The sequence below is a fragment of the Gymnodinialimonas sp. genome (assembly GCF_059726805.1).
The window spans coordinates 108,914-221,692 of the sequence record NZ_AP041059.1; the positions used below are offsets into that span (position 1 = coordinate 108,914).

108 protein-coding genes and 1 tRNA gene (1 of these 109 running past the window's edge) are annotated in these 112,779 nt (G+C 62.5%); 53 read left to right on the forward strand and 56 right to left on the reverse strand.

What is annotated here, in order from left to right:
* A protein-coding gene (locus AC6I9R_RS00590; protein WP_461427046.1) for a Fe(3+) ABC transporter substrate-binding protein crosses the window boundary here: on the forward strand, window positions 1-267 show its 3' end. It extends 750 nt beyond the left edge of the window; the window shows 267 of its 1,017 coding nt (coding positions 751-1,017); its start codon lies off the left edge, out of view; it ends in the stop codon at window positions 265-267.
* A 38-nt stretch (window positions 268-305) separates the two neighbouring features.
* On the opposite strand, the gene AC6I9R_RS00595 is transcribed toward AC6I9R_RS00590, so the two are convergent.
* Entirely contained in the window at window positions 306-1,538 is a 1,233-nt protein-coding gene (locus AC6I9R_RS00595) for an MFS transporter (protein WP_461427045.1), read from the reverse strand.
* A 49-nt stretch (window positions 1,539-1,587) separates the two neighbouring features.
* On the reverse strand, window positions 1,588-2,157 hold the full coding sequence (locus tag AC6I9R_RS00600; RefSeq protein WP_461427044.1) for a hypothetical protein: 570 nt from the start codon (window positions 2,155-2,157) through the stop codon (window positions 1,588-1,590).
* Window positions 2,158-2,213: 56 nt separating this feature from the next.
* Here AC6I9R_RS00600 and AC6I9R_RS00605 point away from each other — a divergent pair, with 56 nt between their 5' ends.
* The 4 genes from AC6I9R_RS00605 (at window position 2,214) to AC6I9R_RS00620 (ending at window position 5,729) form a co-directional block, all read left to right on the forward strand.
* Complete coding sequence (locus AC6I9R_RS00605; RefSeq protein WP_461427043.1) at window positions 2,214-3,017, forward strand: DUF4198 domain-containing protein; 804 nt, start codon at window positions 2,214-2,216, stop codon at window positions 3,015-3,017.
* 55 nt (window positions 3,018-3,072) lie between these two features.
* Complete coding sequence (gene leuD / locus AC6I9R_RS00610) at window positions 3,073-3,678, forward strand: 3-isopropylmalate dehydratase small subunit (RefSeq protein WP_461427042.1); 606 nt, start codon at window positions 3,073-3,075, stop codon at window positions 3,676-3,678.
* A gap of 255 nt (window positions 3,679-3,933) precedes the next feature.
* Window positions 3,934-4,791 (forward strand): hypothetical protein, encoded by an 858-nt coding sequence (locus tag AC6I9R_RS00615; protein ID WP_461427041.1) that lies wholly within the window; start codon window positions 3,934-3,936, stop codon window positions 4,789-4,791.
* 92 nt (window positions 4,792-4,883) lie between these two features.
* Window positions 4,884-5,729 carry an endonuclease/exonuclease/phosphatase family protein gene (locus tag AC6I9R_RS00620; RefSeq protein WP_497863120.1) on the forward strand — a complete coding sequence of 282 codons (846 nt, stop codon included), beginning with the start codon at window positions 4,884-4,886 and terminating at the stop codon, window positions 5,727-5,729.
* Here the strand turns inward: AC6I9R_RS00620 and AC6I9R_RS00625 are convergent.
* Window positions 5,726-6,589, reverse strand: coding sequence for a Rossmann-fold NAD(P)-binding domain-containing protein (locus AC6I9R_RS00625; protein ID WP_461427040.1), 864 nt, complete (start codon window positions 6,587-6,589; stop codon window positions 5,726-5,728). The two genes, AC6I9R_RS00620 and AC6I9R_RS00625, sit on opposite strands and share 4 nt — an antisense overlap.
* 93 nt (window positions 6,590-6,682) lie before the next feature.
* Between AC6I9R_RS00625 and AC6I9R_RS00630 the strand changes: the two genes are divergently transcribed.
* The 6 genes from AC6I9R_RS00630 (at window position 6,683) to AC6I9R_RS00655 (ending at window position 10,723) form a co-directional block, all read left to right on the forward strand.
* Entirely contained in the window at window positions 6,683-7,570 is an 888-nt protein-coding gene (locus AC6I9R_RS00630) for a LysR family transcriptional regulator (RefSeq protein ID WP_461427039.1), read from the forward strand.
* 57 nt (window positions 7,571-7,627) lie between these two features.
* Window positions 7,628-8,728: a 3-isopropylmalate dehydrogenase gene (gene leuB / locus AC6I9R_RS00635; RefSeq protein WP_461427038.1), complete on the forward strand. Its 1,101-nt coding sequence runs from the start codon at window positions 7,628-7,630 to the stop codon at window positions 8,726-8,728.
* Window positions 8,725-9,186, forward strand: a complete 462-nt coding sequence (locus AC6I9R_RS00640; RefSeq protein WP_461427037.1) for a GNAT family N-acetyltransferase — start codon at window positions 8,725-8,727, stop codon at window positions 9,184-9,186. Before leuB ends, AC6I9R_RS00640 begins: the two co-directional genes overlap by 4 nt.
* 72 nt (window positions 9,187-9,258) lie before the next feature.
* The gene (locus tag AC6I9R_RS00645; protein WP_461427036.1) at window positions 9,259-9,615 is read left to right on the forward strand and encodes a hypothetical protein; all 357 of its coding nucleotides are present in this window, start codon (window positions 9,259-9,261) and stop codon (window positions 9,613-9,615) included.
* A 12-nt stretch (window positions 9,616-9,627) separates the two neighbouring features.
* On the forward strand, window positions 9,628-10,599 hold the full coding sequence (locus AC6I9R_RS00650; protein WP_461427035.1) for a DMT family transporter: 972 nt from the start codon (window positions 9,628-9,630) through the stop codon (window positions 10,597-10,599).
* Window positions 10,600-10,646: 47 nt separating this feature from the next.
* Window positions 10,647-10,723: transfer RNA gene (locus AC6I9R_RS00655), tRNA-Pro, on the forward strand.
* A 22-nt stretch (window positions 10,724-10,745) separates the two neighbouring features.
* On the opposite strand, the gene AC6I9R_RS00660 is transcribed toward AC6I9R_RS00655, so the two are convergent.
* On the reverse strand, window positions 10,746-11,633 hold the full coding sequence (locus AC6I9R_RS00660) for a hypothetical protein (protein ID WP_461427034.1): 888 nt from the start codon (window positions 11,631-11,633) through the stop codon (window positions 10,746-10,748).
* A 129-nt stretch (window positions 11,634-11,762) separates the two neighbouring features.
* On the opposite strand from AC6I9R_RS00660, the gene AC6I9R_RS00665 reads away from it, so the two are divergent.
* The 3 genes from AC6I9R_RS00665 to AC6I9R_RS00675 all read left to right on the forward strand — a co-directional run bounded on the left by AC6I9R_RS00665 (window position 11,763) and on the right by AC6I9R_RS00675 (window position 15,480).
* Window positions 11,763-12,899, forward strand: coding sequence for an aminotransferase class I/II-fold pyridoxal phosphate-dependent enzyme (locus tag AC6I9R_RS00665; RefSeq protein WP_461427033.1), 1,137 nt, complete (start codon window positions 11,763-11,765; stop codon window positions 12,897-12,899).
* Window positions 12,900-12,902: 3 nt separating this feature from the next.
* Window positions 12,903-13,697, forward strand: coding sequence for a phytanoyl-CoA dioxygenase family protein (locus AC6I9R_RS00670; protein ID WP_461427032.1), 795 nt, complete (start codon window positions 12,903-12,905; stop codon window positions 13,695-13,697).
* Window positions 13,698-13,803: 106 nt separating this feature from the next.
* The gene (locus AC6I9R_RS00675) at window positions 13,804-15,480 is read left to right on the forward strand and encodes an ABC transporter permease (RefSeq protein WP_461427031.1); all 1,677 of its coding nucleotides are present in this window, start codon (window positions 13,804-13,806) and stop codon (window positions 15,478-15,480) included.
* A 51-nt stretch (window positions 15,481-15,531) separates the two neighbouring features.
* Here AC6I9R_RS00675 and leuC read toward each other — a convergent pair whose 3' ends face one another.
* On the reverse strand, window positions 15,532-16,935 hold the full coding sequence (gene leuC / locus AC6I9R_RS00680; RefSeq protein WP_461427030.1) for a 3-isopropylmalate dehydratase large subunit: 1,404 nt from the start codon (window positions 16,933-16,935) through the stop codon (window positions 15,532-15,534).
* Between the two features lie 244 nt (window positions 16,936-17,179).
* Between leuC and AC6I9R_RS00685 the strand changes: the two genes are divergently transcribed.
* Window positions 17,180-18,535 carry a mechanosensitive ion channel family protein gene (locus AC6I9R_RS00685; RefSeq protein WP_461427029.1) on the forward strand — a complete coding sequence of 452 codons (1,356 nt, stop codon included), beginning with the start codon at window positions 17,180-17,182 and terminating at the stop codon, window positions 18,533-18,535.
* On the opposite strand, the gene AC6I9R_RS00690 is transcribed toward AC6I9R_RS00685, so the two are convergent.
* Both AC6I9R_RS00690 and AC6I9R_RS00695 read right to left on the reverse strand, forming a co-directional pair.
* The gene (locus tag AC6I9R_RS00690) at window positions 18,532-20,148 is read right to left on the reverse strand and encodes a thiamine pyrophosphate-binding protein (protein WP_461427028.1); all 1,617 of its coding nucleotides are present in this window, start codon (window positions 20,146-20,148) and stop codon (window positions 18,532-18,534) included. The genes AC6I9R_RS00685 and AC6I9R_RS00690 overlap by 4 nt on opposite strands.
* Window positions 20,149-20,205: 57 nt before the next feature.
* Window positions 20,206-21,225, reverse strand: coding sequence for an NAD(P)/FAD-dependent oxidoreductase (locus AC6I9R_RS00695; protein WP_461427027.1), 1,020 nt, complete (start codon window positions 21,223-21,225; stop codon window positions 20,206-20,208).
* A gap of 54 nt (window positions 21,226-21,279) precedes the next feature.
* Between AC6I9R_RS00695 and mnmC2 the strand changes: the two genes are divergently transcribed.
* Both mnmC2 and AC6I9R_RS00705 read left to right on the forward strand, forming a co-directional pair.
* Complete coding sequence (gene mnmC2 / locus AC6I9R_RS00700) at window positions 21,280-21,936, forward strand: tRNA (5-methylaminomethyl-2-thiouridine)(34)-methyltransferase MnmC2 (protein ID WP_461427026.1); 657 nt, start codon at window positions 21,280-21,282, stop codon at window positions 21,934-21,936.
* Window positions 21,933-22,802 (forward strand): DMT family transporter, encoded by an 870-nt coding sequence (locus AC6I9R_RS00705; RefSeq protein WP_461427025.1) that lies wholly within the window; start codon window positions 21,933-21,935, stop codon window positions 22,800-22,802. Before mnmC2 ends, AC6I9R_RS00705 begins: the two co-directional genes overlap by 4 nt.
* On the opposite strand, the gene crtB is transcribed toward AC6I9R_RS00705, so the two are convergent.
* Together crtB and AC6I9R_RS00715 are read right to left on the reverse strand one after the other, a co-directional pair.
* Entirely contained in the window at window positions 22,803-23,816 is a 1,014-nt protein-coding gene (gene crtB, locus AC6I9R_RS00710; RefSeq protein WP_461427024.1) for a 15-cis-phytoene synthase, read from the reverse strand.
* Window positions 23,817-23,818: 2 nt separating this feature from the next.
* The gene (locus AC6I9R_RS00715; RefSeq protein ID WP_461427023.1) at window positions 23,819-25,351 is read right to left on the reverse strand and encodes a phytoene desaturase; all 1,533 of its coding nucleotides are present in this window, start codon (window positions 25,349-25,351) and stop codon (window positions 23,819-23,821) included.
* Window positions 25,352-25,481: 130 nt separating this feature from the next.
* Here AC6I9R_RS00715 and crtA point away from each other — a divergent pair, with 130 nt between their 5' ends.
* From crtA to bchO, 4 genes are read left to right on the forward strand one after another with little or no spacing between them, the layout of a single operon-like run.
* Window positions 25,482-26,225, forward strand: a complete 744-nt coding sequence (gene crtA / locus AC6I9R_RS00720; RefSeq protein ID WP_461427022.1) for a spheroidene monooxygenase — start codon at window positions 25,482-25,484, stop codon at window positions 26,223-26,225.
* An 8-nt stretch (window positions 26,226-26,233) separates the two neighbouring features.
* Window positions 26,234-27,241, forward strand: coding sequence for a magnesium chelatase ATPase subunit I (gene bchI, locus AC6I9R_RS00725; RefSeq protein ID WP_461427021.1), 1,008 nt, complete (start codon window positions 26,234-26,236; stop codon window positions 27,239-27,241).
* The gene (locus AC6I9R_RS00730) at window positions 27,238-28,929 is read left to right on the forward strand and encodes a magnesium chelatase subunit D (RefSeq protein ID WP_461427020.1); all 1,692 of its coding nucleotides are present in this window, start codon (window positions 27,238-27,240) and stop codon (window positions 28,927-28,929) included. The genes bchI and AC6I9R_RS00730 overlap by 4 nt, the downstream gene beginning before the upstream one ends.
* A complete protein-coding gene (gene bchO, locus AC6I9R_RS00735) occupies window positions 28,926-29,774 on the forward strand; it encodes an alpha/beta fold hydrolase BchO (RefSeq protein ID WP_461427019.1) in 849 nt (282 codons plus the stop codon). The genes AC6I9R_RS00730 and bchO overlap by 4 nt, the downstream gene beginning before the upstream one ends.
* A 53-nt stretch (window positions 29,775-29,827) precedes the next feature.
* Here bchO and AC6I9R_RS00740 read toward each other — a convergent pair whose 3' ends face one another.
* The 15 genes from AC6I9R_RS00740 to bchF all read right to left on the reverse strand — a co-directional run bounded on the left by AC6I9R_RS00740 (window position 29,828) and on the right by bchF (window position 46,097).
* Window positions 29,828-30,274: a c-type cytochrome gene (locus AC6I9R_RS00740; protein ID WP_461427018.1), complete on the reverse strand. Its 447-nt coding sequence runs from the start codon at window positions 30,272-30,274 to the stop codon at window positions 29,828-29,830.
* 86 nt (window positions 30,275-30,360) lie between these two features.
* Window positions 30,361-31,575, reverse strand: a complete 1,215-nt coding sequence (hemA, locus tag AC6I9R_RS00745) for a 5-aminolevulinate synthase (protein WP_461427017.1) — start codon at window positions 31,573-31,575, stop codon at window positions 30,361-30,363.
* A complete protein-coding gene (puhE, locus tag AC6I9R_RS00750; RefSeq protein WP_461427016.1) occupies window positions 31,572-32,384 on the reverse strand; it encodes a putative photosynthetic complex assembly protein PuhE in 813 nt (270 codons plus the stop codon). The genes hemA and puhE overlap by 4 nt, the downstream gene beginning before the upstream one ends.
* On the reverse strand, window positions 32,384-33,505 hold the full coding sequence (gene acsF / locus AC6I9R_RS00755; protein ID WP_461427015.1) for a magnesium-protoporphyrin IX monomethyl ester (oxidative) cyclase: 1,122 nt from the start codon (window positions 33,503-33,505) through the stop codon (window positions 32,384-32,386). Before acsF ends, puhE begins: the two co-directional genes overlap by 1 nt.
* Window positions 33,505-33,828, reverse strand: a complete 324-nt coding sequence (locus AC6I9R_RS00760; RefSeq protein ID WP_461427014.1) for an O2-dependent cyclase accessory protein — start codon at window positions 33,826-33,828, stop codon at window positions 33,505-33,507. The genes acsF and AC6I9R_RS00760 overlap by 1 nt, the downstream gene beginning before the upstream one ends.
* A gap of 3 nt (window positions 33,829-33,831) precedes the next feature.
* Window positions 33,832-34,338, reverse strand: coding sequence for a photosynthetic complex assembly protein PuhC (gene puhC, locus AC6I9R_RS00765; RefSeq protein WP_461427013.1), 507 nt, complete (start codon window positions 34,336-34,338; stop codon window positions 33,832-33,834).
* Between the two features lie 16 nt (window positions 34,339-34,354).
* A complete protein-coding gene (gene puhB, locus AC6I9R_RS00770) occupies window positions 34,355-35,005 on the reverse strand; it encodes a photosynthetic complex putative assembly protein PuhB (protein ID WP_461427012.1) in 651 nt (216 codons plus the stop codon).
* Between the two features lie 58 nt (window positions 35,006-35,063).
* On the reverse strand, window positions 35,064-35,846 hold the full coding sequence (puhA, locus tag AC6I9R_RS00775) for a photosynthetic reaction center subunit H (protein WP_461427011.1): 783 nt from the start codon (window positions 35,844-35,846) through the stop codon (window positions 35,064-35,066).
* Window positions 35,847-35,858: 12 nt separating this feature from the next.
* Window positions 35,859-37,289 carry an MFS transporter gene (locus tag AC6I9R_RS00780; RefSeq protein WP_461427080.1) on the reverse strand — a complete coding sequence of 477 codons (1,431 nt, stop codon included), beginning with the start codon at window positions 37,287-37,289 and terminating at the stop codon, window positions 35,859-35,861.
* Window positions 37,290-37,291: 2 nt separating this feature from the next.
* On the reverse strand, window positions 37,292-37,981 hold the full coding sequence (gene bchM, locus AC6I9R_RS00785; protein WP_461427010.1) for a magnesium protoporphyrin IX methyltransferase: 690 nt from the start codon (window positions 37,979-37,981) through the stop codon (window positions 37,292-37,294).
* On the reverse strand, window positions 37,982-38,902 hold the full coding sequence (gene bchL, locus AC6I9R_RS00790; RefSeq protein ID WP_461427079.1) for a ferredoxin:protochlorophyllide reductase (ATP-dependent) iron-sulfur ATP-binding protein: 921 nt from the start codon (window positions 38,900-38,902) through the stop codon (window positions 37,982-37,984).
* Between the two features lie 51 nt (window positions 38,903-38,953).
* On the reverse strand, window positions 38,954-42,517 hold the full coding sequence (locus AC6I9R_RS00795) for a magnesium chelatase subunit H (RefSeq protein ID WP_461427009.1): 3,564 nt from the start codon (window positions 42,515-42,517) through the stop codon (window positions 38,954-38,956).
* Window positions 42,507-44,186, reverse strand: coding sequence for a ferredoxin:protochlorophyllide reductase (ATP-dependent) subunit B (gene bchB / locus AC6I9R_RS00800; protein WP_461427008.1), 1,680 nt, complete (start codon window positions 44,184-44,186; stop codon window positions 42,507-42,509). Before bchB ends, AC6I9R_RS00795 begins: the two co-directional genes overlap by 11 nt.
* Before the next feature lie 151 nt (window positions 44,187-44,337).
* Window positions 44,338-45,621: a ferredoxin:protochlorophyllide reductase (ATP-dependent) subunit N gene (locus tag AC6I9R_RS00805; RefSeq protein WP_461427007.1), complete on the reverse strand. Its 1,284-nt coding sequence runs from the start codon at window positions 45,619-45,621 to the stop codon at window positions 44,338-44,340.
* Entirely contained in the window at window positions 45,618-46,097 is a 480-nt protein-coding gene (gene bchF / locus AC6I9R_RS00810) for a 2-vinyl bacteriochlorophyllide hydratase (protein ID WP_461427006.1), read from the reverse strand. The genes AC6I9R_RS00805 and bchF overlap by 4 nt, the downstream gene beginning before the upstream one ends.
* Window positions 46,098-46,180: 83 nt before the next feature.
* Here bchF and AC6I9R_RS00815 point away from each other — a divergent pair, with 83 nt between their 5' ends.
* The 6 genes from AC6I9R_RS00815 (at window position 46,181) to idi (ending at window position 52,725) form a co-directional block, all read left to right on the forward strand.
* Window positions 46,181-47,263, forward strand: a complete 1,083-nt coding sequence (locus tag AC6I9R_RS00815; RefSeq protein WP_461427005.1) for a cobalamin B12-binding domain-containing protein — start codon at window positions 46,181-46,183, stop codon at window positions 47,261-47,263.
* Window positions 47,264-47,375: 112 nt separating this feature from the next.
* Window positions 47,376-48,743, forward strand: coding sequence for a transcriptional regulator PpsR (gene ppsR / locus AC6I9R_RS00820; RefSeq protein ID WP_497863050.1), 1,368 nt, complete (start codon window positions 47,376-47,378; stop codon window positions 48,741-48,743).
* 57 nt (window positions 48,744-48,800) lie between these two features.
* Window positions 48,801-49,730 (forward strand): chlorophyll synthase ChlG, encoded by a 930-nt coding sequence (gene chlG, locus AC6I9R_RS00825; protein ID WP_461427003.1) that lies wholly within the window; start codon window positions 48,801-48,803, stop codon window positions 49,728-49,730.
* On the forward strand, window positions 49,727-51,019 hold the full coding sequence (locus AC6I9R_RS00830) for a BCD family MFS transporter (protein ID WP_461427002.1): 1,293 nt from the start codon (window positions 49,727-49,729) through the stop codon (window positions 51,017-51,019). The genes chlG and AC6I9R_RS00830 overlap by 4 nt, the downstream gene beginning before the upstream one ends.
* A 2-nt stretch (window positions 51,020-51,021) precedes the next feature.
* Complete coding sequence (locus AC6I9R_RS00835) at window positions 51,022-52,203, forward strand: geranylgeranyl diphosphate reductase (protein WP_461427001.1); 1,182 nt, start codon at window positions 51,022-51,024, stop codon at window positions 52,201-52,203.
* 6 nt (window positions 52,204-52,209) lie between these two features.
* Entirely contained in the window at window positions 52,210-52,725 is a 516-nt protein-coding gene (gene idi / locus AC6I9R_RS00840) for an isopentenyl-diphosphate Delta-isomerase (protein WP_461427000.1), read from the forward strand.
* A gap of 15 nt (window positions 52,726-52,740) precedes the next feature.
* On the opposite strand, the gene dxs is transcribed toward idi, so the two are convergent.
* The 13 genes from dxs to AC6I9R_RS00905 all read right to left on the reverse strand — a co-directional run bounded on the left by dxs (window position 52,741) and on the right by AC6I9R_RS00905 (window position 65,985).
* The gene (gene dxs / locus AC6I9R_RS00845; protein WP_461426999.1) at window positions 52,741-54,663 is read right to left on the reverse strand and encodes a 1-deoxy-D-xylulose-5-phosphate synthase; all 1,923 of its coding nucleotides are present in this window, start codon (window positions 54,661-54,663) and stop codon (window positions 52,741-52,743) included.
* A 131-nt stretch (window positions 54,664-54,794) separates the two neighbouring features.
* Window positions 54,795-55,943: a photosynthetic reaction center cytochrome PufC gene (gene pufC, locus AC6I9R_RS00850; RefSeq protein WP_461426998.1), complete on the reverse strand. Its 1,149-nt coding sequence runs from the start codon at window positions 55,941-55,943 to the stop codon at window positions 54,795-54,797.
* A 3-nt stretch (window positions 55,944-55,946) separates the two neighbouring features.
* Window positions 55,947-56,945, reverse strand: a complete 999-nt coding sequence (gene pufM / locus AC6I9R_RS00855) for a photosynthetic reaction center subunit M (protein WP_461426997.1) — start codon at window positions 56,943-56,945, stop codon at window positions 55,947-55,949.
* Window positions 56,945-57,853, reverse strand: coding sequence for a photosynthetic reaction center subunit L (gene pufL / locus AC6I9R_RS00860; RefSeq protein WP_461426996.1), 909 nt, complete (start codon window positions 57,851-57,853; stop codon window positions 56,945-56,947). The genes pufM and pufL overlap by 1 nt, the downstream gene beginning before the upstream one ends.
* 141 nt (window positions 57,854-57,994) lie before the next feature.
* Window positions 57,995-58,162 (reverse strand): light-harvesting antenna LH1, alpha subunit, encoded by a 168-nt coding sequence (gene pufA / locus AC6I9R_RS00865; RefSeq protein ID WP_257893838.1) that lies wholly within the window; start codon window positions 58,160-58,162, stop codon window positions 57,995-57,997.
* 14 nt (window positions 58,163-58,176) lie between these two features.
* Window positions 58,177-58,326 carry a light-harvesting antenna LH1, beta subunit gene (gene pufB, locus AC6I9R_RS00870; RefSeq protein ID WP_044006188.1) on the reverse strand — a complete coding sequence of 50 codons (150 nt, stop codon included), beginning with the start codon at window positions 58,324-58,326 and terminating at the stop codon, window positions 58,177-58,179.
* Between the two features lie 212 nt (window positions 58,327-58,538).
* A complete protein-coding gene (gene pufQ, locus AC6I9R_RS00875) occupies window positions 58,539-58,760 on the reverse strand; it encodes a cytochrome PufQ (RefSeq protein ID WP_461426995.1) in 222 nt (73 codons plus the stop codon).
* Window positions 58,753-60,237 (reverse strand): chlorophyllide a reductase subunit Z, encoded by a 1,485-nt coding sequence (bchZ, locus tag AC6I9R_RS00880; RefSeq protein WP_461426994.1) that lies wholly within the window; start codon window positions 60,235-60,237, stop codon window positions 58,753-58,755. The genes pufQ and bchZ overlap by 8 nt, the downstream gene beginning before the upstream one ends.
* Window positions 60,238-60,325: 88 nt before the next feature.
* Window positions 60,326-61,891: a chlorophyllide a reductase subunit Y gene (gene bchY, locus AC6I9R_RS00885; protein ID WP_461426993.1), complete on the reverse strand. Its 1,566-nt coding sequence runs from the start codon at window positions 61,889-61,891 to the stop codon at window positions 60,326-60,328.
* Window positions 61,891-62,889 (reverse strand): chlorophyllide a reductase iron protein subunit X, encoded by a 999-nt coding sequence (locus tag AC6I9R_RS00890; RefSeq protein ID WP_461426992.1) that lies wholly within the window; start codon window positions 62,887-62,889, stop codon window positions 61,891-61,893. Before AC6I9R_RS00890 ends, bchY begins: the two co-directional genes overlap by 1 nt.
* The gene (bchC, locus tag AC6I9R_RS00895) at window positions 62,886-63,827 is read right to left on the reverse strand and encodes a chlorophyll synthesis pathway protein BchC (protein WP_461426991.1); all 942 of its coding nucleotides are present in this window, start codon (window positions 63,825-63,827) and stop codon (window positions 62,886-62,888) included. The genes AC6I9R_RS00890 and bchC overlap by 4 nt, the downstream gene beginning before the upstream one ends.
* A gap of 148 nt (window positions 63,828-63,975) precedes the next feature.
* Entirely contained in the window at window positions 63,976-65,112 is a 1,137-nt protein-coding gene (locus AC6I9R_RS00900; RefSeq protein WP_461426989.1) for a methyltransferase, read from the reverse strand.
* Window positions 65,113-65,985: a polyprenyl synthetase family protein gene (locus AC6I9R_RS00905; RefSeq protein WP_461426988.1), complete on the reverse strand. Its 873-nt coding sequence runs from the start codon at window positions 65,983-65,985 to the stop codon at window positions 65,113-65,115.
* 138 nt (window positions 65,986-66,123) lie between these two features.
* Between AC6I9R_RS00905 and crtD the strand changes: the two genes are divergently transcribed.
* From crtD to AC6I9R_RS00935, 6 genes are read left to right on the forward strand one after another with little or no spacing between them, the layout of a single operon-like run.
* Complete coding sequence (gene crtD, locus AC6I9R_RS00910) at window positions 66,124-67,662, forward strand: 1-hydroxycarotenoid 3,4-desaturase CrtD (RefSeq protein WP_461426987.1); 1,539 nt, start codon at window positions 66,124-66,126, stop codon at window positions 67,660-67,662.
* Window positions 67,617-68,486: a carotenoid 1,2-hydratase gene (crtC, locus tag AC6I9R_RS00915; RefSeq protein WP_461427078.1), complete on the forward strand. Its 870-nt coding sequence runs from the start codon at window positions 67,617-67,619 to the stop codon at window positions 68,484-68,486. The genes crtD and crtC overlap by 46 nt, the downstream gene beginning before the upstream one ends.
* 53 nt (window positions 68,487-68,539) lie before the next feature.
* A complete protein-coding gene (gene hslV, locus AC6I9R_RS00920) occupies window positions 68,540-69,103 on the forward strand; it encodes an ATP-dependent protease subunit HslV (protein ID WP_461426986.1) in 564 nt (187 codons plus the stop codon).
* Window positions 69,100-70,188, forward strand: a complete 1,089-nt coding sequence (locus AC6I9R_RS00925) for a hypothetical protein (protein WP_461426985.1) — start codon at window positions 69,100-69,102, stop codon at window positions 70,186-70,188. The genes hslV and AC6I9R_RS00925 overlap by 4 nt, the downstream gene beginning before the upstream one ends.
* Window positions 70,185-71,501 carry an ATP-dependent protease ATPase subunit HslU gene (gene hslU, locus AC6I9R_RS00930; RefSeq protein ID WP_461426984.1) on the forward strand — a complete coding sequence of 439 codons (1,317 nt, stop codon included), beginning with the start codon at window positions 70,185-70,187 and terminating at the stop codon, window positions 71,499-71,501. Before AC6I9R_RS00925 ends, hslU begins: the two co-directional genes overlap by 4 nt.
* Before the next feature lie 22 nt (window positions 71,502-71,523).
* Window positions 71,524-72,645 (forward strand): alpha/beta hydrolase, encoded by a 1,122-nt coding sequence (locus tag AC6I9R_RS00935; RefSeq protein WP_461426983.1) that lies wholly within the window; start codon window positions 71,524-71,526, stop codon window positions 72,643-72,645.
* Here AC6I9R_RS00935 and AC6I9R_RS00940 read toward each other — a convergent pair.
* From AC6I9R_RS00940 to AC6I9R_RS00950, 3 genes are read right to left on the reverse strand one after another with little or no spacing between them, the layout of a single operon-like run.
* Window positions 72,642-73,250 (reverse strand): Smr/MutS family protein, encoded by a 609-nt coding sequence (locus AC6I9R_RS00940; RefSeq protein ID WP_461426982.1) that lies wholly within the window; start codon window positions 73,248-73,250, stop codon window positions 72,642-72,644. The genes AC6I9R_RS00935 and AC6I9R_RS00940 overlap by 4 nt on opposite strands.
* 3 nt (window positions 73,251-73,253) lie before the next feature.
* The gene (gene mltA / locus AC6I9R_RS00945) at window positions 73,254-74,270 is read right to left on the reverse strand and encodes a murein transglycosylase A (protein ID WP_461426981.1); all 1,017 of its coding nucleotides are present in this window, start codon (window positions 74,268-74,270) and stop codon (window positions 73,254-73,256) included.
* A gap of 3 nt (window positions 74,271-74,273) precedes the next feature.
* On the reverse strand, window positions 74,274-74,933 hold the full coding sequence (locus tag AC6I9R_RS00950; RefSeq protein WP_461426980.1) for a Tim44/TimA family putative adaptor protein: 660 nt from the start codon (window positions 74,931-74,933) through the stop codon (window positions 74,274-74,276).
* A 153-nt stretch (window positions 74,934-75,086) separates the two neighbouring features.
* Between AC6I9R_RS00950 and AC6I9R_RS00955 the strand changes: the two genes are divergently transcribed.
* Both AC6I9R_RS00955 and secB read left to right on the forward strand, forming a co-directional pair.
* Complete coding sequence (locus AC6I9R_RS00955; RefSeq protein ID WP_461426979.1) at window positions 75,087-75,551, forward strand: FxsA family protein; 465 nt, start codon at window positions 75,087-75,089, stop codon at window positions 75,549-75,551.
* 56 nt (window positions 75,552-75,607) lie between these two features.
* Window positions 75,608-76,126 carry a protein-export chaperone SecB gene (gene secB / locus AC6I9R_RS00960; protein ID WP_461426978.1) on the forward strand — a complete coding sequence of 173 codons (519 nt, stop codon included), beginning with the start codon at window positions 75,608-75,610 and terminating at the stop codon, window positions 76,124-76,126.
* A gap of 1 nt (window position 76,127) precedes the next feature.
* Here the strand turns inward: secB and dnaQ are convergent, their stop codons facing one another.
* The 4 genes from dnaQ to AC6I9R_RS00980 are packed head-to-tail and all read right to left on the reverse strand — an operon-like array spanning window position 76,128 to window position 79,008.
* A complete protein-coding gene (gene dnaQ / locus AC6I9R_RS00965) occupies window positions 76,128-76,823 on the reverse strand; it encodes a DNA polymerase III subunit epsilon (protein ID WP_461426977.1) in 696 nt (231 codons plus the stop codon).
* Window positions 76,824-76,826: 3 nt separating this feature from the next.
* Window positions 76,827-77,411, reverse strand: a complete 585-nt coding sequence (gene coaE, locus AC6I9R_RS00970) for a dephospho-CoA kinase (RefSeq protein WP_461426976.1) — start codon at window positions 77,409-77,411, stop codon at window positions 76,827-76,829.
* Window positions 77,408-78,244, reverse strand: coding sequence for a shikimate dehydrogenase (locus AC6I9R_RS00975; protein ID WP_461426975.1), 837 nt, complete (start codon window positions 78,242-78,244; stop codon window positions 77,408-77,410). The genes coaE and AC6I9R_RS00975 overlap by 4 nt, the downstream gene beginning before the upstream one ends.
* The gene (locus AC6I9R_RS00980) at window positions 78,241-79,008 is read right to left on the reverse strand and encodes a Maf family protein (RefSeq protein WP_461426974.1); all 768 of its coding nucleotides are present in this window, start codon (window positions 79,006-79,008) and stop codon (window positions 78,241-78,243) included. Before AC6I9R_RS00980 ends, AC6I9R_RS00975 begins: the two co-directional genes overlap by 4 nt.
* 370 nt (window positions 79,009-79,378) lie before the next feature.
* On the opposite strand from AC6I9R_RS00980, the gene rho reads away from it, so the two are divergent.
* From rho to AC6I9R_RS01010, 6 genes are read left to right on the forward strand one after another with little or no spacing between them, the layout of a single operon-like run.
* Window positions 79,379-80,650, forward strand: coding sequence for a transcription termination factor Rho (gene rho / locus AC6I9R_RS00985; RefSeq protein WP_461426973.1), 1,272 nt, complete (start codon window positions 79,379-79,381; stop codon window positions 80,648-80,650).
* A gap of 10 nt (window positions 80,651-80,660) precedes the next feature.
* Window positions 80,661-81,935, forward strand: a complete 1,275-nt coding sequence (gene mnmE / locus AC6I9R_RS00990) for a tRNA uridine-5-carboxymethylaminomethyl(34) synthesis GTPase MnmE (RefSeq protein ID WP_461426972.1) — start codon at window positions 80,661-80,663, stop codon at window positions 81,933-81,935.
* Between the two features lie 2 nt (window positions 81,936-81,937).
* Window positions 81,938-83,812, forward strand: a complete 1,875-nt coding sequence (gene mnmG, locus AC6I9R_RS00995) for a tRNA uridine-5-carboxymethylaminomethyl(34) synthesis enzyme MnmG (RefSeq protein WP_461426971.1) — start codon at window positions 81,938-81,940, stop codon at window positions 83,810-83,812.
* Complete coding sequence (rsmG, locus tag AC6I9R_RS01000; RefSeq protein WP_461426970.1) at window positions 83,809-84,444, forward strand: 16S rRNA (guanine(527)-N(7))-methyltransferase RsmG; 636 nt, start codon at window positions 83,809-83,811, stop codon at window positions 84,442-84,444. The genes mnmG and rsmG overlap by 4 nt, the downstream gene beginning before the upstream one ends.
* A complete protein-coding gene (locus AC6I9R_RS01005; protein WP_461426969.1) occupies window positions 84,445-85,224 on the forward strand; it encodes a ParA family protein in 780 nt (259 codons plus the stop codon).
* Window positions 85,224-86,126 carry a ParB/RepB/Spo0J family partition protein gene (locus AC6I9R_RS01010; protein ID WP_461426968.1) on the forward strand — a complete coding sequence of 301 codons (903 nt, stop codon included), beginning with the start codon at window positions 85,224-85,226 and terminating at the stop codon, window positions 86,124-86,126. Before AC6I9R_RS01005 ends, AC6I9R_RS01010 begins: the two co-directional genes overlap by 1 nt.
* Window positions 86,127-86,128: 2 nt before the next feature.
* On the opposite strand, the gene hemW is transcribed toward AC6I9R_RS01010, so the two are convergent.
* The 3 genes from hemW to rph are packed head-to-tail and all read right to left on the reverse strand — an operon-like array spanning window position 86,129 to window position 88,603.
* A complete protein-coding gene (gene hemW / locus AC6I9R_RS01015) occupies window positions 86,129-87,295 on the reverse strand; it encodes a radical SAM family heme chaperone HemW (RefSeq protein ID WP_461426967.1) in 1,167 nt (388 codons plus the stop codon).
* The gene (gene rdgB, locus AC6I9R_RS01020; RefSeq protein WP_461426966.1) at window positions 87,282-87,893 is read right to left on the reverse strand and encodes an RdgB/HAM1 family non-canonical purine NTP pyrophosphatase; all 612 of its coding nucleotides are present in this window, start codon (window positions 87,891-87,893) and stop codon (window positions 87,282-87,284) included. The genes hemW and rdgB overlap by 14 nt, the downstream gene beginning before the upstream one ends.
* A complete protein-coding gene (gene rph, locus AC6I9R_RS01025) occupies window positions 87,890-88,603 on the reverse strand; it encodes a ribonuclease PH (RefSeq protein ID WP_461426965.1) in 714 nt (237 codons plus the stop codon). The genes rdgB and rph overlap by 4 nt, the downstream gene beginning before the upstream one ends.
* Window positions 88,604-88,705: 102 nt before the next feature.
* On the opposite strand from rph, the gene hrcA reads away from it, so the two are divergent.
* Window positions 88,706-89,770, forward strand: coding sequence for a heat-inducible transcriptional repressor HrcA (hrcA, locus tag AC6I9R_RS01030; RefSeq protein ID WP_461426964.1), 1,065 nt, complete (start codon window positions 88,706-88,708; stop codon window positions 89,768-89,770).
* A gap of 23 nt (window positions 89,771-89,793) precedes the next feature.
* The gene (locus AC6I9R_RS01035; RefSeq protein WP_461426963.1) at window positions 89,794-90,372 is read left to right on the forward strand and encodes a nucleotide exchange factor GrpE; all 579 of its coding nucleotides are present in this window, start codon (window positions 89,794-89,796) and stop codon (window positions 90,370-90,372) included.
* Here the strand turns inward: AC6I9R_RS01035 and mutS are convergent.
* Window positions 90,362-92,998, reverse strand: coding sequence for a DNA mismatch repair protein MutS (mutS, locus tag AC6I9R_RS01040; RefSeq protein WP_461427077.1), 2,637 nt, complete (start codon window positions 92,996-92,998; stop codon window positions 90,362-90,364). The two genes, AC6I9R_RS01035 and mutS, sit on opposite strands and share 11 nt — an antisense overlap.
* 124 nt (window positions 92,999-93,122) lie before the next feature.
* Between mutS and AC6I9R_RS01045 the strand changes: the two genes are divergently transcribed.
* Complete coding sequence (locus AC6I9R_RS01045; protein WP_461426962.1) at window positions 93,123-95,387, forward strand: NADP-dependent malic enzyme; 2,265 nt, start codon at window positions 93,123-93,125, stop codon at window positions 95,385-95,387.
* A 115-nt stretch (window positions 95,388-95,502) separates the two neighbouring features.
* Here AC6I9R_RS01045 and dnaJ read toward each other — a convergent pair whose 3' ends face one another.
* Together dnaJ and dnaK are read right to left on the reverse strand one after the other, a co-directional pair.
* A complete protein-coding gene (gene dnaJ / locus AC6I9R_RS01050) occupies window positions 95,503-96,657 on the reverse strand; it encodes a molecular chaperone DnaJ (RefSeq protein ID WP_461426960.1) in 1,155 nt (384 codons plus the stop codon).
* A gap of 71 nt (window positions 96,658-96,728) precedes the next feature.
* A complete protein-coding gene (dnaK, locus tag AC6I9R_RS01055) occupies window positions 96,729-98,651 on the reverse strand; it encodes a molecular chaperone DnaK (protein WP_461426959.1) in 1,923 nt (640 codons plus the stop codon).
* Between the two features lie 175 nt (window positions 98,652-98,826).
* Between dnaK and AC6I9R_RS01060 the strand changes: the two genes are divergently transcribed.
* Window positions 98,827-99,426, forward strand: coding sequence for an alpha-ketoglutarate-dependent dioxygenase AlkB family protein (locus tag AC6I9R_RS01060; RefSeq protein ID WP_461426958.1), 600 nt, complete (start codon window positions 98,827-98,829; stop codon window positions 99,424-99,426).
* 39 nt (window positions 99,427-99,465) lie between these two features.
* Here the strand turns inward: AC6I9R_RS01060 and AC6I9R_RS01065 are convergent, their stop codons facing one another.
* Window positions 99,466-100,287 carry an ABC transporter permease gene (locus tag AC6I9R_RS01065; RefSeq protein WP_461426957.1) on the reverse strand — a complete coding sequence of 274 codons (822 nt, stop codon included), beginning with the start codon at window positions 100,285-100,287 and terminating at the stop codon, window positions 99,466-99,468.
* A 137-nt stretch (window positions 100,288-100,424) separates the two neighbouring features.
* Between AC6I9R_RS01065 and cysQ the strand changes: the two genes are divergently transcribed.
* The 8 genes from cysQ to AC6I9R_RS01105 all read left to right on the forward strand — a co-directional run bounded on the left by cysQ (window position 100,425) and on the right by AC6I9R_RS01105 (window position 109,616).
* Window positions 100,425-101,222, forward strand: a complete 798-nt coding sequence (cysQ, locus tag AC6I9R_RS01070) for a 3'(2'),5'-bisphosphate nucleotidase CysQ (protein ID WP_461426956.1) — start codon at window positions 100,425-100,427, stop codon at window positions 101,220-101,222.
* Window positions 101,219-102,016, forward strand: a complete 798-nt coding sequence (locus AC6I9R_RS01075; protein ID WP_461426955.1) for a 3-deoxy-manno-octulosonate cytidylyltransferase — start codon at window positions 101,219-101,221, stop codon at window positions 102,014-102,016. Before cysQ ends, AC6I9R_RS01075 begins: the two co-directional genes overlap by 4 nt.
* Window positions 102,013-103,242: a glycosyltransferase family 2 protein gene (locus AC6I9R_RS01080; RefSeq protein ID WP_461426954.1), complete on the forward strand. Its 1,230-nt coding sequence runs from the start codon at window positions 102,013-102,015 to the stop codon at window positions 103,240-103,242. Before AC6I9R_RS01075 ends, AC6I9R_RS01080 begins: the two co-directional genes overlap by 4 nt.
* Before the next feature lie 94 nt (window positions 103,243-103,336).
* Window positions 103,337-104,230, forward strand: a complete 894-nt coding sequence (gene galU / locus AC6I9R_RS01085; protein WP_461426953.1) for a UTP--glucose-1-phosphate uridylyltransferase GalU — start codon at window positions 103,337-103,339, stop codon at window positions 104,228-104,230.
* A 4-nt stretch (window positions 104,231-104,234) separates the two neighbouring features.
* Entirely contained in the window at window positions 104,235-105,464 is a 1,230-nt protein-coding gene (locus AC6I9R_RS01090) for a glycosyltransferase (RefSeq protein WP_461426951.1), read from the forward strand.
* Window positions 105,461-106,471: a glycosyltransferase family 2 protein gene (locus tag AC6I9R_RS01095; RefSeq protein ID WP_461426950.1), complete on the forward strand. Its 1,011-nt coding sequence runs from the start codon at window positions 105,461-105,463 to the stop codon at window positions 106,469-106,471. The genes AC6I9R_RS01090 and AC6I9R_RS01095 overlap by 4 nt, the downstream gene beginning before the upstream one ends.
* A gap of 7 nt (window positions 106,472-106,478) precedes the next feature.
* Window positions 106,479-108,179 (forward strand): DUF5927 domain-containing protein, encoded by a 1,701-nt coding sequence (locus tag AC6I9R_RS01100; protein ID WP_461426949.1) that lies wholly within the window; start codon window positions 106,479-106,481, stop codon window positions 108,177-108,179.
* A gap of 3 nt (window positions 108,180-108,182) precedes the next feature.
* Window positions 108,183-109,616, forward strand: a complete 1,434-nt coding sequence (locus AC6I9R_RS01105; protein ID WP_461426948.1) for a nodulation protein NodH — start codon at window positions 108,183-108,185, stop codon at window positions 109,614-109,616.
* A gap of 3 nt (window positions 109,617-109,619) precedes the next feature.
* Here AC6I9R_RS01105 and AC6I9R_RS01110 read toward each other — a convergent pair whose 3' ends face one another.
* The 5 genes from AC6I9R_RS01110 to AC6I9R_RS01130 form a co-directional block, all read right to left on the reverse strand.
* A complete protein-coding gene (locus AC6I9R_RS01110) occupies window positions 109,620-110,084 on the reverse strand; it encodes a PTS sugar transporter subunit IIA (protein ID WP_461426947.1) in 465 nt (154 codons plus the stop codon).
* A gap of 76 nt (window positions 110,085-110,160) precedes the next feature.
* Window positions 110,161-110,736 (reverse strand): ribosome hibernation-promoting factor, HPF/YfiA family, encoded by a 576-nt coding sequence (gene hpf / locus AC6I9R_RS01115; RefSeq protein ID WP_461427076.1) that lies wholly within the window; start codon window positions 110,734-110,736, stop codon window positions 110,161-110,163.
* A gap of 199 nt (window positions 110,737-110,935) precedes the next feature.
* Window positions 110,936-111,685, reverse strand: coding sequence for an LPS export ABC transporter ATP-binding protein (gene lptB / locus AC6I9R_RS01120; protein ID WP_461426946.1), 750 nt, complete (start codon window positions 111,683-111,685; stop codon window positions 110,936-110,938).
* Window positions 111,685-112,167 carry an LptA/OstA family protein gene (locus tag AC6I9R_RS01125; protein WP_461426945.1) on the reverse strand — a complete coding sequence of 161 codons (483 nt, stop codon included), beginning with the start codon at window positions 112,165-112,167 and terminating at the stop codon, window positions 111,685-111,687. The genes lptB and AC6I9R_RS01125 overlap by 1 nt, the downstream gene beginning before the upstream one ends.
* A 10-nt stretch (window positions 112,168-112,177) precedes the next feature.
* Window positions 112,178-112,774 carry a hypothetical protein gene (locus AC6I9R_RS01130; RefSeq protein WP_461426944.1) on the reverse strand — a complete coding sequence of 199 codons (597 nt, stop codon included), beginning with the start codon at window positions 112,772-112,774 and terminating at the stop codon, window positions 112,178-112,180.
* Window positions 112,775-112,779: the final 5 nt, after the last annotated feature.

The window sequence follows — 112,779 nt, forward strand, 5'->3', positions numbered from 1 at the left end:
GCGCATATGAACATCTCGGGTGGCGGCGTCGCGGCCAATGCCCCGAACCTGGAGAACGCGATCGCGTTCCTGGAGTACCTCGCGTCCGACAGCGCGCAGGAATACTTCTCGGCAGGCAACGATGAATACCCCGCCGTGCCCGGCGTGGGCCTGTCGCCCTCCGTCGCATCGCTGGGGATCTTCCGCCCCGACACGATTGATCTGAGCGAGATCGGTGACAACGTCGCCGCTGCCCTCGACATCCTGAACGAGGCCGGGTGGGAGTAACGACCCGCTCCCCACGAAAGAAACAAGGAAAGGCGCCGTTACACCGGCGCCTTTTGCGTTTGCAGGCGGACGGTCCAAAGCATCACGGGAACCAAGGCGGCGGACAGCGCCAGGCACCAGATCCCCTGCGCCACACCTTGATCTGGGTAGGTGACGCCCTGGTCGATGAACCACCCGGTGATGCCCGGCCCTATGGCAGTGGCGAAGACCATGATCGCCGTGGCAATGGACCGGACGGCACCCAGGTGGTTGGTCCCGAAGAGTGTCGGCAGCAACGTCCCCGCAAGCGCCGCCGCCATGCCCTGCGTGACGCCCACAAGGGTCAGGGCGACAGACCATCCCAAGGGCGTTTCCGCCGGGCCGATCAGGAACATGCCAAGGCCCATTGGGATCAGAACGAAGGGCACCAGCCGCGCCGGGCCGAAGCGGTCCGCCGCCCATCCTGCGACGAAGCCCATGGTGACGCTGGCCGTGGCGTAGGTCATGTAGCTGGGGGCCATGGCGGGCAGGGTCCAGCCCTTCACCTCGGCCACATGGACGGCGTGAAAGAAGACGACCGTGCCGATGAAACCGGGGGTCAGCAGCAGCGGGACGAAGGCGTAGAACAGGGGGTGACCGAGGACCTCGGACCGGGTCCAGTGCTTGCCGAAGAGGCCCGGCGCGCCTTGGCCGCCGTTCGATCCCTTGGGCGCACGGTCCTGGGCTAGAAGCCACATCAGCGCCGGGATCAAGGCGAAGGCGATGACCGCCGCCGCCACGCCCCAGGTCGCGCGCCAGCCAACGGCGGCGATGACCAGGATGGTGATCAGGGGCAGCAGCGCCTCACCCACCGGGTAGCCGAGGTTGGTGATCGCCATCGCCCGGCCACGTGTCGCCACGAACCACCGCGCCATAGCGGTGGCCTTCATGTGGGTCATCATGCCCTGGCCGCAGAAGCGCAGCAGGAACACTGCCACCAAAAGTACCCAGACGGAGGAGCTGACGGCCATCAACAGGCAAGCACCCGCGAAGACGCTTGTAACGATTAGGGCGAGGCGCGACAGCGGCACGGTATCCGCGCGGCCGCCAAACAGGATCAGAAGGCAGGCCGAGGAGAGCGTGGCGACCGTGTAAATCCCGCCCCATTGGCCGTCCGTCAGCCCGTAGGCGTCGCGGATCTCTCCGGCGAAGAGCGAGATGAAATAGGTCTGCCCAAAGGACGACCCAAGGCCGAGGAGAAGCCCGGTTGCCAGCCACCGGGCGTTGTCGCGCAGGAAGGATAACCCGCTCATACCCGCCGCCCAAACGCGTCAGAGCCGCTTGGTAGAGCAATCGCGGTTCTCACTCGCCGCCCAAGCCGATGGCCCCCAGAAAGCGCTGGAACAAGCCGTCGGCCTGGGCCCGGGGCAGCTCGGGCGTCAGGGCGCCGCCGTCGAGAAAGCCCTGATAGGCATCGTCGCCGCCCCCAACCTGGCGCGGCACGAAGGTACCGAATTGCGGCGACAGGCCCACCTGAACGCCGGCATCGCCGTCCGGCAAATCCGCGCCGACGGTTAGAAGGGAATCCCGTGGCAACTCGGGATCACCCACGCCCGGGATCTGGACGGAGAGGATCTCGGGCGTCAGACGCTCGCCTGCCACCTCAATGATGAAACCAAGCGCAATGCGGTCCCAGGCGGCGCGCAGCTCGGCTTCCAATTCAGCGGGCTCCATCGCGCGCAGGCGGTCATAAATGACCGCTTCCGGCGCTTCATCCGTGTTGGCCACAGCCCCCAGATCGATGCCCGAGATCAGCGCCTCTAACGTGGCGCGCAGGGACAGGGTCACCTGGTCCTGCCCCACCTCGACATCGGCGATGGTGGGCCGGATCTCGTGCGCACCCGCTGGCGAGAGCGTGAAGACCAGTGCCATTGACAGTCCGACCCGGCGAAGCATGGTTAGGGCAACCATTGAAAAGGACCCCTCTGATGAAATCCGTGTATCTGGCGCTAGTAGTCGCGGCTCTGGCAACGGCTGACAAGGCCACAGCCCATGAATTCTGGATCGACCCGCAGGATTTCACCGTTGAGGTGGGCGAAACGCTTCTGGCCGATCTGCGGGTCGGGCAAGAGTTCTCGGGCGCTTCCATGAGCTATCTGCCCCGCAACTTCGACCAGTTCACCGTGATCAACGGCGGCGCGGAGAGTTTGGTGGAAGGCCGGTTTGGCGACATCCCTGCGCTGGATATGGAGGGCCTGGAAGATGGCCTTACCGTCATCGTCCACCAGACGACCGCCAATCAACTGACCTGGTCGGAGTGGGAGCGGTTCCTGAACTTCGCCAACCACAAGGACATTGGCGACGTCACTGCGATGCATGAAGCGCGCGGCCTCAGCCAGGAGGACGTGACCGAGGATTACATCCGCTACGCCAAGTCCCTCGTCGCCGTGGGCGATGGTGCGGGGGCGGACACGCGCGTGGGTTTGCGCACGGAGTTGGTGGCGCTGACCAACCCCTATACCGACGCCGCGACCGAGGTATCGATGCAGCTTTGGTATGATGACGCACTCCAGCCTGACTACCAGGTGGAACTTTTTGCCGAAGATGCCGAGGGCGACGTCACCATCACCCTGCACCGCACCGACGCAGAAGGCGTCGTGCGCCTGCCGGTGCAGCCGGGCATGATCTACATGGCCGACGCGGTGTTTCTGGAGGCGGTTGAGCCCGCCGAGGAGGGGGACGCGATCTGGGTGACCCATTGGGCGAACATGACCTTCAGCGTCCCCGAGTGATCTTGTAGGCCGGGGCACAAGGCGCTAATCCACAGAGGACCGAAGGAGACACCCCATGGACGCGTTCACCAAACTGACCGGCATCGCCGCCCCGCTGCCCCTGATCAACGTCGACACCGACATGATCATCCCCAAGCAGTTCCTGAAGACGATCAAACGCTCGGGCCTTGGGGTGAACCTGTTTGATGAGATGCGGTTTGATGATGACAAAAACGAAATCCCTGATTTCGTGCTCAACAAGCCTGCCTATCGCAACGCCGAGATCCTTGTGGCGGGCGATAACTTCGGCTGCGGCTCCTCCCGCGAGCACGCGCCCTGGGCACTGCTGGATTTCGGCATCCGCTGCGTGATCGCGCCGTCGTTTGCGGATATTTTTTACAACAACTGCTTCAAGAACGGCATCCTGCCCATCGTTCTGCCGCAAGAGCAGGTCGATATGCTGATGGACGACGCCGAGCGGGGCGCCAACGCGGTTGTCACCGTCGATCTGGAAAGCCAAACCATCACCGGCCCCGATGGCGGCTCGATCAGCTTTGAAGTGGACGCCTTCCGCAAGCATTGCTTGATGAATGGCCTCGATGACATCGGCCTGACGATGGAAAAAGCCCCGTCGATCAAGGCGTTTGAGGCCGAAGCAGCCCAGGCACGCCCCTGGGTCTGACGGCGGGCCAAACGGCCCCTGCTGTGATGCAAAACTGTGACATGTCAGCCGCTTAAACGGCGTCCTTCATCCAGAAGGGCGCCGTTTTTCGTTGCCCCTTCGGACCAAATTGGGCACAAATGTGTCAAAATAGTGCTCGCAATGGGGGCTTTGGTTTCGTTTCACATGAAATTGGACCATTCGCGCCACGAAGTGGGTCGGCAGACAAAATAAAGGTGTTGGCACGAACTGACACCATGTTTGAGGTAGATTGTAGTGTTCACCAGATTGGTCGGCGCGATTGTGCGCGCGATAATGATCGTCGTGGTCCTTTTGACGCCATCCCTGCTGATTCCGGGGACCGGCGCGGAAGGCGCGAAGATGCTGACGCTGGTGGCCCTGGCCTTCGCGATTATTGTTCTGTTCGAATATGGCGCAAAATTCCCCGGCCTGATCGAGTTTCGCGACGCCCCGCCCTTCAACCGCATCCGCATCGTTGCCCTGTTCCTGACGCTCTTCGGGCTCAGCGTGATCAGTGTCAGTGATCATGACGGCTCGACCCTGACGATGGTGATTTCGGCGTTGGGCTACCTTGTGGGCCGCGCTCTGGATTTCCCCTACAGCCCCCTGCGGTTGGTGCTCGACCAACTCCCTGCGGGCGTCGACGTAACCTTTGCGGCGCAGATCCAGGCGATGGCGGGCCTTGCCGTGCTGATCACGCTGCTGTCGCTGTTCCTATTTGCCGCGCTGGTCCGGCTAGAGCACTGGCCCAATCGCGGCTCGGCATTCAATGTCTGGATCAATCTGCCCACATTCGACCCAACGGCGGGCGGAGATGTTGTGAAAAGGTTAAACCGGGACGGTCGCGTTAACATTATCTTTGGGATTTTCGCGCCATTTGTGATCCCGGCGGTCCTCGTGATGGGGGCCAATCAGTTGCAGGTGCCCGTGCTCGGGTCGCCGCAAACTATGGTATGGGCGGTGACAATATGGATGTTCCTTCCCCTTTCCCTGATCATGCGCGGTCAGGCGATGCTGCGGATCGCGCGGATGATCCGCGCCCGGCGCGCGCGCCTTGTCGCGGGCATCGGTATCGATGGGCCGCGTACGGCGCTGTCCTCCTCGGCTGCCTGACGGCTGGTGGCGCGCAGGCCGAGGTCCTGCGCCTCGCAACGTATCACACCGGCCTGTCAGCCCGCGGCCCCGGCCTGATCCTGCGCGATATCCTGCGGCGCGAAGACGAAGTCGCCGCTACGATTGCGGTGATTGAGGCCGCAAACCCAGATATCCTCGCGCTCCAAGACATGGATTACGACGGCAACCAACTGGCCCTCGCCGCTTTGGCAGAGGCGTTGGATTACCCCCATTTCCTGGCCCTGCGGCCCAACACAGGTCGGCTGACCGGGCTTGATCTGGACGGCGACGGGCGCACCGACGGCCCGCGCGACGCCCATGGCTATGGGCGCTTCAACGGGCAAGGGGGCATGGCGCTTCTGTCGCGCTACCCCTTGGGGGAGATCGCGGATTTCTCCGAAATGCTCTGGCAAGACCTGCCCGACAGCGCCGCCGCCGAGGTGACGCACGAGGCCGAGCTGCCGGTCCTGCGGCTGCACACCGTCGGCGCCTTGGATGTCGAGGTTCTGACCCCGAACGGGCCGCTGCATATCCTCATGTCCCACGCCACGCCCCCGGTTTTCGACGGCCCCGAGGATCGCAACGGGCTGCGCAACGCAGATGAGGTACGGTTCTGGGCGCTTTACCTCACCGACACCCCACCCGAGCATTTCGCCTATATGGGCACGCTCAATGTGGACCCCGGGCGCGGCGAGGGAATACGCGAGCCGTTGAGCGAACTCCTCTCTCACCCCGCCCTGCAAGACCCGGTGCCGGACGGCCCCACTGCAGATTGGGACGAGCCCACGCCAGGCGATCTGCGAGTGGACTACCTGCTGCCGTCGCACGCGCTGACCGTGTCGGACGCCGGGGTTCTTTGGCCCACGGAAGGAGAGCTGGCAGAGGCCGTCGCACTGGCCTCTGACCACCGCCTCGTCTGGGTCGACGTGGATTTCTAGAGCAACGGCTTGACCGCCTGCCGCAACGCCGCGTCCAGAGGTGTCGGCGTGAACCCCGGCAGGTGCGTCGCCAAAACGCGCCCGTCAACCCGATGCGGTTGCTGCCACAGATAGCGCATCTCCAGCAGGTATTTCGCCTCTTTCCAGAACGGACGCGCAGCGCGGATCGGCAGCCAGCTCATCCGCTTGGCCTGCACAGGCCGCCCGGTGGCGCGGGCAAGCGCCTCGGCCAACTCCTGGCCCGTCACGTTGAACCCCTCGAAGGTCACATCGCTGAACACAGGCAATGCGTCCAACTGGTCCGCCAGGCCGGCGCCGGCCTCGACCAGATCGGGCAGGAACGCCCAGGCGTGGGGCACGTCAAGCGGCCCGGGGTAGCTGATCCTGCCCTTGGCAATCTTTGCCGCGATGATCTTGTCGAACCAGTTTCCAGAGGCCTCGGTATCGATGAAATCGCCTGCCCGCAGGATCACGGTTTTCACGCCCGCGTCGCGGTACGCCGCTTCCAACGTCCGGCGGATCTGGCCCAAGGGATTGGTCGCGCGGTGCGGCGTGTCAGGCGACAGCACGGGCGGCAAGTCTTCTCCGTAAACGTAGATGTTGCCGGGGATCATCACCGCCGCGCCGGACGCTTTTGCCGCCGCGATCACCCGGCGCGTGAGGTCCGGTACGTGTGTCGCCCACCGCGCGTAGGCCAGGTTCCAGGCGTTGACGATCATATCCGCGCCCATGGCCGCGTCCGGCAACGTATCGCGTGCGCGGTCGTAGGTTCGGACGGTCCATCCGTGGCGCGTCAACGCGTCTGACATATGGCGGCCAAACCGGCCCGAGGATCCAAGGATAAGGGCAGTGCGGGTCATTTTCTGGGTCTCCTGTTTCTGTTCCTTCTCATATGATCTATTCACTTGCGCATTTTTATTGCCGCTTTTTGCAATATGGATATACGTAAACGCATGGATATGAATCTCGACTGGACGCTCCTGCGCGCCGTACTGGCCGTGGGTGAAACCGGCTCTCTCTCTGGCGCGGCCGCTCAGCTTGGCCTGACCCAGCCGACCCTCGGGCGGCAGATCAAAAGCGCGGAGAAGGCCCTTGGCCAGCCGCTGTTCACGCGTCACCCGCGCGGCCTGAGGCCCACGCCGTTCTGCGAAACTCTCTTGCCCGCCGCGCGGCAAATGAATGACGCGGCCAAAGCCGTCTCGGTCCTTGCCGCCGGGCAATCGCCCGACACGTCGGGCCGCGTGCGTCTGACCGCGTCCGTCTTCGTCACCGCCCATATTCTGCCCGAGATTCTGTCTGACATCCGCGACCAGCACCCCAATATCGCCCTTGATGTCGTCGCCTCCGACACCACAGAAAACCTGTTGTTCCATGAGGCTGACATCGCGCTGCGCATGTATCGCCCCACGCAGCTCGACATGATTACCCGGCACCTCGGCGACCTGCCGTTGGGTCTTTATGCGTCCGACCGCTACATCGCGCGCCATGGCTTGCCTGAGGACGAGGATGACCTGAAAACCCATCACATGGTTGGCTATGACCGGTCCGACCTGATCCTGCGCGGGATGCGCGAGATGGGAATGGAGGTGACGCGTGAGTTCTTCACCACCTGCACGGACGACCAGGTCGCCTATTGGAACTTCGTCGCTTCGGGCTGTGGCATTGGTATCGGGCAGACGATCGTTGCGGATCGCACGCCGGGGGTGAGGCGCATTCTGCCCCATTTGCAGCTTCCGGTGCTGCCCGTCTGGCTGACGGCTCATCCCGGCCTGCGCCATCAGCCCCGCGTTTCCGCCGTCTGGACCGCGCTCGACCGCGCGATCACGCCCCTGCTTTCTTGACGCCCCGGTTGGGCCGCGATACCGCAAGCGCAACCGAATTTCACGAGGAACAGACCCATGAACGACCGCTCCCTTCTTATCCTGCCCGGCGACGGAATCGGCCCCGAGGTGATGGCCGAGGTGCGCAAGGTCATTGATTGGTTCGGCTCGGCCCGGGGCATCACCTTTGACGTGTCCGAGGATCTGGTCGGCGGCGCGGCTTATGACGCCCACGGCGTGCCGTTGGCCGATGCGACGATGGAGAAGGCGCAGAGCGTCGATGCGGTTCTTCTGGGGGCCGTCGGCGGCCCGGCCTATGACGATCTGGATTTCTCGGTGAAGCCCGAGCGTGGCCTGCTGCGCCTCCGCAAGGAAATGGACCTCTACGCCAACCTGCGCCCGGCCCAGTGCTTTGACGCTTTGGCCGATTTCTCGTCCCTCAAGCGCGAAGTCGTCTCCGGCCTCGACATCATGATCCTGCGGGAGCTGACCTCGGGCGTCTATTTCGGCGAGCCGCGCGGGATCCATACCGAGGGCAACGAGCGTGTGGGCATCAACACCCAGCGCTACACCGAGACCGAGATCGCCCGCGCAGCGCGGTCAGCGTTTGAACTCGCCCGTCGCCGCAACAACAAGGTCTGCTCGATGGAGAAAGCCAATGTGATGGAGTCGGGCATCCTCTGGCGCGATGTCGTCAATGAGGTCCACGCGGCGGATTACGGCGATGTGGAGCTGTCGCACATGTATGCCGACAACGGCGCGATGCAGCTGGTCCGCGCGCCCAAGCAGTTCGACGTGATCCTGACCGATAACCTCTTTGGCGATATCCTCTCCGATTGCGCCGCGATGCTGACCGGGTCTTTGGGGATGCTGCCCTCTGCCTCACTTGGTGCGCCGATGGAGAACGGTCGCCCCAAGGCGATGTATGAGCCCGTCCACGGCTCCGCCCCCGACATTACGGGGCAAGGCAAGGCGAACCCCATCGCCTGTATCCTCAGCTTCGCCATGGCGCTGCGGTACAGCTTCGATCTGGGCGACGAGGCGACGCGCCTTGAGGCCGCGGTGGAAAGCGTTCTGGCCGACGGCGCACGAACGGCCGACCTGATGGGCCCCGACGGCGGCACGCCGATTTCGACGTCCGAGATGGGTGATGCGATCATCGCCAAACTGGCGGCGTGACAGTCACGGTCCGAGTCTTGGCAGAGGGGGAGGAGGACGCCTTCCTCACCCTCTATCGCGATTGCCTGGATCACTACGACGTCGGCCCCTCACGGCCCGAGGTGGAGGCCGAAATCCTTGCCGATCTTCTTGCCCCGCGCGGCATGTCGGCGTTGATCGCCTGGAACGGCGCGCGACCCCTTGGCTTTGCCACTTGGGCGCGGGTCTATCCGGCGGGCAATGGCGTGGCCGTCTACCTGAAAGAGCTCTACGTAGCAGCCGAGGCGCGCGGGTTTGGGGCCGGAAAGGCGCTGATGCGCGCCCTTGCGAACATCGCCATCGACACGGGCGCCGTTCGTCTGGAATGGGGCAGCTTCCAGCCTGAGGCGCTGAAGTTCTATGACGCTCTTGGTGCACCCCGGATGGAAAAGGCGCATTTTTCCGTCCCAGCCGCTGATCTGCCGACCTTCTCGCGATAGCGCCATCCACCCCCTCGCAATCCCGCCCAACCCATGGCACCCTCGCGCCCATTCAACCCAAGGAGCTTTGCCATGCTGGCCCGTTTGACCCTTTGCCTGATCCCCCTTTGCGCCCCCGTCGCCGCCCAGACCTTTCAGCCGGGCGACCTCGTCCCGAGCCCCCACGCCCTCGTGGCGCCTGCCTTGGAGAATTTTGAGTACTTCGGCGAAGGGCGCCCGAGCGCGAATATCACCGTGGCCCCGAACGACAATTTCCAATTGGAGGTCCTGATCGAAGAGGGCGGCTTTCTGGACGACTCTGTCGCCGGTTCGCGGACCATTTACACCATCGAGTATACCGCCGACGGCTGGCAGGTCCTGAGTGCCACCTACGAGCAAAGCTGTTACCGCGCCGAGACCCGCGACTGGACGACGGAACCTTGCCCGTAAAAGCCCCCCGCCATGGATAAAACCAGCCAAATCCGGGGCGCGCTTCTGGGGCTACTGGCCTTCGGGATCTTCTCGACCCACGACGTGATCGTGAAGTACCTGGGGGGCTCGTATTCCCCGTTTCAGATCGTGTTTTTCTCGGTCCTCTTTGGCTTTCCAATCGTCACGTTCCTGCTGCTGCGCGACGCGACCGAGGCGAATTTGCGACCCAAGCATCCCTGGTGGATCGCCCTGCGCACGGGTGCGGCGGTGGTTGTGGGGATTTGCGCGTTCTACGCCTTCACCGTCCTGCCACTGGCTCAGGTCTACGCGATCATCTTCGCCTCGCCGCTGCTGATCACCCTTCTGGCTATCCCGATGCTGGGGGAGACCGTGGGTTGGCGGCGGGGCCTTGCGGTATTTGTCGGGCTGGCCGGGGTGGTCGTGGTGCTGCAACCGGGAGCTACTGAGTTAACCCTCGGCCACGGCGCGGCGCTGTTGGCCGCCGTGGGAGGTGCCATCGCATCGCTTATCGTGCGCAAGATCGGACGCGAGGAACGCTCGGTCGTCATGCTATTGTACCCGTTGGTCGCCAACTTCGTGCTGATGGGCGCGGCGATGCCGTTCTACTACCAACCAATGCCCGGCACGGACCTTGCGGCCCTCGCCGTGATCTCGGCCCTCGCGCTGACCGCCAGCGCCTGCTTGATCGTCGCCTATCGCAACGCCCCTGCCGTCATGGTCGCGCCGATGCAATACAGCCAGATCCTTTGGGCCGCGATCTTCGGCTACCTGCTGTTTGACGAAGGCCTTGATGCAGCAACGCTGATCGGCTCCGCCATCATCATCGCGTCGGGCCTTTACATCGTGCTGCGAGAGGATCGCGCCGGAACGTCGGCCACCACCCCCGTCCTGCGCACCCGCACCCGCGTTGGCACGCCAAGCGGGCTGCGCATCGCGCCTTTCCTGTCGAACGAACGCCGCGGTCCCCCGCCCTCAAGCTGATCTCCCTTGCCAAGCCCCCCCGCCGTCGCTATCCCACGCGGCACGGTCGGGCTGTGGCGCAGCCTGGTAGCGCACCTGCTTCGGGAGCAGGGGGTCGGAGGTTCGAATCCTCTCAGCCCGACCAGTTTTCATCCCTCAAAGACAGATCAGGCCTTGCCGCTAAGGGCAGCGGCGCCTGCGATCACCTCGCTCAGCCGCTGTTGCACCGCGCCCTGCCCCGGCACATCCGCCTCCACCTCGATGTGACGCGCAAGGCCTACCTGCGACCGCACCTCGGCGCTGACCGTCTCGGGATCACTGTTTAGGTTCGTCAGGATGTTGTTGGCAGAGCTCATCAGATTGGCCGCCGCACCGTCCAGGGCGTCCGCATCCACCGCCGTATAGGTCTGCGCCCCGCGTAATGCTTCCGCCGAGGCCTGCAACGCTTCTGCAAGCGCGCTGACCCGGAAGGCCTGCGTGGCATTCTCATCCGCCGGGACCACGTCGCCCGGCTGCGCCACTAGCGCCTCTGCCGCGACGGGGGCCGCCTGCGCGGTCTTGGGCCAAGGCGTCTCTCCGACGGGGGTGGGGGTGAAGCCATTGATCAGCCAATGGGCAACGAAGAACTGTGGTCCCCCGCCCACAAGCCAGTATTCGGGCAGAATTTTCATGGCCATGCTTTGGGCAGGCTGCGCCTCTACACTGCCCGCCCACAAATGAATGTCGGCCTCTGCCGTGTAAGACGCCACGTATTGTCCGGTGTTCCAACTGTATTCAATCGCGCATTCGCTGCGCCATTCGGCCTCTGTCATCTGCGGTGGGGGCGGGGCGGGCGACCAATAGGCGCCCACGATCTTCGCCTTGCCCCCATAAACGCGGTAGATCGTCTGGCCTTTCTCAAGCACGACCGGTGCGGCACTGAGGACGAAATTGGGCGCATTGTCCTTGTCCAACGTCGGCCACCCGGCCTTCGTCACATCGCGGTGCGTCATGCCAAGGTTCATGAACGGGTTCTTCTGCGCGCCGGGCTGCGGGGTTTGGTTAGGGCTGGTCATGGCAAATCTCTTTTTTATTGAACGATCTGAGCGTTACCGTGACGACGATCCCCGATCCGATCAAGCATCCCGTGTATTCTCATTGAAGGCAGGCTGAGCTATGCACGGACGTCACAAAGGACAAAGCCCATGCCCACGCTCCCTGATTTCCGGCTAGAGACCCATTTCGCCAAGTGGGAGTTCAGGGCCCGCTACCACATGACCGCGTCGGACGCGCAAAGTATGTCCCTGCGCGATCTTCTGGCCATGGCAACGCCGGAGGAACGGGCCGAGTTTGACGACATGTGGTTGGGGTATACGGAGACCTACGGCGCCCCTGACCTGCGCGAGGCAATTGCAAACACCTTCGCGCAGCAACCGCCAGAGAACATCCTCTGTTTCGCCGGCGCGTCCGAGGGGATCTTCGCCGCCAACAACGTGATCCTCGACGCCGACAGCCACGCCATCGTCGTCACGCCCAACTACCAAAGCCACGAGGCGCTGCCGCAGGCCATTTGCTCCGCCTCCGCCGTGCCTTTGGACCCCGATGACAACTGGTCGCTCGACATCGACCGCGTCGCCGCCGCGATCCGCCCCAACACGCGGCTGATAACGATCAACTTCCCGCACAATCCCACAGGCGCGATTCTGCCATTGGACCGCTACATGGCGCTGATCGAGCTGTGCCGCAAACACGGCATCTACATCCTCCATGATGAGATCTTCAACGGGCTAGGCCCCACCGGCACCCAGCACCTGCCCTATATCGCCGACGTCTACGAACGCGGCCTGTCCCTTGGTGTCATGTCCAAATCCTACGGCTTGCCGGGCCTGCGCATCGGCTGGATCGCCTGTCAGGACCACGACATCCTCAGCAAGATGGAGCGGATGAAGCACTACCTTTCGATCTGCAATTCCGGCCCGTCTGAGCGCCTCGCCAAAATCGCCCTCGCCCATCGCGACAAGATCCTCGCCCGCAACAACGCCCTGATCGACGCGAACCTGCCCAAGTGGGAGGCCTTCTTTGCCCGCCACGGGGACCTGTTCACCTGGGCCCGCCCCGACGGCTCCTGCATGGCCTTCCCGCGCTACAACGGCGCTGAGGGTGTGGGGGCTTTCACCCGGTCCCTGGTGGAAGACAGCGGCGTCTTGTTGCTGCCTGGGTCCATTTACGCGTCAGACCTCAGCGACACGCCCGCCGATCACTTCCGCCTGGGCTTCGGGCGGGACGGCCTTGACGAGGGGCTTGCCGCGCTCGACGCTCACATCCTTCGCAACCGGAGCTGACCGATGCACGCGCTTCTGACTACCGACACGATCACCGAGTTCCAGACCAAGGGCGTCACCGTCATCCGGGGCCTCTTCGCAGGTCACGTCGAGGCGATCCGCGCGGGCATTGCCCGCAACATGGCGGACCCCGGCCCCTATGCGGCTGAGAACCTCAAGCCCGGCGACACCGGGCGCTTCTTCGATGACTACTGCAACTGGCAGCGCATCCCGGAATTCGAGGACGTCATCCGCAATTCCCCCGCCGCAGAGGTCGCCGCCGATCTGATGCGCTCCAACACCACGCAGCTCTTCCACGACCACGTGCTGGTCAAGGAGCCCGGCACCTCCAAACCCACGCCCTGGCACCAGGATGGCCCCTATTACTTCGTCGGCGGCCAGCAGAACGTCAGCTTCTGGGCGCCCGTTGATCCGGTCACAAATGCGTCTCTACGCTGCGTTGCAGGGTCACATCTGTGGCCCAAACCCGTCGTCCCCACACGCTGGCTAAACGAGGATAACTTCTACCCGGACAGTGACGCCTACATTCCCGTCCCCGATCCGGACGCCGAGGGCATGGAGGTCGTTGAATGGGCGCTGGAGCCCGGCGATGCGGTCGCCTTCAACTACTGGATCCTCCACGGCGCGCGTGGGAATGAGGCTGCTAACCGCAGGCGCGCCTTCTCACTGCGCTTCCTTGGCGACGATGCCCACTATGTGGACCGCCCCGGCCCTACCTCTCCGCCGTTTCCGGGCCACAACATGCAAGCAGGAGACAAGCTGCGCCAGGATTGGTTCCCTACAATTCTCACCCGCTAAGACCGCTGCGAGGAGGTTTGCGGCGCAAGCCGCACGGCCGAGGAGGGGCGGACCTGTGCAAGCGCAGCTTGCATTCCCCGCCAATCCCGACAAAAACACCCAGATTATGGCGCAGCGCTTTCGCATCCCCTCCCCGCTTCGGCTTGGCACCCTCGCCTGGCTCGCCGCTGGCGTATGCCTTCTGCCCATGGCCGCCGTCGCCATCGCTGCCCTGACCGGCGGAACCGAGACGTTCCAACGTCTCTCCACCACCGTCCTGCCGCGCTACGCGGGAACCACCGCGCTCCTGATTCTGCTGGTCGGCATCGGCACCGCAATCATCGGCACGGGTGCCGCCTGGCTTGTTACCGCCACCCGCTTCCCCGGTCGTCGGATGCTGGAAATCGCCCTGGCCCTTCCCCTGGCCTTTCCAGCCTACGTCCTGGCCTACGCCTATACCGATTTTCTAGATCACCCCGGCTGGGTGCAAACGAGCCTGCGCGACATCATGGGCTGGGGCCCCCGTGACTACTGGTTCCCGGAAATCCGCTCGCTTGGTGGCGCGGCAGCGATGCTGATCCTCGTCCTTTATCCTTATGTCTACCTGCTGACGCGCGCCGCCTTCCTGCAGCAAAGCGCCACCGCCTATATCGCCGCGCGCACCCTCGGCCATGGCCCGTGGAGCGCGTTTTTCCGCGTCTCGCTGCCCATCGCGCGCCCCGCCATCGCAGGCGGCACGTTGCTGGCACTGATGGAAACGCTGGCCGATTTCGGCACCGTCTCCTACTTCGGCGTTCAGACCTTCGCCACGGGCATCTATCAGGCGTGGTATTCCTTCTTCGACCGCGGCGGCGCGGCGCAGCTCGCGCTGTGCCTGCTCATCGTCGCCCTCGTCATCGCAGCACTGGAGCGTCGCCAACGCCGCGACCAACGCCAGCACGGCGCGGGTCGCCGGTTTGAGGCGATGCAGGCCGTCACCCTGACCGGCTGGCGCGCCACCGGCGCCGTCGCCTTTTGTGCCCTGCCCGTCATCCTCGGCTTCGCGCTTCCGGTGTTCCTGCTCTTGTCGCTTGGGTGGGACAGCTTCGACAACCTTCTGACCGAGCGTTACCTGCGGTTCCTGCGCAACTCCCTTGTCCTGGCCTCCATCGCCGCCGTTATCACCGTTGCCGCCGCCGTCACCCTCGGCTTCAACGCGCGCCTGCACCCGACACCAGCGGCCAAAGCCGCGATCCGCGTTGCGGGCCTCGGCTATGCGGTGCCCGGCGGCGTGATCGCCGTCGGCCTGATCGTGCCCTTCGCGGCCTTTGATAACGCGCTGGATGCGTTCATGGAGGCCCGCTACGGCATCGACACGGGCCTGTTGATCACCGGCTCAATCTGGCTGCTGGTCGCGGCCTATGGCGTCCGCTTCATGGCCGCCGCACTCAGTGCCTATGATGCGGGTTTGAGTACCATCAACCCCAACGTCGACGCCGTCGCGCGCACGCTCGGTCGCACCCCAAGCCGCATGCTCTCGGGCGTCCATCTGCCGATCCTACGCCCGTCGATCCTCACCGGCCTGCTGATCGTGTTCGTCGATGTGATGAAGGAATTGCCCGCAACGCTGATCATGCGCCCGTTCAACTTCGACACGCTGGCGGTGCAAGCCCATCGCCTTGCCGCCGATGAGCGGTTGGGAGAGGCCGCTGGCCCCTCCCTCGTCATTGCCGGTGTCGGGCTTCTGCCCGTCGTGATCCTGTGTCTCAGCCTTGGCCGAGACCGCACCGCGCGCCGTTTCGTGCCCGAGCCGATTGAGGCGTGACCAGAGCCTTCGAAGGCTCCGGTCGCGCTACCGCTTCGCTACTTGAGCGCCTTACATCAACTCGCGCACATCCGTCAGACGTCCGGTAATCGCCGCCGCCGCCGCCATCGCCGGTGACATCAGGTGCGTGCGCCCGCCCCGACCCTGGCGGCCCTCGAAGTTGCGGTTCGACGTCGCCGCGCAGCGCTCTTTCGGGGCCAGTTGGTCTGGGTTCATCGCCAGGCACATGGAGCAGCCCGCAAGGCGCCACTCAAAACCGGCGTCCTTGAAGATGTCGGCAAGGCCCTCTTCTTCCGCCTGCGCCCGCACAAGGCCCGAGCCCGGCACGATCATCGCGCGCTTCACGGCCACCTTCTTGCCCTTCAGGATCTCGGCCGCCGCGCGGAGGTCTTCGATCCGCCCGTTGGTGCAGGAGCCGATGAAGACCGTATCAATCTCGATCTCATTGAGCGGCGTGCCCGCCTCAAGGCCCATGTAGTCCAGCGAGCGTTGCGCCGCGCCGACCTTGCCGCCTTCAAAACTGTCCGCCGCCGGGACCGCCGCCGTGATCGGCAGCACATCCTCCGGCGAGGTGCCCCAGGTCACGACCGGTGCGATGTCTTCGCCGCGGATCGTCACGACCTCATCCCAGTGGGCGTCATCGTCGGAATAGAGCGTCTTCCACCAGGCCAGTGCGGCTTCCCATTGGGCGCCCTTCGGCGCGTGGGGGCGGCCCATGCAGTATTCAAACGTCGTCTCATCCGGCGCGATGATGCCCGCACGGGCGCCGCCCTCGATCGCCATGTTGCAGACGGTCATCCGCCCTTCCATGGACAGCGAGCGGATCGCCTCGCCGCAGTACTCGATCACATAGCCGGTGCCGCCTGCGGTCCCGGTCACGCCAATCACGGTCAGCGTGATGTCCTTGGCGGTCACGCCGGGCGCCAGTTTGCCGGTGATTTCCACCTTCATGTTCTTGGACTTCTTCTGGATCAGCGTTTGGGTGGCCAGCACATGCTCCACCTCACTCGTCCCGATGCCGTGGGCCAACGCACCGAATGCGCCGTGGGTCGCGGTGTGGCTGTCGCCACACACAACGGTCATGCCGGGCAGGGTCCAGCCTTGCTCGGGCCCCACGATGTGCACGATACCCTGGCGCACATCGGACACCGGGTAATAGTGGATGCCGAAGTCCTTGGCGTTCTTGTCGAGGGCGGCGACCTGAATGGCGCTATCCTCGGTCATGTTCTTGGGGTCGTTGCGGCCGGGCGTCGTGGGCACGTTGTGGTCCGGCACGGCGATGGTTTTGTCGGGCGCATGGACCTTGCGGCCCGCCATGCGCAGGCCTTCAAAGGCCTGGGGCGACGTCACTTCGTGGACCAGATGGCGGTCGATGTAGAGAAGGCAGGTGCCGTCCTCGGTCTCATGGGCCAAATGCGCGTCCCAGATTTTGTCGTAGAGTGTCTTGCCGGTCATGGCTGGATCCTGTCGGAGAAAGAGTTTGGGTCTGGTCAGATATCGGTCAGGCGCGGCTCATAGGCCGCCCATACAAAGGGTCTGCGCGCCGAAAAAGCGCCAGGGCAGGCGGGCGCGGTCGCCGATATCGAAGAAACGGGTCATGGGGCAGGAATTACACGGGCGCGCGCGCCTTGCCAAGGGTGGCGCTTGCCCGTTGCCTCAGCGGGAGGCTAGGCTTGTCCATACGCCATGAAGGACCGAAATGGACCCCGAAGATATCCCAGAAGAGATCGTCGACGCCGATACCCAGGCGTTGGAAAACGCCGTGGCCGAGATTTCGGGTCTATTAGGCCAGGCAGAGACGTTTGTCGCGTCGCTTCTGCGGGCGTGGAACGCCTATCAGATCGGCATCACCATCGCGCTTTTGCTGCTGGCCTGGCTCCTCAAGCGCGTTCTTGGCCCGCGTATCCGGGCCTGGATGGCCTCGCGAGAGGGCTGGCCGACGTGGCGCATGCGCATCCTAGCCATCGTCCACCGACGCCTTTTCATCATCTTCTTCGTGATCCTCATCTGGATCACCGTCCTTGTGATGCGAGAAGTCACCTGGCCGTCGCGTTCCTTCATCCTCACCATCATTGCCGAGCTTTCGACGGCCTGGCTCTTCGTGGTCTTCGCCACCCGCCTGATCCGCTCGGCGTTCTTGCGCGGGATCGTGCGCTACGGCGCCTGGGTCTTCGTGACGCTTGTGATCCTGAACCTGACGGATGAGGCCGCCGCGATCCTTGATTCCGTGGGCTTCGACCTGGGCGAGGCGCGCCTGTCCCTACTGGTCCTGGTGCAAGCAATACTCGTCGTCACGGCCCTCGTGGTCATCGCCCGCTTCCTGACCGGGACCGCATCCTCGCGGATCGAAAAGAATGACGAGATGTCGCCCTCGATGCAGGTCCTTGCGGTCAAGTTCCTGCAAGTCACCTTCTACGGCATCGCGATCTACATGGGCCTGCGGCTGACCGGGATTGACCTTACCGGTCTTGCGGTTCTGTCCGGTGCCATCGGTGTTGGCCTTGGCTTTGGTCTGCAGAAAGTCGTCTCTAACCTGGTGTCCGGGGTCATTATCCTGCTGGATAAGTCGATCAAACCGGGGGACGTCATTTCCCTGGGCGAGACCTTTGGTTGGATCAATTCCCTTGGCGCGCGCTATGTCAGCGTCGTCACACGGGACGGCAAGGAATACCTGATCCCGAACGAGGATCTGATCACCAATCAGGTGGTCAACTGGTCCCATTCCAACGATTTTGTCCGGCTCGACATCTATTTCGGCACCTCCTACGGCGACGATCCGCATATCGTGCGAAAGCTTGCAATCGATGCCGCCCAAGAGGTCAATCGCGTTCTGAAGGATCGCCCGCCCGTCTGTCACATCGTGGGGTTCGGAGATAACTCCGTCGATTACATCCTGCGCTTCTGGATCAAGGACCCGACGGGCGGGCTGACCAACATCCGCGGCAACGTCTACCTGGCGCTATGGGATGCGTTCAGCGCCAACGACATTTCCATTCCGTTCCCACAGCGCGAAGTTCGCGTGTTGGGGGGACGCTCGGAAGGTGACGCGGCCTAAAGACTTTTGGTGGTCGCCAACATCTTCGGGTCAAGCGCCAGCTCGATGATGTGCAATCCGCCAGTCAAAGCCTGGGTGTAGGCCTGCGCGAATTGCGCGTTCTCGGTCACAAGATGCCCGGTCCCGCCGTAGGCCTCGGCCAGGGCGGCATAATCGGGGTTGAACAGATCGGTCCCCGAGACGCGGCCCGGGTAGTGGTTTTCTTGATGCATCCGGATGGTGCCATAGCGCCCGTTATTGGCGACGATCACGATGATATCCGCCCCGTGCTGCCGCGCGGTGGACAGCTCTTGAATGGTCATCTGCAAGCAGCCGTCACCTGCGAGGCAAATCACCGGCTGATTGGGGTACTGCAGCTTCGCGGACACCGCCGCGGGCAAACCATACCCCATGGAGCCCGACGTCGGCGCGATCTGCGTGCCATACTGCCGGAAGCGGTAGTAGCGATGCAGGAACGCGGCGTAGTTCCCGGCGCCATTGGTGATGATCGTGTCAGGGTTGGCATTGTCACGCAGCCAGCTGATCACCTGCTCCATCTGCACTGCACCGGGGGTGGGCTGCGGGATCTGCCATTTCTCGTAATCCAGGCGCGCGGCGTCTGCCCCTCGGTCGTGGCTTTGGGGTGTGGCTTGCAGAAATTGATGTAGCATTGATTTAGGTGTGCCGGTGAGAGCGAAGGTCGCGGGGTAGGTCTTTGAGGCGGCCTCGGCACTCGGCGCCACCTGAAGGATCGTGGGCGGCTCGGCGGGATCGATCAGGGTGAAATCCGCCGTGGTGATGTCGTTCAACTCCGCCCCCAGAAGCAGAATGCAATCGGCATCCGTCAGCCGTTTTTGCAGCTTTGGATTGGCACCGACACCAAGATCTCCGGCGTAGTTGGGGTGGTCGTTATCGATGTAGTCCTGCTTGCGGAACGTCACGGCAATCGGCGCGCCGGTCCGTTCGGCCAGCTCTTGCGCGGTTTGTTTGTCGGTGTCGCTCCAATGCGGCCCGCCGCACAGAATCAAGGGCCGTTCGGCCAGCTTGAACGCTTCGACCATCGGCGCGATTTCATCACCGTGGACCGAGGCCATCGCCCGCGCGCCAGGGCGTTGTTTCGGCGGCTCGGCCATAGCCGACAGGATGTCTTCCGGCAGCGCAAGAACCACCGGGCCGGGACGCCCGGCTTGGGCGACGGCAAAGGCCCGGTCGATGTATTCGGCCAAACGGTCTGTGCGCTCTACCTCAGCGGCCCACTTCACCAGCGGCCCGAAAAACGCCCTGTAATCAACCTCTTGAAACACGCCGCGGTCGCGGTGCTTTAACGGGATTTGCCCCACAAAGCACACCATCGGCGTGGCGTCATGCATCGCGATATGCAAGCCCGCGCTGGCGTTCGTGGCCCCCGGCCCCCGCGTCACGAACAGCACGCCAGGGGTGCCGGTCATCTTGCCGTGCGCCTCTGCCATCATCGCGGCGCCGCCTTCCTGACGGCAGACGATATTGGGGATGTCGTGGTCATAAAGCCCATCCAACGCGGCCAGAAAGCTTTCCCCCGGAACCGAGAATACACGGCCCACGCCGTGCATCGCCAAGCGATCCGCCAGGATCTTTCCGCCGTGTTGCTGTGCCATTATCGCCCCCTCATTTGCCCAAGTTTTGAGCGGAGCATCCGGCGATGTCCAGCGCCTTCAAAAGCTGGCCTCGGGGCGGAAATCATCCGGGATTGTGTCTTCCCCATCAAGGATCAGCCGCGTCAGCATTTCCGCCATGACCGGCGCCATCGCGAGACCGATCTTGAAGCCCCCGTTGGCAATGTAGGCCCCTTCGTGAAGCGGGTGCAGCCCCACCATCGGCGCACGGCTTTTCGCCCGAGGCCGCAACCCAGCCCAGCGCTGGATCACCGGCGCATCGCGCAAGGCAGGCACCGCAGCCCGCGCGGCCTCGATCAACGGATCAAGCTGTGCGTCGGTGCTTGTCGCATCGTCAAACTCTCGCTCTGTAGTAGAGCCGACCGCGACTGTCCCGTCGCTGTGTGGCACGATGTGCAAGCCATCCACGAAAACCTGCGGCGCGCCCCGCATGTCAGCCCGCAAAAGCGCCGCTTGCCCCTTGATTGGCGCGCCGACTAACCTCCCTCGCGCCTCCGACATCTGGATCAAATCGTCTACGCCCGTCGCCCAGATCTCAATGCCGCTTTTCCTGCCATTTGGAACGAGTTTGACACCTGATGACACCAATGCCGCCGCCAGCGCAACACAGGCTTGGCGCGGGTGAATGCGGGCCGTGAGCGTGTCGTGTATGACGAGCCCCGTGGGCGAGGGGAGGTCTTCTGCGGGCACGACCTTCCACTGATACCGCCCCTGCCAAAGGTCCTGCGCCGTCTGGCTGCGTTGCTCTGCCAAGGCCACGGCAGCCGCATCGGCCAAAGGCTGAACGCGCCCGGTGCGTGCATAGCCCGGGTCCTTGCCGCCAACGCTTGCGATTTCAGCCCAAAGCGCCTCTGCCTCATCCAAGGCTTTGAACTGCATGGCCTTCTTTGCGTTCCAATTCTCCGGCACATGGGGCGCTAGGGCGCCCACGATCCCGCCCGACGCACCCGCCCCGACGCCATGGGGATCAACCACCTGCACCCGCGCCCCGCGCCGCACCAGCATCCAGGCGCACATCAGCCCGGTGATCCCGGCGCCTCGGATGGTGATTTCGGTCATTGCAACTCCGTCAGGCTTGGCAGAACGTCCGCTTGGCATGGGATAGGGCGTAGGATGTGCAAGGACCAGCATAAGATCGAATGGCGTGGCGACGTCCCGATTTCGGTTCAGTTTGGCGATCCGTTCTATTCGCTGAAGGATGGTTTGGCCGAAACGCGCTACGTTTTTCTGGACGGAAACGACCTGCCCGCGCGGTTCCGCGATGGGTTCCATGTGGCCGAACTGGGCTTTGGCACGGGCCTGAATTTCCTCGCGACCTTGCAGGCATTTCGAGACGCAGGCACGCCTGGGACCCTGCACTTCACGTCGTTCGAGGCCCATCCGATGGCGCGGGACGACCGGGCGCGCGCACTCGCATCTTTCCCTGATCTTCCGGTGCAGATCCTGCTGGAGAATGACCTGCGAAGCCCCGTGTCAGGCCCTGATTTCAGGCTAGAGGTTATCCACGGCGATGCCCGCAAAACACTCTCTAACACACTGGTTAGAGCCGATGCGTGGTTCCTTGATGGCTTTGCCCCCGTTCAAAATCCTGAGCTGTGGGAAGACCCGCTCCTGCACGCTGTCGCCGCCCATACCGCACCCGGTGGGACCTTCGCGACCTATACGGCCGTAGGGCGCATTCGGCGGACGTTGGCCGCCGCTGGATTCATCGTCGAGCGCATCAAGGGCTTCAACGCCAAGCCGCATATGACCCGGGGACGCATGCCATGACGAGCAATCCGCGCCTTGGCATTTACCTGATGATCGCCACCACTTTCGTCTTCGCCATGCAGGACGGGATCAGCCGCCACCTTGCGGGTGAATACAACGTCTTCATGGTCGTGATGATCCGCTATTGGTTCTTCGCTGTTTTCGTCATCACCATCGCGTCCCGCCAAGCGGGCGGCGTGCGGGCGGCGGCGAAGACAGAGCAGCCGGTGCTGCAAGCGTTCCGAGGCGTCCTTCTGGCGGCTGAGATCTGCGTCATGGTCGGCGCCTTCGTGCTTCTTGGCCTGGTGGAGGCGCACGCGATCTTCACCTGCTACCCGCTGCTAGTCGCAGCGCTTTCGGGCCCGATCCTGGGCGAAAAGGTCGGCTGGCGGCGGTGGACGGCGATCGGGATCGGCTTTGTCGGCGTGTTGGTGATCCTGCAACCGGGGTTTGGCGTCTTTTCCATCTACGCGCTGGTGCCGCTGGCCTCCGCCTTCATGTTCGCGCTCTACAACCTGCTGACCCGCTATGTCGCCGCAAAGGACCGCGCGGCCACCAGCTTCTTCTGGACGGGCACGGCAGGCGCAGTGGTGACAACCTGCATCGGTGTCTGGTTCTGGGAACCGATGAGCGCGCGGGATTGGGCCTGGATGGCGACGCTTTGCGTCACGGGTGCAACCGGGCACTTCCTGCTGATCAAGACCTACGAGGTGGCCGAAGCCTCCGCCGTGCAACCCTTCGCCTACCTTCAGCTGGTCTTCGCCTCGGCCCTTGGATTGTTGGTGTTCGGAGAGGTCTTGGCCACCAACGTGCTGATCGGGGCAGGCATCGTCGTTTGCGCCGGGCTGTTCACCCTATGGCGGACCCGCGCGGTGGCGGAGGGGTGATCATTCCGCTGCGTGAGGGAAATCCTGGGCCTTCAACTGGCTAAGGACCGATAGCAGCGGATCGCTCCAGGCGTCCTTGTTGGGCGCGGGATGGGCGGCGGCTTCGACAAGGAAAGCCGTCTCGGGCAATGGTTTGGCGAAGATCACAGGGCTTTCGGGCAGCACGCTGGCAAGGCCAGCGCGAACAATCGAAAGACCCAAAAGGCGCATCTTGTGACCGCCCGTCGTGGTGGCGCGGCGGTTGACATTGTCATGGCCATGGCGCGCGAGGTTCCGCCCGATGGCATCATAACAATGGCGGGCCGCAAAAATGCCAGGGCGCGCCGAAAGCGGGAGGCGCCCGATGCCGGGCTCGGACTTCAGGTAGAGCTTGTGGGCTTCCGACAGCAGCCGCTTCGTCAGCTTCTTGAGACGCGGAGAGGATTGCGGGTTGGCAAAGAGGCGTTCGATATCGATCCCCTCCTCCTCCAACCAGTCCGTCGGCAGGTAGAGACGCCGTTCGCGAGCGTCCTCACCCACATCGCGGGCGATATTGGTCAGTTGCATCGCGACGCCAAGATCACAGGCGCGGGCCAGGGCCTGTTCATCGCGCACGCGCATCAACACGCACATCATCGCGCCGACGGCAGAGGCCACACGGGCCGAGTAACTGCGCAGCTCGGACAGGGTCGCATAGCGCCGCTCCATCCCGTCCCAGGCCAAGCCCTCCAAGAGAGCTTCGGGCAAGGCGCGCGGCATGTCGAATTCCTCGATCATGGCGGTGAAGGCGCGATCCGTCGGGTGGTTTCTTGGACGGCCCTGATAAGCGTGTTCGAGACGTTCTGAAAGCGCCAGAACAGCAGCTGGTTTGTCGGCGCCAAAGTCCACTTCGTCATCGGCCAGGCGGCAGAAGGCGTAGAGTGCCAGAGCTGGATCACGGACCTTCGACGGCAGCAGCTTGGACGCGGCGTGGAATGAATAGGAGCCTTCGCGAATCGCGTCGCGGCAATGGGCCATGTCTTGTTCGTTGATCATGCTCACTCCGCGGCCAGCCGTTGGATCGGAGGGATCACGGGGTTCTTGGCGGCAGGCACCAGCTTGTTAAGCACCTCCGACGAGGTCACGACGGAGGGGATGCCCGCGCCGGGATGGGTGCCCGCGCCGACCAGATAGAGACCGTCGATTTCTTCCGAGATATTGTGCGGACGGAACCAGGCGGATTGGAAAATCCGCGGCTCCAGTGAGAAGCCGGCCCCGTGGGGCGACCGGTAGCGGTCCACGAAGGTCTGCGGTGTGAAGATGTGGGACGCGCTCAGGTGATCCTCGAACCCGGGGATCATCTGGTCGTTCAGGACCTTGGCCATATTGGCGCGGTAGGTTTCCGTCATCTTGGCCCAATCGACGCTTTTGCCGTGCAGGTTTGGCACGGGGGACAGGGCGTAGAAGGTGTCATCGCCCTCGGGCGCAGCACTCGGGTCCGTGACGGAAGGACGGTGCAGGTAGATCGACATATCGTCGGCCAGCTTGCGGCGGATGAAGATTTCATCCAGCAGCCCGTTATAGCGGGGGCCGTTCAGGATGGTGTGGTGGCCGACGTCAGCCCACTTGTCGCGCGTGCCCTTGGTGCCGAAATACCAAACGAACAGCCCCATGGACCACCGCGATCTGTTTAGCCGCTTCGGCGTCCACCGCTTCTTTGTCTGTTTGGAGAGAAGGTGTTCATAGGTCGTGCCCGGATCGGCGTTGGACACCACGATGTCCGAGGTCAGCGCCTCACCCGATTCCATGACAACACCGCTGGTTCGACCCTGTTCCACGGTGATTTCGGCCACGTCTTCACCCAGCCGAACCTCTCCGCCCTGGTCCTCGATCACGCGCACCATGGCGTCGGCCATCGCTTGCACGCCGCCCATCGCGTAGTGGACGCCGAACTCCTTCTCCAGGTGGCTCACCAGGATATACATCGACGTCACGCGCGTCGGGTCACCGCCGATGAACAGCGGGTGGAACGACAGCGCCATGCGCAGCCGTTCGTCGCGCACCCGCTTGGAGGCATGGGCGTACACGGAGCGATCCGCGCGCAGCTTCACGAAACCCGGAAGCTCTCGCACCAGGTCCATCAGCTTGTTCATCGGACGACGGCCCAGGCCCTCGAACCCGAACTCATACCGCGTTTCGCTATCGCGCAGGAACTTGCGGTAGCCGGGAACGTCGCCGGGCGACAGCTTGGCGACCTCGGCCTCCATCGCCGCATTGTCGCCGTTCACGCGGAAATTGGAGCCATCGCGCCAGCGAATCTCATAGTAGGGATCGACAGGACGTAGATCGACTTCGGCGCGGAAATCGCGGCCACAATCGGCCCAAAGCTGCTCGAACACCTGCGGCACGGTAACAATCGTGGGGCCAAGATCGAATCGGTGGCCATTCTGGCTGATCGAGGATCCACGGCCTCCCGCGCGATCCAAACGGTCCAGAACCGTCACGCGGTAGCCCTTTGCCCCAAGGCGCATGGCCGCCGACAGGCCACCCAGGCCTGCTCCAATTACAATTGCCCGAGAGGCGTTCGTCACAGGTTATTCCAGTTCAATACTGTCCACATAAGTTGACAGTAAGGCCAGTATTCTCATTTTGCAAAGGTGATTTGACTTCCCTAAGTGCGACCATTGTGTCAGACTTAGTTGACACATGGAGCGACCAACCATGCAATCGACGACCCTGAGCCTTTACCGTTTCGGCTCCACACCTGCGCGCCTTTGGGCGTTTGCACAGATGGGCCTGGCCCGTCCGGCGATGCGCGATGTCCGTGACATCGGCACGTGGAAGCTGTGCGGGTCCGGCACGGGCGAGGGGTTTACACCCCTGCCCAACACCTCCGTTTACGCGATCCTCGCGACCTGGCCCGATCACGATTTCGCCCGCCGCGCCTTCTTTGGCGCGCGGGTGTTTCGGCGCTATGGCGAAATGGCGTCCGAGCGCATGACGTTGTTTCTGACACCCACCTCCGCGCGCGGCACTTGGGCCGGGGAACAGCCATTTGACGTCGGCACGGAAGGGCGCGGCCCGATTGCGGCGCTGACCCGCGCCACCGTGAAGCCTAAGGTGGCGGCGCGTTTCTGGGGCCGCGTGCCCGGGATTTCCTCCGTCATCGGCGACGACCCGAACGTGATGTTCAAGATCGGCATCGGCGAGGTGCCCTTGCTGCACCAAGTCACCTTCTCCATCTGGCCAGACGCCACCTCGATGGCGAATTTCGCCCGCAAGGACGGCCCCCACGCCCAGGCGATCCGCGCCGTGCGGGACGAAGGGTGGTTCCGGGAAGAGCTTTATGCCCGCTTCAACGTCGACGCGGTTGAGGGCACATGGGAAGGCGCGACGCCGGACTTTGGCGCATTGCCCATTGACGGCCATAGGCCCAAAGAAGAATTAGGAATTGCAGCAGAATGAAAGATGTCATGGAACCAGGCCCTTTCCCATTCTCGGCGATTGTCGGCCAGGAAGAAATGAAGCGCGCCATGATCCTGACCGCCATTGATGGCGGCATCGGCGGCGTTCTGGTGTTTGGCGACCGGGGCACGGGCAAGTCCACCGCCGTGCGCGGCCTGGCGGCTTTGCTGCCCCCGATTGAGGCTGTTTCCGGCTGTCCTGTGAACTCTGCGCGCGTCTCTGACGTGCCGGATTGGGTCGTTCTGAGGGATGACGAATTGGTGTCAAAGCCAACGCCCGTGATCGACCTGCCCCTCGGCGCCACCGAAGATCGCGTCGTCGGCGCATTGGATATCGAGAAGGCTCTGACCAAGGGCGAGAAGGCGTTTGAGCCGGGTCTACTGGCCCGCGCGAATCGCGGTTATCTCTACATCGACGAGGTGAACCTGCTGGATGACCACTTGGTCGATCTGCTGCTGGACGTCGCCCAGTCCGGCAACAACGTGGTCGAGCGGGAAGGGCTTTCGATCCGCCACTCGGCCAAGTTCGTTCTTGTCGGCTCCGGCAACCCCGAGGAAGGGGAGCTGCGGCCGCAACTGTTGGACCGGTTTGGTCTGTCGGTGGAGGTTTCCAGCCCCACCGATATCGACGTGCGCATTGACGTGATCCGCCGTCGCGATGCCTATGACCGCGACCCGGTTGCGTTTGGCGCCTCTTGGGCCAGCGCGGACGCGGATCTGCGGGCGCAGATCGTTGCAGCGCGGGGCCGTTTGGCGACGGTTGAGGCCAGCGACGACATGCTTCGCGATTGCGCCGCGCTGTGCGTAGCGCTTGGGTCCGACGGCTTGCGCGGAGAGCTGACGCTTCTGCGCGCCGCCCGTGCCTTGGCCGCGTTTGAGGGCGCCAGTGCCGTCACGCGCGCCCATCTGAAAACGGTCGCGCCCAGTGCGTTGCGCCACCGCCTGCGCCGCGACCCACTGGACGATGCGGGCTCGACCACACGCGTCGCGCGGGTGGTGGAAGAGGTTCTGGGGTGAGTGATGCGGAGACACGCTGGCAAGGGATCAACCTTGCGGTCGCGTGTTTGGCGCTGGACCCTGCCGCGATGGGTGGCTTTTGGGTCCGGGCACGGGTTGGTCCGGTGCGGGATCGGCTCGAAAACGGTCTCAAATCTGCACTACAGGGTCTATCTGTACGACGGATGGCGCCGAGCATGCCGGATGAAGCGCTTTTTGGGGGCATTGATCTGGCGGCAACGCTCGACACCGGTGTTTTGACCCAAACCAAGGGTCTATTGGCGGAGCCCGGGGTGTTGTTCCTGCCCATGGCGGAGCGGGTTGAACCGGGGCTTGCGGGCCGTTTGGCCAACGCTTTGGATGCCGGGCGGGGCCTGTCGATCATCGCGCTGGATGAAGGGGCGGAGCCCGGCGAACGCGCGCCGGACGCGCTGCTTGACCGCCTTGCGATCCATGTCGACCTTACCGATCACGCGCTTGCGGATGCGCCGGATCTCGCCATCGACCTCGACGCCTTGGCCGAGGCGCGGGCTCGGCTGCCGTTGATCGAAACGCCGGACAGCGCCGTCTCAGAACTGGCCGAAGTTGCTGCGCGTCTGGGCATCCTGTCCCTGCGCGCCCCATTGCAGGCGCTGGCCGTCGCCCGCGCTTCTGCCGCCCTGTCCGGCGCTGATGCGATTGAAGAGCCGGATCTTCTGACCGCCGTCGAACTCGTCCTCGCCCCCCGCGCCACGCGGATGCCGGAGGCACCCGAGGAGATGCCGGACGATCCGCCCCCACCACCCGACGACAGCGCCCCGGATGAGCCGGAGAGTGATGCGGAAGAGACATTGGATTTGCCCCCCGCAGAAATGCTGCTGGAGGCCGCGCGCGCGATGCTACCGCCGGATCTTCTGGCGCGCCTGGCCGCTGGAAAGGCCACACGGTCAGCGGCAGCCAGCGGCTCTGGCGCGTCGAAAACCGGCAACCGACGCGGGCGGCCTTTGCCGCCGCGGGCGGGGCGCATGGGCGGGGACGCTCGGGTTGATCTGGTCACCACGCTGCGCGCGGCCGCCCCTTGGCAGAAGATCCGCGCGGATATCACCGGGGTTACAGACCGCGTGCATGTGCGGATGTCCGATATCCGCCTGCGCCGTTTCAAGGAAACCTCCGACCGGGCGATCATCTTCGTGGTCGATGCCTCCGGCTCCAGCGCCATGGCACGGCTGGCGGAAGCGAAGGGCGCGGTCGAGCTGCTACTGGCCGAAGCCTACGCCCGGCGCGACCACGTCGCCCTTGTGGCCTTTCGCGGAGACGGCGCGGACGTGCTGTTGCCGCCGACCCGGTCGCTCGTACAGACCAAACGCCGCCTGTCCAGCCTGCCCGGTGGCGGAGGCTCTCCGCTTGCGGCGGGCCTGAAAGCGGCGTTGCATCTGGCGGAATTGGCCAAAAGCAAGGGCATGACGCCCTCCATCGCACTGCTCACGGATGGGCGGGCGAACGTGGACCTGTCGGGCACTGCGAACCGCACCACGGCTGCGGAGGATGCGACCCTGATGGCCCGCGCGATCCGGGCGGAGGGGTATCCCGCGCTCGTCATCGACACCGGCCAACGCCCGACACGGGGCCTCGACGCTTTGGCGCGCGACATGGGCGCGCCGTACCTGCCCCTGCCCCGCGCCGACAGCCGCAACCTCTCACGCGCCGTGGACGCGGCGCTGACCCCGTGAGCCTGCCACCCCCCGATTGGCCGAACCGAGAGGCCAGCCGCGTCGTCGCCGTTGCGCCGCATCGCTGGCATGTGCAGCAGATGGGCGCGGGGCCAGACGCCCTGCTGTTGCACGGCGCCGGGGCCTCTGCCCATTCCTGGGCACCGATTATCCCGCAGATGCAGTCTCTATTCCGCTTGTTTGTGCCTGATTTGACGGGTCAGGGGTTTACCCAAAGCCCCAAGGGTCGGGCGCGGCTGCCGGATGTTGCGCAGGATCTGTCTGACCTGCTTGGCGATCAAGCGATCTCCCCCCGCATCGTGATTGCCCATTCCGCCGGCGGTGCCATCGCGCTGGAAATGACGCGGCGCGGGCTGATTGCGCCCAAGCAGATCGTCATTCTCAACGGAGCGCTAGAGGACTTCAAAGGCGCCGCAGGCCTGATCTTTCCGGTGATCGCCAAGATCCTCGTGTTGAACCCTCTGACCGGCATGTTCCTGTCAGACGGCCCCCAATCCATGTCCCAGGCGCGCGCCGTGATCAAGTCGACCGGCAGCGCTCTGCCGGACGCCTTGCTGAAACCCTATGCGCAGCTGATCGGGCGCAAGCCACACATCGACGGAACGCTCGGGATGATGGCGCAATGGTCCCTGTCGGATCTGAACCGCGCTTTGCCCCGGATTGAAACACCGACGCTGTTCATCCACGGCGCGAAGGATAGTGCCGTCAGCGTCTCGGTCGCTGAGCGGGCCGCGAAAGCGATGCCGAACGCGGAACTGGTCGTTCTGGAGGGGGTCGGCCATTTGGCCCATGAAGAAACGCCTGATGCGGTGGCGGGACACATCAAGGCCTTCTCTCAAACGTAAAACGGGCGGCCCCTTTGGACCGCCCGCAGAATTCTTGCCGTCGAAAGCGCAGATTACTCTGCGTCGGGGCCACCCAGGCCAGCGATGTAGGCGTAGAGGTTCAGCGCGTCTTCTTCGGACCGCACGCGGAAGCTCATCGCGCCGCGCAGGCTGTCGTCGGATGCCGCTTCGCGAATCCAGCCGGTCGGATCCTGGACGTAGGCCACGAAAGACGCCTCGTCCCAGACCATTTCAGCTTCCATCAGCGCCGTCAGACCGGGGGAATACCGGAAATCCTCGATCGAGCCGATGGTGCGGCCGTCGATGCCCCAAAGGTTCGGGCCGGTGCGCGCGTTGCGCCCGGCAAGGGTTTCGCCCTCGGCGTCCACAACCACGTGGCAAGAGATGCACTGGCGGAACGCGCGTTCGCCGGCCTCTGCATCGCCTGTGATGTGGCCGTCGGCCACGACCGGAGTCGCAAGGAGTGTTGCCGCCGTGGCGAGAACAGTTAGTCGCTGCATGGGTAGTCTCCCTTAAAAAGTGCTCACGTCAGTATACCTAATCTTTCGACAGGTTCGTCCACACCTTTTTGTGACTTATTCGACGCTTAGGCAACAGCATGCGCAATGGCGCACTGCTTCCAGAGGGTTTTCAACGCCATGACGAGGTATTCGATATCCTCATCGCTATGCAGCGGACCTGGCGTAAAGCGCAGACGCTCGGTCCCTTTGGGCACGGTGGGGTAGTTGATCGGCTGCACATAGATGCCGAATTGGTCCATCAGGATATCGGACAGCATTTTGCACTTCACCGGGTCCTTCACCATCACCGGGATGATGTGGGAGGGGTTGTGTTCATGCGGGATCCCCTCCGCATCCAGACGGGCACGCAGGCGGGCGACCTGGCGTTTTTGCTGCGCGCGTTCCCACTGCGATTCCTTCAGGTGCTTGACCGAGGCCGTCGCAGCCGCAGCCACGGCGGGCGGCAAAGCCGTGGTGAAGATGAAGCCGGACGCGAAAGAGCGGATGAAATCGATCAGCGCGTGGGATCCGGTGATGTAGCCGCCGACACAGCCATAGGCCTTGCCCAACGTGCCCTCGATCAGCGTGATGCGGTCCATCAGCCCGTCGCGCTCGGCCACACCGCCACCGCGCGGGCCGTACATGCCAACAGCGTGGACCTCATCAATGTAGCTCATGGCGCCGTGTTTCTCGCAAACATCAAGAATTTCGGCGATAGGCGCGATGTCACCGTCCATGGAATAGACGGACTCGAACGCCACGATGGGTGTCGCGTTGGCGGGCAAAGTGGACAGCTTGCGATCCAGGTCTTCCGGGTTGTTGTGCTTCCAGATCAACTTGGCACATTTGGCGTGGCGGATGCCTTCGATCATGGAGGCGTGGTTGAGGCTGTCGGACAGGATCACCGCATTGGGCAGACGAGAGCCCAAGGTCGACAAAGACGCCCAGTTCGACACGTAGCCCGAGGTGAACAACAACGCCGCTTCCTTGCCGTGAAGGTCAGCGAGTTCGGCCTCCAACAGCTTGTGATGATGCGCGTTGCCCGAGATGTTGCGCGTCCCGCCTGCCCCGGTCCCGCAAGAGGCGACGGTGTCCATCATCGCCTTCATCACCGTGGGGTTGTTGCCCATGCCGAGGTAGTCGTTGGAACACCAAACTGTCACCTCGTCCGGGCTGCCTTCATTGTGGTTCTTCACACGGGGAAATTCGCCGCACGAACGCTCCAACTCGGCAAAAACACGGTAGTTGCCTTCTTCTTTCAAGGCATCAAGCTGGGTTTGGAACAGTTGATCGAAATTCATTGGACTTCCTCGCTTAGTCTTGTCGCTTGGGCAGGCTGGCGCCGCGCGGGCAGCATCCAACGCCATAGTTTCTCGTCAGGTAGGGGGAGCACCATGAACCAGTGCTCCAGTAGGGCGAGCGCTGTGAGGGCGCTCAACAGGGCGAAACCGACGGCGTCGGCGGTGGTATCGGCGGTCCACAAACGCTCTAGCCAGCAGGCAGAGGCGAAGGACAGACCGGTGATCGATATCGGGAACAGCCAGTTCATCCGCGCGGTGCGGAAGTGGCTGGGAAGATGGCTCAGGGGTTCGGGGATGAATTCGACATTCACCTTTCGCACACCCAGATAGAGGTTCAGCTTGGCGCTGATCCGCGCGGTGAAGAGCACCGCGAAGGTCCACATGCCGAACTGATTGTCGGCGCCCCAAGACAAGACGATCATGGCGAGCATGACGGCGGCCAGAAGCATTTCGTGGTAGGCAACGGTGCCCCAAGCGCGGATGAAACGCTCCCCCTCCGACACGTTGGGCACGGACTGAGAGGTGATGGGGCCCGTGATCGTGCCGGTCAGGAACGTCAGCTCGATCCAGCCCCAAAGGGCCAGCGCGGCAAGGAACGCCACGTAGACACCGGCTATGGTCGTATTTCCAAGCGTATCGATGAAGCCCGCCGCCCCCAGGACAAGGAACGGCAGGGTCATCAGGCAGGCCCAAAGGCGCGCGTGGGGCCCGCCGTGGTCGGCACGGCGCACAGCAAACAGGATCGCCCCGGTGGAGAACCACCAGACGAACAGGGCCACAAGGGCCGCGATCCAGGGAGAGCTGAGCATCAGTAGGCAGGCTCCATCCGGACAGAGGCCGGGGCCTCATTCTTGATGGCCGGGATCGTGAACAGGTTCACGAAAGCCGCCGCCGCCCGCACGCTTGCGGTGATCCGCTTGAAGAATTTGCCGTTCGCCTTGGCGTCGGCCACATCCACATTGGCGCGCTGCATTGCTTCCAGACCCTTCTGCCAACGCGGATGATCGATATCCGGGTGCAGCGGGAAGATCTGCCGCGTGATGGCCGAGGTCTTGGTGAAGACCTCATGCGCGTACCAATCGGGGTCCACTCCCAAGGCCGCGTGGAACACGGGACGCTGGTGATCACGGACGTACATGGTCGAATAGACCGCCGTCTGGAAGAACTTGATCCACATCTTGTTGGCCCAGGTCTCGGTCAGCTTCGGGTCACTCTTCATGATCAACGCGAAGGCTTCCCCGTGGGAGAACTCATCATTGCACCACTCCCGGAACCACTTGAAAATCGGGTGGAAACGGTACTCGGGGTTCGCCTCAAGATGGCGGAAGATGGTGATGTAGCGGGCGTAGCCGATCTTCTCACTCAGGTACGTCGCGTAGTAGATGAACTTCGGGCGGAAGTAGGTGTACTTCTTCTTCTGGGTCAGGAACCCGAGGTTCACAGAGATCCCCGCCTCGCGCAGCGCGTCGTTGATGAACCCCGCATGGCGCGCCTCGTCCCGGGCCATCAGCTTGAACAGCGTGACGATGTCTTCGTTGTTCCCGCGGCGCTTCATCTCTTTGTAGAGCACACAGCCGGAGAATTCGGCGGTGCACGACGACACAAGGAAATCCACGAACTCGGCCCGCAGCGCAGGCTCCATCCCGTCCCAGTCGATCTGGTCCCAGTCCTCGTTCTTCTTGAAATGGCCCTTGTTGGGGTCGGATTCCATCTGCGCGATCAGCGTGTCCCAATCCTCGCGGACGGAATCGACATTCAGCGCGTCCATCTCATCGAAATCGGTGGTGTAAAAACGCGGCGTCAGCAGGGTGTTCTGCATCGCGAGCGCAGTGGCGCCTTCGCTGTCGGTGATGCCCTGGTGGTTATCGGCGGCGAGCGCCTCTTCGACCGTGGCGGCGTCGGCGGAGTGGGTGCGTGCTGTATCCTTCATTAGACTGCTCCCAACGCTGTTTGCTCATCAACTTCCACCTCGTCCGAGAACGAGAATTCACACAGTTCCATGAACTCGAAGTCGCCCGTCATCCGGGTCCACAACTGCTCCAGCTTGGACGCGCGGGTGATCCGCGCCATGCGCTCCTCGCGCACGACCTCACCGTAAGGCGCCATCACCGGCGGGCCCTTCACTTGCACCTCGTCACCGGGGTTGATCGTTGCGCCGTTCAGAAACTTCACGTGCGCGTGCAGGCTGTCAAAGCAGTGGCTGACTTCAACCTCACAAGGCGCCATCTCAAAATCGCGTGTCAAAAGTCCCATGGTCTATTCCTCCAGCAGGCGCGCGAACGCCGCTTCATTGTCTGCGCCAAAGCCCACAAGCTCGGCTCTAAAGTCCGTCAGCGGATCGCGGAGGCCAATGCGGCCATCGGCAAATCGCACGACGCGGATGGGGTCTGAAGCCATCGCGCCCACGGCGCCTCTTTCACGTTCCAGCACACGGTACACACCGGCGACGAAGCCGCCCTCATCAGGGGCAAAATTCGCGATCACGGTGCCATCGAGGCCCATCACCCGGGCCGAGCCGTTCATCTCGGCATAGATCTGAACCGTGCGCTCATGGATGATCGGCACTTCCTCGACGGTGGGGGGCTGTGCGCTTAGCGGGCGATCCGTCAGCCGGGCGTAGCTGACGATGATCAGCACGCAGACGCACAGGATGAACATGGCGCGCACCAGAACGGTGGGCACCATTTCCTTGTCTCGTACGACAAGCTTCTTTTCCGCAGGGGTGCGGATGTAAGCTCTGTCGGTTGCGGGGGATTGGGTCATTGGTCGTTCTCCTCCCCTATTCCGCAGGTTGAGCGGCCATCTCAGGCACGCGGGTGATTTCGATTTGTGGCTCCGAGACGGCGGTCTGGGCCGCCTCTGCCAATATTGCCGCCACGGCGCGGGCATCGGGGATGCAGCGCAGAGACGGTTGCGGATGCTTCAGCTTCCAGGGCCGGATGTGGGGCCATGTCAGTACGTAGCTGAAGCCCATGCCGCCTTCGGGGTTCATCTCTAGCGAGATGCTCCCATGGCCGGATTTGCGCAGGCGCAGATCGGCGTTGAGAACCTGCTTGAACGGCAGGTTCAACGTCATGGTCAGCGCGGCGCCAATGCGCATGGCAACGCGCTTGTTGGTGATCGTGTAGACGGTGGCCTTGGCCTGAACCAACGACACGAGGATCAACAGGACGCAAACGATCAGGCCCAGGACAAGGAAGAACGACGCTGCCGTCGCCGAGGCCACCCATGTTTCTGTCGCCGCCCCGCCAACCGTGCGCCAGGCGAAGAGGAAGACGAAGTAGCCAACGACCCACCACAGGGACAGGGATTCCTGCACCAGGGCCCACCAACTCGGCTGCCCCTGCCAAAGGATTTCTTCCCCCTCCGGCAGCGCTTCGGGCAATCCACGGACCGGCTCGGTCTGGAAGTCGTCGTGGTCATGGGCCATTGGTCGTTTCTCCTCTCACGTCTCTTTGCCCGCCTGGTCTAAGGGCGGGCATCTTGGCTTACAGCAGCGGGTCTGCGCGTTTGTCGTCGGCGTAGAGAATACCGGCACCGTAGTAGGCCGAGATCCTCTCTTCCTCTAGCTTGGTGATCTGCGCGTCCGACTTGGTCGTCGGCACACCGGCAAAGTGCTTGCCGTGGATCGCGTTGATCGTGACCCGCCGCCAGATCTGACAGAAGTGGATGGGCACAAGCCGCGTGCCACCGCCGTGATCTGCATCAAGCGTGATCTCAAGGTAGCGGACCAGCTGTTCCGGCACGTCGATCCACATGTCGGAAATCGTGCCGACTTCCTCTCCGTCACCGGCGACGACGGTCATGCCCATGGGGTTCTTACCGGCGCTCACGTGCATGTCAGGGCGCTTGGCCAGCGGCTCGATCTTCGGATGGCCATGGCCGTCCAGTTCAGGCTCGTCCCGGCGCGGGGTCCAGGCGCCCGAGCCGATGCCCGCCAGCATCGGGTCGCCCTTCGGGTCGTAAGGGAAGCCGTGGGACTTGGCGCCCGCCTCCATCACGTCGTCCAGATCGTGGCGATAGTGCGCCTCTTCATTCTCGGCCGAGGGGACGGTCACGTCATCGCGGCCATGGGGCACAAGGAAGGTTTTGGGGTTGGGCACCGGAAACGGGCCCTGGTTCGGCGCGGCGGTGCCGTCGTCGTTTTCCAGCGGATAGCCTTCGCGCATGTTCTCGGTCTGCAGGTAGTAGATCAGCAGCGCGAAGAAGATCCAGAACAGCCAGATCGAGAGGCTGGCGAGGTCGAAATTCCCGAAGAATGCATTTTCCATCTTAAGGGTCCTTTACGTAGGGAGGTCGGCGAGGCCGAGTTTCGCCCCCCCATCCGAGTTTGTGGTCGGTCGTGTACGTGTGCTGACCAGCGGCCCAAGGGCCACCAGGGTCGCGAAGAGCAGTAGGATTTCGAGGTGGTAGACGACGGAATATCCCGTCGCCGCGTTCCCCAAAGCATCGCCAAGTTGTCCAGACATGGCGAGATGATTGACGCCATCGCGGACAGCGCCGCCGATCGCGATAGAGATGCCCGCAGCCGTGGCTTGCGCCGCGCCCCAGGCGCCCAGGGCGAGGCCACGGCCTGCGTTCTGAGTGGTGGGCATGGTCATGGCCGCCGTCAGCGTGGCGATGGCAAAGAGCCCGCCGCCAAGTCCGATGCCGCAGGCGCCGATGAAGAAGAGCTCGGAAGAGCCCCAGGGGTTCGAGAAGATCACCGCACAGAAGGCGAGCGCGCCGATGAGGATGCCACGCGCGGCCATGCGGAAAGGGTTGATGCCGCCTGCCAGCCATTTGGCCGCCAAGGCAAAGCCCGCCAGCGCGCCAGCGGCCCAAGTTGCCGTGAGCAGCGTGGTGGCGGAAACCGAAAGGCCGAGGATCTCGCCACCGTAGGGTTCCAGCAGAACGTCCTGCATGTTGAAGGCCATGGTGCCGAGAAAGACGACAACCAGAAGCCGCCCGGCGGTGCCGCCGCTGGCGTAGTCGGTCCAAGCCTCCTTGAAGGTGGGCGAGGCCTCCGCGCGCTCGGCCTTGGACATCGGCAGGATACGCTCCTGTTTCCAGAGCGCGGTGACGTTGAGGACCACCGTCAGCACGGCACAGGTCTGGATTACCTGGATCAGCTCAAGGGGCGTGAACTCGTAGAGGAACCAGCCGATGACAACGGCGCTGACGCCCATACCGACGAGGAACATGACGTAGAGAAGGGCGACGACGCGGGGGCGCGTCTCATCCGTGGCGCGGTCGGCGGCAAGGGCGAGGCCCGCCGTCTGGGTCATGTGCATGCCGATGCCGGTCATCACGAAAGCCAGGCCCGCCAGGATTTCACCGGCGAAGGGAATGTCGTGGGTCACCTGGGTGACCTCTCCCCCCAGAACCAGAAGCGAGGCGGGCATGATGGCGAGGCCGCCGAATTGCCAAAGGGTGCCGAACCAGAGATAGGGGATGCGCTTCCAGCCGATGGCGGATTTGTAGGTGTCGGATTTGAAGCCGAGGAGCGCGCGGAAGGGGGCGATCAGGACCGGCAGCGCGACCATGCAGGCCACGAGGAACGCGGGCACCCGAAGCTCCACGATCATCACGCGGTTGAGCGTGCCGAGCAGCAAAACGGCAGCCATCCCGACAGAGACCTGGAACAGCGACAGACGCAGCAGTTGGCCCAAGGGAAGATCCTCGGACGCGGCATCTGCGAAGGGCAGATAGCGGATGGATATGCGTTTGAGCATACTCACGCGCGCACCTCCATACAGGAGGAGATGTAGAAGCCGGAATTGACCTGCTCAAGCTTGAGCAGGGTGCTAACCCCATTGTTTTTCAACAATTCTTGCCGAACACGTTTTTCGCTATGCGGGATCATCACGGGCGAGCGGTCGCTGCGGGGGAACAGTTTTCCGACGCCGAAGAACGCCATCAGGAAGGGCGTTTTCGGGGCAACGGTGAAGACGATGTGGGGGCAGCGGCGCGAGAGGCCTGCGAGCGCGCGGCCCAGGTCGGGCGCGGTGTAGTAGATCATCGAATCCATCGCCATGGCGTGGTCGAAGGTGCCCAGATCCGTCGACAACATGTCGCCCGACAGGAACGTGACGCGGGACGCCAAATCCTCGGGCATGCGCTTCTGCGCGATGTCGATGAGTTGGGGGGAGATATCGATGGCCACAACCTCGGCTCCGCGCGCGGCGAGGATCTCACTCATCGCACCGGTGCCGCAACCTGCGTCCAGCACGCGGCGACCGCTCAGGTCTTCGGGAAGTGCAGACAACATCACGTCGCGCATCTTGTCGCGGCCCGCGCGCACCGTGGCCCGCACGCCGGAGACGGGCGCGTCAGAGGTCAACCGCTCCCACGTTTTTGTCGCGGTGCGGTCGAAATAGGCCTCTACCCGGTCGCGGGTGGCGTCATATGTGGGCGTTGCCACCATTCAGTCGAACCCCAGCAGTTCAAAGATATCGCGGTCTTCGAGCGGCGCGGGCGCCAGCGGGTCGGTGCCTGCATAAAGCGCCTCGGCCAGTCGCACGTATTCGGCGCGGCACTGCACGATGTCTTCGTCATCGGGCATCTCGAAGAGGGTCTTTTTCTTGAGGCGCGAGCGGCGGATGGCGTCCACGTCGGGCATGTGGCCGATGCGCTTGAAACCCACGACGTCGCAGTAGCGGTCCACCTCGTCCGTGTCTTTGGAGCGGTTGGCGACGCAGCCCGCGAGGCGGACGTTGTAGTTCTTGGACTTGGCCTGGACGGCGGCGATGATGCGGTTCATCGCGTAGATGCTGTCGAAATCGTTGGCGGTGACGATCAGAGCGCGGTCGGCGTGCTGGAGCGGCGCGGCGAAGCCACCGCAGACGACATCGCCGAGGACGTCGAAGAGGACAACATCGGTGTCTTCCAGCAGGTGGTGCTGCTTGAGCAGTTTCACCGTCTGGCCCACGACATAACCGCCGCAGCCGGTGCCTGCGGGGGGGCCGCCAGCCTCGATGCATTGCACGCCGTTGTAGCCTTGGGTCACGAAATCCTCTGGCCGCAGCTCCTCGGCATGGAAATCGACGGATTTGAGGATGTCGATGACCGTGGGCTGAAGCATCCCCGTCAGCGTGAAGGTGCTGTCGTGCTTGGGATCACAGCCGATTTGCAGGACCTTCTTGCCCAGCTTGGAGAAGGCGGCAGAGAGGTTCGACGAGGTCGTCGATTTGCCGATCCCGCCTTTGCCGTAGACGGCGAAAACCTTCGCACCTTCAATCTTCATCGAAGCGTCCTGGTGCACCTGCAACGAGCCTTCGCCATCCTGACCTTTGAGGATCGGCGGGGACTTGATGCCGCGCGCCTCCAGCCCTGCGGCTTCGCGCATGGCGGCCCGGGCGGCGGGGGGGTTCTTGTCGTCCAGCATGATCTCTCTCTCCTATTCCGCCGCCACGTTGAGGCCCTCTAGGGTGTCCTCAAGTTCATCCGCACCGGCCTGAAGGGCGGCGAGCGTGGCGTCGTCGGGTTGCCAGTAATTGCGTTCGTGGGCCTCCAGCAGGCGGTTGGCCATGCGGGCGGAGGCTTGGGGGTTCAGGTCCGCCAACCGGCGGCGCATGGCCTCGTCGAGCACAAAGGTCTCGGACAGACGCTGGTAGACCCAGGGGTCGACCTGGCCGGTAGTGGCGGACCAACCGAGCGTGTTGGTGACTTGGGCTTCGATCTGGCGGACGCCTTCGTGGCCGTGCTTGAGCAGGCCTTCGAACCACTTGGGGTTGAGGGAGCGGGAGCGTGTTTCCAGCGCGACCTGGTCCTGCAGGGTGCGGACCTTGCCATCGCCGCGCGTCTGGTCGCCGATGAACACGGGCGTCTCCTGCCCGCCCTTGGCGCGTTTGACGGCGCGGGAGATGCCGCCGAGTGTGTCGAAGTAGTGATCGACCGTGGTAACGCCCAGCTCGACGCTTTCGAGGTTCTGATACGCCAGATCCACGTCCTTGAGCGCGCTTTGCAACATGCCCGCATTCTTGTGGGCCTTGCCGTCGACGCCGTAGGCAAAGCTTTTGCGGGCCTCATAGGCGTCGGCCAGTTCCTCTTCCTGATCCCAGGCACCGCTATCGATCAGTTGGTTCACGTTGGAGCCGTAGGCGCCTTCCGCGTTGGAGAACACGCGCAGGGCGGCTTCTTCCATCGGCACGCCCATCTTGGTGGCGTAGTCCAGCGCATGGGCGCGGACGAAGTTTTGTTCCAGAGGCTCATCCGCAGTGGCGGCCTTGTAGGCGGCCTCGGCCAACATGCGGGTTTGCAGGGGCAGAAGATCACGGAAGATGCCGGAGAGGGTCATGACCACGTCCACCCGGGGGCGTCCGAGATCTTCCAGCGAGATCAGGTCCGCGCCACAGAGGCGGCCGTAGCTGTCGAAGCGGGGCGTGGCACCCATCAGCGCGAGGGCCTGAGAGATCGGGCCGCCATCGGATTTGATATTGTCCGAGCCCCAAAGCACGAGGGCGACGGAGTGGGGGAAGGTATCAGCGGCCTCGATCAGCTTGTCGGCCTGCTTGGCGCCATCGCGAAGCGCAAAGGCGGTGGGCATGCGGTAGGGATCGAAGGCGTGGATGTTGCGGCCCGTGGGCAGAACCTCGGGCGAGCGGATCAGGTCACCGCCGGGCACCGGTTCGATGTAATGAGCGGAGAGGGCGCGCATCAGGCCGGTGAGTTCGGTCTGCTGGCGCAGGAGGTATTCAATCTCGGCGCGCTTCTCGGTATCGGTGACGTCAATGACGCGCATGTGTTCCTGCAGTTCCGCTTCCGACATGCCGCGACCGACGACGTGGAGGCCATCGGGGATCAGCGCGTCCTCGGTTTCCAGCAGGGTGAGCCAGAGTTTGTCTGGGTCCGTATCAGTGAGGTCAACGGCCTCGGCCTGGGTGCGGATCAGCTCGGCCATTTCGACGCGTTCATGGGCATCGGGGGCCATGGCGCGCCACCGGGTGAGGGAATCCTTGAGGTCCGAAAGGCCCTTGTAGAGGCCGGACGCCGCCAGCGGCGGGGTCAGGTGGGTGATCGTCACAGCGCCGGAACGGCGCTTGGCCAGCGTCGCCTCGGACGGGTTGTTGGAGGCATAGAGGTAGACGTTCGGCACCTCGCCAATCAGACGATCAGGCCAGTCGCGCGCCCCCATGCCGGATTGCTTGCCCGGCATGAATTCCAGCGCGCCATGCATGCCGAAATGCAGGATCACGTCGGATTGGAACGTGTTGCGCAGCCACATGTAGAACTGCACGAAGGCGTGGGTGGGGGCGAAGCCATGCTCAAACAACAGGCGCATCGGGTCGCCCTCATACCCGAAGGTGGGCTGGACGCCGACGAAGACCTTGCCGAACTGAGCGCCGAGGATGAAGACGCCGTTGCCGTCGGATTGCACCTTGCCGGGCGCGGGGCCCCATACGGCCTCAACCGCCTTGAGCGGCGGCGTATTGCGCACGATGGTATCGGCATCCACATGGGCCGCGACATTGGCCTGCTGGCCGTATTGCTTAGCATTGCCGTTCAGAATCGCATGGCGCAGGTCGTCGACGGTGGCGGGCGGCGTGATGTCGTAGCCGTCGTCCTTCATCTTGTGCAGCGTGTTGTGGAGGCTTTCAAACACGCTGAGGTAAGCCGCCGTGCCGATAGCGCCCGCGTTGGGCGGGAAGCCGAAGAGAACCACGGAAACCTTCTTGTCGGCATTGGCCTTGCGGCGCAGGGTCGCCATGCGAAGGGTCTTTTCGCAAAGGCTTTCGATCCGCTCCAGACAGGGGGCCATGGCCTTGGTATCAGACGAGCGCGGGCAGTTCAGGGAACAGCCGTGGCAGCCGTCAGGGCCGTGACGCCCACCGAAAACGGTCGGGTTGGTGGCGCCGTCGATCTCGGGCAGAGCTACAAGGATGGTGGTCTCCACCGGGCCCAGGCCGCCCGCGCTTTCCGCCCATTGGCCAAGCGTCTGGAACTCGATGGGATGGGCAGCGATGTAGGGGACGTCGAGCTCTTTGAGGGTCTCAACCGCCGCATCGCTGTCGTTGTAGGCGGGGCCGCCAACAAGACTGAAGCCCGTCAGCGAGACCAGCGCATCAACGCGGTCATCGGTGAAATAGGCGCTGATCGCAGGGCGGCCATCGAGGCCGCCGGCGAAGGCAGGGATCACCGCAATACCCTTGGCCTGCATGGCGCGGATGACACCGTCGTAATGCGCCGCATCGGAGGCGAGCACATAAGAGCGCATCATCAGAAGGCCGACGGTAGCGACCGGATTTTCCGGGTTCGGAAGGTCCGCGACCTCGGTGGTGATGTGGTGGCCGGGCAGGTCGGGGTGATACAGGCCGACCTCAGGATAATCGATGGGCGCAGCGGCTTTCGCACCCTTGAACGCGGCATCATGGGCGTAGGTGCCGATGAGGAAGCGAATCATCTGCTCGACATTGTCATCAGAGCCGCCCAGCCAATATTGCATGGTCAGGAACCAGGCGCGCAGGTCCTGGGCCTTGCCGGGGATGAACTTCAAGATCTTGGGCAAGCGGCGCAGCATCTTCATCTGCTTCTCGCCCGAGTCCACCGACGGCTCCTTGGAGCCGCGCAGCTTCTTCATCAGTTTCATCGCGCCCGACGCGGGCTTCATCATGTCCAACTCGCCCATGCGCGTCAGCTGCACGACTTCCTTGGCCGAGATGATGTTGATCATCGCATCGCAGGCGTCGCGACGGGCCTCCAGCGCGGGGCGGATCGCGGTGATATGCTCGTCGATGAACAGAAGGTTGGAGACGATGATATCGCCATGCTTCACGGCAAGCTTCGCCTCTTCCAACGCAGCGGGGTTCTCGCCCCATTCGGCGGCGGCATGGATCGAGACGTTGAGGCCGGGAAACTCGTAGGCCAGACGTTCAGACACACGGGCAGCGGGACCCGCCACATGGCTGTCCATCGTGATGATTACGAACCGGTAACCCGGGATATGATCGCCATCACCGCGCATAATGGGCCTTCGCCTCATAAAGCGTATCGAGGGAAATCTCCTGAAGCCCCTGCTCGGACGCAAACTTCTCGGTATTCCGCCGTGCCTTGCCACGCACGAAGAAGGGGATCTTCTTCAACTCGCGCTCAGCATCTGCCAGCCACACCATGACATCGGAGCCTGAGGGCTGAGCCTCCGCCTGAGCCTGGGACGCCGCTCCCTCATTCCCCGTTCCGGAAATATCCCGGGGGGTCTGGGGGGCTGGCCCCCCAGGTGCGACGCTAGTCCGCGGAGCTGACGCATCGGTTTGCAGCGACAGCCCCTCCTCCCTATCGCCCCCATCGGGGCGAACGGTCCTCGCAGCTGTCTGGGGTTTGGGGCTATGGCCGCCGTGGTGGCTTGGCCCGGCCTCATCATGGAATTCGAAGTCTTCGCGGAACATCGCGAGGAGGTGTTCTTCGAGGCCCATGACGAGCGGGTGGATCCAGGTATCAAAAATGACATTCGCGCCTTCCCAACCCATTTGCGGCGAGTAGCGTGCGGGGAAGTCTTGGACGTGCACAGGAGCGGAGATCACGGCGCAGGGGATGCCGAGGCGCTTGCCGATGTGACGCTCCATCTGGGTGCCCAGGATCATCTCGGGCGACGCATCTTCGATGGCCTTTTCGACTTCCAAGTAGTCGTCGGTGATGAGCGCGGGAACGCCGAAGTCTTTGGCGAGTTCCCGGATGGAGCGGGCGAATTCGCGGTTGTAGCAGCCGAGGCCCACGACCTCGAATCCCATTTCATCGCGGGCGATGCGGGCGGCGGCTTTGACATGGGTCGCGTCGCCGAAGAGGAACACGCGCTTGCAGGTGAGGTAGGTGCTGTCGACGGATTTGGACCACCAGGGCTGGCGCAGGCGGGAGAGGTCTTTGCGCGGCTCGACGCCGCAGAGTTGGGCCACTTCCGCGACGAACTCATGGGTCGCGGCGACGCCGATGGGGACGGTCTTGGTGTAGGGCTGACCGCAGGTGCGTTCCAGGTGGCGGGCGGCGGTTTCCGCGTGCTCGGGGTACATCAGGATGTTGGCGTGGGCGGCGCCCATGCGGGTGATATCCTCGGGCGTGGCATCAAAAGGCGCCACGACGTTGACGCCGATGCCCATCTCGAACAGCAGGCCCTTGATTTCCTCAATGTCGTCGCGGTGGCGGAAGCCGAGGGCGAGGGGGCCGAGGAGGTTCACGGTCACTTCCGGCGTGCGCTCTACGGGGCGGGCGAGGGTCTTGACGATCTGGTAGAAGGTCTCGTCCGAGCCAAAGTTCTCCTTGCGCTGGTAGGAGGGAAGTTCCAGCGGGATGACGGGGACGGGGATGTCCATGGTCTCGGCCAGGCCACCGGGGTCGTCCTGGATCAGCTCAGCCGTGCAGGAGGCGCCGACGATGAGGGCCTGGGGCTGGAACCGGTCGTAGGCGTCCTGGCAGGCGGTCTTGAAAATGCCAGCGGTGTCTTCGCCAAGATCGCGGCCTTCGAAGGTGGTGTAGCTGACCGGCGGGCGATGATCGCGGCGCTCAATCATGGTGAAGAGTAGATCCGCGTAGGTGTCGCCCTGGGGGGCGTGCAGGACGTAGTGCAGGCCTTTCATGGCGGTCGCGACGCGCATCGCGCCGACGTGGGGCGGGCCCTCGTATGTCCACACAGTTAATTTCATGACGTCACCTCGCTTTGCGAGGTGAGCGGTGCGAGGTAGCGTGTTTCACAGAAACGCGCGTTCGCACTCGGTGGCAACTGGCGTGCATTGGGGGGCCAGCCCCCCAAACCCCCCGGGATATTTTTGGAACAGGGAAGGAGGGACGCGCGGGTCATTCGGCGGCCTCCAGTTTCAGGAGGGCGCGGCGGCGGACGGGGCGGGAGAAGAGGCCTGCGAGGTCGCCTGCCTGTTCGTAGAAGTGAACCGGAGTAAAGACGAGTTCGATGGCCCATTTGGTGGTGAGGCCCTCGGCTTCCAGGGGGTTGGCGAGGCCGAGGCCGCAGACGGTGAGGTCTGGCTGCGCGGCGCGGACGCGGTCGAGCTGTTTGTCGACGTCCTGGCCTTCCGAGATTGTGGGGCCGGCGGGCATGAGGTCGAGGTCGGGGCCAACGAGGCCTTTGTGGATGAAGGGCTGGCCGATCTCGATCGCCTCCATGCCGCATTCGCGGGTGAGGAAACGGGCCAGGGGGATCTCAAGCTGGCTGTCGGGCATGAAGAAGATGGTCTTGCCGTGGAGATGCTCGGACGCGTTGGCGATGGCCTTGCGGGCGCGGGCGCGGGGGGCGGCGGTGACGCGGTCGAAGGTCTCATCGTCGACGCCGAATTCATCGGCGATGGCGCGGAGCCAGAGGGTTGTGCCTTCTTCGCCGAAGGGGAACGGGGCCTGGATGTGGTGCGCGCCGCGGCGGGTCAGGGCGGCGGCGGTGTCGCCCAGGAAGGGCTGGAAGCAGGCGAAGAGGGTGTTGGGGCCGACGCCAGGAGCCTCGGATGTGCGAGGGGCGGGGAGGACGCGGATGGGGCCGATGCCCATTTGGGTTAGGAGCGACACGGCTTGGTCTTCGACGACGTCGGGCAGGGCGCCCACGAGGAGGAGTTCGCGTTGGTCGGTGGAGGGCAGAACGGGGACCATGGAGGCGAGGCAGGCGTCTTCGCCCTGGGTGAACGTCGTCTCGATGCCGGAGCCGGGGTAGTTGAGGACGCGGACGTGGGGGGCATGTTCGACGGTCAGGCGTTCGGCGGCGCGGGCGAGGTCGAGCTTGATCACCTCGGACGGGCAGGAGCCGACGAGGAACAGCTGTTTGATATCGGGGCGGCGGGAGAGGAGGCGGGCGACTTCGCGGTCTAGCTCCTCGTGGGCGTCGGCCATGCCGGCGAGGTCGGTTTCTTCCAGGATGGCGGTGCCAAAGCGGGGCTCGGCGAAAATCATCACGCCAGCGGCGCTTTGCAGCAGGTGGGCGCAGGTGCGGGAGCCGATCACCAGAAAGAACGCGTCCTGCATCTTGCGATGCAGCCAGATGATGCCGGTGAGGCCGCAGAAAACCTCTCGCTGGCCACGCTCTTTGAGGACGGGGGTGTCACGGCAGGTACCGGAGGGGATGTTGGCGGGCGTGTTCATGGGGCGGCTCCAAGACGGGCTTGGCGCAGCTTCCACAGGAACTGGGCGGCGTTGATGACATAGGCGGCATAGGCGGCCAACGCGATCCACATTTGTGTCGTCGTCGGCCAGCCGCTGAGCAACGCCCAGACGTAGGTCAGATGCAGGGCGATCACGAGGAAGGAAACGACGTCTTCCCAAAAGAAGGCTGGGGCGAAAAGCCATTGACCGAAAACGACTTTTTCCCAAATCGCCCCGGTCACCATGATGGTCAGCAAGATCGCCGTCTTGAGGATGATCGAGGCGGTCGCCGCGTCATATCCGGTGCCCGCCACAAGGTAGCGAATGACCAGCGCGAGAGAGACCAGAAATACCAGGAACTGAACCGGCGCCAGAATGCCCTGCACCAACGTCCAGACAGTCGCATCACGCCGGGCGCGTTCTTCAGGCGTATAGAGCTGCGCGTGGGGCAGCCCGGTCATGGTATCGGTCGTCATGGGTTTTCGATTCCTCCAGGCCCTACACCGAAATTAGGTCTGGTTGGACTGGAGTGTCAATCTAAACTTACACTTGCCCGCGGATGTCGACTTCGCGCACCCAAAACACGAAAGCGTCACTTTTTGCTTTGTTTCCTTGGGTTTTTCTGCATCTGGTGCTATGCAGATACCACTACCTAGAGTTGAAATCGCGTAAAGTGTCTAATTCCTTTGACATTTACCGCACGACTCAGCGAACTATGGGGTATACGGCAGAATACATCGCAGCTTTCATGGCATGGACCCCGTGCGTCGTAAGCAAAGGTATTGGCAACACGATGGCCGACGACAGCAGATCATTCGCACGCGGGCGGGCCGTTCTGGCCGACCATGACGTGAGCGAGCTTGCCAAGCTGGCGCTGCAACGGTTGGCGCGCCCGCAAGGGGCCGGTCCGACCCGGTCGCGGGGGCTGGCCGAGCGCCTGGATGACCTTTGCGATGCGTTTCTGTCCGACCAGAATGAAGAGCGTCATCAGGCGATCCACCAGATGCGCGTGGACGGGATCACCACGATCGAGATCATCGATCACGTCATTCCCGCCGTCGCCGCCGTGTTAGGGCAGCGCTGGATCGATGACACGTTAAGCTTTGTCGAGGTCACCATTGGCTCGGCCCGGTTGCAGGAGGCCGTGCGCGCCCTGATCGCACATGAATTGTCTTCGACGGCAACGGACCTACGTCACCATAAGAACTCTGCGGATCCAGGTCGGGTCCACACGCCACGGGTGTTGCTTGTGATCCCGCGGCCCGAACACCATACGTTGGGTGCGTTCGTGGCCGCAGATCAGTTCCGCCGATACGGCTATGCCGTTGATATCGCGGTCGATCAACACCCCAAACAAATCGCCGTAACTTTACGGGAACGGCGCTATTGCATGATTGGAATAACGATTGCGGGCCGCAGAACGCTTGCATCATCAAGAGAATTGGTGGACATAATTCGTTCCACCGTGACCCGCGTCACGCCGATCGTTCTTGGCGGTTCCTTGTTGGAGACAGACCAAGACCTGAAGATGGCGACTGGCGTTGATCACGTGGCAAGAACTGTACGGGATGCGTTGGAAATATGTGGTTTGAACATTGTGGAGTTAGACCCTCCTCGCAAGTTGATGGCAGACCACTTCTAAGAACTTTTGAACGATCTGTGACGGAGGCCATGTTCTTATGAACACGCGCGGAACAGATTTTTGGGATAAACCCTCGGCGTCCCCCATTGGGCCCGAGCAGTTTAACGAGATTGTGACCACTGCCGCGGATCTGGCGATTGTGCTGGATACGGGTGGCAAGGTGCATTCGGTGGTAACCAACCCGCTTAACCCCACTTTGGGGCAGCTTGACCATTGGAAGGACCGCGACATCCGCGAATTCCTGACGGTGGAGAGCAAGCCGAAGATCGAGGCCCAGCTGACGGCCTACCGGGACGGGCAGAAGGTCAAGGTCGACGCGATCGAGGTCAACCACTCGGACAATGCGAATTGGGAATTCCCCATTCGCTACACCCTGCACAAGACGGGCCGCGACGACATCATCCTGATGTTGGGCCGCGATCTGCGCCCGATTGCCGAGTTGCAGCACCGCCTGGTGAAAGCGCAACTGGCGCTGGAGAAAGACTACGAATCCCACCGTGATTACGAGACGCGCTACCGGGTGATTATGGAGGCCGCGCGCGATGCACTGGTGTTGGTGGACGTCGCCTCGGGCCGGATCGTGGACATCAACGGGCTTGGCGCACAGATCCTGGGCGCAGAGGCCGACACGCTGACCGGTGCGGCCTTCACGCAGGAATTCGATGGCCGCCGTCGGGGCGAGTTCATTGAAGGGCTGGTGGCGGCAGCGGCCGATGAGGCCTCTAAGATCATGACGGTCACGGCGCGCCGCACCCAGTCGGAGGTCGCGCTGCACCCGGTGGTGTTCCGCGCCGCCGGAGATCGCACCTTGCTGTGCCGGATCGAGGCGGCGGGGACGGCCGAAACGGTCGCGGCCGAGCTGACGCAGGTTTTGGCCGCGCTTTATCGCGAAGGGGCCGATGCCATCGTGTTCACGGACACGGCGGGCACCATCCGTTCGGCCAATGAAGCGTTCCTGAGCCTTTGTGACGCCGGCCAATTGGCCGATATCCGGGGCAAGTCCCTAGGCGACTTCTTGTCGCGCGGTTCGGTTGATCTGAAGGTCCTGATCGATAGCGCAACACGCAACAAGAAGATGCGCCTCTATTCCACCCGGCTGGAAGGGGCGTTCGGCTCGCAACTCTCGGTCGAGATGTCTGCGACGCACCTCAGCAGTGGCGGCACGTCGGGGTTTGCCTTCATCGTGCGCGACACCAGCCGGATCGAGGTTGTGCGGGAACCGCCAAGCGCCCCGCCCTCGGCCATGTCCGACGACGCGATGCGCAATGTGATGGATCTTGTGGGCTCTGCCCCGTTGAAGGATATCGTCGCGGCAACCACGGACGTGGTGGAGAAGATGTGCATCGAAACCGCGGTGGAATTGACCGACAACAACCGCGTCGCCGCCGCCGAGATGTTGGGGCTTTCGCGCCAATCGCTTTACGTGAAGTTGCGCAAGTATGGGCTGCTGGCGAAGAACGATACCAACGGATCGTCCTAGAGCGTCAACCTGAGTTTACACTTGCCGACTCGCAGGGTGTCAGCTTAAGCTGACACTATGAGTGTAACGACCGACCTCACACATTCTGAGACGGACTCTCGGGCCAACGCCCTGCGCCGGATGCCAGAGCCGCGTGCCGTCCTGACCCTGCTGAAACCGATCACATGGTTTCCGCCGATGTGGGCCTATGCCTGCGGCGTCGTGTCGGCGGGCGTGCCGCTGTCTGGCAACTGGTTTCTGTTGGTCTTGGGCGTCATCCTTGCAGGCCCCATCGTCTGCGGCATGAGCCAGGCGGCCAACGATTGGTGCGACCGCCACGTGGACGCGATCAACGAGCCGGATCGCCCGATCCCCTCGGGCCGCATCCCGGGCCGTTGGGGCCTTTGGATCGCGCTTGGCATGTCCGTCTTCGCGGCATTGGTGGGCCTGGCGCTTGGTCCCTGGGGCTTTGGCGCCACATTGGTCGCCATCGCGGCGGCCTGGGCGTATTCAGTGGAGCCCATACGCATGAAGCGCTCGGGCTGGTGGGGGCCGGGCCTGGTGGGGCTGTCCTATGAAAGCCTGCCCTGGTTCACCGGCGCCGCTGTCCTTTCCATGGGCGCGCCGTCCTGGCCCGTGATCATCGTGGCGCTTCTCTATGGCATCGGCGCACACGGGATCATGACCCTCAATGATTTCAAGGCACTGGAAGGCGACCGCCAGATGGGTGTGAACTCCCTTCCCGTGACGCTTGGCCCGGAACTGGCCGCGAAAGTGGCCTGCATTGTGATGATCGTCCCGCAACTGATTGTCATCGGCCTGCTCATCAACTGGGGCGTGCAATGGTACGCGCTGGCGATCATCATCAGCGTGATCCTGCAGCTCTACGCCATGGGCGTGATGCTGAAGGATCCAAAAGCGAAAGCGCCTTGGTACAACGGCACCGGCGTAATGCTTTACGTGCTTGGTATGATGGTCACCGCCGTCGCGATCCGGGGGCTGGCATGACGTTGGGCTGGGGCGGCATCATCCGGCTTTGCCTGACGAACATGGCCATCGGCGGCCTCGCCGCCCTGCCCGTGAACCTCTTCAACCGCCTGATGACCGTGGACCTGCATTGGCCCGCGATCCTACCCGGCCTTTTGGTCGCCCTGCACTACGGCGTGCAGATGACGCGGCCCTATTGGGGCCACCGCTCCGATGCCAAAGGCGGGCGCACCCCGTTCATCCTGGGCGGCGTGGCCATGACCGGCGCGGGCCTGATCGGCGTCGCCTATGGCATTGCTTTCGTTGAAAATTCCGCCACCGCGCTGACCCTTTGGATCGCCTCATACGCCGCCATTGGCCTTGGGATCGGCGCCGCTGGCACCTCTTTCCTGGCGCTTCTGGCGACCACCGTGAAGGACGAACACAAGGGTGCTGCCGCCACCATCGCGTGGCTTGGCCTGATCATCGGCGCCATCGTGGTGTCTATTGGCGCAGGCATCGCGCTTGATAATCCCGACGCCGCAGTCCGCGACGGCATCACCCTTGATCCCTATGTTGCCAGACGCCTGCTGCCCGTTGTCGGCATCGTCGCCCTCGGCACGCTGGCGCTGGCAACCCTCAGCACCTGGGGGATTGAGGCGCGTTTGGGCGCGGTCCCTGCCCCGTCCCAGCCCGCGCTTCTTCCCGCCCTGCGCGCCACTTGGGCAGACCCGTCGGCCCGCGCTTTCACCGGGTTTGTCTTCCTGTCGATCTTCGCCTTCTACCTGTCCGAGCTGGTTCTGGAGCCTTTCGCAGGCCACATCCACGGGCTGGAGCCCGGTGACTCCACCAAGCTTTCCGGCGCCAAAGACGGCGCGTCCCTGCTGGGGATGCTCGCCGCAGGTGCCCTGTCCACCCTGCGCATTGGCAGCCTGCGCACTTGGGCCGTGATCGGCTGCGTCATCTCTGCCGCGGGCCTCATCGGCCTTGGCATGGGACTGGCGCTGATCCCCTTCACCGTCGTCCTGGGCGTCGGTAATGGCCTCTTCGTCATCGGTGCCATCGGATCGATGATGCGCCTTGCCGCCGCCGAGCGGGGCGCTGCCGGCACCCGCATGGGTGTCTTCGGCGCATCGCAAGCCATTGCCGCTGGCCTCGCGGGTCTTGCCGCGACCGGCATCCTCGACATCGCGCGCCTCGCCCTGCCGATGGAGGCCGCTTACGGCACCGTCTTCGGGATCGAGGCTATTCTTTTCCTCGCCGCTGCCCTCGTGGCCGGGCGGCTTCTACACACGCGGGCTTATCAACCCACACTGCAACCGGGAGAATGACCATGAAATACGATGTTGTTGTTGTGGGTGGTGGCCCCTCGGGCGCGACCGCTGCGGAAGATCTCGCCCGCTCTGGCCATACGGTCGCGCTGATTGACCGCGCGGGCCGGATCAAGCCCTGTGGCGGTGCCATCCCCCCGCGCCTGATCGCGGATTTCAACATTCCGGACAGTCAGATCGTCGCCAAGATCACCACGGCGCGGATGATCTCCCCCACCCAGCGCAAGGTCGACATCCCGATCGAGAACGGCTTCGTCGGCATGGTCGACCGAGAGCATTTCGATGAGTTCCTTCGCGTGCGTGCCCAAGGGGCCGGGGCGGAGCGGCATACCGGCACCTACACCAAAATCACCCGCGACAGCGACGGGACCCATGTCCACTACCGCGACAAGGCCAGCGGGGAAGAGGTCGTGCTGGACACGAAGATGGTCATCGGTGCCGACGGCGCGCGGTCCAACGTCGCCAAGCAAGAGATCAAGAACGGCGATAAGGTGCCCTATGTGATCGCGTACCACGAGATTATCGAAAGCCCGGACGCGACCGAGGCCTATGACCCGATGCGCTGCGACGTGATCTATGATGGCAGGATCAGCCCGGATTTCTATGGCTGGGTCTTCCCCCACGGCAAATCCGCCAGCGTCGGCATGGGCTCCATGATCAAGGACGTGGACCTGAAGGAAGCCACGGCGGCGCTGCGCGCGGCCTCGGGCCTGACGGACTGCAAGACGATCCGCAAGGAGGGCGCGCCGATTCCGCTGAAACCTCTGGATGAGTGGGACAACGGGCGCGACGTGGTTCTGGCCGGTGATGCGGCAGGCGTTGTCGCGCCGTCGTCCGGTGAAGGGATTTACTACGCGATGGTCGGGGGCCGCGTGGCCGCCACGGCGGCGGCGGCGAAGCTTCAATCCGGCATGATCAAGGATCTGCAACTGGCCCGCAAACTGTTCATGCGCGAGCACAAGAGCGTCTTCAAGGTCCTCGGCGCGATGCAGAACGCCTATTACCGCAGCGATGAGCGGCGCGAGCGGTTCGTGAGCCTCTGCCACGATATCGACGTCCAGAAGCTGACGTTCGAGGCCTATATGAACAAATCCCTGGTCAAGGCGCGTCCGATGGCGCACATCAAGATTGGCATCAAGAATGTCTCTCACCTGCTTGGCCTCGTGCAGCCGACGCGCGTATAGAAGCCCATGACCATTCACATTCCCACTTGGGTCGACGGGACCCTGCAACCTGTGGAGAAGCTTGAAGCGCACCAGCGCGGGCTTCGCCATAAGGCGATCTCTGTGTTCATTCTGCGGGGGGGCGATGTGCTGCTGCAGCGCAGGGCCCTGTGCAAGTATCACACCCCCGGATTATGGGCGAATACCTGTTGCACGCACCCCCAGTGGGATGAGGCAGGTATGGATTGCGCGGTCCGCCGGCTCGATGAGGAGGTGGGGATCAAAGGCGTGCCTTTGACCTACCGAGACACCGTCGAATATCGCGCCGATGTGGGCGATGGGCTGGTTGAGCATGAGGTTGTGGATATCTTTGTGGGTGAAATGCCCGCTGGGGTTGAGCCGGTCCTAAACCCCGAGGAAGTGATGGAGGTCGCCTGGCGACCTCTGGCGAGCCTCGCGGACGAAGTGAACGCAGCGCCCGAGCGGTTCACGCCCTGGCTGCAGATCTACCTTGAGAAGTACTCACACATCATCTTCGACTAAGCGCCGCGCCGGACCTCAGGCGCGGGACTTTTCCTCAAACTGACCAACGGTGGCGCCGAGCGCCTCCAATGCCTCCCGGGCGATATCCTCGGCTGTCAGGCCAGCGTCGGCATACATGTCGGCGGGGCTTGCCTGGTCAATGAAGCGGTCGGGAAGATGCAGGGTGCGCAGGGTGCACCGGCCATCGAGTTGCCCCGTGGCGGCGAGGTGGTGCAGTACGATGCCGCCGAAACCAAGCATTGAGCCTTGTTCAACCGTGATCAGCGCCGAGTGATCGGCCATGAGTTGATCAACCAGGGCGGTGTCCAGCGGTTTGGCAAAGCGGGCGTCCGCAATGGTGACGGTAAGGCCCCGGGCCTCCAGCGCTTTGGCGGCGTCCTTGGCCTCTTCCAGATGCGCGCCAAACGACAGAAGGGCGACGTCTTGGCCCTGTTGAAGGACGCGACCTTTGCCGATTTCGAGGGGTTCGCCAGTTTCGGGCAGTTCAACCCCCGTCCCCTCCCCACGCGGATAGCGCAGGGCGATGGGGCCGCTGTCGTGGGCGGCGGCGGTGGCCATCATATGCACCAGCTCCGCCTCATCGGCGCAGGCCATGACGGTCATGTTGGGCAGCGCGGCGAGGTAGCCGATATCAAACGCGCCGGCGTGGGTCGGGCCATCGGCGCCGACAAGGCCCGCGCGGTCAATCATGAAGCGGACGGGCAGGTTTTGCAGGGCGACGTCGTGGACGATCTGATCATAGCCCCGTTGAAGGAAGCTAGAATAAATCGCGCAGAAGGGTTTCAGCCCGCCTGCCGCCATCCCGGCGCTGAAGGTGACAGCGTGCTGTTCCGCGATGCCGACGTCGAAGACACGCTTCGGCATGGCCTTTTGTAGGGTCGAAATTCCAGTGCCGCCGGGCATAGCGGCGGTGACGCCGACGATACGGTTATCCGTCTCTGCCATGCTGAGCAGGGTCTTTCCAAAGACACTCGTATAGCTTGGCGCATTGGGGGCAGACTTCTTCTGCTGGCCGGTGGCGACGTCGAACTTGGCGACGCCGTGATAGCAATCATCCGATAACTCAGCGGGGCTGTAGCCCTTGCCCTTGACCGTGACGGCATGGATCAGAACCGGCCCGGTCGCGCGGGCCTTGGCGGCGCGGAGGGTTGTCAGCAGCTCATCCATATCATGGCCATCGATGGGGCCGATGTAGGTGAAGCCCAGGTGTTCAAATAGGGTGGCAGAGGGTTGGTGGCCGGTCACAAGCTCCCGCGCGCGCTCGGCCCCTTGGCGGAGCGGTTCGGGCAGGTGCGAGGCGACGCCGTCGGCAATCTCTTTCAACGTCGCGAGCGGAGAGTTCGATGACAGGTTCGACAGATAGGTCGACATGGCACCGACGGGGGGCGCGATGGACATCTCGTTATCGTTGAGAATCACGAACAGGCGAGAGCCGAGATCGCCCGCGTTGTTCAGCGCCTCATAGGCCATGCCCGCGCTGATCGAGCCATCGCCGATAACCGCAATCCCGTCGCCCGTCGCCTCGCCCAGATCTTGCGCGGCGGCAAAGCCGAGCGCGGCAGAGATAGAGGTGGAGGAATGGGCGGCACCAAACGGATCATACTCAGACTCGGACCGCTTGGTGAAACCGGAAAGACCGTCTTTCTGGCGCAGAGTCCGGATGCGGTCACGCCGCCCGGTCAGGACCTTGTGGGGGTAGCATTGGTGGCCGACGTCCCAGACAAGCTTGTCATAGGGCGTGTTGAAGACAGCGTGAATCGCAACGGAAAGCTCCACCACACCCAGGGACGACCCCAGATGTCCGCCGGTCTCGGAGACCGCGGAAATCACCTCTGCGCGCAGTTCATTCGCACAGGTGGCCAGATCCGCATCGGACATGCGGCGCAGGTCGGACGGGTAGGTGACTTGATCCAGAATAGGGGTATGAGGGCGGTCCATTGGGCGTTCCTTTAGGCTCGAACGCGCACAACAGAGACATGTCTTGGCGTTCATGGCAGTGCCGGCGGGGGTCTGACGTCCACCGGGTAGAAAAGCGGCGGCGAAGGGATGATCCCTCGCCGCCGATTGATTTACTCTGCCGCTGCTTCTTCCCATGCGGAGTAGTCGGGGGGACCCTCCAACACGTTCAGCTCGGGCCAGTTGGCGATCACGTTCAGGCCCTGCATCGGCTGCTGGTAGCCCTGGTGACAGGTGCGGCAGGCAGCCAAGGGCGCGTCGCCGTAAACCGGACCCAGCCGGTTTTCGGGATACACATCCTGCAGCGGCAGCAGGTGATCGGCGATCATCTCTTGCACCATGATGATGCCAAGCGATGCGGTGCCCCACTGCGGTGTGTTCTGCCCCCCATCGTAGAACGCGCGAGAGTTGTGGCAGAAGACACAATTCACCCCCAGCGAGTTCGAGATGTAGTTCATGAACGCGTAGGTCCGCTCGGTCTGCTGGATCAGCGGATCGCCGGGCTGCTGCTGAACGCGGGACTCCAGATCATGGACGGCGATCATGTTGTAGCCGCCGTCTTCCGACTCCAGCAGGTAATGCTCCAGATAGTCCGAGGGCAGAGAAGTGAAGTTGGACGCCATCGTCGCGCGGTTTTGGTTCGCGCTCCATCCTTCGGCGTTCTCGTTCACCGGGCTGATGCGGAACCAGATGTTGTTGGGCACGGGCTGTCCGCGGTGACAGGTGTAGCAGGTGACGCCAACTTCATAGTTGGCATTCACATGGGCATCCCAGTTCACGTTGATATTGCGCGTCATCGTCAACATCGAGCGGGCCACGACCTTTGTGTAAAGGTCATCATCCGCATATTCCCCTTCCGCCGCGTTGGCGTGGCAGTAGGTACAGCCTTCTTCGGGCGCGACCCAGGCCGTCATGGCGTTCATCAGACGGTTGAAGTTCAGGTCGGTCAGTTCGCCGAGAACTTGAACGTTCTCGTAGATGTCGCCGGCCAGTTCTTCGCCTTCTTCCGGAACCCAGGGCTCATCGGTGTAGTAATCGGCGATGGTGGGATCCGGGGTGGCAATGGCCGCCTCGAACTCAGGCACATGCATGCCCGTGCCGCGCGGGCCCGTTTGCATGGAGGCCGTTGCGTAGGGCTGGCCAAAGCCCACGATCAGCGCGGCAACAAAGACCGCCCCACCTACGGCGCCGACAGCAATCGCCGGGCCGAAGATGTTGGTGGGATTGTCGTCATTCCACTTATCAAACCACTTGGGAAACATTGATCACTCCTCCCCTCGTGTGACGCCGCCGAAGTCCTCGTAGCTGCCGTAGGCTTCATAGCCATAGGGTTCGAGGTAGTCGGGGGCGAAGTTGTGTTCCTGGGCCCAGATGAACCAGTTATCCACCACCGTCCCGGTCAGAAGGATGCCGATCCCGCCGGTGATGGGTGTCAGCACCGCGAACCACCAGGCCCAGCGGTGAATGCCTTCCATCGTGGCGTTGAAGCCCATGGTCCAGCGCCAGAACAGGCCCGCCCGTTCGGACGCCGTGCCGCGGTCGATGATCTGCTCCAGCTCTCGGTCGCCGCCATAGCGGGACACGGCCAGGATCGTCGCGCCGTGCATGGCGAACAGCAGGACCGAGCCGTAGAGGAACACGATCGAGAGGCAGTGGAACGGGTTGTAGTAGAGGTTGCCGTAGCGAATGGAGAACGCTGTCGTCCAATCGAGGTGCGGGAAGATGCCGTAGGGCACGGCTTCACTCCACGAGCCCATCAGGATCGGGCGGAAGAGGCCCAGCACCAGGAACAACCAGATCGCGGCGAGGAACGCCCAGGCGATGTGTTTGCCCATCTGGTGTTCCACCGCGAGCATATAGGTCCGCAGCCACCAGAACATCACCGAGATCAGCAGGAAGAAGCTGGAAATGATGTACCAGCCGCCATCATTGAGCGGCGGCATCCGCAGGCCCCATTCGGGTCCGGGCGGCTCCAGCGACAGCCAGAACAGTTGACGGATGAACTCCGGGATCGACCAGTCGACGTGGGACAGCATGTTGAAGCCCACGATCATGAACCATGCAGCACCCGTGGCGAGGGAGATCAGGCCCGCATAGCCGAGGTAGATCGGACCGAGCTGTGCATTGCCGATCCAGCCGATCAGGGTCGAAAACGACGCCCCTGTCCGCTCTTTCATCAGCGTGCCCTGGTCGTCCATGCCCATCTCGGGCTCACCTTGGACTTGGACCTGGGTGAAGATGTTTTGATACTCGAAGTAGGCCATTACTCAGTTCCCCCCGTCACATCGGCGTAGCCCGCCTCGGTTCCGTAAGTCGCCATGCCCGTCGTATCGAGCGCGACGCCCTGATCCGGCCAGATCGGCAGATCGAGCCACCAGTTCCACCATTCGGGCCAACCGGCCGTCCAGACGGGACCCGAGATGATGATGCAGACGGCGCTGAAGAAACCCGCCGACAGGGCCAGCAAAAGACCCACGCGGTGAATGCCGAGCGTGCCGATGGAATAGCCGATGAAATCGCGGAAGAAGCTGTCTTCGTGGTCCGGCGTCTTCATTAGCGTGCCCTTCTCAGGGTTCGCCGCCGACAGGATCAAGCCGCCGTGCAGCGCTAAGGCGAAGGTCGTGCCGAAGAACAGCGACACGGCGATCATGTGGGCCGGATTGTAGTGGAAGTGCAGGTAGGAATAGCCCACGTTCGACACCCAATCGAGATGGCTGAAGATCCCGTAGGGGAAGCCGTGCCCCCAGGCGCCCATCAGAAGCGGGCGGAAGATGACCAGGGTGGCGTAGGCGAAGATCGCGAAGCTGAAGGCGAAAGGCACGTGGTAGCCCATGCCCAGCTTGCGGCAGATCTCGACCTCGCGCAGCGCCCACGAGATAAACGCGCCCATGGCGCAGAATGTGATGATTTGCCAAAGCCCGCCCTCCATGAGCGGCGCAAAGCCAAGACCGTAAGACAGGTCTGGCGGGGCAATGTTGATCGTCCAGGGGTTGAACGTGCCCTGCATAGCCGCGCCCCAGAAGATGAGGATCGTCCCTAACAAGGCGAAAAAGGCCGTCGTGACCCCAAAGAAGCCGACGTAGAAGGGGCCGACCCAGAAGTCGAACAGATCACCGCCGACCAACGTCCCCCCACGGACGCGATACTTTTTCTCGAAGCTTAGCAAAGCCATGCGCTCTCTCCGCGTTTGGCGGCGTGCCCCTTGGTGGTGGTCAGCCGTCAGTCAATTCTTTTCGGTGTTTGCTACGGGCGAGAGGGGTGAGCCCCCGCCCGCAGCTGTTGTCGATGCCGTGAAGCTAGGGAAGTCGGGGGCTTACTCGCCGCCGAACCCCATGTTCATTGCGGCGGACTCGAACCAGTTCATGCCGGACGACAGCACCACCAGGTGGATCATCGCTGCCAGCAAGAAGAGGAAAACGCCCTGCGCCACGAACACGCGGCGGGGGTCGAAGATGAGCCAGACTTTGTAGAACTTAGCCATTCTCTATTCCCTCTTCAGAACCAAGGCGCCCAAAAGTACGTGGCGATATGAGCAACGAGGGCGACGGCCGAAAACAGCCAGAGCCCGCTCATATACACCGCGTGCAATTCTTGCGCCTGCTCGTCGGTGAGACCTGTAAAAGACAGATCGGAATTATCAGCCATATTTTCCTCCGGAACGTCAGACTGACGCCGCAAACCCTGCGGCCAGGCCCCGACAAGGCGTCATTACCCTGCCGGCTTCCACCTTCCACACGCATGCGCGCAGGGTCGGTGAATTCAGTTTCGGCTCCGGTCGTCACGCCGAGTGTGTTCTTGTCCCGTTGTCCGCACACCTGGGTCTAGTCAGGCTCTAAAGTGCGACTTCGGGAGGGATCTCAGGCCGCGAATATCATCGGTGTGATCATTCCGGCCTGGCTCCAGGCCCGCTTGATCGGGCCTTTGTCGGTCATGCTGCCCGACTTGATCGCTGCCAGCGCCCAGGTGAGCGTGGCCAGCGGCAAAGTCGCGACAAAGATGATCGCGAAGTAGACGAAGAACTCGGTCTTGGGCGGCTTGGACCGCGTCTGGACCGGGGTGTTCGAGGTCATGTCACTCATCAGATTTCTCCTCCTCGTCGAAATCGAAACCGGCAGGCGCCAGGCGCTTGACGGTGGCTGTCATCACCCGCTCTGCCCCGCCTTCAAGCGCAGCCTTTTCGGCAGCGTCACGAAGGGTCTTGGCGGCGGAAATACGGGTGAGGATCGGATGCTCGGCCACGATACGATCCAGCAGAGCCTGTGCTTCAGGCTCCCACGGGAAATCGCGGCGAAGCGTGGTGGGGGTGGCGGCGGCGCTGTCCATCTCGGAACCGAGCGGCAGGATATGGAAGAGCGCATCGAAAAGGCCATTGCAGACCTCTTGCAGCATATACGTGGCACCGGCGTAGCCCATGAAGGGCGTGCCCGTCGCGCGACGGATCGCGGCGCCGGGGAAGCTGGCCGGGATAAACGCGGGCTTGGGGCCAAATCCGGCGGCCATTTCCGCCAGGTACATCTTCTCGTTGATCGAGCCCATCAGGACTAGCGGGCGCTTCTCCGACACCATGGCGCGGACGGCATCGTTGTCGGTCTTCTTGCCAGCGGTCCGCGCGACGGCGAAGGCACAGGGCAGGCCAAGGTCATCTTCAAGGTACTTGCGCACCCCGCGCGCGTAGGTCTCATTCGCGACGATCCCGAAGGAGGCGGTGGCAAAGAAATCCTGCGTCACGGAGCGCCAGAGGTCCCATACCGGCTTGATGGTGGAATGCTTCTCCTGCTCGATGAACGGCTCGGCGTCGAGGCCGGTCAGTTCAGCCAAAGTGCGCAGGAACTTGGTGGTGCTTTCCACACCAATTGGCGCTTGCAGGTAGGGCTTGCCGAGAACCTCGCAGAGGCCCCGACCAAACTCGCGATACATGCAGATGTTCACATCAGCATTCACCAGATCGCGCATTTCCGCGACATGGGCGCCGAGCGGCATCACCATGTTCACCTCGGCGCCGATACCCTCAACAAGGCGCCGAATCTCGGCCAGGTCAGAGGGCATGTTGAAGGTGCCATACATCGGCCCGAGGATATTGACGCGGGGCGCAGCGCCCTCTTCGCGCTTCTTCTCACGCGGCATCCGACCCTTGGTCATGCCGAACTCGGTGAAGATCCAGGTCATCGCGCGGTCGGCGCTTTCCCATTGGTCCTCATCAATCGTGCGCGGCAGGAAGCGCTGGATGTTGGTGCCCTGGGGCGTCACGCCACCGCCGATCATCTCGGCAATCGATCCGGTGACAACCACAGACGGCAGTGCTGGGTCCAGCGTTTCCCAAGCGCGCTTCATCGCGCCCTCGGTGCCATCGCGGCCCAGCTCTTCCTCACCGAGACCCGTCGTAACGATGGGCAGCTCATGCGGAGGCAATCCGTCGGTGTAGTGCAGAACGGAAGTCACCGGCAGGTTTTCACATCCAACAGGCCCATCGATAATCACCTGCAAGCCTTTGACTGCGGTGAACGCGTACACGCTTCCCCAATAGCCGCCTGCCCTATCGTGATCTTGGATCAGCATGACGCTCCCCCATTCCCCGTTCCGGAAATATCCCGGGGTTGCGGGGGCTGGCCCCCGCTGGCTGCGACGTATGCAAAACAAGTAGACATCAGATCATCTGCTCCGCTTTTGCGGCGCGCGCCATTTTGTCGAGTTTCTTCTGATGCGCGGCCCGAAAGTCGGGGCGCAGGTTCGGGGATTTCTCCCAGATGCCAGCGGTGTCGCCCTCGCCCACACCGGTGAAGAACGCTTTCATGGAAGACATGCGATCCTTGTTGCCCATGGCCGCGTTGACGACCTGTTGCAGGCTGCCCGCGCCCATCGGACCCATCAGAGGTCGAGCGGAGATGAGGTTGGTGAAATAGAGGCTTGGGATGCCAAGTTCTTTGCCCTTCTGGACGACGGGCGTGGTGCCAATCGCGAGGTCCGGCTTGATCGCCTCCATCGCGGCGCAATCATCTTCCAACGACGCGCGGAACTTGACCTTCACGCCCCGCGCTTCGAGCCATTCGACATCGGGCGCGGACCATTGCGACTTGCCGCAAGCGGTGCCGACGTAGGGAATGTTGGCCCCAGATTCGATCAGCAGGCGGGCGACGAGAAGCTCGGACCCTTCATACCCGGACAGCGTGATCGTGCCGTCGATGGGCGTCGCGGCCAAAGCGGATTTGATCGCGGGGAGGAAGGCGTTCTGCGCCTCGGCAATCCTGTCAGCGCCGACGTTGTAAGCGTTGCCAATCGCCTCAAGCCACGCGGCGGTGCCGTCATGACCCACGGGCGCAGAGCCCACGATGGTGCGGCCCGCGGCCTCAAACTCGCGGATTGCGGCGGTATAGAAGGGGTGGATCGCGGCCACCACCTGGCTATCCAACGCGGAATAGAGCTCACGCCACTCACGGCAGGGAACGACCGGACCTGCCGCCAGACCGAGTGGCGCGAGCATCCCTGCGATTCCCAAGGGATCCGCAGGGAACATTTCGCCCAACAGGGTCACTGTCGGACGGTCTGAAACACCCGAGACAGGAGCCATAACTGGACCGGCCTCCACTTCCTGTCGGGCATAGTTGAGCATCGCCCCGGCGAGGACGTCTTTCGCCTCCGCGTGGGTCGGTACTCCGAAGCCAGGAACGTCGATACCGACGATCCTGACCCCATTGATTTCGTCGGGAAGAAGCCGCAACGGAACTCCGGATGCGGTGGGAACACAAAGGTTCGTGACCACGATGGCGTCATATCTTTCCGGGTCCGCCATCTCGTGGACGGACTCGCGTATGTCTTCGAAGAGCTTGCCGGTGACAAGCGATTCAGAATTGAACGGGACGTATCCGACACTGCGGCGTGCGCCGTAGAAGTGGGACACGAAGGTCAGGCCGTAAACGCAACAAGCCGAACCACTTAGCACGGTCGCGACGCGACGCATCCGGAGGCCCACGCGAAGCGAGCCGAAGGCGGGGCACATCGACTGCGGCTTGTCGTGGGGGCCGGTCGGGTAATCCTTGGCGAATTGATCGAGGATGTCGGACTTGCCAGCGCTGCGCGCGGCGGCCTCCATCGTGGCGGCCCCGGCGTGACAGCCCATGCCATCGGCCATGATTGGGGCGTCGCGGCCTTCGACCGCCTCGCCCTCAATCACGTCAACCTCGGCGGTGGTGTCGTATGTGATTTCGCGGTCCATCATGCGTCGTCGTACACAACTTCGAGGGACTCTTTCGCGACCGCGTTCTTGCCGCGCATATCCTGATCGGTGGCGGGTTCCAGCACCACGCCCGCGCCAGTGTCAGAGCCGTCAAACAGCGCCAGAAGGCCATCCTGGTTCAGGGCCGTCGGGCGCATCGGCGGAGCCGTCGCGACATTGTCGCCAAGCTCTGCAAAGAGGGCGCCCCATTCGGACTCCTGCGTGCCAACAATCTGATAGTTGGCGGATTTCTTGCGCAGGTCATCGTTTTGCGGGATCGAGGCGAGGATCGGGATATCGACCGCTTCGGCAAAGGCCTGAGCCTCTCCGCTGCCGTCATCCTTGTTGATCACGAGACCCGCGACGCCGACGTTACCGCCCATCTTGCGGAAGTACTCGACCGCGGAACACACGTTGTTGGCCACATACAGCGATTGCAGGTCATTCGACGCCACAAGGATCACCTTCTGCGCCATGTCGCGGGCGATGGGCAGGCCGAAGCCGCCGCAGACCACGTCGCCCAGGAAGTCGAGCAAAACGTAGTCGAAGTCCCAATCGTGGAAGCCCAGCTTCTCCAGCAGCTCAAACCCGTGGATGATGCCGCGCCCGCCGCACCCGCGACCAACCTCGGGGCCGCCAAGCTCCATCGCGAAGACACCGCCGCGCTTGAAGCAAACGTCGCCGATCTGAACTTCTTCCCCGGCCAGTTTCTTGGCCGAGGAGGTTTCGATGATCGTGGGGCAGGCCTTGCCGCCGAACAGAAGCGACGTGGTGTCAGACTTCGGATCACAGCCGATCAGCAGCACGCGCTTGCCCTGCTCGGCCATCATGTGGCTGAGGTTGGCGAGCGTGAAGGACTTGCCGATACCGCCTTTGCCGTAGATCGCGATGATCTGGGTCTTCTTGGTGGGCTCGCCCTGAGGGACCTCAAGCGACGGCTCATTGGCTTCGTCGCGAAGGTTCGCGTCGTAGTCCTTGAGGTTCGGAATATCTTTCATGCGACGTTCTCCCAGTCCAAGATCATCTTCAGGCAAGCGGCATCTTCGAAGGCGGTCTGATACGCTTCGGCAGCTTGGCTGGAGGGTCGTGTGTGTGTGATCAGCCCATCGAGGCTTAGCGCCCCATGGTCGATCAGATCGCGCGTGGCGGTCAGGTCATCGCGGGTCCACTCGGCGGCGATGCGCAGGCGCGCCTCGCGCATGAAGGCGGGCGGAAAGGCGAAGGACAGCGGTTCGGGGTAGAAACCGGCAAGGACAATCTCACCCTGTTTGGCGAGACGGCCGATCAAGGTGTTGAGCAGGTCGGACTGGCCGGAGGCATCGTAGATGCATTTGTAATCGCGGCGCTCGTCGGCGTCGGGGTGCAGGACTTCGTAGCCCGTCGCACCCGTAGCGCGATCTGCGTCAATCTCCCAAACGGTCGGGGGCTTGCCGCCTGCCGCAATCGTCAGACGCGCCAGGAGGCGGCCAAAGACGCCGTGGCCGACGATCAACTCGGGCAGTGTCTTGTCCATTCCGGCCATCGCGTGGCGCGCCGTGGCGGCCAACGCCAGAAGCGCGCCTTCGGCTTTTAGCGCAGGATCAATACGCACGACTCGATCAGCCGATGTGACCAGACGGGACGAAGCGCCGCCAAAGAGGCCCTTCACATCGCCGTAGCAATTGGCACCGGGCACGAACACGCGGTCACCGGGCTTGAAGCCGGTGCCGGAGGCGGCTTCAACAACTTCGCCAGCAGCCTCATAGCCGGGCACAAGCGGATAGCCCATGCCGGGGAACGGCGGCATCTGCCCGGACCAGAACAGTTTTTCCGTCCCGGTGGAAATGCCGGAATGCGCCACGTCGATCACCAGATCGCCCTCGGAAGGGTCGGTCAAGCTGACCTGACCAAGGCCCAGGGCCTTGGGTCCTTCCAGAATGACGGCGGTGGTGTGCAAGGTCGCTTCCTCGTGTCGGTGGCATTTTTTTCGCGCACGCCAACAGGGAAAGAATCCTATGGGTGCGACAATCTATGGTGTCAGTTTAACCTGACACTTCATTATGTCAACGCGAATAGACATATCATCTGTAAGTGTTCGCTTGGGTTTACGCTTTGGATGCGCAGACCATCCCGGTGACGAAGGGCCGGCCGGTTTTGACCGTCGTCACACCCCGAAATCCCGCGCGGCTCAGATGCGCAGAAATCTCATCCGCGCTGCGGGCTTTGCCGGTCCGCATGGCCATACAGTAAAGGCCGAAGTAGGCATCGCCGGGGCGTGTGGGCGTGTCGCCGCCCGACATCGGCTCGGCCACGATGATGCGCCCGCCGGACGGCAGGGCAGCGTGCGCCTTCGCCAAAAGCATGGCGACCGTCTCATCTGCATGGTCGTAGAGGACGCGGACTAAGCTGATCGCATCTGCGCAAACGGGCAGCGCATCGGTGCGGAAGGAGCCTCCGGTAATGTCAGCGCGGGGTGACAACCCTTCGCGCTCAAACCGGGCCGTGGCGGGGGCGATGACGGCGGGCAGATCGAAGAGATGCAGGTTCAGATGCGGATAGGCTTGACCGGCAGCGGCGAGAAAAACACCGGTGCCACCCCCGACATCCAGCAACATCTTGGTGCGCGACAGGTCGAGGTGAGCCAGCGCCTCCTCCGCCACCAGGGTTTGGCTGTCGGCCATCAGCTCGGAATATGTGGCGGCGACGTCGGGGTCGACGTCACCGGACGCGCCGAACACGTAAGGCCAGAACCCCGCAAGCTCGGTGTCGGAGCCGTCTTTGAAGAAAGCAACAGGATCGGCGAGATCCAGGTAGAGGACATCGTGGTGACGAATCATCTGCGCAAGACCGGGAATACCCGGCAGCGCGGCACCAAGACGGCCGAGGGCGTAGCGGCCATCGGCTTGGCGGGTCATCAGACCAAGGGACGTCGCGCCCTGGGCGAGGACCTTCATGCGCGGCTCGGGCACGCCGGTACGGCTTGCGAGATCGCTAAGGGTCCGTGGTTGAGTGTGCAGATGGTCAGGCAGGTCGAATTCGACGAAGGCCATCAGGATCTGACTATGCGCAAACCCTGCCACAAGGTCGAACAGCGCCTCGCCGTCCTTGCGGGCGATGCTCGCGGCAATTGGCAGCTTCGCCGCTTTCTGCTGGAACGCGCGGGACCCGACCAGCGCGGTGCGCCAGGCGTAGAAACGGTCCTTCAGTGACTTGCGCGTGTCCTGCGGGTCTGCCAGCGCCATTTATTCGGCAGCCGTTACCGGGGGCATTACCGGGGTCAGCCGCTCTGCCGTTTTGCGCACCATCTCGGCCAGCATGGCTTCGCCCGGGCACGACGGGATCGAGGAAATCGCGCCCGACAGGATGTCTTCAAGGTGCGTGATCGCGCCGCGCACGCCGTATTCGGTCACGGCGTTGGGCCGGTCGTGGATCTCATCCTGATGCGCAGGCTTGCCGAGCGTTGCCTCATCATAGAGGGCGTCGCGCAGATCGTCGGCAACCTGGAACGCCTCACCGATACGAGCCCCAAGCTCGGTCCAGGGTTCCGGGTCTTCGCCAGCGGCGGCGGCGCCCATGCGGGTGGCGGCGGTGAAAAGCGCGCCGGTTTTGGCGCGGTGGTAAGCGGAAAGGTCGATCTTGTCCTCACTCTCCCACCCCTGCCCGGCGCAAATGCCGCCCGGCATGCCGGTGGATTGGCCAAGGATCTTCAGCAGCTCAATCGCGCGCATCGGGTCATGGGGAGCGGCGCGGGTCAGCACCTCGAACGAGGCGATGATCAGGCTATCGCCGGCCAGCAGGGCGAGCGGCTCGGAATAGGCTTTGTGGACGGAGGGCTTGCCACGCCGCACGTCGGCGTCGTCGAAACAGGGCAGATCGTCGTGGACGAGGCTGGCGCAATGGATCAGCTCAATCGCGGTGGCGGCGGCATCGGACATCTCGGGCAGCGGATCACCGCAAGCCATGGCGACGGAGAGGCAAATCGTCGGGCGGATGCGGGCACCACCGGGGGTCACGGAGTACTCAAGCGCCGAGGCCAGTTTCGGCGGCGCGATAGTCCCCTGAGCGTGGGTGATGGCGGCGGCAATCGCGCGTTCGATCCGGGGTTTCAACGGCATTTGACGCCTCCTCAAAAGGATTCGGTGCGGGATCTGACACCCGATATGTAAATCAGACTGGACATATTATGGATAGGTGTCAACATAGACTGACACTTGGAGGATGCGCCCCTGGGGGATTCTGCACACAAAACAGTCGTGATTGGCGCCGGGATTGGCGGGCTTTCGGCTGCGTTGCGGCTGGCCTCAAAAGGCGCGCGCGTCACGGTGGTGGAGGCGGCAGACGCGCCGGGAGGCAAAATGCGCACTGCGCCTTCCGTCGCGGGTCCGGTGGACATCGGGCCGACGGTTCTGACGATGCGGCCCGTGTTTGAGGCGCTGTTCGCGGATGTCGGCGAGCGGCTTGAGGATCACGTGACCCTGCACCGCGATCCCATTTTGGCGCGGCACTTCTGGCGCGACGGGTCTTCGCTGGACCTTTTCGACGACCCGGATGCGAGCGTCGAGGCAGTGCGCGTGTTCGCAGGTAGTAAGGCGGCAGAGCAATTTACCCGCTTCGCGGCCTCTGCCAAGGCGTTGTTCGAGGCCTTCGACGGCCCGATCATGCAGTCCGAGGCCCCTGCCCTTTTGCCCCTGACCGCGCATGTTCTGAAGAACCCGAAACTCATCCCCGCGATGATGCCTGGCCTGAGCCTCGCGCGGCGTTTGCAGATGTCCTTCGACGATCCACGCTTGCGGCAGCTGTTCGGGCGCTACGCGACCTATGTGGGCGGTTCGCCGCATCAGAGCCCCGCCGTGCTCGGGCTGATCTGGCACTCGGAGGCGCAGGGAGTTTGGTCGGTTGAAGGCGGAATGCATGCTTTGGCAAAGGCCTTGCACGATCTGGCGGTGTCAAAGGGCGTCGAGTTTGTGTTCGGCCAAGCCGCAGAGCGCATTGCGACCCAGGGTGGTGCGGTGTCCACGGTGCATCTGGCGGATGGGTCCGCGATTCCGGCGGATGCGGTGGTGTTCAACGGCGACCCACGGGCGCTGTCGAAAGGGATGCTCGGGCCACCTGCCGCCTCAGCCGTGCCCAAGGCAGGCACCGAGCCGCGCAGCCTGTCGGCGTTCGTTTGGGGCTTTGCGGCAGAGCCCGAAGGCGTCGAACTGGCGCATCACAACGTTTTCTTCTGCGACGACCCAAAGGTCGAATTCCGCGACCTCGCCCGGGGTGAGATGCCCCGCGACGCGACGCTATACGTTTGCGCTCAGGATCGAGGGGGCACGACCCCCGAAGGGCCTGAGCGGTTCGAGATTATCATGAACGGCCCCCCCGGCCACCAGACGACCGAGGAGGCAAAAGAAACATGCCAAACCCGCACGTTCGAGACGTTACAGCAGATGGGGTTGACCTTCAGTCCGCGTCCCCAAACCCCCGCCTTGACGACACCCAAAGACTTCAATCAAGCGTTTCCCGCGTCGGACGGTTCCCTGTACGGGCGGAGCCCAAACGGGATGATGGCAACGTTCCAGCGGCCCACGGCGCGGACAGCCCTGAAAGGCCTCTACCTGGCAGGGGGCGGGGCGCATCCGGGGGCGGGGGTGCCGATGGCCTGCCTCTCCGGCAAGCACGCGGCCGAGGCGATCTGGAGCGACCTTGCTTCGACATCCAAGTCGACAAGGACGGCTACGCCTGGTGGTATGTCGACGGGATCAGCGACGATGGCAGCCAAGCCATCTCCATCATCGGCTTCATAGGGTCGGTTTTCAGCCCCTGGTATCGGTGGAGCGGACGCAAGAACCCCGCCAACAACTGCTGCCTGAACGTGGCCACCTACGGGCGCGGCGGGCGCTGGACGATGACCGACCGAGGCGAAGAGGCCTTGGGCCTGTCGCGCGATGCGCTGCAGATCGGGCCGAGCGCGATGGTCTGGAACGGCGACCGGCTAGAGGTGCAGATCAACGAGGTCAGCACGCCCCATGCGCAGCGGGTGAAAGGGACCGTGACCATTCATCCCACAGCACTCACCGATCGCGAGATGCTGCTAAGCGATGATGGTGCCCATGTATGGCGGCCCTTCGCGCCGACAGCTCGGATCGAAGTCGCGCTGAACCGGCCCGGCTGGACGTGGTCCGGCCACGGCTATTTCGACGCGAATTTTGGGACCCGGGCGCTGGAGGCGGACTTCAGCTATTGGACCTGGGGGCGGTTCCCCCTACGTGATGGCTCAGCGTGTTTTTATGACCTTGAACGGCGCGACGGGACCGGGCTGTCAACGGGCGTTGGTTTCGCCGCAGATGGGACGCCCCACGCAATCCAGATGCCCCCGAAACAGAAACTAAAGCGCCCATTATGGATGGTTCGCCGCGAAACGCGTGCCGATGCCGACTACAAACCACACCAAGTGAAACCGATGCTCGACGCGCCGTTCTACAACCGCTCGGCCATCCGCACCAAGATCAATGGCGAAGAGACAACCGGCGTTTATGAGGCGCTGGACCTCCACCGTTTCCGGGGGCCTTGGCTGATGCCGATGCTCGCCGTTCGGGTGCCCCGTCGCAAGGGATGGCCGCGAGGTTAACTTGTCGTCACCGAGAAGGCCCTCCATATAGGCGGTAACGGATGGAGGCCCTGATGGCGAAAGATGAATTCCCCGGTTGGCATGGCACGACGATCATCGGTGTCCGCAAGGGCGGCAAGGTCGTTGTGGCCGGTGACGGACAGGTCAGCCTTGGGCCGACGGTGATCAAGGGCACTGCGCGGAAAGTGCGGCGCCTGTCGCCTGGCGGCTATGATGTCGTTTGCGGCTTTGCAGGCTCCACGGCAGATGCGTTCACGCTGCTGGAGCGGCTGGAGGCCAAACTGGAAGCGACGCCCGGGCAGTTGCAGCGCGCGAGCGTGGAGCTCGCCAAGGATTGGCGCACCGACAAATACCTTCAAAAGCTGGAAGCGATGTTGATCGTTACCGACGGCAGTGAACTCTACATCATCACCGGCGCGGGCGACGTTCTGGAGCCAGAGCATGGGATTGCCGCGATTGGATCTGGCGGGAACTTCGCGCTGGCCGCCGCGCGCGGGATGCTGGACAGCGACAAGGACGCCGAGACGATTGCGCGCGACGCCATGGCGATTGCGTCAGACATCTGCGTCTACACCAACGGCAACCTGACCGTTGAGACGATCACGGGCAAAGCATGAGCGACGTCACCCGCGATGACCTGCGCGCCGCCGTGGCCGCGGGCCTGATGACGGAAGCGCAAGCGGCATCCCTGATCTCGCTCGCGGAAGAGCGGGAGGGGGTGCGCGCCCGCCGCTCCGGCCTTGATGAACCGTTTGAGCTGTTCAAAGGCTTCAACGAGATCTTCATCGTCGTGGGTCTGTCGATCCTGTTTGCCGGTTGGACCGGGGTGACAGGTGTCAGCGTCCTGGCAAATTCCAGCGGCTACGTGATGGGGCTGCTGTTCTCTTTGGTGTCGATGGGCGTGATCATCCTGCTGGCGCGCTACTTCACGTTGACCCGCCGAATGGTGGCCCCCTCGATTGCCTTGGCGGTCATGTATGGATTGTCGGCGCTGTCGTTCGGGTTGGCCTTCGCCAACTTCCTCGATGCCACTTTCCAGATCGCGTGGACCATAGCAGCGGGCGTGGCGGGCATTTTCCTGTGCCTCTACTACGCGCTCTTCCGGGTGCCGTTCACCGTTGCGCTGATCACGGCGTCTGTCTTCCTTCTTGCCTTCGGCTTGGCGACAGCGGGCGGCAATGTGCCGGAAACACTGCAGGATATCTTCCTTTTTTCAGCCGACGGGCCATTCGCGATCCTGACGATTGTGTTGGGCCTCATCGGCTTTGCCGTCGCCATGGCCTTCGACATGAGCGATCCACACCGCGTCACACGCCGCGCGGCCTCTGGCTTTTGGCTGCATGTCATGGCCGCGCCCGCCATCGTGAACACGGTGGCTTTGACGCTGTTCCAGACTCAAACCACAGGCGCGCAACTGGCGCTTGTCGCCTTCATCTCGGTAATGGCGCTTTTCGCGGTCGTGATCGACCGCCGCTCGTTCCTGGTGGCGGGCGTGGGATATGTCGTGGCCCTGTCAATTTCCGTTGTGGAAGGCGGGAACGAGTTCTTCGTGATCCTGCTTCTGGGCGCAGGCCTCGTCTTTCTTGGCGCACAATGGGAACGGATACGTGGCGCGATCATGCGCGCGCTTCCCAACTTTCCCGGTAAAACCAAATTGCCCCCGTGGTCTGATCCCAGGGCTGTAAAGGAGGCCACATCATGAGTGACCTGACCCCCCGCGAAATCGTCTCGGAGCTGGACCGTTTCATCATCGGCCAGAACGACGCCAAGCGCGCCGTCGCCGTAGCCCTGCGCAACCGCTGGCGGCGCAAGCAGTTGGGCGATGACCTGCGCGATGAGGTGTACCCGAAGAACATCCTGATGATCGGGCCCACGGGTGTCGGTAAGACCGAGATTTCGCGCCGTCTGGCGAAACTTGCGAAAGCGCCCTTCATCAAGGTGGAGGCCACGAAGTTCACTGAGGTCGGCTATGTGGGCCGTGATGTAGAGCAGATCATCCGCGATCTAGTCGACGCCGCCCAGGTAATGATCCGCGAGCACATGCGCGAAGACGTAAAATCCAAAGCACATGATGGTGCCGAGGATCGCGTGATCGAGGCGCTGGCAGGCAAAGACGCGCGCGAGCAAACCCGCGAGATGTTCCGCAAGAAGCTCCGCTCGGGTGAGTTGGACGATACGGTGATTGAGCTGGAAGTGACGGACAACTCCAACCCCCTCGGCGGGTTTGAGATCCCCGGCCAGCCCGGCGGTATGGGCGGCATGGGTGCGGGCATGATGAACCTCGGCGATCTGTTCAAGGGTATGGGCGGACGCACGGTGAAAAAGCGCCTTACGGTTGCGGCCAGTTACGACCTGCTGATCGAAGAGGAAGCCGACAAGCTTCTGGACACTGAAACAGTCACGAAAGAGGCGCTTAGAGCCGTTGAGCAGGGCGGGATCGTGTTTCTGGATGAGATCGACAAAGTCTGCGCCAAGTCCGATGCGCGGGGCGGCGATGTCTCTCGCGAAGGGGTTCAGCGGGACCTCTTGCCGTTGATCGAAGGGACGACCGTGTCGACGAAACATGGCCCGGTGAAGACGGACCACATCCTGTTCATCGCTTCGGGCGCGTTTCACATCGCCAAGCCGTCCGATCTGTTGCCAGAGCTGCAAGGCCGCCTGCCAATCCGCGTGAACCTGCGGCCCCTGACGGAGGATGACTTTGTCCGCATCCTGACGGAAACGGACAACGCGCTGACCCGGCAGTACACCGCCCTGATGGCAACCGAGGAAGTCACTGTTGAGTTCACGGAAGACGGCATCCGCGCCCTGGCCCATATCGCCGCTGAGGTGAACGAAAGCATCGAAAACATCGGCGCGCGCAGGCTCTATACCGTGCTCGAACGCGTGTTTGAGGAGCTGAGTTTCACGGCACCCGACCGCGGGGGCGATGTCGTGCAGGTAGACGCGGCGTTTGTGGAAGAGAACCTCGGCGAATTGACGCGCAGCACGGATCTAAGCCGCTACGTTTTGTGATCCTCTGCTGGTAAGAGGGGGCATGACACGCACCCCCCTCACCCGCCGATCCTTGCTTTGCGGCGTTGCCACCCTGCCGCTCGCGGGCTGTTTGACCGTGCCCGATATCCTGATCGTGCCGGAAGCGGCCACCACCGGAACCAGCGAAACCGTTTTCGTTGCCACCAACCGCATCTTTGCCGACGGGCAGTTCCAGAATGAGCGGCAGGAAGGCCTGTCCTTCACGCAGTTTGATGTCGCCATCCCGCCGGATCGCGAAACCGGCGCGGTTCAGCCTGGCAGGCTAAGGCGCGGCGGTCCTGATCTTCAGACTGATTTCGTGGCCAGCGCAGGCGATCACCTGGGCACTGCCGGAAACTTCCGCGCGAGGTTGATGGCGGAGGCGCGGCGGAGAGGCACGCGTGAGGTCATGGTTTTCATCCATGGGTTCAACAGCACCCTGGGCACGGGCCTCTACCGGACCGCTCAGATACGCCATGATTTCCAGATCCCCGGCCTTGCGGTTCACTACGCCTGGCCCAGTGCCGGGCACCCCCTGGGATATGCCTACGACCGCGATTCGGCTCTGTTTGCGCGAGACAGGTTGGAGACATTGCTGACTGAAATCGCCGCCGCTGGTCTGCACATTGTCCTGACCGCGCATTCGCTGGGGTCTGGCGTCGTGATGGAGGTTTTGCGTCAGCTGCGCATTGGCGGGCGTGACGACGTGATCAACCGGATCAACGGCGTGATCCTGTTCTCCCCGGATATCGACGTGGATGTGTTCCGTGCCCAGGCGGCGCGGGTGGGGCAACTGCCGCAGCCCTTCGTGATCTTCACCTCACAGCGGGACCGCGCCTTGACGATTTCGGCTCGGATTACCGGATTGCGAGAGCGGGTCGGCAACCTTTCAAGCGCGGATCAGGTGGCGGATTATGAGGTCACCCTGATCGATACTAGTGCGTTTGAAGGCGGTGTGCGCGATCCGTTGAACCACTTCGCCGGAGCCACATCGCCCGCCGTCGTGCAAATGTTGCGGGAAGTGGCCCAGGTCAACAATGCGTTCGAGCGGGATGTGAGCCAACAGGCCGGACTGTTGCCGGGGACGATCCTAACGATCCAGAACGCGACGCGGGTCATGTTGAGCCCGGTCAACCTGCGTTAACGGCGCCGTTTGAGGTAAACGTAGTAAGCGCCTCCGCCGCCGTGGCGTTGATGCGCCTCGCGGATATCCAGGATCATCGCGCCCAAAGGCGGCGACGTCAGCCAGTTCGGGATCTGGTGTTTGAGGATGCCGCGCCGGATCGGAATCGGCCCGCCGCTATCGCGATCTTTGCCCTTACCGGTAATCACGAGGACCAGCCGCCGATCCATCTCATGCGAGTGGAAGATGAAACTGATCAGCGCCGGATGCGCCTCGGACAGGGTCATGCCGTGCAGATCTATCCGTCCTTCGGGCTTCAGCTTGCCCCGGGTCATGCGTTTGTGGGTGCCGTGATCCATGCGGACGGGCGCGTGGGCCAGTTGAACTGAAAGGCTGGGGGCGTGATTGACGGGGCCCTGGTTAAAGGATGCCTTTTCGCCGACGCGGAACGCAGGCAGGCGGTTGGCCGTGGTGGTCGGCTTGGGGCTGAGGGCGGGCTTTGGTTTCGGCGCATCCTCGGTGATTTTCGGCGCGCCGCTGCGGTCCATCGGCGTGGCCGTCGCCGCAACCCGGTTCCACAGGGCCTTGTCGTCCTCCGACAGGCCGCGTTTGCCACGCCGCGCCATGGATTACGCGTCCGGGATCAGTTGGTGCGCACGCTCGATCGGCAAAAGCACCATCATGCGGCCCGGATCGCGGATCACGCCAGCGGCCTCACCGGCCGCGTCGCCAAACCCAAAGAAAATATCCGCCCGCTGCGCGCCCTGGATCGCGCCGCCGGTATCCTGGGCAATCATCAGGCGGCGGATCGGACCGTTGCCGTCCTTCTCGATCCAGACTGGTGCACCGAGGGGGGTGTAATCTGGGTCCACGGCAATCGTGCGATGGGGCGTGATGTTGCGGTTCATCGCGCCCAGGGGGCCGAGGTTCGGGTCGGTAATGTCGACTTCGCGAAAGAAAACGTAGCTGGGGTTGTGATGCAGCAGGTCGCGTCCAGCAGTAGGGTTACGGCGCACCCAGGATTGGATGACTTGCGCGGAGACCTGGTGCGGTTGGTAGACGCCACGCCGCACCAGTTCTTGCCCGACAGAGCGGTATTCGTGACCATTTCGCCCGCCATACCCCACGCGCAGCGCGCCCCCTTCGGCGAGGGTGATCCGGCCAGAGCCTTGGATTTGCAGGAAAAACAGCTCTACCGGGTCATCGACCCAGGCGATTTCCAGGCCGCGGCCTTCCAGCACGCGCGATTCTTCGATCTGCTCGCGGGAAAGCCACCGGCCCGAGACTTCGGGCGGCATGCGGTAGACGGGGAAGCGGTAGCGGCTGGTGCGGGTGCGAGATCCGCTGAGTTCGGGCTCGTAGTAGCCGGTGAAAAGGGCAGGGTTCTCGCCGCCGATCAGGACGGGGCGAAAGAACAGTTCAAAGAAGGTGCGCGCGTCGGGGGCGGTTTCCGCGACATTGCACAGCGCGGCCCAATCTGAGCCGTCCAGATCCATGCAGGTGTTGCGGAAGACCGAAAGGGCCGCGGCATGATCATCCGCGGCCCATCCATCAAGGTCGTCAAAGTCCAGAAGCTGCACAGGCTCATCCGCCATGGCCAAGGTGGTCGTCAGGACCAAGGCAAGGGCAACCGCGAGCCGCCTCATGGATCATCCGTCGGTGGCCACCAAGGCCCAGTTCGGATCATCGGCGCCCATAGTCCGGGCGAAGGTCCAGACATCGCGCTGGCGCTTGATTTCGGACGCGTCGCCTTCGATGATTTCGCCATCAGAATTGCGCACGACACTCGTCAGCTCACCCACGAAACGAACAGTGACTTCACCGACGCCCGAACTGCGGTCAAACGTGGCTTCCTGCAGGGAAATCTCTCGCACGCCGATGAACTCTGCCTCGATGGAGAGGCCCTGTTCATTGCGCTGGTCGATCACCGTCTCGAACGTCTCCAGCACATCTTCGGCAAGGAAGGGGCGCAGACCATCTTTGTCGCCGTTCTCAAACGCCATCAGGATCATCTCATAGGCCTGACGGGCCCCGCCGAGGAATTCACCGACGCGGAATCCCGGCTCGGCCATTTTCATCGCGGCCAGCGCTTTGGCGCTGTCAGAGCCATCGTCGACGTGGTCGATGATATCATCATCGGGGCCGCCTTCGATCACCTCGAAATCACGGCGCACGTCAGAGCGGCCACTGCCGGGCGCCACCGGGGGCTTTTCAAAGCCATCCCGCGTGCCGAGCACAGAGCGCAGGCGCAGAATTAGGAAAATCGCGATGCCAGCCAGCACCAGCAAGGACAAGAGAGAGGAGTTCATGGCACCTCGATTGGGCGTGTGGGTTAAAATTCCGTATGTCAGCCACATATGTAGGGCAGGGGTGGTATCAAGTCCATTGCGCCTGCACGCGTGGGGCTGGAATACATGAAATGCGGTGAAGGGGCCGCGCGAGGGCTGAAAAGGCGTTAAGATATGTGGCTGTTCATACTGTTCATCGCGGTTCCGGTGATTGAAATTGCGTTGTTTATTCAGGTTGGCGGGTGGTTGGGACTTTGGCCCACGCTGCTGATCGTGGTGCTTACGGCAATTGCGGGCACGGCTTTGGTCAAAAGCCAGGGCGCACAGGCGATGGCGCAATTGAAGAACAGCTTTGACGATCTGCGCGACCCGACCGAGCCTTTGGCCCACGGCGCGATGATCCTGTTTTCCGGCGCGCTCTTGCTGACGCCGGGGTTTTTCACCGATTTTGTCGGCTTTGCCCTGCTGGTTCCTGGGGTGCGCCGGTTTGTTCTGAAGAAGATCAAAGAGCGGGTGAACGTGCAGACCGTCCGCGCCGATCGCGGGTGGCAACCGCAGGATGAGACGATCATCGAAGGCACGTACACGGAAGAAGACGTGGAGCGGCCCTCCGGCCCCTCGGGCTGGCGCAGGGATTGAGGCCCGGCAAAGGGCCTGTTAAAGCACGCTCAACTTTGAATTAAGGAGAATCCCTGATGTCCGACGCCTCTGCAAACGGCGACGCAACCGAAGGCGCCGCACCGGCAGCTGCTGCGCAACTTCCCAAGATGCAAATCCTGGGCCAATTCATTCGCGATCTGTCGTTTGAGAATGCCGCCGTCCAGAACGGTGTCGTGGCGCAGGGCCAGCCCGACATTCAGGTGCAGGTCGCGCTAGACGCGCGCAAGCGCACGACGGAAAACCAATACGACGTCATCATGAAGCTGAAGGTCGACAGCAAGACCAAGGACGAGGAGGATCCCAAGGCGATCTTCCTGATCGAGCTTGAGTATGGCGGCGTTTTCCTGATCGAGAATATTGCCGAACAGCAGTTGCATCCGTTCCTGATGATCGAATGCCCGCGGATGCTGTTCCCCTTCGTGCGCCGCATCATCTCGGACGTGACACGCGATGGCGGCTATCCGCCACTGAACCTCGATCAGATCGATTTCGTGGCGCTTTACCGTCAGCAGATCGCAGCGCGTCAGGCGCAGCAGCCGGTGGGAACTGCGTAACCTAGCGCAGCTTCGACCAGACGGTATCGTCCCCCAACGCATCGACAAAGGCCGCATGGGCGGCCTTTTCCGTGTCTGACAAACGCGAGGGCAGCGGATTGGGACGCGGACGCGGACGCCAATTGTCGTCCTGGTGACGCGTCGTCGTGGATTGCTCCTGCGACAGGCTAAGCCCCTTTTGGCGCCCGCCGGTCAGCTCCAAATACACCTCTGCCAAGATCTCGGAATCGAGCAATGCGCCGTGTTTTTCCCGGGCAGAGTTGTCGATCCCGAAACGGCGGCACAGGGCATCAAGCGACGCCGGCGAGCCGGGAAACTTGCGGCGGGCGATTTTCAGCGTGTCGAGGGCTTGGTCATTGGGCAGGGCGGGTCTTCCCGCCCACTCCAGCTCAGCATTCAAGAAGCGCATGTCGAATTCGGCGTTGTGAATGACCATCTTGGCGTCACCGACAAAGGCCAGAAAATCATCGGCAATGGCAGCGAAGACGGGTTTATCGGCCAGGAAGTCTTCCCCGATGCCGTGCACCTCGAACGCCTCTTTCGGCATGTCGCGCTCGGGCTGGATGTACTGGTGATAAGTCTTGCCTGTCGGTACCTGGTTGAACACCTCCACGGCGCCGATCTCCACTATGCGGTGGCGGGGCGTGTCGTAGGGGTTGAGGCCCGTGGTTTCGGTGTCGAGGACGATCTCACGCATCTATCATGTGTCCTTGGTCAGTTTAGACACCAAATGTGCCACGTCTTCACGGGTGCCGTCCAGAGTCTCGGTCTCGATAACGTATGTAGCCCGGGCTCGCTTTTCGGCGTCCGGCATTTGCCGGGAAAGAAGGTTTTTCAGCGTTTCTTCCGAGGTGCCACGGGCAAGAACCCGGCGGCGTTGTTCTTCCGGGGACGTTGTGACGACAAGGGTGGCATCGTAAGCCGCGTCGCCGTTGGTTTCAAATAGAAGCGGGATGTCAAAAACGATCAGGGGCGCATCGGCATGTGCCGCACGGAAAGCGGAACGGTCTTGGGCGACCAGCGGATGAACGAGAGCCTCGATCTGTTTGAGAATCGCGGGGTCTTTGGCGATGGCGTCACGCAGAACGCCGCGGTCAACGGCGCCGTCTTTAGTCGCGTTTGGGACAAGCGCCTCAATCGGTCCGACGGCTGCACCATCCTCGCCGTAGAGCTTATGGACCGCCACATCCGCATCCCATACCGGCACGCCAAGCGCGCGAAACATGTCGGCGGTCGTGCTTTTGCCCATCCCGATGGAGCCGGTAAGGCCTAGAACAAAGCTCATCCCGACAGCACAGCGGCGCGTAGATCATCGTCGACCATGGGCGTGTAGCTGAACCAACGCTCAAACCCCGGCACGGCCTGATGCAGTAGCATCCCAAGTCCATCGACGGTTTCGCACCCCCGCGCGGCGGCTTCTTGCAACAGGTCCGTTTCCAGCGGGGAGTAGACGATATCCGTGACGACCGTGGGCGGCGACAATCGGGAAAGGTCAATCGCAAGGGGGTTTTGGCCGGTCATACCCAGCGACGTCGTGTTTACGATCAGCGCGGCATCGGCAATGAGATCCGGGATGTGGGTCCAATCGGTGGGGGAGACCCGGGCGCCAAATTGCTCTTTCAACCCATCGGCGCGGGCGCGGGTGCGGTTGGCCACATGCACGACCGGCGCGCCATCGGACACCAGGGCGGAGACGATCGCCTTGGCCGCCCCGCCCGAGCCAAGGACAAGCGCGGGACCGGCGGAGGCCGTCCAGCCCGGCAGGGTTTGCCGGATGTTGGAAAGGAACCCCATGCCGTCGGTGTTGTCGGCTTGAATTTGCCCATTGGCGGTGAACGTCAGCGTGTTGGCGGCACCGATCAAGGCGGCGCGATCCGTCACGGTGTCAGCGAGGGACAGGACCAGCTCTTTATGGGGGAGGGTCACGTTGACGCCCACGAAGCCCATGCGCGGCAGGGTCCGCAGCGCGTCGGGAAGATCCGCATGGTTAATGTGAAGCGGCACGTAGTGCCCCCGCAGGCCATAGCGCTTCAACCAGTGGCCATGGAGGCGTGGCGACAGCGAATGGGAAATCGGGTCACCAATAACACCGGCGAGGGGGATCGTATCTTTGCTCATGGGCTCAGCATCCCGCGCATTCGAAGATAGGACAAGACCTGTAACAGCGGCAGGCCGAGGACAGAGAACCAATCGCCATCTATGCGGGAAAACAGTTGCCCGCCCAGGGCTTCGGCCTGGTAGGCGCCAACAGATCCCGACACCTCAGGCCAGGCTTGGTCAAGGTAGGCATCGATCTCGGCGTCCGTGAGTGCATGCATCGACAGACGTGCCGTGCCGACAGCCCGCCAGACCGGCTTTGCGTCCTCGTAGACGACAGCTGCCGAATAGAGGTGGTGGGTTTTTCCCGATAGACGGCGGAGGTGATCTGCGGCCTCTGATCTATCCGATGATTTGCCAAAAACCTCGCCCTTCAGCGCCAAGATCTGGTCCGATCCCAAGATGAGGGCAGTCGGGTGCTTTTCGGCCGCTTTACGTGCTTTGAACTCAGCCAGGGTATCCGCGATATCACGGGGGGAGGCATCATCTGCCTGCAGCGACCTGCGGATCGCATCTTCATCGATTCGAACAGGCGACGATTCGAATTCTACCCCAGCCTTTTTGAGCATCGAGGCCCGTGTCGGGGAGGCGGAGGCAAGGACGAGCTGCAACATGTTTGGGATAAGTCTGTGGAATTGTTTTGGACCGAGGCGGGGAGCGGTGTTCACAAAAGGGCGGGTTTTGAGTGCCTTCGCCAAACTGCCCGAGTTCTCGTGAAAAGGCCAAGGGGTTTTGCCCGGGGATGAACTGGACGTGCTTTGCGCGTGGAGAACCGAGTTATCCATGCTTATCCACAAAGAGTCCAAGGAAGTTTGAGCTTTGATGTTCCAATTAAAACATTGAATTTGTGATATTTATTTGGTTTCCCGACTTCCTCACCAGCCTTGTCATAACGCGGAGACATTGAAAGTGGATTTGTGAGTAAGCACTTGAGAACTGGGTTATGTCAGAAATCCACGGCCCTACTACAAACGACAAGAAAACTTCATTTTCTTATTTCATTATAGTTAGACGCGGGCCTAGCCCGTGAGTTGACAGGACAGGGCCCAAGTCATATCTCCCTAATCGTACTCCGTTCGGGGCTACGACATCACACATAGAAGACACGATAAGCTCGCGCCGTGGCGCTGAGCGATGTGCACGTTGGATATTTCCATGACAGTTGAAACGCTTCGCCTCGCTGACCTGAAAGCGAAAGCCGCCAAAGACCTTTTGCCCATGGCGGAAGAGCTTGAGATCGAGAACGCCTCCACCATGCGGAAGGGGGACATGATGTTCGAGATTCTCCGTGAGCGGGCGGAGGAAGGCTGGGAGATTTCTGGCGATGGTGTATTGGAGGTTTTGCAGGACGGTTTTGGGTTCCTGAGAAGCCCGGAGGCAAATTACCTGGCTGGACCGGATGATATTTACGTCTCGCCCGAGATGATCCGTCAGCACTCGTTACGGACGGGCGATACAGTTGAGGGCGTGATGTCGGCGCCGAAGGAGAATGAGCGGTACTTTTGCCTGGTCAACGTCACTCAGATCAACTTTGGCGATCCGGCCCAAGCCAAGCATAAGGTTGCTTTTGAGAACCTCACGCCGCTCTATCCGGACGAGCGGATGACCATGGAGATTGAGGATCCGACGATCAAGGATCGCTCGGCCCGGATCATCGACCTGGTGTCGCCGATTGGTAAGGGTCAGCGCAGCTTGATTGTGGCGCCACCCCGGACCGGTAAGACGGTGCTGCTTCAGAATATTGCCCATTCGATTGAGACAAATCACCCGGAATGTTTCTTGATCGTCCTGCTGATCGACGAGCGGCCAGAAGAGGTCACGGACATGCAACGCTCGGTCAAGGGTGAGGTGATCTCCTCGACCTTCGACGAGCCGGCGACGCGCCACGTGGCGGTGTCGGAGATGGTAATCGAGAAGGCGAAGCGATTGGTGGAGCATAAGCGGGATGTTGTGATCTTGCTCGATTCCATCACGCGGCTCGGTCGGGCGTTCAACACCGTTGTGCCGTCGTCTGGTAAGGTCCTTACCGGCGGTGTGGACGCGAACGCCTTGCAACGCCCCAAGCGGTTCTTCGGTGCAGCGCGAAACATCGAAGAGGGGGGTTCCTTGACGATTATTGCGACGGCTTTGATCGATACCGGCAGCCGGATGGACGAGGTGATCTTTGAGGAATTCAAGGGCACAGGTAACAGCGAGATCGTTCTGGATCGCAAGATCGCAGACAAGCGCGTGTATCCAGCCATGGACATCCTCAAATCCGGCACCCGGAAGGAAGACCTGCTCGTCGACAAAGGGGATCTTCAGAAGACCTTCGTTTTGCGGCGGATTTTGAACCCGATGGGTACGACGGACGCGATCGAGTTCCTGATCTCGAAACTGAAGCAGACCAAGACGAACTCTGAATTCTTTGATTCGATGAATACCTGAGGGGTGCGCCGTGCAGACGATTTTCGCTCTGGCAACGGCCCGGGGGAAAGCGGGTGTTGCGGTCATTCGGGTCTCCGGACCTGATGCTTTTGACGTGGGGCGTCAGCTGGTTGGAACTTTGCCAGGGCACGGCGAATTTCGATTGCGGAACGTGATGTCATCCACTGGAGAGGTGTTGGACCGCGGGCTTGTCTTGGCGTTCAAGGGCCCGGCCAGTTTCACTGGCGAGGACACGGTAGAACTCCAATTGCACGGAAGTGTGGCAGTGGTGCGGGCCGTGGAAGACGCGATCCGCGCGACGGGGCTGGCGCGTATGGCAGAGGCGGGAGAGTTCACCCAACGCGCCCTGTTGAACGACATGTTGGATCTGACCCAGGTAGAGGGTCTGGGACGTCTGATTGACGCCGAGACGGAGGCGCAAAGACAAGTTGCTCAGGCGAGTTTTGAGGGCGGTCTTTCTGGCAAATCTGCAGGCTGGCGCGCGAAATTGATCCGAGCTGCGGCGCTGTTGGAGGCCTCGATTGACTTTGTGGATGAAGATGTGCCGGTCGATGTCACACCGGAAGTTCGCGAACTTCTGGAAGGGTTAAGACGCGAGTTTGACGGTGAAATTACGGGCGCCCGTGTTGCGGAAAGGTTGGGTCATGGCTTCGAGGTTGCACTGATTGGGGCGCCTAACGCGGGAAAATCAACGCTACTGAACGCTTTGGCGGGCCGTGATATTGCGATCACGTCTGATGTTGCCGGGACAACGCGGGACGTGATCGAGGCGCGGCTTGATGTATCAGGGCTTCCGGTGACGTTTCTGGACACTGCTGGGTTGCGTGAAACGGAAGATACCGTTGAGAGGATTGGCGTCGACAGGGCGGTTGACCGTGCCCTTGCGGCCGATTTGAGGGTTCTGCTTGAAACGGATGATTGGGTGGAACCAGAGGCGCTGGTCGGACATATCGACTTAAGGTGCCGCGCGAAGGCGGATCAGGGAGGTGGTATCTCTGGTATTACCGGTGTGGGCATTGACGATTTGCTGCGGGATATAGAGCAGACGCTGGGTGAGCGGATGGCGAAGGTGCGCTCCGCTGTTACAGAACGACAGCGTGAGGGAATTGAAGGCGCTTGGCGAGCACTAGGTGTGGCGTTGGACGTGCTGAACTCTACGGGCGAGTTGGAATTGGTTGCTGAACATACCAGGGAAGCTCAACGCTTGCTTGACTCGGTCATTGGGCACGTGGATGTAGAGAACCTCTTGGGCGAAATTTTCTCTCGGTTCTGCATCGGGAAGTAGGAGTGTTTCACGTGAAACATCCAGAATTTGACGTGATCGTTGTTGGGGGCGGGCATGCTGGCGTTGAGGCGGCGGATGCCGCATGCCGTGCCGGCGCGCGGACAGCGCTGATTACGCTGCGAAAAGACGATCTTGGCGTGATGTCCTGCAATCCGGCGATCGGGGGGCTTGGGAAGGGCCACCTGGTGCGGGAAATTGATGCGCTGGGGGGTGTTATGGCTGTGGCCGCGGATGCGTCGGGCATCCAATACCGGTTGCTGAACCGCAAGAAAGGCGCGGCTGTTCAAGGGCCTAGAACGCAGTCCGACAGGGAACTGTATAAACGAGCCATTCAACGCCATGTCGCAAGGATTTCGTCTCTGACTGTGTTGGAGGGCGAGGTCGCTGACCTTGTCGTCAAGAGCGGTACGGTGGCCGGTGTGGTGATGTCCGATGGTCAAGAGATCGCGGCCCAAGCGGTCGTTCTGACGACGGGGACTTTTCTGCGCGGTGTCATCCACATCGGCGATGAAGCGAAGTCTGGTGGGCGTTTTGGCGCGAATCCCTCGGTCAAACTGGCCGAGCGCCTGATGGCGATGGATCTTCCCATGGGGCGCCTGAAGACCGGAACGCCGCCCAGGCTTGCCGGAAAATCGATCGCCTGGGGCAGTCTCGATACACAACCGGCCGACGAGGATCCCTCGTACTTCTCGTTTCTGACAGCACGCATCCAGGCGCAGCAAATCGCCTGTGGCATTACCCATACAAACCAGACGACCCACAATATTATCGAACAAAACCTGGCTCGTTCTGCGATGTACGGGGGTCATATCGACGGTGTTGGCCCGCGCTATTGCCCGTCGATTGAGGATAAGGTCGTTCGGTTTGCCGATAAGTCGTCGCACCAGATCTTCCTAGAGCCGGAAGGCCTGACGACAGACGTGATCTATCCCAACGGGATCTCGACCTCGCTGCCCATGGACGTGCAACTGGACTATGTGCATTCCATTAAAGGTCTGGAGCAGGCGGTGATTCTTCAGCCGGGCTATGCGATCGAATATGATTACATCGATCCCACATGCCTGAATGCGGAGCTTGAGTTGCAGGACCATCCAGGTTTGTTCCTGGCGGGGCAGATCAACGGCACGACAGGATATGAAGAAGCGGCCGCACAGGGGTTGGTCGCTGGATTGAATGCTGCTTCTCGTGCTCTTCAAAAAGAACGTATCACGTTCAGTCGACGCGAGTCCTACATCGGCGTGTTGATTGATGACCTCGTAACTCGGGGCGTTTCGGAACCGTACCGCATGTTCACTTCCCGCGCTGAATATCGCTTGTCGCTACGGGCGGACAACGCGGATCAGCGTCTGACGCCTTTGGCAAAGAGCCTCGGGCTGATTTCGCAAGAGCGTCAGATCGTTTTCGAAGATAAGATGGAACGACTTTCATCTGGGCAGGCGATCCTGGATCAATTGCTAATCACGCCTAAGAAGGCGGCGGCGGCAAGAATGACCGTTAACTCTGACGGAAAGAAACGCACCGGTGCCGAATTGCTTGCGTTCCCCACGGTCGAGTTGACCGACCTGGAACCTCTAGAACCTTCGCTTTCCAGCATCGACGAAGCCACCGCGAAACAGCTGAAGATCGAAGCGACCTATGCGATCTATATCGAACGCCAAAACCGCGATGCCGCCGCACTCAAACGCGACGAAGCTAAGCCGATCCCAGAGGACTTCCCGTACGACTCAGTCGTTGGCCTATCGAACGAGCTGCGTTCTAAGCTCCTGAAAATCCGCCCAACATCCCTTTCCCAGGCCGGACGAATCGACGGAATGACACCGGCCGCGCTAGCTCTGATCCTTACCAAACTCCGTCATTTGCAACGTCTCTCGGCATGACGACCGACGAGGCAAAGGCATGGATCGCGGAACGTGTTTCACGTGAAACAATGGAGCGGCTGGAGCTTTTTCATACCCTCCTTCTTAAATGGCAAAAGACAATCAATCTTGTTGCCCCGTCCACCCTTGATGAAGCGTGGAGTCGTCATTTCGTCGACTCCGCACAGATCTTCGAACTGGTGCCAAAGGCCGCGACCCATTGGCTCGACTTGGGCTCCGGAGGCGGATTTCCAGGTCTTGTCGTTGCCGCGATGGCCCGCGATACCCAGCCACAGCTCTCCGTAACTCTCGTGGAAAGTGACATCCGAAAGTGCGGCTTCATGCGAGAGGCCGCAAGAAAAATGGACGTCCAAGCGGAAATCCTGGCGCACCGTATCTCCGACATCCCGCCCCAATCCGCCGATGTGATCTCTGCCCGGGCCCTCAGCCAGCTTTTGACCCTTATCGACCACGCAACACCGCATATGACGGCGAAGACGTGCCTGCTTTTCCCAAAAGGCAGCTCCTACAAAGCAGAGCTTGAATCCCTGTCGCTCGACTGGCAATCCAAAGCTGACGCTATCGCCAGCGTGACGGACCCCGATGCCGTTGTGCTTCGGTTTCAAAACGACATCGTTGGAAGAGATTGCTAAATGCGGATCCTGTCGATCACCAACCAGAAAGGCGGCGTGGGCAAAACCACAACGGCGATCAACCTCGGCGCCGCCTTGGCTGCAAGCGGGAAGTCCGTTCTGATCGCGGATCTTGACCCTCAGGGGAACGCATCGACGGGCTTGGGCATCGATGCGGGCGCCAGGGAACGCACGACCTATGACCTTTTGATTGACGGCGCCGCATTGGAAGACGTGGCGATCCCGACGGAAGTCGAAAACCTCTCCATTGCGCCCGCGACCACAGATCTCAGCTCAACGGATGTGGAGCTTGGGCAGCGCGACAATCGTGTGTTCTTGCTGAAAGATGCCCTCAAGGAATCAACGGCAACCTATGATTACGTGCTCATCGATTGCCCGCCGTCGCTCAGCCTTCTTACCCTCAACGCGCTCGTCGCTTCCGATGCCATTCTGGTACCTCTTCAGGCCGAGTTCTTCGCGCTGGAAGGCCTGTCGCAACTCATGCTGACCGTCCGAGAGGTGCGCGAAACCGCCAATCCCTCGCTCCGCATTGAAGGCGTTGTTCTCACCATGCACGACGCACGCAACCGCCTCAGCCGCCAGGTTGAGGAAGACGCCCGCGCCAATCTCGGGGATTTGGTGTTCAAAACCATGGTGCCCCGCAATGTCCGCCTAAGCGAGGCGCCCTCTTTTGCCATGCCGGTGATCGCCTACGATCCCGCCTCAAAGGGAAGCCAGGCCTATCTGGATCTGGCACAAGAGCTCATGGACCGCGAAGTTCCGATCAAGGAGGCGTCATAATGGCCAGAAGCACAGATAAAAGGGGACTTGGCCGCGGCTTATCCGCCCTTATGGCGGACATCGAGCCTCACGCGACAACTCCCGAGGCATCTGAGTCCCCGGTGACTCCCTCAAGGGCGGAGCGGTTGATTCCGGTTGAGCAGATCAGCCCCAACCCCGATCAACCCCGTCGGCACTTCTCGCAATCCGCATTGGAAGAACTCGCCGCTTCGATCCGAGAGAAAGGCATCATCCAACCTCTCATCCTGCGCCCCGATCCCAAGGATACAACCCGTTTCCAGATCGTCGCTGGCGAACGCCGCTGGCGCGCCGCGCAGATCGCTCAACTCCATGATCTGCCCGCCATTGTGCGCGATTTCGACGATACGGAAGTCCTCGAAGTCGCCATTATCGAAAACATCCAACGCGCTGACCTCAACCCTGTGGAAGAGGCCCAGGGCTATCGCCAGCTAATGGAAAAGTTCGGCCACACCCAGGATCAACTCGCCACGGCCATGGGGAAAAGCCGAAGCCACCTCGCCAATACGATGCGTCTCCTGCAACTCCCGGATGAGATTCAAAACCTCCTGCAGGAAGGCCTCTTGTCCGCAGGACATGCGCGCGCCTTGATTACGGCGGATGATCCGATCAACCTCGCCAGGCGCGCAGTCAAAGACGGCCTGTCGGTGCGAGAGGTGGAGAAGGCCGCAAAGACCCCAGCCAAGTCCAGCAAGAAGACGTCGCGAGGCAAGGCCCCGCAAAAGGACGCTGACACACGGATCCTTGAAAGTGATCTGTCGCGCATCCTCGGGATGGGCGTTGTGATTGATCACGACACCGACGCGGGCGGTGGAAAATTATCTATTAAATACAAAGACCTATCTCAGCTTGATGATCTTCTGCGTCTTCTGAACACGACCTGAGGCTAGGCCAAAAGCTCTCTCAGGATGCCGTTCAGGACCGGTCGACCTTTCGGCGTCGTCCGAAGGCGCGATCCGGATTGGGTCAACAGCTCAAGCTCCGTCAGCTCCCTCACCTTTCCCTGATCCAACTCTCCCCCGCGTAGACGCGAAAAGCGTTCTAAATCAGAGCCTTCGTCCAAACGCAGAGACATCATCAGATATTCCTCCGCCTGTTCCTCCCATGTAATTTCAACACGCGCACTTTCACCTGACCCACAGGCCGCAACGGCATCGAGCCATGCCTGAGGCTGTAGAAACGTCTCGGTCCCGTATCGCCGTCCCTTCAAAGTCACACGACCATGGGCGCCGGGCCCAATTCCCACGTAGTCCCCAGCCCGCCAATAGATCAAATTGTGCCGTGACTGCCCGAAATCAGCCGCATGGTTCGACACCTCATAGGCCGGCAACCCCGCGGCACCGCAAAGGTCCTGGGTCAGCTCATACATATCCGCACTCAAATCTTCGCCCGGAAGGCCCTTCAACCCGCCCCTCGCATGGCGAGCCCCAAAGGCCGTCCCAGGTTCGATTGTCAGTTGGTAGAGCGACAAGTGATCAGCCGCCAAATCCAGCGCTTCAGCCAACTCACCACGCCAATCCCCCAGGCTTTGGTCCTGTCGCGCGTAAATCAGATCAAAGCTCACCCGCTCAAACGTAGACCTTGCAATATCGATGGCCGCATAGGCCTCGCGAACCGAATGCAACCGGCCCAGTCGCTTCAGGTCCGCGTCATTCAGCGCCTGAACGCCGACAGAGACGCGGTTAACCCCCCCGTCCCGATATCCCGCAAACCGACCCGCCTCGACCGACGAAGGGTTCGCCTCAAGCGTCACCTCTAAATCATTTGCAACGGGCCAAAACCGCCTTACCGTCTCTAGAATCGCGGCAACACTCGCTGGTTCCATAAGCGAAGGCGTGCCCCCGCCAAGGAAAACGCTGCCCAAGGTGCGACCGGGCAGCTCTGCGGCGACCCGTTCAATCTCGGATAGATACGCCCGCAGCCAGGAACTTTGGTCGATACGGGCCGAAACGTGGCTGTTGAAATCACAGTAGGGGCATTTGGCTTCACAGAACGGCCAATGGATATAGAGGCCAAAGCCCCCCGCATTCCAATCCGCCTCACCCGTCGCCAAAAATCTTCACCAGTTGTGCCACAGCTTTCGCCCGATGGCTGATCTTGTTCTTTTCCCAACGGTCCATCTCTCCGAAGGTCACGTCATAGCCGTCGGGCTGGAAGATTGGATCATACCCATGGCCCTCCTCTCCCCGCATCGGCCATACGACTTGGCCCTCCATCACACCGGGAAACACCTCATCATGGCCATCGGGCCATGCCAGAACGAGGGTGCAGCAAAACCGCGCGACACGGGGATGCGTCGCCCCGATCGCTTCCAACTCGCGGTGGGTCCGCTCCATCGCCATCCGAAAGTCCCGTCCGTTGGGTGTTTCAGCCCAATCGGCGGTATAAACACCCGGCGCGCCGTCCAAGGCGTCAATCTCGATCCCGCTATCATCGCTCAACGCGGGCAATCCAGTCGCCTTCGCGGCTGCATGGGCCTTGATCCGGGCGTTGCCGACGAAGGTTGTCTCCGTCTCGTCCGGCTCCGCCAACCCATGGTCCTTGGCGCCCGTCACGCGGATGCCCAACGGCTCCAACAGGTGCCGCATCTCATCAAGCTTGCCTTGATTATGGGTCGCCACCAGAAGCTGATCGCCGGTAAACCGCCTCACGACGTCGCCGCAGCCTGCGCTTTGACAAGCTCCGCGATGCCCTTCTCCGCCAGCCCGTAAAGCTCATTGAACTCATCGCGAGAGAATGTCGCCCCTTCCGCGCTGGCTTGCAGCTCCACCACTTTTCCGGCGCCTGTCATGATGAAGTTTCCGTCGGTCCCTGCTTCCGAATCCTCCGGATAATCGAGGTCGAGCACCGGTTGGCCCGCATAGATCCCGCAAGATACGGCGGCGATATGGTCGATGATTGGATCCGTGACGATCTCGCCAGATTTCAGAAGCTTGTTGATCGCCAGCCGCAAGGCGACCCATCCCCCCGTGATCGAGGCGCAGCGCGTCCCGCCGTCGGCCTGGATCACATCGCAATCCACGGTGATCTGACGCTCTCCCAAGGCTGAGCGGTCAATGCCTGCCCGCAAAGACCGCCCGATCAACCGCTGAATCTCCTGCGTCCGGCCCGATTGCTTGCCCGCCGCCGACTCGCGCCGCATCCGGGTGTGTGTGGCGCGGGGCAACATGCCGTATTCCGCCGTTACCCACCCAAGGCCAGAGTTCTTTAGAAACGGCGGCACGCGCGCCTCCAGCGTGGCGGTGCACAGCACATGCGTGTCGCCGCAGCGGATCATGCAAGACCCCTCCGCATGGCGTGTCACATCGGTCTCAATGGAAATGGCGCGCATTTCGTCTAGGTTTCGGCCGGAAGGACGCATAAATATCTCCTGATACACCGGGGATGATGGTGCTGTCGGGATAGTCCGGCGCAGTGTCATCCTGCAACCCCGAACGCCCACCAAACGCGAACGCAAAGCGATATGACGGATCAAGGCAAAATCCTCGAAGACCTCAACGACCGCTCGCGCGAGGTTTTTCGCCGTGTCGTTGAAGGGTATTTGGAAACTGGGGCACCGGTCGGTTCCCGCACGCTGACGCGCACCCTGTCCGAGAAGGTCTCGGCCGCCACAGTGCGCAACACCATGCAGGACCTGGAATACATGGGATTGCTCGACTCTCCCCATTCCTCCGCAGGCCGGATGCCGACGCAGCAGGGCCTTCGGATGTTCGTGGATGGCTTCCTGGAGGTCGGCGATCTTTCCAACGATGACAAGCAAGCGCTCGATGACACCCTGGGCGATAACGCCACGGACGTCTCTGGCCTGCTGGATAGAGTCGGCTCGGCCATGGCCTCTGCCACCCACAGCGCCAGCCTTGTCCTGACGCCCAAGCATGAAGCGCCCATCCAACATATCGAGTTCGTGACCCTTTCCGCCACGCAGTCCCTCGTGGTTCTGGTCTTCTCCGACGGCCATGTCGAAAACCGCCTCTTCACGCCGCCCGCTGGCATGACACAAAGCGCCCTACGGGAAGCCGCGAATTTCCTCAACGCCCGGATCGAGGGGCAAACCGTCAGCTCCATCCGCGCCCAGATGGAGGCCGAAATCGAGACGCGGCGGCGCGAGATTGATGTCTTGGCCTCTGGCCTCATCGAATCTGGTCTCGCGGTCTGGGACGGCGAAGGCGACAGTTCCGCCCGGTTGATCGTGCGGGGGCGGTCGAATCTGTTGTCCGACTCGCAGGAATCCGAGGATCTCGACCGCATCCGTCAGCTCTTTGACGACCTCGAACGCAAGCGCGACATCACCGAATTCCTTGAATTGACCGAAGATGGCGATGGTGTGCGCATTTTCATTGGCTCAGAGAACAAGTTGTTCTCACTTTCGGGTTCCTCTCTGGTGGTGTCTCCCTATATGAACTCTGATCGAAAGATCGTCGGAGCAGTCGGGGTCATCGGGCCCACCCGTTTGAATTACGGGCGTATTGTTCCGATTGTGGATTACACGGCGCAGCTGGTTGGACGGCTGATTTCCGACCGGTCGTAAGAGGCCAGTTGTAAGAGGGTAGTATGGGCGAACCGAACGACGAATTCTTTGAAGATGAACACGCGGAAGACGCGGCACCCGAGGTCTCGTTGGCCGAGGAAGATACGTCCGGCGTCGACGATGTCATCGCCGCGCTAGAGATTGAGCGGGATGAGCTGCGCGACCGCATGCTGCGCGCCATGGCCGAGGCCGAGAATATGCGCAAACGCGCCGACCGCGACCGTCGCGAGGCCGAGCAATACGGCGGCTCCAAGCTGTCGCGCGATCTGCTTCCGGTCTACGACAACATGCGCCGCGCGCTGGATGCCGCGGATGAAAGCACGCGTGAAGCCGCAAGCGGGCTGGTCGAAGGGGTAGAGCTGACGATGCGCGAGCTGATCAGCATTTTCGGCAAGCATGGCATCGTCCCCGTCGTCCCCGAAGTCGGCGACCGCTTCAACGCCCAGGAACATGAGGCGATGTTTGAAGCCCCCGTTCCCGGCACCAAGGCCGGCGACATCATCCAGGTCATGTCGGAAGGTTTCCTGTTGCACGACCGCCTATTGCGTCCCGCACAGGTGGGCGTTTCGTCCACACCCGCTGGACAAACGCCTACGAACTAAGCTCTGCCTTCAGCTCATAGAGCAAATTCAAAGCTTCACGCGCCGTCATCTCATCGGGATGCACGGCGCGTAGTTTTTCTTCCACCGCGCTAGGGGCGGCAGGCTTCGCCACAGGCGCGGGCGTCATCGCGAAAAGCGGCAGATCATCGATCACCGCCTTGCGCTGTCCGCCTTCCCGCTCGCCCTTCTCCAACGCGTCCAACACGATCTGCGCCCGCGCGATCACCGCGTCGGGCAACCCCGCAAGCTTCGCCACCTGCACCCCGTAAGACCGATCCGCCGCGCCCTCTTTCACCTCATGGAGGAAGATCACCTCCCCCTCCCATTCCTTCACTGCCATCGTGGCATTCGCCAACCCGTCCAGCTTGGACGCGAGCGAGGTCATCTCATGGTAATGCGTCGCAAACAGCGCGCGGCATTTGTTGGTCTCGTGCAAATGCTCCAACGTCGCCCAGGCAATCGACAGGCCATCATAAGTCGCGGTCCCGCGCCCGATCTCATCCAGGATCACCAGCGCCCGGTCGTCTGCCTGGTTCAGGATCGTCGCCGTCTCCACCATCTCGACCATAAACGTCGAGCGTCCCCGCGCCAGATCGTCAGAGGCCCCAACCCGGCTGAACACCTGGCTCACCAGTCCGATCTTGGCGCGCCGTGCAGGCACAAAACTGCCAATTTGAGCCATAATCGCCAGCAATGCGTTCTGCCGCAGATACGTCGACTTACCCGCCATGTTCGGCCCGGTCAGCAGGGTAATCGCGGCGCCGTCCTCCGCACTCAAGTCACAATCGTTGGCCACGAAGGCGGTCCCGTCCCGCGCCAAAGCCGCCTCAACGACCGGATGCCGGGCGCCTTCGACATGAAACGACCGATCCTCCGTCATGTCTGGCTTGGTCCAATCGCCCTCCCGCGCGCGGCGCGCGAGCGCCGCGGCCACGTCCAGCTCCGCCAAGCCGCGGGCCGTTTGGCCGATCTCGTCCTGAAGCTCCAGAATGGCGTCCCGAAGGGATTGAAACAGCGTTTTCTCAATCTCCAACGCCCGGTTGCCCGCGTTGAGGATCTTCGTCTCTAACTCAGACAATTCGACCGTGGTGAAGCGCACCTGGTTCGCCGTCGTCTGGCGATGAATGAACCGCTCCGACAGGGGCGGGCTCAACATCTTCTCGGCATGGGTCGCCGTCGTCTCGATGAAATACCCCAGCACATTGTTGTGCTTGATTTTCAGCGCGCTGACGCCGGTTGCCTCCACGTATTCTGCCTGCATCGAGGCGATCACACCGCGCCCTTCGTCGCGCAGGGTGCGCGCTTCATCAAGTTCCTCGTGGTAGCCGCTCGCGATCAAGCCGCCATCGCGCAGTTGCACCGGAGGCTCCGCCACCAAAGCGGCGCCGAGCAGGTCGGATAGCTGGTCATGCCCTCCAAGATCCGCGGCGGCCCCTCGCAGAAGTGGCGGCAGATCGACATCTTTCAAGGCGCCCGAAAGGCGCTCGGCACCCGTCAAACCATCGCGAATGGCCGACAAATCCCGTGGCCCCCCGCGATCAAGCGCCAGCCGAGACAGGGCGCGATCAAGGTCAGGAATACGGCGCAACTCTGCTTCCAGGGTGTCTCTAACCAGTGTGTCAGAGACAAAAAATTCAACCGCCTCGTGCCGTGCGCGGATCACCTCCAGATCGGTAGAAGGCCCCGTCAACCGCCGCTCCAACAACCGCGCGCCGCCTGCGGTTTGCGTCCGATCAAGCACCGACAAGAGCGAGTTCGCCCGCCCGCCGGAAAGCGCATGGGTCAGCTCCAGATTGCGCCGCGTTGCGGTATCCAGCTGCAGCAACCGATCCGCCGATTGCTGACGCGGTGCGCGCAGCAGGGGCAACGCGCCCTTCTGCGTCAGCTCCAGATAGTCGATCAACGCGCCCAGGGCCGAGATCTCGGCCCGCTCAAACGACCCGAATCCTTTCATAGTGGACACGCCAAACAACGCCGTCAGGCGCTTTTCTGCCGAGGCGCTGTCGAAAGACCCCGGCGAAAGTGGCGTCACCGCCGCGCCCAGTTCCACAATCGAATCCTGTCGCGCTACGTCCAACCCATCGGACACCAGCACCTCTTTCGGAGACAGTCGCGCCAGTTCTGGCCCCAACCGCACCGCCGGGCACCGCATTACCCGGAAATCCCCGGTGGAGATATCGCACCAAGCCAACGCTCCTTCGCCGCGCACGTCGGCGTAGGCCGCCAGGTAATTGTGCCGCCGCGCCTCCAGCAGCGTGTCTTCCGTCAGCGTACCGGGCGTGACCAGACGCACGACTTCTCGCCGCACGACGGCCTTGGACCCACCCCGCTTTTTCGCGGTCGCCGGGTCCTCCATCTGCTCACAGATCCCAACGCGAAAGCCCTTGCGGATCAGCGTCAGCAAGTACGATTCAGCCGAATGCGCGGGCACGCCGCACATGGCGATATCCTCACCATGGTGCTTGCCGCGCTTGGTTAACGCGATGTCCAGTGCCTCCGCCGCCGCGACGGCGTCGTCAAAGAACATCTCGTAGAAGTCGCCCATCCGGTAGAACAGCAGCGCATCGGGATGCTGTGCCTTGATCTCCAGATATTGCGCCATCATCGGCGTCACTTGCGCGTTCATCGTCAAATCCCCCAGGGGCGAATCTACACGCATCAAACCCCCAGTTTGAAGCGTATTCGGCAGTGCGGGCGGTTGCCCCTGCCACCGCAGACCGGTTAACTCACCCCGTTCAGGGAGGACATGAATGGCCGACAAACAAAAAGTCACCCGGGAAGAGGCGCTGGCCTACCATCTGGACCCGCGCCCGGGGAAGATCGACATCAACGCCTCCACCGCGATGGCAACGCAGCGCGACCTGTCGCTGGCCTATTCGCCCGGCGTCGCCGTGCCGTGCGAGGTCATCGCCGAGAACCCGGAAACGGCCTACGATTACACGACCAAGGGCAACATGGTCGCCGTGATCTCCAACGGGACGGCAGTGCTGGGCCTTGGGAACCTGGGTGCTTTGGCGTCGAAGCCGGTGATGGAGGGGAAGGCAGTTCTCTTTAAACGGTTCGCCGACGTGAACTCCATCGATATCGAGCTGGACACCGAAGACGTCGACGAATTCGTCAACGCCGTGAAGCTGATGGGCCCGTCCTTCGGCGGCATTAACCTTGAAGATATCAAGGCGCCCGAGTGCTTCATGATCGAACAGCAGCTCAAAGAGCTGATGGATATTCCCGTTTTCCACGACGACCAACACGGCACCGCCGTGATTTGTGCCGCCGGGTTGATCAACGCGCTGCATATCTCAGGCAAGAAGATCGAGGATTGCCGGATTGTCCTGAACGGCGCGGGCGCTGCCGGGATCGCTTGTATTGAGCTGCTGAAATCGATGGGCGCGCGGCATGAGAATTGCATTGTCTGCGATACGAAAGGCGTTATTTTTCAGGGCCGTACCGATGGAATGAATCAGTGGAAATCGGCCCACGCCGTCTCTACCAAGCTGCGCACGCTGGAAGAGGCGATGGACGGTGCGGATGTGTTCCTCGGCGTCTCCGTCAAGGGTGCCGTGACGCCCGAGATGGTCGCCTCGATGAACGACAACCCGGTGATCTTCGCCATGGCCAACCCGGATCCTGAGATCACGCCCGAAGAAGCCCACGCCGTCCGCGCCGATGCCATCGTGGCCACGGGGCGCAGCGACTATCCTAACCAGGTGAACAACGTTCTGGGCTTCCCATATCTCTTCCGGGGCGCGCTCGACGTTCATGCCCGTGCGATCAATGATGAGATGAAGATCGCCTGCGCCCGGGCCCTCGCCGAACTGGCGCGGGAAGACGTGCCCGATGAGGTCGCCATGGCTTACGGGCGCAAGCTAAGCTTCGGGCGGGATTACATAATTCCGACGCCCTTTGACCCGCGACTGATCTACATGGTCCCGCCCGCCGTGGCGCAAGCCGGGATGGATACGGGCGCCGCGCGGCGGCCGATCATTGATCTGGAAGGCTATGCGACCGACTTGAAAGCGCGGATGGATCCGACCTCTTCGATCCTGCAAGGCGTCTACGCGCGAGCAAAGAATGCTCAGGCGCGGATGATCTTTGCCGAAGGCGACGACCCGCGCGTTTTGCGCGCTGCCGTGGCGTATCAGCGCCAGGGGCTTGGCCGTGCGCTCGTGGTTGGGCGCGACGCTGACGTGAAGGAAAAACTGGAAGCCGTCGGCCTTGGGGACGCGGCGCGCGAGCTGGAAATCGTGAACGCCGCCAACACCCGGCATTTGGAGACCTACAAGGATTTCCTCTACCAACGCCTCCAACGCAAAGGCTTTGACAACACCGACATCCACCGCCTCGCATCCCGCGACAGGCATGTCTTTGCGTCCCTGATGCTGGCCCATGGCCACGGCGATGGGATGCTGACAGGTGCCACGCGCAAATCCGCGCAAGTGCTTGAGATGGTGGGGAAAGTCTTTGATGCAAGGGCCGAGGACGGCGCCGTCGGCGTCACGGCGCTTCTGCACAAGGGCAAGATTGTATTGCTGGGCGATACGCTGGTCAACGAATGGCCCGATGACCGGGACCTTGCGCTGATTGCACAACGCGGCGCAGAGGTTGCGCGGGGGTTGGGGCTGGAACCTCGGGTTGCTTTCGTCAGCTTCTCCACCTTCGGATATCCGGTGTCGGAGCGGGCGGAGAAGATGCACAAAGCCCCCCATGTGCTGGACGAAATGGGCGTCGATTTCGAGTATGAGGGCGAGATGACAGTGGACGTCGCCCTCAATCCCGCAGTGCAGGAACAATACCCGTTCCAACGCCTGTCCGGGCCAGCGAATGTGCTGGTCGTGCCCGCGCGACATTCCGCGAGCATCTCGGTGAAACTGATGCAGGAAATGGCGGGGGCGACGGTGATCGGGCCGATTCTGACCGGCCTGGACCGCCCGGTTCAGATCGCCTCGACGGTCAGCACATCGAACGACATTCTGAATATGGCGGTGATGGCGGCCTGCGAGATTGGGCGCACTTAGACCGGGTCACAGGCCGTACACACCCTGTACACAGCACGTACACAGAAATGCCGGACACCAAAAAAAGGCCCCCGAGTGATCGGAGGCCTTTTGCACGTCAAACGGACGCCTTTGGTCACTCTTTGACCTTGTCCCAGAACTTTTTGACCTTGTCGAAGAAGCCCGAGGCATTCGGGTTGTTGTTCTTCTTACACAGCTCATCGAACTGGCGCAGCAGGTCTTCCTGATCGCCGGTGAGGTTCACGGGCGTTTCGACCATTAGCTCAATATACATCTCGCCGATGCCGGTGCCCCGAAGCGCAGGCATACCCTTGCCGCGAAGGCGCATTTGCCGCCCCGATTGCGAGCCTTCGGGCACGCGCACGCGGGACCGGCCGCCGTCGATGCTGGGCACTTCGATCTCACCGCCCAAAGCGGCAGAGACCATGGAGACGGGGACCCGGCAGAACAGGTCCATCCCGTCGCGCTGGAACAGGGCGTGCTCCTGCACCTCCACGAAGATGTAGAGGTCCCCGGTCGGCCCGCCGCGCAGGCCGGCTTCACCCTCGCCGGACAGGCGAATGCGGGTGCCGGTTTCAACGCCCGCCGGGATATTCACGCTGAGCGCGCGGTCTTTTTCCTGACGCCCGGCACCGCCACAGGAGCGGCAGGGGTTTTTGACGATCTGGCCCATGCCGTTACAGGTCGGGCAGGTGCGTTCCACGGTGAAGAAACCCTGTTGGGCGCGGACCTTCCCCATGCCCGAACACGTCGGGCACGTCGTCGGCTCTGCGCCCGCCTCGGACCCGGTGCCGTTACAGGAATCGCAAGCCACCGACGAGGGGACGGTGATCTGTTTGGTCAGGCCGTTGTAGGCATCTTCCAAAGTGATCGAGAGGTTATAGCGGAGGTCCGAGCCCCGCGTAGCCTGGGTGCGCGCGCCGCCGGGGCGACCCCGTTGACCGCCCATGAAATCGCCAAAGAGGTCCTCGAACACGTCCGAGAAGGCGGAGGCGAAATCGCCCTGGCCCTGGCCGCCGCCACGCGGACCGCCCGCCATGCCGCCGTCAAAGGCCGAGTGGCCAAAGCGGTCATAGGCAGCTTTCTTGTCGGCGTCCTTCAGGACGTCGTAGGCCTCATTCGCTTCCTTGAACTGGGCTTCGGCTTGCGGATTGTCTGCGTTGCGGTCGGGGTGAAGCTCTTTCGCCTTCTTGCGATAGCCCTTCTTGATCTCATCGGCGCTTGCGCCCTTTGAGACCCCCAAAACTTCGTAATAATCGCGTTTTGCCATGGTTTTCCCTTTCGGAAACACACGAGCCAGCCCGTCGATCAAACGGGCTGGCTACATGGGTTCAGTCGCGATTATCCGCGCTTGCGGTCGTCGTCGAGATCTTCGAAGTCCGCATCGACGATGTCTTCATCGACGGGGCGTTCTTCTTCCTCACCGGTGTCGCCACCTTCTGCGGCTTCGGCCTTCTCGGCCTCGGCCTTGTAGATAGCTTCACCCAGACGCATCGCCGCCTCGGTCACGTTCTGGATGCCGCCTTTGATCTTGGCGGTGTCGTCGGTTTCCAGCGTTTCCTTCAGCGCGCCCAAAGCCAGCTCGATCGCCTCAACGGTGGAGGGATCGACCTTCTCGCCATGCTCTTCCAGCGATTTCTCGGTGGAATGCACAAGGCTTTCGGCCTGGTTGCGGGTTTCCACAAGGTCCTTCTTGTCCTTGTCAGCCTCGGCATTTTCCTCGGCTTCGCGGACCATGGCCTCGATATCCTCGTCGGACAAACCGCCGGAGGCTTGGATCGTGATCTGCTGTTCCTTGCCGGTGCCCTTGTCCTTGGCGCCGACCGACACGATGCCGTTGGCGTCGATGTCGAACGTCACTTCGATCTGCGGCACGCCGCGCGGGGCGGGCGGGATGCCTTCCAGGTTGAACTGGCCGAGGATCTTGTTGTCAGCCGCCATCTCCCGCTCGCCCTGGAACACCCGTAGCGTCACGGCGCTTTGGTTGTCGTCAGCGGTTGAGAAGATCTGCGACTTCTTCGTCGGGATCGTCGTGTTGCGATCGATCAGGCGGGTAAATACGCCGCCGAGGGTCTCGATACCCATCGACAGAGGGGTCACGTCCAGCAGAACCACGTCTTTGACGTCGCCCTGAAGAACACCGGCCTGAATGGCGGCACCAAGGGCCACGACCTCATCGGGGTTCACGCCTTTATGGGGCTCTTTCCCGAAGAACTTGGTCACTTCCTCGATCACCTTGGGCATCCGGGTCATACCGCCGACCAGAACAACCTCATCAATCTCGGTCTTGGCAAGGCCCGCGTCTTTCAACGCCGCCGCGCACGGCTTGATGGAGGCTTTGATCAGGTCGCTCACCAGGCTTTCCAGCTTCGCACGGGTCAGCTTCATGACCATGTGCAGCGGCTGGCCGTTGGCACCCATCGAGATGAACGGCTGGTTGATTTCGGTCTGGGACGCGCTCGACAGCTCGATCTTCGCCTTTTCTGCCGCTTCCTTCAGGCGCTGAAGGGCCATCTTGTCTTGCGTCAGATCGACGGAGTTCTCTTTCTTGAACTCCTCCGCCAGGTAATTGACGATGCGCATGTCGAAGTCTTCACCACCCAGGAACGTGTCGCCGTTGGTGGATTTCACTTCGAACAGGCCGTCGTCGATTTCCAGGATCGTCACGTCGAACGTACCGCCGCCAAGGTCATAGACGGCAATCGTGCGCGTCTCTTTCTTGTCGAGGCCGTAGGCCAGCGCGGCTGCCGTCGGCTCGTTGATGATGCGCAGCACTTCCAGACCAGCGATCTTGCCGGCGTCTTTGGTGGCTTGGCGCTGAGCGTCGTTGAAATACGCAGGCACGGTGATGACCGCTTGCGTGACGTCTTCGCCCAGATAGCTTTCAGCCGTCTCTTTCATCTTCTGCAGAATGAACGCCGAGATCTGCGAGGGAGAATACTTGTCACCCTTCGCCTCAACCCACGCGTCGCCATTGCCGCCGTCGACAATCGCGAAGGGCAGGTTCTTCTTGTCCTTCTCCAGATGTTCGTCGTTGATCCGGCGACCGATCAGGCGCTTGACGCCGAAGATGGTGTTTTCCGGGTTGGTGACGGCCTGGCGCTTGGCGGATTGACCGGCCAGACGCTCATCATCCGTGAACGCAACGATCGAGGGCGTCGTGCGGGCGCCTTCCGCGTTTTCGATCACGCGGGGTTGCGAGCCATCCATGATAGCCACGCAAGAGTTGGTTGTACCGAGGTCGATACCAATGACTTTAGCCATGTGTGTCCCTTTCTTAAGCGAACGGGCGGGAGCGGGGCCAAACCTGCGGCCCCCGCGCCGCCATACAATTGACTGTAGTGGCCACCAAAGGTGCCCACCGGAGTTCGGAGGGTATATAAGAAGCGCAATTTAGGGCTGCAAGCGTCCGAGCCCATTGGAATCCGAGGAATCTGCATTGAGCGTCGAAGTCGGTGGCATTGTTGTGCATCAGGAACACCTTAGTGCCGAGGAGCAGGCAGAATTGGTGGAACAGGTGCGTCGTGTGGTGCGCGCTGCGCCGCTCTATCGGCCCGAGACGCGGACCGGGCGTAAAATGTCGGTTCGGATGACTTCTGCCGGGACGTTCGGCTGGATCTCGGACCGCAGCGGATATCGGTATGATCGCACGCACCCCGATGGGATGGAGTGGCCGCCGATGCCACCCCTGGCGCTGCAGGTCTGGCGCGCGGTGTCCGGGGTGGCTCGTGACCCGCAAAGCTGCCTGATCAACTACTACGACGCGGACGCCAAGATGGGCATGCACCAGGACCGGGATGAGGGGGATTTTGACATGCCCGTCGTCTCAATCTCGCTGGGGGATGAGGCGCTGTTTCGCGTCGGCGGCCCCGAGCGGGGCGGAAAGACCCAATCGATCTGGCTGAAATCCGGCGATGTGGCGGTGATGGGCGGCGCGGCGCGGCTGAATTTCCACGGGATTGATCGGCTGCGCGCAGGCTCGTCTTCGCTTTTGCCCAACGGCGGGCGGATCAACCTGACGATGCGGGTGGTGGACTAGCGCCTTCCCGATTTCGTGCAGCCTCTTCCCGGATCGCGCTTAGCGCTTCGCCTCCCAGCTGGCAGAGGCATGTTTGCGCGTATAGGCCTCCAGCATCATGCCAAACAGAAGCGCGCCCAGCATGAAGTAGAACGGATAACTCACCGTTGTGTTGTGGGGAAAGTAGTTCACGAACACATAGCCCCGGGTTTGGTCGATGATGTGGAACAGGGGGTTCCAGGTGAACGCCGGAAGCATCATCGCGGGCATCATGTTGGCCAGAAACATCTTGCCCGAGAAGATCATGTTCGCACGAATATAGACCATCGATAGAATCTGAACGGCATCGGGCATCCACGGTTTCAACGCCATCAGGATGATGCCCAGAACAACGCCCACGCCCCAGGCCAGAAGGAACATGCGCAAGCCCCCGGCCCAATCGTGGATTTCGACGGGCATGATCACCGTGTGGATCAACAGAAGTAGGCACAGAAGCGAGACGAACTGGGTATAAAGCACCGAAAGCGCTTCAGAACAGATGGACACCAGCGTGTTCATCGGCGCGTGCTGCATCATCGGGCTGGTCGGCCCCTCGGCGTTCATCACGCCGCGCACGGTCTGGATGTGGGTCAGGTACAGGAAGATCCCGGTCATCAGGTAGACCATGAAATTCCCGCGCAATGCGGCGGTGCGCCCGCCCAGGAACGTGAACATCAGGTAGAACGCGGCGATGAACATCATGCTTTGCATGATCGACAGGACGATCGAGATGATCGCGTTGCCATGCCCTTTACGGACCTTGCGCGCGGCGGCGTGGAACGTGACCTCCATAAAATTGAAGAGCAGCGCCACTGTGGACGTGGAAGTCCGTGTTTCAAACATGTCGCCTAATCCTTGCCTGCCGCCGTGTGGCCTGGCTTTTATGTCTTCGCGTCGCCCCGAGGCTTTGCTTGCCGTTCCCACACGGGCAGAGGATAACGCGGTAGGTGTTAATTTTCAATTCAACGTCAGGTGAAGGCATGGATCACGAGAAACTTGTTGCCGTCATGCGCGCCGCCGCCCTGGAAGCGGGCGACGCGATCATGGAGGTCTACGGGTCCGAGGATTTCGACGTGAAGGTGAAATCGGACGACAGCCCGGTGACCGAGGCCGATGAAGCGGCGGATGCGATCATCTCGCGCCACCTGCGCGCGGCCTTCCCCGATGTGACGCTGGTGACGGAAGAGCAGGCCGATAGCCACGGGCTGTCCGCCGATCAGTTCCTGATCGTGGATCCGCTGGATGGCACGAAAGAGTTCATCAAGCGGCGTGGTGATTTCACCGTGAACATCGCTTTGGTCGAAAGCGGCACGCCCGTGCGCGGCATTGTCTATGCGCCCGCGAAGGGGCGCTTGTTCTATACCACCGCCGATGGCGTCAGCGTCGAAGAAGCGGGTCCATTCGACCCTAAAGCGCCCGGCAGGCTCGATCCCATCGGCGTGTCGAAGCCCGACAACAGCGCCTTGCGCGTCGTGGCGTCGAAGTCCCACCGCGATCAGGCGACGGACGACTACATCAACAAATACGCCCACGCCGACATGAAAAGCGCCGGGTCTTCCCTGAAGTTCTGCCTCGTCGCAACCGGAGAGGCTGACATCTACCCCCGCCTCGGCCGCACCATGGAATGGGACACGGCCGCAGGCGACGCCGTGCTGCGCGGGGCGGGCGGCCAAATGGTGCGTTTCGAGGATCATTCGCCCTTCGACTACGGTAAAGACGGTTTCGCCAACGGCTTCTTCATCGCCTACGCCCCGGGCGTGGAGTTGAAGCAGCCGTGACAGTCGCCTGCGTCATCCCCGCCCGCTATGCCTCCACCCGCTATCCGGGCAAGCCTCTGGCGATGCTGACCGGCGCGACGGGGGAGCGGGTCTCGCTGATCGAGCGGTCCTGGCGCGCGGCGCAGGGGGTTTCGGGCCTCGATGCCGTCTATGTGGCCACGGATGATGACCGCATCGCCGATGCTGCGCGGGCCTTCGGGGCGGAGGTCCTGATGACCTCATCTGAGGCTCGCAACGGGACGGAGCGTTGCGCCGAAGCGCTCGAAATCCTGGGTGACGTCGAGATGATCGTGAACCTGCAGGGCGACGCGCCGCTCACGCCGCCGTGGTTCCTGTCGGACCTGGTCGACGGCCTGCGCAACGATGCGCAAGCCGCCGTCGCCACGCCGATCCTGCGCTGCGATGGTGAGACGCTGGCCGCGTTGAAGGCCGACCGCGCCGCAGGCCGCGTCGGCGGCACGACTGCCGTGGCCGACAGCAAGATGCGCGGGCTCTACTTTTCCAAGGAAGTCGTCCCCTACACGGCCCAAACCTACGCGCCCGACGCCCCCACGCCGGTGTTCCACCACGTGGGCGTCTATGCCTACCGCCCCTGGGCCCTGCGCGCCTATCCGCATTGGTCTATCGGCCCATTAGAGACGCTCGAAGGCCTGGAACAGCTCCGCTTTCTGGAGGCCGGGCACCCGGTTTTATGTGTCGAGGTCGAAGCCCGGGGCGCCAAGTTTTGGGAGCTGAACAACCCCGAAGACATCCCAAGGATCGAGGCGATGCTGCAAGAGATGGGGGCGCCTTGACCGCGCTGCGCCTGAGCGTTGTCGTTGTCAGCGCCGGGCGGCCGGAGGCGTTGCGGCGCTGTCTTCTGGGCCTGTCACAACAGGCGCGCGCCGGGTGTGAGGTGATCGTGGTGGCTGATCCAGAGGGTCAGACGGCCGCGCGTAATCTGCCCATCAAGGGCGCTTTGAAGCTGCTGCCGCAGCGCAAACCCAACATCTCTGCCGCACGCAACGCCGGGATCGCGGCGGCGGCGGGCGAGATCATCGCCTTCATTGACGATGACGCGGTGCCCGAGCCGATCTGGACACAAGCGATCCTGTCGGCCTTCAAAGACCCGGACCTTGCCGCGCTGACCGGCCCGGTGCTGGGCCGCAACGGGATCTCTCTGCAATGGGGCCCTCTGGCCGTGAACGGGCTGGCGCAAGACATCCCATTAGACCCTAACACGCCCGTCAGAGACGGATATTTCCGCAAACTCCAAGGCACCAACATGGCGTTTCGCCGTGATGCTCTCAAGCAAATCGGCGGCTTTGACGAAGCGCTGCACTTCTACCTCGACGACACGGACATGGCCCTTCGGATCGGCCTCGCTGGCCTGAAAACCGCGTGGGAACCGCAGGCGATTGTCCACCACGGGTTCGAGGCCAGCACCCGCCGCACCCAGGCGCGCGTGCCGCTCAGCCTGTTCGACATCGGCGCCTCCAGCGCGGTCTACCTGCGCAAACATGCCCCTGAGGATCAGCGGGCCGAAGCGCTCCATGCGCTGGAGGCGGCGCAAAGCACGCGGCTGCTGCGCCTGGCCCAGCAACGGAAACTGGACGCCGACAAGATGCGAGAGCTGATGGATACCCTGCACGCGGGGATCGAAGCCGGGCAAACACGGGACAGCATCGCGCCTCAAATCGGCCCTAACACAAGCGATTTCGACCCTTTCCAAACCACAAACCCACCGCCCCATCGCATCCTGTCGGGCCGTATCTTCCAACTCAACCGACGCCGCGCGGAAGCCGCGCAGCTTGTCGCCAGTGGCCAACCCGTCAGCCTTTTCGCGTTCGAGCCGACGCCGCGCAAGCATCGGGTGCGCTTCACCGATGGCGGCTGGTGGGAACAGACCGGCGGTCTTTTCGGCCCCTCGGACCGCAGCGGCCCGCGGTTTCAGATCACGTCTTTCCGGGCCCGTGTCACCGCCGAGGTCCGTCGTATTTCTGCCACGCGGGGCCTCTCGCCTACGGGAGATGAAAATTGAACGTTTCCCCGTTCGTTTCGTGTTGTTAATGTGTCAGTCACAACAAGACTGCAGAATGCCGCGCTAAAGCGGCACTGCGCGCGAGAGGCAAGGCATGAAAAAGAAAGTTACCAAGGCGATCTTCCCGGTCGCGGGTCTTGGCACCCGTTTCCTTCCGGCGACCAAATCGATCCCGAAAGAGATCATGACATTGGTGGATCGCCCGCTGATCCAATACGCGATTGACGAAGCCCGCGCTGCCGGCATCAAGGAGTTCATCTTTGTGACCAGCCGCGGCAAGTCCGCGTTGGAAGACTACTTCGATCACACGCCCGAGCTGGAAAATACCCTCCGCAAGAAGGGCAAGACCGAGATGTTGGAGATGCTGAAAAGCACCAACATGGATTCGGGCGCGATTGCCTATATGCGTCAGCACAAGGCCCTGGGCCTGGGCCACGCCGTCTGGTGCGCGCGCCGTCTTCTGGGAAATGAGCCTTTCGCCGTGATCCTGCCCGATGACGTGATCGCGGCCGAGACGCCTTGTTTGCAACAGATGGTCGAAGCCCATGCCGAGATCGGCGGCAATATGGTCGCCGCGATGGAAGTGCCCGACGACAAGACCTCCTCCTACGGTATTCTGGACATCAAGGAAGACATGGGCTCGGTCGTGTCCGTGAAGGGCATGGTCGAAAAGCCGGATCAGGACAAAGCGCCGTCGAACCTTGCCGTGATTGGCCGCTATATCCTGTCGCCCGACGTCATGGGGCATCTCAACAAGATCAAATCCGGCGCGGGCGGTGAAATTCAGCTGACCGACGCCATCGCCCAGGAAATCGCCAGCGCCGACAACGTCTATGGCTACCGCTTCAAGGGCCAGCGCTTCGATTGCGGCTCCAAGGCCGGGTTCCTGCAAGCCACGGTCGCCTTTGGCCTCGCCCGCGACGATCTGCGCGATGAGTTCCAGGATTACCTCGCCGACATGATGTCGGTCCGCAACGCCGCGCAGTAACGCCGTGGCTTCCCTGTCAGAGTTGCGCCTCTGGCTGGATGTCACGCGGCTGCTGACCCGCGTCGGTCGCGGTGCCCTGACGGGCATCGACCGGGTGGAGGTTGCTTACCTGGAAGAGGCGCTGACTGGCGAAAGCAAGTTTCTATGCCGCACGACACGGGGCTATCTGCTGTTGGATCGTCGGGGCGGGCAGGCGCTGCTGGACATGGTCAACGGCGCTGATCTGGGCCGCGCGGACTGGATCTCTCGCATCACGGGGCGCGGGTCTAAACCGCGTCACAGGGCCGAAGCAGCGCTACGGCGTATGGCGATTGCTCGGTGCAGGCCGCACGGTTTGGCTGGGATGCTGAACACCTACGCCGCCCACGGCTGTGACTACGTGAACGTCGGCCATTCCAACCTGTCAGAATCGACTCTGTCCGCGGTCGCCGCGCACCCCGGGACCTGCAGTGTCATGATCCACGACCTGATCCCCTTGACCCATCCCGCCCATGTCGCCGATGGCATGCCCGACCGCTTCGCCGGCCGGGTAGAGAGGGTTCGCCGCTATGCAGATGTGATCATCAGCAATTCTGCCGCGACATTGGCGGACCTGAAGGCGCATTGGGCCGGGCAAAGCGCGCCAAAGACCCAGTTTGTTGCCCATCTGGGCGTGACGGCCCAGCCCACGCCGCCCGCGAAAGCTCGAGAGCCAGGCCATTTCGTGATGCTTGGCACGATCGAGTCCCGGAAAAACCACGCGCTGATGATCGATACCTGGGAGGCGCTGGCGCAGATGTCTTTGCCCCAAATGCCCGAGCTGCACATCATCGGCAGGGCGGGGTGGAAGGTGGACAATGTGATGGCGCGGATCGAAGCTCACCCGCTGCGCGGCACCTCCATTTTCCTGCACGGGCCGCTGCCTGACGACCAAGTGCAACAGCACCTTGCCCGCGCCAACGCACTGCTGTTTCCGTCGCTCGCCGAGGGCTACGGCTACCCGCCGCTGGAGGCCGCGCTGGCCGGAGCCACGCCAATCTGCTCCAACTTACCGGTTTTCAGGGAAACTCTGGGTGATTGTGCCGTTTACGTGGACAGTAACGACGCCTATTCTTGGGCGGAAACGATTAAACAACACTTTCGCGGTACTGCTGTTAAGCCGGAGTTGACCACGTTGAAGGTCGCCACTTGGGCAGAGCACTTTGATACGGTGGCGAAAGCCATCCAACCGCCCGGCAGGAAAGGCCGCCCATGAAAGCGATCAAGCGTTACGGTTTGCGCCTTGAACGCAAGCGGTTCCTTGTGCGCGCGTGGCGTAAATCCCGCGGGTTGGAGGTTGTGGCGAACCGCACGGAGACGATCAAGGAACGCGATGTCCTGTGCTTCTGCACCCTCCGGAATGAGCGGGTGCGCCTCAAGTATTTCCTGAACTACTACCGCGACCGGGGCGTTAATCATTTCCTGTTCGTGGACAATGACAGCGGCGATGGCACGCGGGAATACCTGGCCGAACAGCCCGATTGCAGCGTTTGGTGGACGGATGAGTCCTACAAACGATCCCGCTTCGGGATGGATTGGATCAACCGGCTGCTCCGGCTTTACGGGCACAAACACTGGTGCCTGACGGTCGACCCCGATGAATTCCTGGTCTACCCGTTCAGCGATACCCGCCCCATTCCCGCGCTGACCGACTGGCTCGACGCGTCCTCCATCAAGTCCTTCGGGGCGATGCTTTTGGACATGTACCCCAAGGGTCCCATCGACGCGCAGCCCTACCGCGAGGGGCAAAACCCCTTCGACATCGCCTGCTGGTTTGATGCCGGGAATTACTCCGTCACGCGGAATTGGGAATACGGCAACCTCTGGATCCAGGGCGGCCCCCGGGCCCGCGCGTTCTTTGGCGACAACCCTGAACGTGCGCCCGCGCTGAACAAGACGCCGCTGGTGAACTGGCAGAAGCACTACGCTTATGCCTCTTCCACCCACATGCTGCTGCCGCGCGGGCTGAACCACGTCTATGACGAATGGGGGGGCGAAAAGGCCTCTGGCGTGCTGCTCCACGCCAAGTTCCTCGACACGTTCAGCGCCAAAGCCAAGGAAGAGCTCGACCGCCGCGAACACTACGCCGCCTCCGCCGAATACAAAGCCTACGCCGACGGCCTGAAGGAGAACCCGGATTTCTGGACCAAATGGTCCGAGAAATACATCAATTGGCGCCAGCTGGAGATCCTCGGCCTGATGTCCAAAGGCAACTGGGCATGAGTACGCCATGAGCACCCTGGGCTTCATCATGATGTGCCACACCGCGCTTAACCGCGCCGCCGAGGTCGCGCGCCATTGGGCCGAGCGGGATTGCCCCGTCGTCATCCACCTCGACAAACGCGTCGCCAAGGACAAGAACGCCTGGCTCAAGCGCGAGCTGGCCGACCTTGATAACGTCAAGTTCTGCAAGCGTCACAAGTGCGAATGGGGCACGTGGAGCCTTGTTCAAGCCTCCCAAACCGGGGCCGAGATGATGCTGGAGGAATTTCCCGGCGTCCGGCATGTCTACCTCGCCTCCGGCTCCTGCCTGCCGCTCAGGCCCGTGGATGAGCTTCGCGCCTACCTCGCCGCGCGGCCGATGACTGATTTCATCGAAAGCGTCACCATCCGCGACGTGGATTGGACCGTCGATGGCCTGAATACCGAACGCTTCCAGCTGCGCTTCCCGTTCTCGTGGAAGCGCCACCGTTTTCTCTTTGACCGCTACGTCGACCTTCAGCGCAGCGTCGGCTTCAAGCGCAAGATGCCCGAGGGGCTTTTGCCGCATCTGGGAAGCCAATGGTGGTGCCTGTCGCGACAGACCCTGTCGGCGATCATCCAGGACCCCAAGCGGCGGGAGTTTGACAATTACTTCAAGCTCGTCTGGATCCCGGACGAAAGCTACTACCAAACGCTGGTGCGCAATTACTCTCGCAACATCGAAAGTCGGTCCCTCACCCTGTCGAAGTTCGATTTCCAGGGCAAACCGCACGTCTTCTACGACGATCACCTGCATCTTCTGCGCCGCTCGGATTGCTTTGTGGCCCGCAAGATCTGGCCCCGGGCAGAGCGGCTCTACCGCACCTTCCTCACCGATGAAGGCGCAAATGTCCGCAAGGCGGAACCCACGCCTGGCAAGATCGACCGGGTGTTCGCCAAAGCGTTGGAGCGTCGGACCCGTGGACGCCCCGGCCTTTACATGCAGTCGCGCTACCCCAACAACGATTGGGAAAATGGCAAAACCGCCGCGCCGTATTCGGTGCTGCACGGCTTCAACGACTTGTTCCTGGATTTTGAACCCTGGCTGTCCCGCCGCCTCGGCACCTCGGTCCATGGCAACATCTTTGATCCCAAGCGCGTGCGTTTTGCGGGTGACGCCGATACCTACGCCGGCTGCCTCTCCGCCGCGCCGGATCTGCGCGATTACAACCCCGAACGCTTCCTGACGAACCTGATCTGGAACACCCGGGGCGAACGGCAGGTCTTCATGTTCGGCCCGCAAGACAACCAGCGCCCCGGCGCCTTCATGGCGGCTGACAGCAACGCGCAGATCAGCGTGATCACCGGCGGTTGGGCGGTGCGGCTCTTCACCGCGAACCGCAATTTCGGCGACATCCGGACAGAGGCCGCGCGCCTGCAACGGCGCGAGGTGGATTTCGTCAACACGCTCCGCCACGTGCGGTCGCGCGCGGAAATCCGGATCTGGTCGCTGGCAGAGTTCCTGGAAGAGCCGATGGAAAACCTGCAGCGCATCCTTGATGCGATGGAAGGCGCCCAGGCGTCTCGGCTGACCGAAGCGCCGCGCATGGCCAACCTGCAGGGCCTGCCCAAGTTCCTGCAAAACCTGAAGAACCAGGGGATGAACCCCTTTGCCGTGGGCGATTTCCCACAAGAAGGCGTGGCGATGCCGCCCTCTGGCGCCGACAACCGCCCCTATTTGGTGAGATAGATCATGTCCCGTCGTTTTGATGCTTTCGTGTTGTTCGCCGAGATGCGCACGGGCTCCAATTATCTGGAAGACAGCCTCAATAATTTCCCCGACATCAACTGTTTGGGAGAGGTCTATAACCCGACCTTCATGGGCCATCACAACACGTTCGAGATGTACGGATACGATATGGATCGGCGAGAGCAGGACCCCTTGGGTCTGCTGGAAGCGATCATCGAGAACGGCGAGGGCCTGCCCGGTTTTCGCCTGTTCCACGACCATGATGACCGCGTGGTGGAACGCGTGTTGCCCGACTCGCGCATCGCCAAGGTGATCCTCACCCGCAATCCGCTCGACAGCTATGTGTCGCGCAAGATCGCCAGCGCCACCGGACAGTGGCGCCTGACGGATATGAAGCACGCGAAGACGGCGCAGATCCGGTTTGATACCGCCGAATTTGGGGAGCTGTTGGACAAGCTTTTGCCGTTCCAGGAACATCTGCGCCAGGGGCTGCAAAAGACCGGGCAGGTGGCGTTTCAGGTCCGATACGAGGATATCAACGACCCCGAGATGCTGAATGGTCTGGCGGCTTTCCTCGGCTCGGATGAGCGGGTGGAGGCGACCTCGAAGAAGCTGAAAAAGCAAAACCCCGCGCCCCTGCGCGATAAGGTCGAAAACTACGATGAAATGGTCGCGGCGCTCAGCGACCTCGATCGGTTCGGGTTGGAGAAATCCCCTGAGTTAGAGCCCGAGCGCGCCGCGCAGGTCCCCAACTTCGTGGCGCATCCGACGCTCGGTCTGCTCTTCTGCCCGATCAAAGGCGCGCCGGAGAATTCGGTGCTCAACTGGATGGGCGCGTTGGGCGATGTGGGCAAAGATGCCCTGATCCGCAAGATGAGCCAGAAGCAGCTGCGCCAATGGATGAAGGACAACCCCGGGTTCCGCAGCTTCACCGTCCTGCGCCACCCCGTGGCCCGCGCCTACACGGTGTTCAACCGTTTCATCCTGCCCGATGACCGCCCCGCCTACGCCGATCCGCGCAAGACCCTGCGCCAGCGCTACAAGGTGCCGATGCCCGGCAAGGCCCCGGGCGACGGCTGGTCCGAGGCTGAACAGAAAGCCGCGTTTCAGGGCTTCATCGGGTTTCTGAAGGGAAATTTGGCGGGCCAGACCAGCGTCCGCGTGGATCAGGCCTGGGCGACGCAGACGGCAATTCTGCAAGGGATCGCGTCCGTGATGGTGCCGCAATCGGTGATCCAGGAAGAGCATATGAAAGAAGCCTTGCCCGCCCTCGCCGCCGCCGTCGGGGCCGAGGATATCCCCGAGGTCGTGGGTGAGGCGATGCCGGGCAAGCATCCGCTCAAGGCCATCTATGACGGCAAGATCGAGCAGGTGCTGATCGACACCTACCGGCGCGATTACATCGGGTTTGGATTTCCGCGGTGGAACAAACGCTAGGGGTTACGCGGCCTGCGTAACCTCGCCCTCGCTCAGCAGGGTGTAAAGCGTCGACGGGTCCGTGTTGGCCCGAAGTTTCGTACAAAGCGCGGAATCGCGCAGGGTGCGGGACACCAGCGCCAGCGCTTTCAGGTGATCCACGCCGGATTCCTGTGGCGCCAGCAAAATGAAGATCAGATCCACAGGCTGACGGTCCGCAGCGCCAAAGTCGATCGGACGCTCCAGGCGGATGAACGCGCCCACGACGGCCTCAATTTCGGGCAGGCGGGCGTGGGGAAGCGCGATGCCATGGCCGACGGATGTCGGGCCAAGGCTTTCGCGTTCCTGCAGAGCTTCGAAAATACGCGCGGTGGGGACATCGATCAGCTGTTCCGCGAACTCGGCGATGCTTTGGATCAGCCGCTTCTTGCTGCTGACGTCGCTCATCACTTTGACCGCATCCGGCGATAAAAGAGTCGAAAGGTCCATTCCCGTGTCCCTCCACAAGCGGCGCGCGCCGCGCATTTTCGGTCAATAGGCTGCGTTCCCAGCCGTGACGTGTCTGTTATCCGGTCTTCGGATCAATCCAACCCACATTGCCGTCATCGCGGCGATAGACCACATTAATCCGGTCGTTCCCTTGCTCGCGGAACACCAACAGTGGCGCCCCTGCGATTTCCATCTGCATCACGGCTTCCCCAACCGAAAGCGATGGGATCTTTGTTTCCATCTCGGCGACAATGATCGGCTGCAGCGATTCTGGTTCCGCCGCGTCACTTTCCGCCTCTGATGATGCGAGGATATAAGAGGCACCGCCAAAGACATCAATGGGCGTTGTCCGGTCTTTGTGATGATCTTTCAGCCGCCGCTTATACCGCCTCAGCTGTTTTTCCAGCTTGTCGGCGGTCGCCTCGAACGCGGCGTAGATCTCGTGGGCATGGGCCTTGGCGGCGGCAGTCATTCCGGTGGACAGATGAACGGTGGTTTCACAAGCGAACTCGGGCCCCGACTTCGAGAAGATGACCGTCGCGTCGGTGGGACGCTCGGCGTACTTCTGGGCGATGCTGCCAAGGTTGTCCTGCACGTGTGTCTGCAGCGCCTGGCCGATTTCGATCTGTTTTCCGCTTATCTGATACCGCATGTAACCTCCGGTTTTATGGGCGCACGACACAGGTGTCGTGCCTGTTAACTTGATGATTTTGAATGTCAAAGAGGGTCCGCTGGGGCAGTCGATCTATCGGCTTACCGCGCGAGGCACTATGGGATGAAGCAATCGCAACCATCCCCCCCATAGGACGTGGAATCAGACCGACCTGTCAATGCAAACCGCGCGGCACGGTTCAGGTTATCTTGAACGATTGCCCCAGATAGACGCGGCGCACATTCTCGTCCCGGACGACTTCATCAGCGGTGCCAGACATGATGATCACCCCGTCATGCAGGATGTAGGCGCGGTCCACGATGGCGAGCGTTTCCTGCACATTGTGGTCCGTGATCAACACGCCAATACCGCGCGTTTTCAGCTCGGCCACCAGCGCTCGGATATCGCCCACGGCGATGGGGTCGACGCCCGCAAAGGGCTCATCCAGCAGCACATACCGGGGGTTGGAGGCCAGGCACCGCGCGATTTCCGCGCGCCGCCGCTCCCCGCCCGAAAGCGACAGGGCAGGCGCGCGGCGCAGATGCTCGATGGAGAATTCCGACAGCAGCTCTTCCAGCCGATCCCGGCGCTTCTTGCGCTTGGGCTCCACGATTTCCAGGATCGCCATGATGTTGTCCTCAACCGACAACCCCCGAAAGATTGACATTTCCTGCGGCAGATACCCCACGCCCGCCCGCGCGCGGCGGTACATCGGAAACAGCGTCACGTCTTGGCCGTCGATAGTGACACGGCCCCCATCGGGCGTGATCAGCCCCGCGATGCAATAAAAGCTGGTCGTCTTGCCCGATCCATTCGGCCCCAGCAGCGCAACCACTTCGCCGCGGTTCAGCTCCAGAGTCACGTCGCGGATCACCGGGCGCTTTCGGTAACTCTTGCGCAGTTTGTGAACGCGCAGGCCCGCCGAGCCCTCGGTAACTTCCAGCGCCATTACTCGGTGCCGCCCAGCACCGTGCGCACGCGCCCATCGACGGAGCCGTTTCCGGTACGCATGTTCACCACCATGCTGTCGCCCGCAATCGCCGTTGGACCCTGGGTCACCAGCACATTGCCCGACAGCGTCAAAAGGGCCGAGGCCACATCGTAGCGCGCGCTGCCGCCTTCGGCCGCATCCGCGCCGCGCGTCACCAGCACGCCGCCCGTGGCGATCACCTCGCTCACGTCCTGGTTGCCCTGGGTGCCATAGACGATGCGCACCGCCCCGGCGGCCATGCGCAGATCACCCTGGACGACGATGACATTGCCGGTGAACACGGCCTCGCCAGTGGTTTGGTCAAGGGTCAGGCCATCGGCGGTCACTTCCACCGGCTGGCGGTCATCAAAGCTGACGCCCCCGAAACCGATATTCACCTGCGCCGCAGCGGGCTGGCTGAGAAGAAGGAATAGACCCAAAAGGGCAAGGATACGGTGCATGGCGGGCCCTTTAGCTTTGCGGCTCGTATAGCACCCGAACGGAGCCGTTGAAACGAAGGATTGTTTCCCCGTCCGGACCGGCCATTTCCATCGTATCGGCGGTCACATCCAGACCGGGCCCGGTGACATGGACCCGGGTGGGCGAGCGCATGTTGATTACGTCCAGCGCCATCACCAACACCTGGCTTTCAAAGCGATATCCCATGGAGGAATGCACCACGACATCCTCGGTAAAGGTCGCCATCTGGGCGGCCATGTCGAAGTCGCCGTTTTCCGCCTGTAGGGTCAGGAATTCCGTCGGGTTCAGGTCAATCCGCCCGTCAATGGATTGCGCCTGAATGCGCTCGGTCTGCGCGGCATCGGCAGCAACGGCATCGGCGGTCAGCACAATCTCCTGACCCTCGCCAATGACCCCGGCAAAACGCGGCTCGGTCACGCGCTGTTCGCGGGTGACCTGGTCAATATCAACCTCCGCATAGGGCAGCGCGGCGTCGGGATCCGGCGCGCCGGACAGCAGAAACAGCGACGACAACAGGCCAATTCCAACGACGGGCAGGGTGATTTTCACCCAGACCACAGCTTTGGAATAAAGGTTGTCGCGTGCCACGTGGC

What these genes read in the sequence shown, in the direction of transcription:
- AC6I9R_RS00595 (WP_461427045.1), bottom strand. Translation starts at nt 1,538, where the DNA reads ATGAGCGGGTTATCCTTCCTGCGCGACAACGCCCGGTGGCTGGCAACC.
- AC6I9R_RS00600 (WP_461427044.1), bottom strand. Translation starts at nt 2,157, where the DNA reads ATGGCACTGGTCTTCACGCTCTCGCCAGCGGGTGCGCACGAGATCCGG.
- AC6I9R_RS00605 (WP_461427043.1), top strand. Translation starts at nt 2,214, where the DNA reads ATGAAATCCGTGTATCTGGCGCTAGTAGTCGCGGCTCTGGCAACGGCT.
- leuD (WP_461427042.1), top strand. Translation starts at nt 3,073, where the DNA reads ATGGACGCGTTCACCAAACTGACCGGCATCGCCGCCCCGCTGCCCCTG.
- AC6I9R_RS00625 (WP_461427040.1), bottom strand. Translation starts at nt 6,589, where the DNA reads ATGACCCGCACTGCCCTTATCCTTGGATCCTCGGGCCGGTTTGGCCGC.
- AC6I9R_RS00630 (WP_461427039.1), top strand. Translation starts at nt 6,683, where the DNA reads ATGGATATGAATCTCGACTGGACGCTCCTGCGCGCCGTACTGGCCGTG.
- leuB (WP_461427038.1), top strand. Translation starts at nt 7,628, where the DNA reads ATGAACGACCGCTCCCTTCTTATCCTGCCCGGCGACGGAATCGGCCCC.
- AC6I9R_RS00645 (WP_461427036.1), top strand. Translation starts at nt 9,259, where the DNA reads ATGCTGGCCCGTTTGACCCTTTGCCTGATCCCCCTTTGCGCCCCCGTC.
- AC6I9R_RS00650 (WP_461427035.1), top strand. Translation starts at nt 9,628, where the DNA reads ATGGATAAAACCAGCCAAATCCGGGGCGCGCTTCTGGGGCTACTGGCC.
- AC6I9R_RS00660 (WP_461427034.1), bottom strand. Translation starts at nt 11,633, where the DNA reads ATGACCAGCCCTAACCAAACCCCGCAGCCCGGCGCGCAGAAGAACCCG.
- AC6I9R_RS00665 (WP_461427033.1), top strand. Translation starts at nt 11,763, where the DNA reads ATGCCCACGCTCCCTGATTTCCGGCTAGAGACCCATTTCGCCAAGTGG.
- AC6I9R_RS00670 (WP_461427032.1), top strand. Translation starts at nt 12,903, where the DNA reads ATGCACGCGCTTCTGACTACCGACACGATCACCGAGTTCCAGACCAAG.
- AC6I9R_RS00675 (WP_461427031.1), top strand. Translation starts at nt 13,804, where the DNA reads ATGGCGCAGCGCTTTCGCATCCCCTCCCCGCTTCGGCTTGGCACCCTC.
- leuC (WP_461427030.1), bottom strand. Translation starts at nt 16,935, where the DNA reads ATGACCGGCAAGACACTCTACGACAAAATCTGGGACGCGCATTTGGCC.
- AC6I9R_RS00685 (WP_461427029.1), top strand. Translation starts at nt 17,180, where the DNA reads ATGGACCCCGAAGATATCCCAGAAGAGATCGTCGACGCCGATACCCAG.
- AC6I9R_RS00690 (WP_461427028.1), bottom strand. Translation starts at nt 20,148, where the DNA reads ATGGCACAGCAACACGGCGGAAAGATCCTGGCGGATCGCTTGGCGATG.
- AC6I9R_RS00695 (WP_461427027.1), bottom strand. Translation starts at nt 21,225, where the DNA reads ATGACCGAAATCACCATCCGAGGCGCCGGGATCACCGGGCTGATGTGC.
- mnmC2 (WP_461427026.1), top strand. Translation starts at nt 21,280, where the DNA reads ATGTGCAAGGACCAGCATAAGATCGAATGGCGTGGCGACGTCCCGATT.
- AC6I9R_RS00705 (WP_461427025.1), top strand. Translation starts at nt 21,933, where the DNA reads ATGACGAGCAATCCGCGCCTTGGCATTTACCTGATGATCGCCACCACT.
- crtB (WP_461427024.1), bottom strand. Translation starts at nt 23,816, where the DNA reads ATGATCAACGAACAAGACATGGCCCATTGCCGCGACGCGATTCGCGAA.
- crtA (WP_461427022.1), top strand. Translation starts at nt 25,482, where the DNA reads ATGCAATCGACGACCCTGAGCCTTTACCGTTTCGGCTCCACACCTGCG.
- bchI (WP_461427021.1), top strand. Translation starts at nt 26,234, where the DNA reads ATGGAACCAGGCCCTTTCCCATTCTCGGCGATTGTCGGCCAGGAAGAA.
- AC6I9R_RS00740 (WP_461427018.1), bottom strand. Translation starts at nt 30,274, where the DNA reads ATGCAGCGACTAACTGTTCTCGCCACGGCGGCAACACTCCTTGCGACT.
- hemA (WP_461427017.1), bottom strand. Translation starts at nt 31,575, where the DNA reads ATGAATTTCGATCAACTGTTCCAAACCCAGCTTGATGCCTTGAAAGAA.
- puhE (WP_461427016.1), bottom strand. Translation starts at nt 32,384, where the DNA reads ATGCTCAGCTCTCCCTGGATCGCGGCCCTTGTGGCCCTGTTCGTCTGG.
- acsF (WP_461427015.1), bottom strand. Translation starts at nt 33,505, where the DNA reads ATGAAGGATACAGCACGCACCCACTCCGCCGACGCCGCCACGGTCGAA.
- AC6I9R_RS00760 (WP_461427014.1), bottom strand. Translation starts at nt 33,828, where the DNA reads ATGGGACTTTTGACACGCGATTTTGAGATGGCGCCTTGTGAGGTTGAA.
- puhC (WP_461427013.1), bottom strand. Translation starts at nt 34,338, where the DNA reads ATGACCCAATCCCCCGCAACCGACAGAGCTTACATCCGCACCCCTGCG.
- puhB (WP_461427012.1), bottom strand. Translation starts at nt 35,005, where the DNA reads ATGGCCCATGACCACGACGACTTCCAGACCGAGCCGGTCCGTGGATTG.
- puhA (WP_461427011.1), bottom strand. Translation starts at nt 35,846, where the DNA reads ATGGAAAATGCATTCTTCGGGAATTTCGACCTCGCCAGCCTCTCGATC.
- AC6I9R_RS00780 (WP_461427080.1), bottom strand. Translation starts at nt 37,289, where the DNA reads ATGCTCAAACGCATATCCATCCGCTATCTGCCCTTCGCAGATGCCGCG.
- bchM (WP_461427010.1), bottom strand. Translation starts at nt 37,981, where the DNA reads ATGGTGGCAACGCCCACATATGACGCCACCCGCGACCGGGTAGAGGCC.
- bchL (WP_461427079.1), bottom strand. Translation starts at nt 38,902, where the DNA reads ATGCGCGAAGCCGCAGGGCTGGAGGCGCGCGGCATCAAGTCCCCGCCG.
- AC6I9R_RS00795 (WP_461427009.1), bottom strand. Translation starts at nt 42,517, where the DNA reads ATGCGCGGTGATGGCGATCATATCCCGGGTTACCGGTTCGTAATCATC.
- bchB (WP_461427008.1), bottom strand. Translation starts at nt 44,186, where the DNA reads ATGAAATTAACTGTGTGGACATACGAGGGCCCGCCCCACGTCGGCGCG.
- AC6I9R_RS00805 (WP_461427007.1), bottom strand. Translation starts at nt 45,621, where the DNA reads ATGAACACGCCCGCCAACATCCCCTCCGGTACCTGCCGTGACACCCCC.
- bchF (WP_461427006.1), bottom strand. Translation starts at nt 46,097, where the DNA reads ATGACGACCGATACCATGACCGGGCTGCCCCACGCGCAGCTCTATACG.
- AC6I9R_RS00815 (WP_461427005.1), top strand. Translation starts at nt 46,181, where the DNA reads ATGTCGACTTCGCGCACCCAAAACACGAAAGCGTCACTTTTTGCTTTG.
- chlG (WP_461427003.1), top strand. Translation starts at nt 48,801, where the DNA reads ATGAGTGTAACGACCGACCTCACACATTCTGAGACGGACTCTCGGGCC.
- AC6I9R_RS00830 (WP_461427002.1), top strand. Translation starts at nt 49,727, where the DNA reads ATGACGTTGGGCTGGGGCGGCATCATCCGGCTTTGCCTGACGAACATG.
- AC6I9R_RS00835 (WP_461427001.1), top strand. Translation starts at nt 51,022, where the DNA reads ATGAAATACGATGTTGTTGTTGTGGGTGGTGGCCCCTCGGGCGCGACC.
- idi (WP_461427000.1), top strand. Translation starts at nt 52,210, where the DNA reads ATGACCATTCACATTCCCACTTGGGTCGACGGGACCCTGCAACCTGTG.
- dxs (WP_461426999.1), bottom strand. Translation starts at nt 54,663, where the DNA reads ATGGACCGCCCTCATACCCCTATTCTGGATCAAGTCACCTACCCGTCC.
- pufC (WP_461426998.1), bottom strand. Translation starts at nt 55,943, where the DNA reads ATGTTTCCCAAGTGGTTTGATAAGTGGAATGACGACAATCCCACCAAC.
- pufM (WP_461426997.1), bottom strand. Translation starts at nt 56,945, where the DNA reads ATGGCCTACTTCGAGTATCAAAACATCTTCACCCAGGTCCAAGTCCAA.
- pufL (WP_461426996.1), bottom strand. Translation starts at nt 57,853, where the DNA reads ATGGCTTTGCTAAGCTTCGAGAAAAAGTATCGCGTCCGTGGGGGGACG.
- pufA (WP_257893838.1), bottom strand. Translation starts at nt 58,162, where the DNA reads ATGGCTAAGTTCTACAAAGTCTGGCTCATCTTCGACCCCCGCCGCGTG.
- pufB (WP_044006188.1), bottom strand. Translation starts at nt 58,326, where the DNA reads ATGGCTGATAATTCCGATCTGTCTTTTACAGGTCTCACCGACGAGCAG.
- pufQ (WP_461426995.1), bottom strand. Translation starts at nt 58,760, where the DNA reads ATGAGTGACATGACCTCGAACACCCCGGTCCAGACGCGGTCCAAGCCG.
- bchZ (WP_461426994.1), bottom strand. Translation starts at nt 60,237, where the DNA reads ATGCTGATCCAAGATCACGATAGGGCAGGCGGCTATTGGGGAAGCGTG.
- bchY (WP_461426993.1), bottom strand. Translation starts at nt 61,891, where the DNA reads ATGGACCGCGAAATCACATACGACACCACCGCCGAGGTTGACGTGATT.
- AC6I9R_RS00890 (WP_461426992.1), bottom strand. Translation starts at nt 62,889, where the DNA reads ATGAAAGATATTCCGAACCTCAAGGACTACGACGCGAACCTTCGCGAC.
- AC6I9R_RS00900 (WP_461426989.1), bottom strand. Translation starts at nt 65,112, where the DNA reads ATGGCGCTGGCAGACCCGCAGGACACGCGCAAGTCACTGAAGGACCGT.
- AC6I9R_RS00905 (WP_461426988.1), bottom strand. Translation starts at nt 65,985, where the DNA reads ATGCCGTTGAAACCCCGGATCGAACGCGCGATTGCCGCCGCCATCACC.
- hslV (WP_461426986.1), top strand. Translation starts at nt 68,540, where the DNA reads ATGGCGAAAGATGAATTCCCCGGTTGGCATGGCACGACGATCATCGGT.
- AC6I9R_RS00925 (WP_461426985.1), top strand. Translation starts at nt 69,100, where the DNA reads ATGAGCGACGTCACCCGCGATGACCTGCGCGCCGCCGTGGCCGCGGGC.
- hslU (WP_461426984.1), top strand. Translation starts at nt 70,185, where the DNA reads ATGAGTGACCTGACCCCCCGCGAAATCGTCTCGGAGCTGGACCGTTTC.
- AC6I9R_RS00935 (WP_461426983.1), top strand. Translation starts at nt 71,524, where the DNA reads ATGACACGCACCCCCCTCACCCGCCGATCCTTGCTTTGCGGCGTTGCC.
- AC6I9R_RS00940 (WP_461426982.1), bottom strand. Translation starts at nt 73,250, where the DNA reads ATGGCGCGGCGTGGCAAACGCGGCCTGTCGGAGGACGACAAGGCCCTG.
- mltA (WP_461426981.1), bottom strand. Translation starts at nt 74,270, where the DNA reads ATGAGGCGGCTCGCGGTTGCCCTTGCCTTGGTCCTGACGACCACCTTG.
- AC6I9R_RS00950 (WP_461426980.1), bottom strand. Translation starts at nt 74,933, where the DNA reads ATGAACTCCTCTCTCTTGTCCTTGCTGGTGCTGGCTGGCATCGCGATT.
- AC6I9R_RS00955 (WP_461426979.1), top strand. Translation starts at nt 75,087, where the DNA reads ATGTGGCTGTTCATACTGTTCATCGCGGTTCCGGTGATTGAAATTGCG.
- secB (WP_461426978.1), top strand. Translation starts at nt 75,608, where the DNA reads ATGTCCGACGCCTCTGCAAACGGCGACGCAACCGAAGGCGCCGCACCG.
- dnaQ (WP_461426977.1), bottom strand. Translation starts at nt 76,823, where the DNA reads ATGCGTGAGATCGTCCTCGACACCGAAACCACGGGCCTCAACCCCTAC.
- coaE (WP_461426976.1), bottom strand. Translation starts at nt 77,411, where the DNA reads ATGAGCTTTGTTCTAGGCCTTACCGGCTCCATCGGGATGGGCAAAAGC.
- AC6I9R_RS00975 (WP_461426975.1), bottom strand. Translation starts at nt 78,244, where the DNA reads ATGAGCAAAGATACGATCCCCCTCGCCGGTGTTATTGGTGACCCGATT.
- AC6I9R_RS00980 (WP_461426974.1), bottom strand. Translation starts at nt 79,008, where the DNA reads ATGGATAACTCGGTTCTCCACGCGCAAAGCACGTCCAGTTCATCCCCG.
- rho (WP_461426973.1), top strand. Translation starts at nt 79,379, where the DNA reads ATGACAGTTGAAACGCTTCGCCTCGCTGACCTGAAAGCGAAAGCCGCC.
- rsmG (WP_461426970.1), top strand. Translation starts at nt 83,809, where the DNA reads ATGACGACCGACGAGGCAAAGGCATGGATCGCGGAACGTGTTTCACGT.
- AC6I9R_RS01005 (WP_461426969.1), top strand. Translation starts at nt 84,445, where the DNA reads ATGCGGATCCTGTCGATCACCAACCAGAAAGGCGGCGTGGGCAAAACC.
- AC6I9R_RS01010 (WP_461426968.1), top strand. Translation starts at nt 85,224, where the DNA reads ATGGCCAGAAGCACAGATAAAAGGGGACTTGGCCGCGGCTTATCCGCC.
- rph (WP_461426965.1), bottom strand. Translation starts at nt 88,603, where the DNA reads ATGCGTCCTTCCGGCCGAAACCTAGACGAAATGCGCGCCATTTCCATT.
- hrcA (WP_461426964.1), top strand. Translation starts at nt 88,706, where the DNA reads ATGACGGATCAAGGCAAAATCCTCGAAGACCTCAACGACCGCTCGCGC.
- AC6I9R_RS01035 (WP_461426963.1), top strand. Translation starts at nt 89,794, where the DNA reads ATGGGCGAACCGAACGACGAATTCTTTGAAGATGAACACGCGGAAGAC.
- mutS (WP_461427077.1), bottom strand. Translation starts at nt 92,998, where the DNA reads ATGAACGCGCAAGTGACGCCGATGATGGCGCAATATCTGGAGATCAAG.
- AC6I9R_RS01045 (WP_461426962.1), top strand. Translation starts at nt 93,123, where the DNA reads ATGGCCGACAAACAAAAAGTCACCCGGGAAGAGGCGCTGGCCTACCAT.
- dnaJ (WP_461426960.1), bottom strand. Translation starts at nt 96,657, where the DNA reads ATGGCAAAACGCGATTATTACGAAGTTTTGGGGGTCTCAAAGGGCGCA.
- dnaK (WP_461426959.1), bottom strand. Translation starts at nt 98,651, where the DNA reads ATGGCTAAAGTCATTGGTATCGACCTCGGTACAACCAACTCTTGCGTG.
- AC6I9R_RS01065 (WP_461426957.1), bottom strand. Translation starts at nt 100,287, where the DNA reads ATGTTTGAAACACGGACTTCCACGTCCACAGTGGCGCTGCTCTTCAAT.
- cysQ (WP_461426956.1), top strand. Translation starts at nt 100,425, where the DNA reads ATGGATCACGAGAAACTTGTTGCCGTCATGCGCGCCGCCGCCCTGGAA.
- galU (WP_461426953.1), top strand. Translation starts at nt 103,337, where the DNA reads ATGAAAAAGAAAGTTACCAAGGCGATCTTCCCGGTCGCGGGTCTTGGC.
- AC6I9R_RS01095 (WP_461426950.1), top strand. Translation starts at nt 105,461, where the DNA reads ATGAAAGCGATCAAGCGTTACGGTTTGCGCCTTGAACGCAAGCGGTTC.
- AC6I9R_RS01100 (WP_461426949.1), top strand. Translation starts at nt 106,479, where the DNA reads ATGAGCACCCTGGGCTTCATCATGATGTGCCACACCGCGCTTAACCGC.
- AC6I9R_RS01105 (WP_461426948.1), top strand. Translation starts at nt 108,183, where the DNA reads ATGTCCCGTCGTTTTGATGCTTTCGTGTTGTTCGCCGAGATGCGCACG.
- AC6I9R_RS01110 (WP_461426947.1), bottom strand. Translation starts at nt 110,084, where the DNA reads ATGGACCTTTCGACTCTTTTATCGCCGGATGCGGTCAAAGTGATGAGC.
- hpf (WP_461427076.1), bottom strand. Translation starts at nt 110,736, where the DNA reads ATGCGGTATCAGATAAGCGGAAAACAGATCGAAATCGGCCAGGCGCTG.
- lptB (WP_461426946.1), bottom strand. Translation starts at nt 111,685, where the DNA reads ATGGCGCTGGAAGTTACCGAGGGCTCGGCGGGCCTGCGCGTTCACAAA.
- AC6I9R_RS01125 (WP_461426945.1), bottom strand. Translation starts at nt 112,167, where the DNA reads ATGCACCGTATCCTTGCCCTTTTGGGTCTATTCCTTCTTCTCAGCCAG.